At 34.6% G+C, this 114948-nt stretch carries 100 protein-coding genes; 23 read left to right on the forward strand and 77 right to left on the reverse strand.

The window, feature by feature from the left end:
• Positions 1-38: 38 nt before the first annotated feature.
• From ABS916_RS08620 to ABS916_RS08645, 6 genes are all read right to left on the reverse strand, one after another.
• Positions 39-422, reverse strand: coding sequence for a VOC family protein (locus ABS916_RS08620; RefSeq protein WP_350451497.1), 384 nt, complete (start codon positions 420-422; stop codon positions 39-41).
• Entirely contained in the window at positions 419-1069 is a 651-nt protein-coding gene (locus ABS916_RS08625; RefSeq protein WP_350451498.1) for a sugar O-acetyltransferase, read from the reverse strand. Before ABS916_RS08625 ends, ABS916_RS08620 begins: the two co-directional genes overlap by 4 nt.
• Positions 1070-1712: 643 nt before the next feature.
• On the reverse strand, positions 1713-3104 hold the full coding sequence (locus ABS916_RS08630; protein WP_350451499.1) for an MFS transporter: 1392 nt from the start codon (positions 3102-3104) through the stop codon (positions 1713-1715).
• A complete protein-coding gene (locus ABS916_RS08635) occupies positions 3071-4300 on the reverse strand; it encodes an amidohydrolase (RefSeq protein ID WP_350451590.1) in 1230 nt (409 codons plus the stop codon). The genes ABS916_RS08630 and ABS916_RS08635 overlap by 34 nt, the downstream gene beginning before the upstream one ends.
• A gap of 263 nt (positions 4301-4563) precedes the next feature.
• Positions 4564-6036 (reverse strand): GH39 family glycosyl hydrolase, encoded by a 1473-nt coding sequence (locus tag ABS916_RS08640; RefSeq protein WP_350451591.1) that lies wholly within the window; start codon positions 6034-6036, stop codon positions 4564-4566.
• Positions 6037-6042: 6 nt separating this feature from the next.
• Positions 6043-6915, reverse strand: coding sequence for a helix-turn-helix domain-containing protein (locus ABS916_RS08645; RefSeq protein WP_350451500.1), 873 nt, complete (start codon positions 6913-6915; stop codon positions 6043-6045).
• 209 nt (positions 6916-7124) lie between these two features.
• Between ABS916_RS08645 and ABS916_RS08650 the strand changes: the two genes are divergently transcribed.
• Both ABS916_RS08650 and ABS916_RS08655 read left to right on the forward strand, forming a co-directional pair.
• Complete coding sequence (locus tag ABS916_RS08650) at positions 7125-8225, forward strand: YibE/F family protein (protein WP_350451501.1); 1101 nt, start codon at positions 7125-7127, stop codon at positions 8223-8225.
• Positions 8222-9004 (forward strand): YibE/F family protein, encoded by a 783-nt coding sequence (locus ABS916_RS08655; RefSeq protein WP_350451502.1) that lies wholly within the window; start codon positions 8222-8224, stop codon positions 9002-9004. Before ABS916_RS08650 ends, ABS916_RS08655 begins: the two co-directional genes overlap by 4 nt.
• Before the next feature lie 317 nt (positions 9005-9321).
• Here ABS916_RS08655 and ABS916_RS08660 read toward each other — a convergent pair whose 3' ends face one another.
• The 30 genes from ABS916_RS08660 to xylA all read right to left on the reverse strand — a co-directional run bounded on the left by ABS916_RS08660 (position 9322) and on the right by xylA (position 53060).
• On the reverse strand, positions 9322-11112 hold the full coding sequence (locus tag ABS916_RS08660; RefSeq protein ID WP_350451503.1) for an ABC transporter ATP-binding protein: 1791 nt from the start codon (positions 11110-11112) through the stop codon (positions 9322-9324).
• The gene (locus tag ABS916_RS08665) at positions 11112-12866 is read right to left on the reverse strand and encodes an ABC transporter ATP-binding protein (RefSeq protein WP_350451504.1); all 1755 of its coding nucleotides are present in this window, start codon (positions 12864-12866) and stop codon (positions 11112-11114) included. Before ABS916_RS08665 ends, ABS916_RS08660 begins: the two co-directional genes overlap by 1 nt.
• 117 nt (positions 12867-12983) lie before the next feature.
• Entirely contained in the window at positions 12984-14648 is a 1665-nt protein-coding gene (locus ABS916_RS08670; protein ID WP_350451505.1) for an FAD-dependent oxidoreductase, read from the reverse strand.
• The gene (locus tag ABS916_RS08675; protein WP_089976601.1) at positions 14645-14947 is read right to left on the reverse strand and encodes an ArsR/SmtB family transcription factor; all 303 of its coding nucleotides are present in this window, start codon (positions 14945-14947) and stop codon (positions 14645-14647) included. The genes ABS916_RS08670 and ABS916_RS08675 overlap by 4 nt, the downstream gene beginning before the upstream one ends.
• A 567-nt stretch (positions 14948-15514) precedes the next feature.
• A complete protein-coding gene (locus ABS916_RS08680) occupies positions 15515-17653 on the reverse strand; it encodes a type IA DNA topoisomerase (RefSeq protein ID WP_350451506.1) in 2139 nt (712 codons plus the stop codon).
• Positions 17654-17963: 310 nt separating this feature from the next.
• The gene (locus ABS916_RS08685; protein ID WP_350451507.1) at positions 17964-18749 is read right to left on the reverse strand and encodes a hypothetical protein; all 786 of its coding nucleotides are present in this window, start codon (positions 18747-18749) and stop codon (positions 17964-17966) included.
• Positions 18750-19061: 312 nt separating this feature from the next.
• A complete protein-coding gene (locus ABS916_RS08690) occupies positions 19062-20144 on the reverse strand; it encodes a Gfo/Idh/MocA family protein (RefSeq protein WP_350451508.1) in 1083 nt (360 codons plus the stop codon).
• 77 nt (positions 20145-20221) lie between these two features.
• Positions 20222-21088 (reverse strand): sugar phosphate isomerase/epimerase family protein, encoded by an 867-nt coding sequence (locus ABS916_RS08695; RefSeq protein WP_350451509.1) that lies wholly within the window; start codon positions 21086-21088, stop codon positions 20222-20224.
• Positions 21030-22103 carry a Gfo/Idh/MocA family protein gene (locus ABS916_RS08700; RefSeq protein WP_350451510.1) on the reverse strand — a complete coding sequence of 358 codons (1074 nt, stop codon included), beginning with the start codon at positions 22101-22103 and terminating at the stop codon, positions 21030-21032. Before ABS916_RS08700 ends, ABS916_RS08695 begins: the two co-directional genes overlap by 59 nt.
• Positions 22104-22132: 29 nt before the next feature.
• Positions 22133-23326: a Gfo/Idh/MocA family protein gene (locus ABS916_RS08705; RefSeq protein ID WP_350451511.1), complete on the reverse strand. Its 1194-nt coding sequence runs from the start codon at positions 23324-23326 to the stop codon at positions 22133-22135.
• 3 nt (positions 23327-23329) lie between these two features.
• A complete protein-coding gene (locus tag ABS916_RS08710) occupies positions 23330-24238 on the reverse strand; it encodes an AraC family transcriptional regulator (protein WP_350451512.1) in 909 nt (302 codons plus the stop codon).
• Positions 24239-24463: 225 nt separating this feature from the next.
• Complete coding sequence (locus ABS916_RS08715) at positions 24464-24877, reverse strand: SRPBCC family protein (protein ID WP_350451513.1); 414 nt, start codon at positions 24875-24877, stop codon at positions 24464-24466.
• 65 nt (positions 24878-24942) lie between these two features.
• The gene (locus ABS916_RS08720; RefSeq protein WP_350451514.1) at positions 24943-25446 is read right to left on the reverse strand and encodes a cupin domain-containing protein; all 504 of its coding nucleotides are present in this window, start codon (positions 25444-25446) and stop codon (positions 24943-24945) included.
• Positions 25447-25485: 39 nt separating this feature from the next.
• Positions 25486-26334, reverse strand: coding sequence for an aldo/keto reductase (locus ABS916_RS08725; RefSeq protein ID WP_350451515.1), 849 nt, complete (start codon positions 26332-26334; stop codon positions 25486-25488).
• Between the two features lie 196 nt (positions 26335-26530).
• Positions 26531-28771, reverse strand: a complete 2241-nt coding sequence (locus ABS916_RS08730; RefSeq protein WP_350451516.1) for an alpha-galactosidase — start codon at positions 28769-28771, stop codon at positions 26531-26533.
• Positions 28772-28843: 72 nt separating this feature from the next.
• Entirely contained in the window at positions 28844-30871 is a 2028-nt protein-coding gene (locus tag ABS916_RS08735) for a beta-galactosidase (protein WP_350451517.1), read from the reverse strand.
• A 74-nt stretch (positions 30872-30945) separates the two neighbouring features.
• Positions 30946-33258 carry an alpha-xylosidase gene (gene yicI, locus ABS916_RS08740; RefSeq protein ID WP_350451518.1) on the reverse strand — a complete coding sequence of 771 codons (2313 nt, stop codon included), beginning with the start codon at positions 33256-33258 and terminating at the stop codon, positions 30946-30948.
• Positions 33255-34745, reverse strand: a complete 1491-nt coding sequence (locus ABS916_RS08745) for a glycoside hydrolase family 1 protein (protein WP_350451519.1) — start codon at positions 34743-34745, stop codon at positions 33255-33257. The genes yicI and ABS916_RS08745 overlap by 4 nt, the downstream gene beginning before the upstream one ends.
• Positions 34746-34788: 43 nt before the next feature.
• Positions 34789-35730 carry an ROK family protein gene (locus ABS916_RS08750; RefSeq protein ID WP_350451520.1) on the reverse strand — a complete coding sequence of 314 codons (942 nt, stop codon included), beginning with the start codon at positions 35728-35730 and terminating at the stop codon, positions 34789-34791.
• A 103-nt stretch (positions 35731-35833) separates the two neighbouring features.
• A complete protein-coding gene (locus ABS916_RS08755; protein ID WP_350451521.1) occupies positions 35834-37495 on the reverse strand; it encodes an ABC transporter substrate-binding protein in 1662 nt (553 codons plus the stop codon).
• 28 nt (positions 37496-37523) lie between these two features.
• Positions 37524-38468, reverse strand: coding sequence for a carbohydrate ABC transporter permease (locus ABS916_RS08760; protein WP_350451522.1), 945 nt, complete (start codon positions 38466-38468; stop codon positions 37524-37526).
• A 16-nt stretch (positions 38469-38484) separates the two neighbouring features.
• Positions 38485-39447, reverse strand: coding sequence for an ABC transporter permease (locus ABS916_RS08765; protein ID WP_350451523.1), 963 nt, complete (start codon positions 39445-39447; stop codon positions 38485-38487).
• A gap of 230 nt (positions 39448-39677) precedes the next feature.
• Complete coding sequence (locus ABS916_RS08770) at positions 39678-41027, reverse strand: DUF4340 domain-containing protein (protein ID WP_350451524.1); 1350 nt, start codon at positions 41025-41027, stop codon at positions 39678-39680.
• On the reverse strand, positions 41024-41710 hold the full coding sequence (locus ABS916_RS08775; protein ID WP_350451525.1) for a DUF624 domain-containing protein: 687 nt from the start codon (positions 41708-41710) through the stop codon (positions 41024-41026). The genes ABS916_RS08770 and ABS916_RS08775 overlap by 4 nt, the downstream gene beginning before the upstream one ends.
• Complete coding sequence (locus tag ABS916_RS08780) at positions 41707-43230, reverse strand: response regulator transcription factor (protein WP_350451526.1); 1524 nt, start codon at positions 43228-43230, stop codon at positions 41707-41709. Before ABS916_RS08780 ends, ABS916_RS08775 begins: the two co-directional genes overlap by 4 nt.
• Positions 43223-45055: a cache domain-containing sensor histidine kinase gene (locus tag ABS916_RS08785; protein WP_350451527.1), complete on the reverse strand. Its 1833-nt coding sequence runs from the start codon at positions 45053-45055 to the stop codon at positions 43223-43225. Before ABS916_RS08785 ends, ABS916_RS08780 begins: the two co-directional genes overlap by 8 nt.
• 60 nt (positions 45056-45115) lie before the next feature.
• The gene (locus tag ABS916_RS08790) at positions 45116-47398 is read right to left on the reverse strand and encodes a glycosyl hydrolase family 95 catalytic domain-containing protein (RefSeq protein ID WP_350451528.1); all 2283 of its coding nucleotides are present in this window, start codon (positions 47396-47398) and stop codon (positions 45116-45118) included.
• Positions 47399-47420: 22 nt separating this feature from the next.
• Positions 47421-50144, reverse strand: coding sequence for a beta-glucosidase (locus ABS916_RS08795; protein WP_350451529.1), 2724 nt, complete (start codon positions 50142-50144; stop codon positions 47421-47423).
• Positions 50145-50232: 88 nt separating this feature from the next.
• Positions 50233-51714, reverse strand: a complete 1482-nt coding sequence (gene xylB / locus ABS916_RS08800) for a xylulokinase (protein WP_350451530.1) — start codon at positions 51712-51714, stop codon at positions 50233-50235.
• 35 nt (positions 51715-51749) lie between these two features.
• The gene (xylA, locus tag ABS916_RS08805) at positions 51750-53060 is read right to left on the reverse strand and encodes a xylose isomerase (protein WP_350451531.1); all 1311 of its coding nucleotides are present in this window, start codon (positions 53058-53060) and stop codon (positions 51750-51752) included.
• 177 nt (positions 53061-53237) lie between these two features.
• On the opposite strand from xylA, the gene ABS916_RS08810 reads away from it, so the two are divergent.
• Complete coding sequence (locus tag ABS916_RS08810; RefSeq protein WP_350451532.1) at positions 53238-54389, forward strand: ROK family protein; 1152 nt, start codon at positions 53238-53240, stop codon at positions 54387-54389.
• 104 nt (positions 54390-54493) lie between these two features.
• Here the strand turns inward: ABS916_RS08810 and ABS916_RS08815 are convergent, their stop codons facing one another.
• A complete protein-coding gene (locus ABS916_RS08815; protein WP_350451533.1) occupies positions 54494-55129 on the reverse strand; it encodes an SGNH/GDSL hydrolase family protein in 636 nt (211 codons plus the stop codon).
• Between the two features lie 257 nt (positions 55130-55386).
• Between ABS916_RS08815 and ABS916_RS08820 the strand changes: the two genes are divergently transcribed.
• From ABS916_RS08820 to ABS916_RS08840, 5 genes are all read left to right on the forward strand, one after another.
• Positions 55387-56241, forward strand: a complete 855-nt coding sequence (locus ABS916_RS08820; RefSeq protein ID WP_350451534.1) for a DegV family protein — start codon at positions 55387-55389, stop codon at positions 56239-56241.
• A gap of 280 nt (positions 56242-56521) precedes the next feature.
• Entirely contained in the window at positions 56522-57490 is a 969-nt protein-coding gene (locus tag ABS916_RS08825; protein WP_350451535.1) for a ZinT family metal-binding protein, read from the forward strand.
• A 108-nt stretch (positions 57491-57598) separates the two neighbouring features.
• On the forward strand, positions 57599-58849 hold the full coding sequence (locus ABS916_RS08830; protein ID WP_350451536.1) for a metal ABC transporter solute-binding protein, Zn/Mn family: 1251 nt from the start codon (positions 57599-57601) through the stop codon (positions 58847-58849).
• 176 nt (positions 58850-59025) lie between these two features.
• Positions 59026-59835, forward strand: coding sequence for a TPM domain-containing protein (locus ABS916_RS08835; RefSeq protein WP_350451537.1), 810 nt, complete (start codon positions 59026-59028; stop codon positions 59833-59835).
• Positions 59836-60106: 271 nt separating this feature from the next.
• Entirely contained in the window at positions 60107-60733 is a 627-nt protein-coding gene (locus ABS916_RS08840) for a hypothetical protein (RefSeq protein WP_350451538.1), read from the forward strand.
• Between the two features lie 138 nt (positions 60734-60871).
• Here the strand turns inward: ABS916_RS08840 and ABS916_RS08845 are convergent, their stop codons facing one another.
• Genes ABS916_RS08845 through ABS916_RS08885 form a run of 9 tightly spaced genes read right to left on the reverse strand, consistent with a single transcriptional unit; the run spans position 60872 to position 69627 of the window.
• Positions 60872-61810 (reverse strand): hexose kinase, encoded by a 939-nt coding sequence (locus ABS916_RS08845; RefSeq protein WP_350451539.1) that lies wholly within the window; start codon positions 61808-61810, stop codon positions 60872-60874.
• Between the two features lie 13 nt (positions 61811-61823).
• Positions 61824-62813 (reverse strand): tagatose-bisphosphate aldolase, encoded by a 990-nt coding sequence (gene lacD, locus ABS916_RS08850; RefSeq protein ID WP_350451540.1) that lies wholly within the window; start codon positions 62811-62813, stop codon positions 61824-61826.
• 12 nt (positions 62814-62825) lie between these two features.
• Positions 62826-63986: an N-acetylglucosamine-6-phosphate deacetylase gene (nagA, locus tag ABS916_RS08855; RefSeq protein ID WP_350451541.1), complete on the reverse strand. Its 1161-nt coding sequence runs from the start codon at positions 63984-63986 to the stop codon at positions 62826-62828.
• A gap of 17 nt (positions 63987-64003) precedes the next feature.
• Entirely contained in the window at positions 64004-65185 is a 1182-nt protein-coding gene (locus ABS916_RS08860; protein WP_350451542.1) for an SIS domain-containing protein, read from the reverse strand.
• Between the two features lie 17 nt (positions 65186-65202).
• The gene (locus ABS916_RS08865) at positions 65203-65610 is read right to left on the reverse strand and encodes a PTS sugar transporter subunit IIA (protein WP_350451543.1); all 408 of its coding nucleotides are present in this window, start codon (positions 65608-65610) and stop codon (positions 65203-65205) included.
• Positions 65611-65634: 24 nt separating this feature from the next.
• Entirely contained in the window at positions 65635-66444 is an 810-nt protein-coding gene (locus ABS916_RS08870) for a PTS system mannose/fructose/sorbose family transporter subunit IID (protein ID WP_350451544.1), read from the reverse strand.
• On the reverse strand, positions 66431-67318 hold the full coding sequence (locus ABS916_RS08875; protein WP_350451545.1) for a PTS mannose/fructose/sorbose/N-acetylgalactosamine transporter subunit IIC: 888 nt from the start codon (positions 67316-67318) through the stop codon (positions 66431-66433). Before ABS916_RS08875 ends, ABS916_RS08870 begins: the two co-directional genes overlap by 14 nt.
• Positions 67319-67349: 31 nt before the next feature.
• Positions 67350-67835 carry a PTS sugar transporter subunit IIB gene (locus ABS916_RS08880; RefSeq protein ID WP_350451546.1) on the reverse strand — a complete coding sequence of 162 codons (486 nt, stop codon included), beginning with the start codon at positions 67833-67835 and terminating at the stop codon, positions 67350-67352.
• 1 nt (position 67836) lies between these two features.
• The gene (locus tag ABS916_RS08885; RefSeq protein WP_350451547.1) at positions 67837-69627 is read right to left on the reverse strand and encodes a glycoside hydrolase family 35 protein; all 1791 of its coding nucleotides are present in this window, start codon (positions 69625-69627) and stop codon (positions 67837-67839) included.
• Positions 69628-69800: 173 nt separating this feature from the next.
• Between ABS916_RS08885 and ABS916_RS08890 the strand changes: the two genes are divergently transcribed.
• The 7 genes from ABS916_RS08890 (at position 69801) to ABS916_RS08920 (ending at position 76792) form a co-directional block, all read left to right on the forward strand.
• Positions 69801-70514 carry a GntR family transcriptional regulator gene (locus ABS916_RS08890; RefSeq protein ID WP_350451548.1) on the forward strand — a complete coding sequence of 238 codons (714 nt, stop codon included), beginning with the start codon at positions 69801-69803 and terminating at the stop codon, positions 70512-70514.
• A gap of 41 nt (positions 70515-70555) precedes the next feature.
• Positions 70556-70852 carry a 5' nucleotidase, NT5C type gene (locus ABS916_RS08895; RefSeq protein WP_350451549.1) on the forward strand — a complete coding sequence of 99 codons (297 nt, stop codon included), beginning with the start codon at positions 70556-70558 and terminating at the stop codon, positions 70850-70852.
• A gap of 160 nt (positions 70853-71012) precedes the next feature.
• Entirely contained in the window at positions 71013-72191 is a 1179-nt protein-coding gene (locus ABS916_RS08900) for a galactokinase (protein WP_350451550.1), read from the forward strand.
• Positions 72188-73186 (forward strand): UDP-glucose 4-epimerase GalE, encoded by a 999-nt coding sequence (galE, locus tag ABS916_RS08905; RefSeq protein ID WP_350451551.1) that lies wholly within the window; start codon positions 72188-72190, stop codon positions 73184-73186. Before ABS916_RS08900 ends, galE begins: the two co-directional genes overlap by 4 nt.
• A 15-nt stretch (positions 73187-73201) precedes the next feature.
• Complete coding sequence (gene galT, locus ABS916_RS08910) at positions 73202-74722, forward strand: UDP-glucose--hexose-1-phosphate uridylyltransferase (protein ID WP_350451552.1); 1521 nt, start codon at positions 73202-73204, stop codon at positions 74720-74722.
• Entirely contained in the window at positions 74706-75755 is a 1050-nt protein-coding gene (locus ABS916_RS08915) for an aldose epimerase family protein (protein WP_350451553.1), read from the forward strand. The genes galT and ABS916_RS08915 overlap by 17 nt, the downstream gene beginning before the upstream one ends.
• A gap of 35 nt (positions 75756-75790) precedes the next feature.
• A complete protein-coding gene (locus ABS916_RS08920; protein ID WP_350451554.1) occupies positions 75791-76792 on the forward strand; it encodes a LacI family DNA-binding transcriptional regulator in 1002 nt (333 codons plus the stop codon).
• A 62-nt stretch (positions 76793-76854) separates the two neighbouring features.
• Here the strand turns inward: ABS916_RS08920 and ABS916_RS08925 are convergent, their stop codons facing one another.
• From ABS916_RS08925 to ABS916_RS08970, 10 genes are all read right to left on the reverse strand, one after another.
• The gene (locus tag ABS916_RS08925) at positions 76855-78192 is read right to left on the reverse strand and encodes an acetyl-CoA hydrolase/transferase family protein (protein WP_350451555.1); all 1338 of its coding nucleotides are present in this window, start codon (positions 78190-78192) and stop codon (positions 76855-76857) included.
• A gap of 35 nt (positions 78193-78227) precedes the next feature.
• Positions 78228-79013 carry an enoyl-CoA hydratase-related protein gene (locus tag ABS916_RS08930; protein WP_350451556.1) on the reverse strand — a complete coding sequence of 262 codons (786 nt, stop codon included), beginning with the start codon at positions 79011-79013 and terminating at the stop codon, positions 78228-78230.
• Between the two features lie 15 nt (positions 79014-79028).
• Positions 79029-79883 (reverse strand): 3-hydroxybutyryl-CoA dehydrogenase, encoded by an 855-nt coding sequence (locus ABS916_RS08935; protein ID WP_350451557.1) that lies wholly within the window; start codon positions 79881-79883, stop codon positions 79029-79031.
• Between the two features lie 43 nt (positions 79884-79926).
• Positions 79927-81048 carry an acyl-CoA dehydrogenase family protein gene (locus ABS916_RS08940; protein WP_350451558.1) on the reverse strand — a complete coding sequence of 374 codons (1122 nt, stop codon included), beginning with the start codon at positions 81046-81048 and terminating at the stop codon, positions 79927-79929.
• A gap of 50 nt (positions 81049-81098) precedes the next feature.
• Complete coding sequence (locus ABS916_RS08945; RefSeq protein ID WP_350451559.1) at positions 81099-82277, reverse strand: acetyl-CoA C-acetyltransferase; 1179 nt, start codon at positions 82275-82277, stop codon at positions 81099-81101.
• Positions 82278-82543: 266 nt separating this feature from the next.
• A complete protein-coding gene (locus ABS916_RS08950) occupies positions 82544-83434 on the reverse strand; it encodes a LysR family transcriptional regulator (RefSeq protein ID WP_350451560.1) in 891 nt (296 codons plus the stop codon).
• 174 nt (positions 83435-83608) lie between these two features.
• Positions 83609-84829, reverse strand: coding sequence for an acyl-CoA dehydrogenase FadE (gene fadE / locus ABS916_RS08955; RefSeq protein ID WP_350451561.1), 1221 nt, complete (start codon positions 84827-84829; stop codon positions 83609-83611).
• 263 nt (positions 84830-85092) lie between these two features.
• Positions 85093-85959 carry a YtnP family quorum-quenching lactonase gene (locus ABS916_RS08960; protein WP_350451562.1) on the reverse strand — a complete coding sequence of 289 codons (867 nt, stop codon included), beginning with the start codon at positions 85957-85959 and terminating at the stop codon, positions 85093-85095.
• Between the two features lie 186 nt (positions 85960-86145).
• Positions 86146-87072, reverse strand: a complete 927-nt coding sequence (locus ABS916_RS08965) for a 2-dehydropantoate 2-reductase (RefSeq protein ID WP_350451563.1) — start codon at positions 87070-87072, stop codon at positions 86146-86148.
• 38 nt (positions 87073-87110) lie between these two features.
• A complete protein-coding gene (locus tag ABS916_RS08970) occupies positions 87111-88157 on the reverse strand; it encodes a PTS sugar transporter subunit IIC (RefSeq protein ID WP_350451564.1) in 1047 nt (348 codons plus the stop codon).
• Positions 88158-88709: 552 nt separating this feature from the next.
• Here ABS916_RS08970 and ABS916_RS08975 point away from each other — a divergent pair.
• A complete protein-coding gene (locus ABS916_RS08975) occupies positions 88710-89342 on the forward strand; it encodes a DUF975 family protein (protein WP_350451565.1) in 633 nt (210 codons plus the stop codon).
• Positions 89343-89444: 102 nt separating this feature from the next.
• Here ABS916_RS08975 and ABS916_RS08980 read toward each other — a convergent pair whose 3' ends face one another.
• The 9 genes from ABS916_RS08980 to ABS916_RS09020 form a co-directional block, all read right to left on the reverse strand.
• Positions 89445-90713, reverse strand: coding sequence for a PTS sugar transporter subunit IIC (locus tag ABS916_RS08980; protein ID WP_350451566.1), 1269 nt, complete (start codon positions 90711-90713; stop codon positions 89445-89447).
• A gap of 57 nt (positions 90714-90770) precedes the next feature.
• Entirely contained in the window at positions 90771-91868 is a 1098-nt protein-coding gene (locus ABS916_RS08985) for a DUF871 domain-containing protein (protein ID WP_350451592.1), read from the reverse strand.
• A gap of 25 nt (positions 91869-91893) precedes the next feature.
• Entirely contained in the window at positions 91894-93021 is a 1128-nt protein-coding gene (locus ABS916_RS08990; RefSeq protein ID WP_350451567.1) for a GNAT family N-acetyltransferase, read from the reverse strand.
• A 92-nt stretch (positions 93022-93113) separates the two neighbouring features.
• Positions 93114-94274 carry an ROK family transcriptional regulator gene (locus ABS916_RS08995; protein ID WP_350451568.1) on the reverse strand — a complete coding sequence of 387 codons (1161 nt, stop codon included), beginning with the start codon at positions 94272-94274 and terminating at the stop codon, positions 93114-93116.
• 326 nt (positions 94275-94600) lie between these two features.
• A complete protein-coding gene (locus ABS916_RS09000; protein ID WP_350451569.1) occupies positions 94601-96079 on the reverse strand; it encodes a carbon starvation CstA family protein in 1479 nt (492 codons plus the stop codon).
• 164 nt (positions 96080-96243) lie between these two features.
• Positions 96244-96969: a LytTR family transcriptional regulator DNA-binding domain-containing protein gene (locus tag ABS916_RS09005; protein ID WP_350451570.1), complete on the reverse strand. Its 726-nt coding sequence runs from the start codon at positions 96967-96969 to the stop codon at positions 96244-96246.
• 2 nt (positions 96970-96971) lie between these two features.
• Entirely contained in the window at positions 96972-98720 is a 1749-nt protein-coding gene (locus ABS916_RS09010) for a LytS/YhcK type 5TM receptor domain-containing protein (protein ID WP_350451571.1), read from the reverse strand.
• A gap of 113 nt (positions 98721-98833) precedes the next feature.
• The gene (locus tag ABS916_RS09015) at positions 98834-99046 is read right to left on the reverse strand and encodes a helix-turn-helix domain-containing protein (RefSeq protein WP_350451572.1); all 213 of its coding nucleotides are present in this window, start codon (positions 99044-99046) and stop codon (positions 98834-98836) included.
• Between the two features lie 15 nt (positions 99047-99061).
• On the reverse strand, positions 99062-99538 hold the full coding sequence (locus ABS916_RS09020) for a DUF2975 domain-containing protein (RefSeq protein WP_350451573.1): 477 nt from the start codon (positions 99536-99538) through the stop codon (positions 99062-99064).
• 312 nt (positions 99539-99850) lie between these two features.
• Here ABS916_RS09020 and ABS916_RS09025 point away from each other — a divergent pair, with 312 nt between their 5' ends.
• Positions 99851-100222, forward strand: a complete 372-nt coding sequence (locus ABS916_RS09025) for an iron chaperone (RefSeq protein ID WP_350451574.1) — start codon at positions 99851-99853, stop codon at positions 100220-100222.
• A gap of 123 nt (positions 100223-100345) precedes the next feature.
• Here ABS916_RS09025 and ABS916_RS09030 read toward each other — a convergent pair whose 3' ends face one another.
• Positions 100346-100888, reverse strand: coding sequence for a DUF5067 domain-containing protein (locus ABS916_RS09030; protein WP_350451575.1), 543 nt, complete (start codon positions 100886-100888; stop codon positions 100346-100348).
• Positions 100889-101139: 251 nt separating this feature from the next.
• Between ABS916_RS09030 and ABS916_RS09035 the strand changes: the two genes are divergently transcribed.
• On the forward strand, positions 101140-101691 hold the full coding sequence (locus ABS916_RS09035; RefSeq protein ID WP_350451576.1) for a helix-turn-helix domain-containing protein: 552 nt from the start codon (positions 101140-101142) through the stop codon (positions 101689-101691).
• Between the two features lie 17 nt (positions 101692-101708).
• On the opposite strand, the gene ABS916_RS09040 is transcribed toward ABS916_RS09035, so the two are convergent.
• A complete protein-coding gene (locus ABS916_RS09040) occupies positions 101709-102188 on the reverse strand; it encodes a DUF5626 family protein (protein ID WP_350451577.1) in 480 nt (159 codons plus the stop codon).
• A gap of 141 nt (positions 102189-102329) precedes the next feature.
• On the opposite strand from ABS916_RS09040, the gene ABS916_RS09045 reads away from it, so the two are divergent.
• Positions 102330-102521, forward strand: a complete 192-nt coding sequence (locus ABS916_RS09045; RefSeq protein ID WP_035020500.1) for a hypothetical protein — start codon at positions 102330-102332, stop codon at positions 102519-102521.
• Between the two features lie 425 nt (positions 102522-102946).
• Here ABS916_RS09045 and ABS916_RS09050 read toward each other — a convergent pair whose 3' ends face one another.
• The 6 genes from ABS916_RS09050 to chvE all read right to left on the reverse strand — a co-directional run bounded on the left by ABS916_RS09050 (position 102947) and on the right by chvE (position 108145).
• On the reverse strand, positions 102947-103117 hold the full coding sequence (locus ABS916_RS09050) for a hypothetical protein (protein WP_350451578.1): 171 nt from the start codon (positions 103115-103117) through the stop codon (positions 102947-102949).
• A 355-nt stretch (positions 103118-103472) separates the two neighbouring features.
• A complete protein-coding gene (locus ABS916_RS09055; RefSeq protein ID WP_350451593.1) occupies positions 103473-103595 on the reverse strand; it encodes a GntR family transcriptional regulator in 123 nt (40 codons plus the stop codon).
• 310 nt (positions 103596-103905) lie between these two features.
• Complete coding sequence (locus tag ABS916_RS09060) at positions 103906-104223, reverse strand: PTS sugar transporter subunit IIB (RefSeq protein ID WP_350451579.1); 318 nt, start codon at positions 104221-104223, stop codon at positions 103906-103908.
• 27 nt (positions 104224-104250) lie between these two features.
• Entirely contained in the window at positions 104251-105468 is a 1218-nt protein-coding gene (gene mmsB, locus ABS916_RS09065) for a multiple monosaccharide ABC transporter permease (RefSeq protein ID WP_502880597.1), read from the reverse strand.
• On the reverse strand, positions 105469-106998 hold the full coding sequence (gene mmsA, locus ABS916_RS09070) for a multiple monosaccharide ABC transporter ATP-binding protein (RefSeq protein WP_350451580.1): 1530 nt from the start codon (positions 106996-106998) through the stop codon (positions 105469-105471).
• A gap of 64 nt (positions 106999-107062) precedes the next feature.
• Complete coding sequence (gene chvE, locus ABS916_RS09075) at positions 107063-108145, reverse strand: multiple monosaccharide ABC transporter substrate-binding protein (RefSeq protein ID WP_350451595.1); 1083 nt, start codon at positions 108143-108145, stop codon at positions 107063-107065.
• 652 nt (positions 108146-108797) lie between these two features.
• Between chvE and ABS916_RS09080 the strand changes: the two genes are divergently transcribed.
• Both ABS916_RS09080 and ABS916_RS09085 read left to right on the forward strand, forming a co-directional pair.
• Positions 108798-109679 carry a coiled-coil domain-containing protein gene (locus ABS916_RS09080; protein WP_350451581.1) on the forward strand — a complete coding sequence of 294 codons (882 nt, stop codon included), beginning with the start codon at positions 108798-108800 and terminating at the stop codon, positions 109677-109679.
• A gap of 532 nt (positions 109680-110211) precedes the next feature.
• Complete coding sequence (locus ABS916_RS09085) at positions 110212-111042, forward strand: hypothetical protein (RefSeq protein WP_350451582.1); 831 nt, start codon at positions 110212-110214, stop codon at positions 111040-111042.
• A 97-nt stretch (positions 111043-111139) separates the two neighbouring features.
• Here the strand turns inward: ABS916_RS09085 and ABS916_RS09090 are convergent, their stop codons facing one another.
• Both ABS916_RS09090 and ABS916_RS09095 read right to left on the reverse strand, forming a co-directional pair.
• The gene (locus tag ABS916_RS09090) at positions 111140-112024 is read right to left on the reverse strand and encodes an SDR family oxidoreductase (protein WP_350451583.1); all 885 of its coding nucleotides are present in this window, start codon (positions 112022-112024) and stop codon (positions 111140-111142) included.
• Positions 112025-112140: 116 nt separating this feature from the next.
• Positions 112141-112755 carry an HAD-IA family hydrolase gene (locus ABS916_RS09095; protein WP_350451584.1) on the reverse strand — a complete coding sequence of 205 codons (615 nt, stop codon included), beginning with the start codon at positions 112753-112755 and terminating at the stop codon, positions 112141-112143.
• A 121-nt stretch (positions 112756-112876) separates the two neighbouring features.
• Here ABS916_RS09095 and ABS916_RS09100 point away from each other — a divergent pair, with 121 nt between their 5' ends.
• A complete protein-coding gene (locus ABS916_RS09100) occupies positions 112877-113311 on the forward strand; it encodes a GNAT family N-acetyltransferase (RefSeq protein WP_350451585.1) in 435 nt (144 codons plus the stop codon).
• A 15-nt stretch (positions 113312-113326) separates the two neighbouring features.
• Here ABS916_RS09100 and ABS916_RS09105 read toward each other — a convergent pair whose 3' ends face one another.
• Entirely contained in the window at positions 113327-113785 is a 459-nt protein-coding gene (locus tag ABS916_RS09105) for an NUDIX hydrolase (protein ID WP_350451586.1), read from the reverse strand.
• A gap of 38 nt (positions 113786-113823) precedes the next feature.
• A complete protein-coding gene (locus tag ABS916_RS09110; protein ID WP_350451587.1) occupies positions 113824-114444 on the reverse strand; it encodes a histidine phosphatase family protein in 621 nt (206 codons plus the stop codon).
• A 243-nt stretch (positions 114445-114687) separates the two neighbouring features.
• Between ABS916_RS09110 and ABS916_RS09115 the strand changes: the two genes are divergently transcribed.
• Positions 114688-114948, forward strand: a 261-nt coding sequence (locus ABS916_RS09115; RefSeq protein WP_350451588.1) for a hypothetical protein, incomplete at its 3' end; no start/stop codon positions are given.

The raw sequence follows: 114948 nt of genomic DNA on the forward strand, positions 1-114948 counted from the left end.
GTTACTCAAAAAAGTACAGTCTAGTTTCCTTATATGTTTTAAATCGTAATTTCTATCCAATTTCCTTCAGGATCGGCTACAACACTTTCATAGTACCCGTCTCCTGTCCAACGAGGTTGACCAATAACCGTATGCCCATCATCTGAAATAGCCTTGGTTAAAGCATTGACTGCTTGTTCATTGCCCACGCTAATAGCTAAATGTGCCCAACCTAATGGTGTTTCTTCTGGTCGATAAGTAATAGTAGGTTGTTGCATCAATTCTAATCGTACTTCTGATTCATAAAAAGTTAAAAAGTAACTGGCAAAACCTCGATTAGTGTTTTCATAACGTTCTCCAGATTGAGCTTTAAAATAAGTTTCATAAAATTGGCGCATTCGTTCAATATCTTTGGTCCATAATGCTACATGTGCTATTTTCATTTAGAGACCTCTTCCTTGATTGTAGTATTTTGTTCATTCGCGATTTCTGTCCAGTAAGCAGCTTGTTTATCTTCCCAGAAGGCTTTGTCTTCTTGAGTGATGTCTCGAATAACCCGACAAGGGTTTCCAACAGCTATCGTATTCGATGGAATGTTTTTCGTTACAACAGATCCAGACCCGATAACGACATTATCTCCAATTGTCACACCTGGATTCACTACGGCACTTCCGCCGATCCAAACATTATTTCCAATAGTAATCGATGTCCCAAATTCCAATCCACTGTTGCGTACAGTTGGGTCAATCGGATGACCTGCTGTATACAAGCATACTCGTGGCCCAAACATAGCATTATCCCCAATCTTGATTGGAGCAACATCTATCATAACGCAATCAAAGTTTGCATAAAAATTTTTGCCAATAGTAATATTTTTCCCATAATCGACTCGTAAAGTCGGCTCAATGTAGATATCTCCTGCTACATCATCAAAAATATCCATTAACAGTTGTGTACGATACGGTTTTTCCTCTTCAGTTGTGCCATTAAATAATCGAACTAATTGTTGTCCTTTTTGTCGCATAGCTTTCAATTCTTCTCCTTGTGCAAGATACAATCTTCCTGCTACCATTCGTTCTTTTTCAGACATCTCTTTATCTCCTCATATTCAAAATTTATTTTTATACCTTATTAAACTTGACCCTTAGTTGTTATTGCTTTTAAGGCTTCATCTTCAAACGAAGTTCCTCCTACTTTATTTTTACTAATAAAAAACACGATTTTAAATACGCTTTCATTTAACATTACACATTGCCCCGTTATCTATGTAATATAGCAATCTCCTTATTTCGTCTATATTTTTAAACCAAACAATTAATTTCTTTAGTAAAATAAAGTAAAAGTACAACTATCACTATCTTAGCATGAATAATTGAGGATTAAAAGATACTAAAACACGCCTTAAAGTATCCTAATATAATACTTTATCGTTTACATAACGGATTCAATTACCTAACACTAGTGATCGACCAAAAGAATCTTTTGGCACACAAATCAAAACCATTATCAAATGATTAACAACAAATCATGCATTAGTCGGAATTATTATAGCTACCATTCAAACTCCTGACATACTTTTCTTCATCTATCATCTATCCATTAGGTAAAAAACAAGTTCACGAAAATACTGCTATACTCGCTGAAAGACACGAAAAAGCAGGTTTTTAATCAAAAAAAGACTTGCATACACACCTTCAAGTGAACTTCTGCAGATCTATTTCCATAGTAAAAATTTAAATTGTATGTGGTAAAGCATGTTCTGATTCACGTGGAACTGTAATCACTACAGAAATCACAGCAATTGCCACAAATAATACATTAACTAATAATCCAGACATACCAGCTAATTCAAAAGAACCCTTTGCTGCTAATATTGAGTAAACACTAGATGAGATAGCTACACCAATAGCTCCACCTAAAGAACTAGCCATTTTGTATACTCCAGATGCTACACCAACTTTACTTGCAGGTGCTGCAGAAATAGCTGTATCTGTAGAAGGTGTTGCATAAAAACCAAGTCCTAGACCGTATAAAGCAAAACCCACAAATACAAGAACAGAATAAAAAGTACCTGATATAAAGGTTAGAGACATTAGAAGAATCCCAACACCGGCAATGCTTGTACCAAGTAACATTGGTTTACGAGCGCCGTGTTTTTGCAATGCTTTTTCACCTAAGCGAATAGATGACAATACACAAACTAGGTAACCAATTGTTAATAAACCTGATTGAAATGAAGAATATCCTCTACCCATTTGAACATACGTATTTGCAACAAACATCGTACCTGCAGATGCGTTTAATAAGAAGTTTGATAATGTTGCACCACTATATGCTTTATTTTTGAATAATGAAAAATCTATTAAGCTGTTTGAATGTTTTGTTTCAACTTTGAAGAAAATAACAGTTGAAAGAATAAATATTATGATAAATGCAATTGCTACTGGGCTAAACCAACCAATAGAAGAAGCATTTGTAATATATAAATTGAATGTTAACATCATGATCACAAAACTAAACAATCCACCAAAGTCGAACCTTTTGTTATCTTTAGCAGCAACTTTACTTTCGGGTGTACCATTGATTAATAAATAACCAGCAATAGCAAAGATAATTGAAAAAATAAAAATATATCTCCACCCTAAATAAGTGGCAACCATTCCACCGAATAATGAACAGATCCCTGAACCACCCCAAGATCCAATAGACCAGTAGCTAAGTGCACGTTGACGGTCTGGGCCTTCAAAATAAATTTTCATAAGTGATAATGTCGCGGGCATGATCGTTGCTGCTGAAAAACCTTGGATCACACGACCAATAATCAACAATACTGAACCTTGTGCAAATACTAAGCACAAAGATCCGATGACACTTAAAACCAAACCAATTTTTGTAAGCTTCACACGACCAAATTTATCAGCCATTGCTCCTGCTCCAACCATAAACATACCAGAGAACAATGCTGTTAAGCTAATTTCTATATTTAAAATACTAGATGAGATTCCTAAATCATCCTGCACCGCAGGACCAATATTTAACATGGTTTGAGCAAATAACCAAAATGTAATAACACCAAAAACGATACCAACGATTAATTTATTCGTTCCTTTATAACTTGTTTCCATTCTCCTTTTACTAGATAGTCCACTACAATTGAACCCATAGCTTTTGCAGCAACGATTAAACTTGATTCACTGATTTTAAACTTAGGGTGATGATGTGGATAAGCTTCGCCTTCTTCAGGAGCAGCACCAACATAAAAGAACATGCTTGGACGTTCTTTTGCATAATAAGCAAAATCTTCTGAGGGGGGTTGTGCATCACACATTTCGATTCCTTTTAATTCAGGAATGGTTGTTTGTTTCAAATGACTGATCGTTTCTTCTGTTAAATCTGGATCATTATATAAAACAGGGTAATCATTTTCATATTGCAACTCATACGTAACATCAAACATAGCTGCTATACCATCTAATTTAGCCCGAATTTCTTTTTCAACTATTGTACGCACTTCTTCAGACATTGAACGGACATCGCCATCTAATTGAACAGCATCTTTAATGACGTTAAATGATCCACGTCCATCAAAATTCCCAATAGTAATTGAACCAACTTCAAATGGATTCAAACGACGACTCACGATAGATTGCACAGCCACTACAAAATAACTTGCTGCTACAATTGCGTCATTTGCTTTGTGCGGAGAAGAACCATGCCCACCGACACCTTGGATTTTAACATGAAAATTTGCACGTCCAGTTTGGATATTTTCAGGACGGTAAAATAGTTTGCCTGATTCCATTTGAGACATCACATGAATCCCAAAAACATTATCCACACCATCTAATGCGTGATCTTCAATCATTTGAATCGCGCCACCTGGCGGCATTTCCTCAGCATGTTGATGCAACACAACAATTTTCCCGTTTAATTGTTCTTTTATTTCAATTAAAGATTCTGCTAAAATCAACATATAAGCCGTATGACCATCATGTCCACAAGCATGCATCACTCCTGGATTTTTTGATTGAAAAGGAACATCCGATTCTTCTTGAATCGGCAAGGCATCAAAATCCGCACGAATCGCAATTGTTTTTCCAGGGTTACCTGAATCAATTGTTACAACTATTCCACGTCCACCTACATTTGTACGTACGTCACAATCTTTATCTTTATAAAAATCTGCAATATAAGCTGCCGTTTTTTCTTCTTGAAAAGATAATTCAGGGTTCTCATGTAAATAACGACGTATGTCAATCATGCGATCTTGTTTCTCGTTCATTTTTTCAAACAGACTATTTTTTATTGATTCATTCATAATGTAACCTCCTATTTTATATTCGAAGCGAATGAATTTGCTCATTCGTTCATTACTACTCTATTTTAGATCTGATTTAGAAAAAAAGTAGGTCAAAACTTTACCCAAAAGGATTCTTTTTTGCCTTCATCCTTTTTAAATGGTCTATATCAGGTCAAGAAATGTGCTTCTTTTTCATCTTTTTACTTTTAAAAAAAATAAATGCCCATTCTACTGATAATCACTAGAATAAATATTTTATTTTTCAAACTATTTTATTGTAACTTTTACAGATCTAATTCAATTTTTTTCAACTCAATAAAATGAATAGAATTTATATCCATATAGGCGTAAAAAGACCATTTCCCATTGATGATTTCATCTTTTATTTCTACATCTGGGGTTGCGGTAGAAATAATATACTTCATCACGTCTTGGTTAATGCCATGCTTACTATTTATCTTTCTTAAGTTGTCATAGAGAGCGCCATTTTTACGATCAAATTTAAACCGAGTAACTTGGTACTCACCAGGATCCAAACTATCAAGGGTCACTTGTAGTTCTTTGCTATGCTGTCGCAAAAATAATTCATCAACTGAATAACGGGGATTAAAATTTCGCTCGTGAAAAATAGCTAATTGATACCCATCTTCATTTTTTGTCATCAGATGATTTTCACCCTCTGATAAGATGGTTCCATATAATCGTTCTTTAAAAAACATCGCATAATACACCGGGCGTTTCCCATTAAAATAATGAAAAAGCTCAAGCCCGTCTGAAACAAGGTCTGTACTATTATGAATGCGCTCATGAATTTCATTATTGATCCAAAAACCTAACCCTTGTACCTCTTGACTTAATTCTATTACAGTATTAAAAATAAGAGCTGCACGGAAAAATGTGCCATTGATGTACCGTGAATCTCCCGTTAACGTATTCCACATATCAAGGAATAATGGTTTTCTAATGCCATTCTTCTGAAGAAATTGTTTTAATTTTTTTGTTTTATTTATGTGGTAATTTTGCGAGTTAATAAAATTTTGATCACTTGTATCATCAAAATTAATATCCGTATTCCGATTCGCATCAAAACTAATAAAATCAATACTATTTGCTTTTTTCAACACCCACATATGACTACTCACAGTTTTCATCTTCTCTTCATCAAAAGGTAAAAAAACACCCAACTGAATATGCAACGATTTCTTTTTTAAAATCCCGTGCAAAGTCTCATATAAGTCTTCTAGTATCATAGGATCAAGTTTTGTTTCTTTTGGGGCATAAAAAAGAATATGCCACTGTTTAACAAAATCTTTCCCAAAGACTTGGATGGTGTGATTTAAAAATGCCTTTAACCTAGAAAAATAATCTTTAAAATAAAGTATTTCATTTACATTGATGCGCAGAAATACACTGAATCCTAACTCTTTAATTGTTCGTAAAGCCAGATCAGAATTGGCATAGCTTGAAGTAGTAGAAATTGTTTCATCTGTGTTAACTTCTGGGAGAATTGTTGACCCGCCTATTAAATTACGAATACCAATATAGTCAATTTTCATTGAACTGTGCGTCATCAAAATTTGTTTCTTTATATTTTCATTTAAAACATCTTTTAATTCACCAACAAAAACAATGTGTTTCTCATGCATAAGCGTATTTTTTGTTTGCTCCATTGGCGAAACAAGTAATTTTTCACTTGTAAAATCATTCCCTAAAAGAGACTGGTTCATTTCTTTATCACAATACTTTGTCAATTTCACCAACACTTATGGAGAATCTAAAATACTAGATTTTCCACTATTATTCCTAGCACTATCTCCTTCTATAAGAGCAGCAGATTTATGTTTTTTTCGATAATTAGCTGGCGTTTGTTGATAAGTTGATTTAAAAGCAAGTGCAAATTGTTTTGCGGTAGTGAATCCATTACGAGATGCAATCTGAAAGAGCGAATCCGAGGAATGAACCAAATCTTCTTTACTGTGCTTAAGTCGAACACTAGTCAAATATTTCGAAAAATTAATGCCTACAAATTGTTTGAAATAACGAGAAAAGTAAGAAGACGATAGAAACTCTTGGTTTGCCATATCTGTCAGTGATAGAGGTTCACCATAATGGTGTTCTATATAATTTAGAATACGTGTGATTCGCTCATCCTCAAGTTCAATTTGTTCTTGATAAGGAATGCTTTTTTTGAAAAAACGAATCATCATCAATAAAATTTGATAAAGATCACTTTGAACGCTAACGGAACTATCTTCACTTTTCTGTAAATGAGAGATGACTATTTTAGCTAATAAACGACGCAATTGCGCTAAAACTTCCTCACGACCGGTATCAATATTTTTAGAGAAGCATTCAAATATATAATGATAATAAGCCTCATACTGCATTTTAAAAAAGTGATTCGTAATTGAAAGAGAAACAAGAACATTGTTTGAATCTCCAGAAATACTATAGATGGTATTTCGATTGATTATTAGAATATCGCTCTCTTGCAAGTGGTAATCTTTCACATCCATAGAAACCATAAAATTTCCTTCGACTACGAATAAAAGTATTGTACCTGCAAATTGTTGAGACGAGACAGATTGAATACTTTGAATCATAATCTCAAAATCAGTTATAAATTTCTGCTTCATATTACACTCCTTTTGGGCAAATCATTCTACTGGATAATCCACTCATTTATTTGTTGTTCCCACTATTCTTATCACACTGCTATTATATGGGTCATGCTACGCGAAATCAAATTCACTTAATTTTTTAGCTAGAATAGTCATTAAAACAATATATGTTACAATAAACATGCTTATTTTGCATGATTCATCTTTATACTGGAGGTATCTATTTGAATAAAAAGTCTAGTTATTTATACGGCAGTATTTTTCTGTGTGTCATCCTATCTATGTTATTTGTACAAAATAATTTCTATTTATATGATGATTCCATAGCAGAAGTCGTAACAGTAACTCTTAACGAACAAAAAAGCTCTAACGATCCAACTACTAATGATCGTTTGTTTGATCAAACTCTAGTTGGGAAACTAGTAAATGGCGAACAAAAGGATGAATTAATCACACTAGAAAATACCTACTCTCTATCTGGAGCATATGATCACGAGTATGAAATAGGTGATGAAATTTTTGTTTCCATCCAAAAGAATTCAGGCAGTGAGTTAAGTGGAAGCATTGACGGTCCAAAACGAGATACCTTTGTTTTAGCAGCCACTTGGTTATTTATAGTAACGGTACTACTGGTTGGAAAGAGAAGCGGCTGGTTTTCATTAGTCAGTTTACTCATTAACGTCTTAGTATTATCACTCGCATTAACTGTCTATGCAAATTCAGAAGATGCTAACTTACTGCTTATATGCAGTGGTTTAGTCGTTTTTTTCACGATTACTTCTCTATTCTTGGTTAGTGGAAATACTGAGAAAACATATGCTGCTATCTTAGCCACATTGACGGGAACATTTTCCGCTCTTCTTATTGCTTATATTGTCATGCAGTTAACCGCGGAAAAAGGACTTAGATATGAGGAGATGGCTTTTATAACCAGATCTCCACAAAAAATATTTTTAGCTAGCATTCTAGTTGGTTCTTTGGGTGCTGTTATGGATATTGCGATTACGATCACCTCTTCTCTTTATGAGTTGTACGATAAAAACAACTCCATTCCCCTAAAGAACTTAAAAGCTTCTGGAAAGGAAATTGGTGCAGACATCATGGGTACTATGACAAATGTTTTGTTTTTTGCATATGTCAGTGGAAGCATACCGATGATTCTTCTCTACTTAAAAAACGGTTCTACGCTAGGTTACACATTAGCGATGAATTTATCCTTAGAATTGACCCGCGCACTCGTTGGAAGTATTGGAATTGTATTGACCATTCCAATAAGCATTTATACTGCAACTTATTTCATTCAAAAAAGGAGGTCACCTAAATGAATGTCTTAGTGTGCCTATCGATTATTTTATTTGTACTAATGAAATTGATCAGTGGCGAAAAAGGGACAAGATCGTTTATTGCTCTTTTTTTAAACTTTGGTATCACTCTTTTAGCGATACTCTTAATGACGCGAGAAGCATTTAATCCTATTTTTCTAACCATGATTGCTTGTATCCTTATTAGTTGCATCAACCTCTTTTATATAAATACGATAAATCTTAAATCCGTTATTTCATTTATTGCAACACTGATGACTTTATTCTTTTTAGTCGGGCTTATTTTTATATTTGTTGAAAAATCTATGATACAGGGATTTGGCATAGAAGAGATAGAAGAGCTTTCTTTCTTCAATCTCTATGTTGGTGTGAATTTTATTGAAATCGCTAGTTGTACTATCATAATGGGTTCTATAGGAGCTATTACAGACACTTCTATTTCCATTTCTTCCGCAATGAATGAAATTTTTATTCATAATCCATTCATGGACCAACGCTCTCTTTTCAAATCCGGTATGAATGTTGGAAAAGATATTCTGGGCACTACAACAAACACTTTGTATTTCGCATTTATTGGTGGATATTTAGCCTTAATCGTTTGGTTTAAAGACTTATCTTATTCGTTTGGTGAAGTGATCAATTCTAAGGTATTCAGTTCAGAAGTCATTTCCATATTCTGTATTGGAACAGGCGCCATTTTGATCATACCGATTACTGCTTGGCTTACAGCCTTTATGTTAACACGGCGTAAAAAAGACGTTTCTGTAAGTGAGGAAGTTTGATAAATTAGAAAATTTTTCTTCAGTATCAAAATGATGCTACTTTCAAGGAAAAATAAAAGACTTTTGGGTCTCACTCTCCCGTGGAGAGGCATTTCAGGAAAGAGTGAGACTCCTTTTTCGCTCCACTTTAACGTGAAACCTACCTTCACGGAAGAGTGAACACTTTTTTTTTTCTCACTCTTCCGTGGAGAAGCGTTTCATGGAAGAGTGAGCTTTTTCACTCTACTATTTGAGACCGTCCCAGAATAAAAATCCGTATACAAAGAAAGGGCTGAGATAAAAATCTCAGCCCTTTCTTTAGGTATTCAATTTAAAAGTTACATTTCACCAGTTTTTTCTTGATACGTTTGCAGTTCATACATATCAAAGTAGGTTCCTTTTTTATCGATCAATTCATCATGAGTCCCTTTTTCAACAATTTCACCGTTACTCAAAACTAAAATTTGATCTGCATCTTTTACAGTGGATAATCGGTGAGCAATGATTAAAGACGTTCGGTCTTTGCGCATATTGGCCAAACCTTTTTGAATTTTCTCTTCTGTTTCAGTATCTATATTAGCTGTTGCTTCATCAAGAATTAGAATACGTGGCGAACGCAGAATGGTTCTAGCAAAACTGATTAATTGCTTTTCTCCAGCAGATAAACTTGCTCCACGTTCGATGACCTTTGATGCGTAACCATGCTCCATTTCAGATATAAACTCATCTGCATAAACAAACTCAGCAGCTTTTTTAACTTCAGCCTCTGTGTAGTCACTATTGTACATTCGAATATTGTCTGCGATATTTCCATAAAATAGGAAACTATCCTGCAGAACCAATCCCATTTTAGTTCGAAGGCCTTCTATTGGCATATCCTTGAGTGAGTGACCATCAATAGTGATCTCTCCTTCGTGATATTCGTAGAACCGCATCAGTACATTAATAATAGAACTTTTTCCTGATCCCGTTTGGCCGACTAAGGCAACCGTTTCTCCTGGTTTCACTTCAAAGCTGATATTACGCAAGACTTGCTTACTGCCATCGTATGAGAAGTTCAAGTTATTTACACGAATATGGCCTTCTGTGATCATACCAGTGGTACCTGTCTTAGATTGCGGAGCAAGTTCTTCACTTTTCAGCAACTCTTGAACCCTATGCCCTGACACAATTCCATCTTGTAACGAACTTAAACTGTTCATCATTTGGCTGATTGGTTGGAAAAATGATCGTGAATAAGCTGTAAACGCATATACCAACCCTATATTAATGTTTCCTTGAGTCCAATCTTGATACCCAAAAATAAGCAGCACCGCTACTAGAGCGATTGATTCAATCACATTGATTGCGGGCGCCAATAATAAAGCATTCATACTATACATAGAACGACGAGAAACGACATATTCTTCATTGACCGTATTGAACTCATCTACTAACCGCTCTTCTTGGTTGTATTTTTGAATAATACTCATCCCACTAATGGATTCACTTAAATTGGCATTCAACTGACTTAAGATTTTTCGCATACGACTGTACACAAGTGTGCTCTTCTTTCGATAAATCCCTGCGATCCAAACAATAACCGGTGTGAATAGAAGAAAAACTAAAGCCATTCTCCAGTTCAGTGCAAACATAGCAATTGTAATCGACAATACATTGAACACCCCAGTAGCAATGGTCAAAAAGACAGTCCAAAATTCTTTAATCGTCTCTGTATCATTTGTTACTCTGGAAACAACTGTCCCCGCTGGTGTCTGATCGAAATAGCGCATGCCAAGTAAAACGACCTTTTCATACAATTGATTTCGAATATTGCCCACGGTTCTTTCTGAAGCCGTGTTAAAGAGAAAGTCTTTTGCATAAGCAAATACAGCTTTAAGAAGGGTTAATATCCCATAAAAAGTTACTATACGTACCGTAATTTCGATTGTTGCTGTTCCATTGGCTAAATACGTATCGATGTAACGCTGAATAATAATGGGCAAATACGCAGCGATAGCTGAACCCAATGCTAGAAATACAAAAGAAATGAGAAATAGGAACTGATAGGGTTTTGCAAAACGAAATAGACTAAGTAAAATACGCCAAGATTCTTTAGTAGAAAAAGCCGTTTGTTTTTGTTTGTCCATTATAACCCCTCCCCATCTAATTTTTTCTCTAGCTGTTGTTTTTGATACATATCACGGTACCAACCTTTTGTTTCGATTAATTGCTCGTGAGAACCACGTTCACTAATGCTTCCTTTTTCCATCACGATGATTTCATCTGCGTTCATGATTGAACTGATGCGGTGAGCAGAAATAATCGTTGTTTTGTTGCTTCGTTCTTTTTTCAATGAATTTAAAATAGCTTCTTCTGTGTGAGCATCTACAGCTGATAAAGAATCATCTAGAATCAGACAATCTGGCTCCACTGCTAAAGCACGAGCAATAGCAATACGTTGTTTTTGTCCACCAGATAAAGAAACGCCTCTTTCACCCACTTCTGTATCGTATCCCTGTGGAAATTGCAAAATATCTTCATGAACATTCGCTAATTTTGCATATTTTTCAACTTCTTCTTGCGTTAAATTTTTATTCCCAAATCGGATATTTTCTCTAATGGTTGTTGAAAACAGAAAGTTTTCTTGTGGGACAATTGCAATGCCTTTTTTTAGCGATTCTAAAGCATAGTCCTTTATATTAATATCGTTATATGAAATCATACCTTCATATTGATCGTAATCGCGTAACAACAATTTATAGAGTGCGCTCTTTCCAGCACCCGTTCTGCCGACAACTCCCAGCATGTTTCCTTTTGCTAAGTGAAAAGAAACATTTGTTAAAACAGGTTTCTCATCATCTGGATAAGTAAACGATTGAATATCGAAAATAATATCTCCGTCTAATTCTTGACGATAAGGGTTTTCCATTTCTACAATAGAAGGAGTATAAGCTAATAAAACATCTACTCTATCATAAGCCGCACTTCCTCTTTCAAGGGTATTGATTAGTCCACCTACTGCGAGCAACGGCCACTGCATCATACCTATATAACTGATAAAAGCTACTAAGTCTCCAATCGATATCCGTCCACTTTGAACATAATTTCCACCAACTAATAAAGCAATCACATAAGTTAGCCCCATGACGATTTCTATACTTGGATTTAAAGCTGCTTTTAATTTGTAGACACGTTGATTTTCATCGACAACATGCTGCGTTTCTTTTTTAAAAGCAGACAAATCTTCTTTTTCTTCACCCAACGTTTTTAAGACCTTCATTCCTGTTACACTTTCTTGAACATGGTCATTCATTGATGAAAAAGCTTGTAGTGCACCACGGTAACGTGCATGGATCATTTTCCCTAAATACGTTGAAACAATGATCAAAATAGGTAGAGGTAAAACTGACACTAGTGTTAGTTTCCAATCGATGAAAAAGAACATTGAAAAGAGTGTTACACCACCTAATGATAAGGCATCCGTCAACGTCAATACACCATCCGCTGCAACAAATCGAATAGCTGCCAAGTCATTTGTGGCATGTGCCATCAAATCACCTGTCCGGTATTTGTGGAAAAATTCTGAATCCATACGTGTGAAAAATGAAAACAATCGATTGCGCAAGATAGATTCAATTAATGTTGAATTCCCAAATAAAGCCATTCTCCATCCATAGCGTAAGGCATACATAACTAAGGCAAAAATAAGGATCAAACTCACCCAAAAAAGTAATATCTTCCAATTTAACGTTCCTGCTATAAAATGGTCAATAATTGTCCCAATAATTTTAGGATTCATCACTTGTAAAATGGCACAAATAATTAACGCAGAAACACCAAAAGAGTAGCTTTTCCAACGTAATTTAAAAAACCAGCCATATTTTTTTAACGTATTAAACATTATTTCGTTCCTTTCTTTTGCTTACTACTTTTTTAACACCATTACTTTTCACACCACAAAAAAACAAATAGAAAGGAAACTTCCTATTTGTCCCGAATAGTAGTTATGAGTGTTGTATTATTTTTTTAGTTTCATCATCTTGAGATAATTTTGATAATTTTTATTTCCACCTGATAAGTTGTACACTTTTGTAAATCCATGATGGATCAATACATTTTGAGCAGCATTACCTGTAACGCCTTTATTGCAGTAGGTAATTGTTACTAAAGATTGATCCAACTCTGCACTTCTCTCTCTTAATTCAGCCAGAGGAATATGAATCGCTCCTTTAACTCGAGCCTTTTCAAAATCCTTTTTTGAACGTGTATCGATGATTTGCAAAGTCTCACCTGTCTCTTGAAGCTGCACTAAATCAGCTGGTGTCATCAATGGATTGCGTTTCAAGGCATTATCTAACGCCATTCCCGTATAAAGAATAGGGTCTTTCGTTGTCGCAAATGGTGGTGCATAGGCTAAATCTAAATGAAATAAATCTTCAGCTTTTGCTTTAAAGGTAATGGCTGTTGCGATTACGTCGATTCGTTTGTCGACGCCACCTTGACCAATAGCTTGCGCACCTAAAATACGACCAGTTTCTTTATCCGCTAACGCCTTGATCGTTAATTCTTTCCCACCTAAATACTCGGCATGGTCTGGCTTGATATTATATAAAATTTCAACATCATAACCTTCTTTTTTTGCTTCTTTTTCGGTTAAGCCTGTTTGACCAACATGCAAATCAAAAATTCTAAAGATCCCTGTTCCTAATACTCCTCGATGCTCTAAATCGCCACCAGTAATAACATCTCCAGCAATCCGACCCATTTTATTAGCCGTTGAGCCCAGTGGGCGATAGATGGGTTTTCCTGTAATAACGGAGAAGCTTTCGGCCACATCTCCAACTGCATAAACATCTGGAAGATTGGTTTGCATTTTTTTGTTGACCGCAATTGCTCTGGAAGCTCCAAGTTCTACTCCCATTTCTTTAGCTAATTCTGTATTTGGCCGTACACCTGCAGATAGGATAACAATATCCGGTTCAATTGTAACGCCATTTGTCGTAATAACTTTCTCGATTGTTGTTTCTCCTTCAATCGTTTTTACAGTATCACTAAGGATCAAATTCACGCCTTTCTCGCGCATATGCTCCTCTACACGGAAAGTCATGTCCGCGTCCATTGGGGGCATCACTTGATCTTCTAATTGAACAACTGTTACTTCCAGTCCTTTATGAATCAATTGTTCTGTCATTTCTAAACCAATAAATCCAGCACCAATAATCAACGCTTTTTTTGGTTGTTTAACAGAATAAGCTCCAATATTTCGGGCGTCTTGAATATTTCGAACTTGGAACACATTATCATACTCTTTTTGATTAAATGGAGGTGGAGTAAATGGAGAAGCCCCAGACGCAAAGACTAATACATCGTAGTTTTCTACTTTCTTTTCTCCAGAAACAAGATTTGTCACTTCTACTTGTTTGTGGGCATGATCAATCTTTGTTACTTTATGCTCTGTGAAAACTGAGACATTGTATCTCTTTTTGAACCACTCTGCATTTCTAGGTGTTAAGTCACTTAATTCTTCCACTTCTCCACCAATTTGATAAGGAATTCCACAAACTGAATAAGAAATGTCTTTTCCTTGATCATAAACGACAATTTCAGCATCCTCTGTATTTCTTCGAGCTTTAGCTGCTACAGATGTACCCGAAGCAACGGATCCAATCACAATAATTTTCATGAATTTTCTCCTCCTATTTGCTGTGTAGTTGCAGAAGTAAGTTGACTAGTATCAGATACTAGTTGATCAATACACTTTTCATTTAATGAATAGTGATGCCATGTTCCAATTTTTTCTACTGTAACTAAACCTGCATTTAAAAGAACTTTTATATGATGAGATAACGTAGGCTGTGTAAAATCAAATTGCTCCAGAATATCGCAAGCACATAACTCACCATTAGAAAGCATATCTATTATTTGTACACGTTTAGGATCAGACAAAGCTTTCATCACTTTTGCATAAGATTCATAGTCCATAGTTAAACCTCTTTCTTTTTTCTACTCTTACTAATATAGATGACATTCTATCTATACGCAACTATTTTATTTTGAAAGAAAGAACTTCATGTGGCATTCCTTATGTACATGAAACTCTATCTTTTTTTGTAATGATGAATGAACATCACAAACTTTTTGAGCAGTTTAGGATGAGGTAAGAGAGTTCTACCTCAAAAAACTGTACGAAAAGAAGAAGAGATTATGAGCTAAAGCAGTTGTAGTTCATAATTGAACCTAAAAATAGACTGAATTATGAGATAAGAGAGGTTTATCTCGCAATCTCATACAAATAAGCATCCTTTTTATCCACTAGACGAGGTCTAGCTCATAATCGGAACTTAAATACAGAGTGAATTATAGGGTAAAAGAGTTCTAGCTCATTATGGAAGAAATTTTATCTACTAAAAGAGTCAAAGCATTACTCCCGCTTTGACTCTTGGTAGACTCATCTATATCATTTAACGAAGAACCAACTTTAGTGATATTTTTACGATCCAATTTGTTTAATCATTAGTTGCAACAAAACGAACTGCTTTTTCCTTGCTCTCATTTCTTTTCTGTTTTTTCATAAGGTTTAAACAATAACTTGTTGTCTTCTGTCAATATAAGGGCAGCTGAAAACGTTTGTCCAGTTTTTTTCTTAAATCCTTTTAATAACTGCGTTTCTCTCATATCTAGTAACTTTTTAAGTGTTGCTTCAGAAAGTGTTTTCCCTACGTACCTTTTGGGCAAAGTGAAGGTGCAACCATTGCTATAGCCACTACAGCCATAAAACTTTCCTTTATCAATCATCATCTGCCCACAAACTGGACATTTTCCAATTGTTTTCTGCGACAAATGGCTGATACTTTTGGTATGAGTCGACCAATCGTTCTTTTCAATAACTTGTGCACTTGAATCTAAGGTATGAGCAATAAATTTTTGAATACTAGCTAAGAAAGCTTGTTGAGTACCATTTTCATTTTTAATTTTCTTTAGATAGGTTTCCCACTTAGCCGTCATTTCAGGACTACTTAGAAGGGTATTTTCGACAGCTTGGCACAAGATTTCCCCTTTTTGAGTAACCGTCACATTATTTTTTTGAATCTCTATATAGTGCTGCTTTTTAAGGGTTTCTAAAACATTCGCTCTTGTTGCTTCTGTTCCAATACCTTCTGTTGCCTTTAAGATCTCTTTTTCTTCTTCATTCTCTAATTCTTTGCCGCAAGTTTTCATTGCGGTAATCAACGTACCTTCTGTGTAAGTTTTCGGTGGCGAAGTAAATCCCTCTGAAGTATTTAGATCTGCTTCTACTGACTCCCCTTTTTTTACTAACGGTAATTCACCAGTTATTTCTTTATCCGACTTTTTGCTTGCACCATATTCTAATCGCTGCCAACCTTTATCCAATATCACCTTTCCTTTACTTATAAACGGAACAGTTTTAATGTCTACAGTGACAGTTGTTTCATCATACTTATAGTCCGTCTCAAACATAGCCATTGTTCGCCTTAAAATAGTAAAGTAAATCTCTCTTTGAATAGATGGTAGCTTCTCTAATGCTTTTTGTGTAGGTACTTTTTTAGTTGGAATAATAGCATAATGCTCTTGAACCTTTGAACCGTCTACATAGCGTTTTCGTTTGCTTGTATTTGGCTCTTTAATGGTGTGGTTTAATATACCTCGATACCCTTCTATTCTTTCTAACAAATACCGAAACTCTGAATCAGTGATGTATCTGCAATCACTTCTGGGATAACTTACTAATTTAGCCTCATAAAGCGACTGCACATGTTTCAATGTATCTGAAGGGCTCACCTTATATTTTTTGTTTACTAAACTTTGCAAATCACTTAATGAAAACAGAAATGGCGAAGGCTGTGATATCCTTTTAGTTTCAACAGAAGAAATTACACCTGGATTGCTAGCCAGTAAATCGTGTTTTTTGATGAATTCTTGCAATTCTTTTTTTGTTGAGAATTTCTTATTGTACCTAGCTTTAAATGAACCATTTTCAGCTTTTACTGTTGCATGCAATTCAAAAAAGGGTTCTGGAATAAAGTTTTCAATCTGTTTCTGGCGCGTATAAATCATATAAAGCGTCGGTGTTTGAACGCGTCCGACACTGAATACCCCTTCATTGATGCCTTTTTTTTGCAAAGAGAGAGTATACATACGAGATAAATTAATGCCCACCAACCAATCACTTATTTGCCGTGTTTGGGCTTCAATGTAGGAAGAGTAAAATTCTTTTCCATCTCTTAAATCAGAAAAACCTTTTTGGATTTCATCAGATTCAAGTGAATTGATCCATAATCGTTTAATTTCTTTATTCCCCGCTTTAGCTTGATTGATGATCGAACGCGCAATATTTTCTCCTTCACGATCACTATCGGTAGCGATGATGATTTGATCAGCTTCTTGTAACAATTTTTTTACGACATTAAATTGCTTGGCTTTTCCCTGTCCTACTTTAAATTTAAATATTTCAGGAATAATCGGCAGCTCTTTCAGGTTCCATTTCTTCCATTCATCCTTGTATTCCTCTGGAGAAGCCAACTCGACTAAGTGTCCAAATCCCCAAGTAATCACATCATTAGATGAATTTAAAACAATATACCCGTCTTTTTTTGAAAATTTTCCAAAAGACTCAGCATAAGCCTGCGCTTGGGAAGGTTTCTCTGCAAGTATTACTGTATGTCCCATTGACTGATCCATCTCCCTTACTGCTGTATTTTAGCGGTACCAAACGTCTATTTCTTTCCTTATTTTGGAAGATTCCTCTTTAAAAGTCAATCTATTAAACAATTCAACCCACGTATCTATGTAAAAAATGGAGTTACTAAAATAAAACAATTTTTACTATAAATGTAATTTTTCATACCTCAAAAAGCTTAATTTCTCAAACTAGTCTGTTGAGAAATTAAGCTTTTTTATTGATTAAGAAATCATACAAGTACTTTAATTTTAGAGTATTGCTACCTACCCTTCTGTTCCATTAACTCGTATTCTTTGTCTATTTTGGATAGCGAATATATTCTTTTTGTTTTTCAATCCCAATGCGAAGATCGCTTTTTGCTTTCTCTAAATTTAATGCAAACATTTTTTCTGGATCGTTCGATTCAATAAGATTTAAAGAGCGACGATTTTCTTGCATTTTAGCAATATTCTTGGTAATTCCAGTAACAAATGTACGCTGATCACGTGATAAATCTTTCCATTCTTTTGTGGTCTCTAAATAATCAAAATATGCTCGTAGTCTATTATTTTGATCCACTAAGATAGACAATGTTTCGTATTGATAAAGATTGACCCAATTGACTATTTCGATATTGTGATCAATATCTTTTTGTGTTAACTGTTCTCTTTGCAACAATCCATCATGAAAACGGTGATAGTCATTCGTCAGCTGGTTGAATTTCTGTTGCACCTCCCATAGATGCTTGAATGATTCGTGTCCTTCAATTACAGCAATTTCTGATGAATTTACTGGGATTTCCAGCGGCTTCGTATAATAAGCGGTATCTATTTTTAAATGTTCACCGCCAACACGGAAAATATTATTACTTGTATCTGAAAAAAGCGATAAATAAGACTGGGCAATTTCTGCCTCTTCTCTTTTTTCATCCCCAACTGTTGTAAAATAAGCGGTAGCTTTTGGTGTGTTTCCTACAGTGAATCCAGCCATATAATAACGTTTTCCATTTACTTCCCAAAAAATAGGATTTACAAATACACCTTCATAAAATTTACTCTTCTTTTTTGCCTTTTTAATCAATAATTTTCCTGTTTTTTTATCCATTTTTTCTCCTTATCAAGCCATGATATAAATTATGTAACACATAAACTACTCTTTTATTTTATGCTTCCAAACTAAAGTATAATGATTTTTTTCTTTATCTGCAATTAAAGACTATTAAGCTAGCCTTTACTGTTAGGTTTATATAGTATACGCAGGTGCAGAAAAAAAATTCATTTACGATCAAAACCTTTTAATCAACTCACTAACGCTTTAATTTGAGTGAAATAGAATACAATTCAAAAGCTGCATCAAAATTCCTTCATTAAGGTTTTTTGATGCAGCTTTTAGTTTAGGATAAAAAACAGAACTAGATTAGTTTTTTGTTGGGATAATCATTGCTTTTTCTTGCGCGATTAAACACAACTCTTGCGCTTTAAAAATATGTTCTTGTGTCATAGCTACCTCAGTCCGATTTATACAGTCTTTGATCATTTCACCAAAAAACGGGAAGCCTACTTCTCCCGTTAAGGAATAATGTTTTTCCCCATCTGCTGTGACTAGGTACAAATGATCTCCTGTTTCTTCACGAGCAACATCGATATACTTACGAACTTCGATTGTTCCTTTTGTTCCAGTAATAAATACACGGCCATCTCCCCACGTATTCAAGCCATCTGGAGTAAACCAATCGACTTTAAACGTAAAGGTAGCGCCATTTGCTCCAAGCAAAGTAGCGTCACCATAATCTTCTAATTCAGGTGTGTCTTGATTCGCGTAATTGGCTACTTTACTGTGCAACACTTCTGCATCATCATTTCCTGTATAATACAAAAATTGTTCAATTTGGTGACTACCAATGTCGCATAAGATTCCACCATATTGTTCTTTTTTGAAAAACCAGTCTGGCCGTACTTTTTTATCTAAGCGATGTGGACCAAAACCGGTTACTTGAATGACTTCGCCAATCGTTCCGTCTTTGATCAATTGACCTGCAAATACAGCTCCTTCAACATGTAGCCGTTCACTGAAGTACACCCAAAATTTTTGTCCGGTTTCTTTTACAACGCGCTTTGTTTCTTCTAGTTGCTCCATTGTGGTAAAAGCTGTCTTGTCTGTAAAATAATCTTTTCCAGCTCTCATGATACGGTTGCCTAGTGCGCTTCGTTTATTTGGAATGGCTGCTGCCGTAACTAAATGAATCTCTGGGTCTTCTAAAATTTGTTCTAGTGAGTCTGCAACTTGAACTTGTGGGAATTGTTCTTTATAGGCAGCTACTTTTTCTGCGTCTGGATCGTATACCCACTTTAATGTCGCGCCTGCTTCTAATAGTCCATTTGTCATTCCAGTAATGTGCCCGTGATCTAAAGCTGCTGTAGCAAAGTTAAATTCGCCTTCTTTTACTACACGATTGATTTTTCCTTTTGGAGCATAGTTCATACCGTCTTTACTAGCCATTTAGTTTTCTTCCTTTCATTCATCACTCAATAGAAAAGAGAGCTAGGGAACAATCCCTAGTCTCCTTAGTTAGTTTGTTAAAACAATTCTGCATATCCTATTTCTTTCAAGTAGTCACGAGATTCTGCCAAGCATTCAAACGGATCGCGTCCATATTGGTCATCTTGCTCTACCAATAAGTAACGTGCCCCACTTGCAATACTTTGTTCAATAATCGCTGGCAAGTCTAATGTTCCTTGTCCCAATTCAGCAAATTCGATATTGTTCGTGAAGGCATGCATAAAATCTCCAGCGTTTCCTTTTAGTATCTCATCTACCGCTTCTTGTGGAATTGGAACCACACGGTAATCTTTCAAGTGAACTAAATCCACTTTTCCAGCGTATTCTTTTAACACTTCTACTGGATTACGTCCACCACGTTGTACCCAGTGAACATCCAGTTCAAAGCCTAATAATGGTGCTTCATCACGGATAATATCTAACAAGTAACGCCCATCGTATTTTACAAATTCAATATGGTGGTTGTGGTAATACAATTTGATTCCTTGTTCTTTCATTTTTTCGGCTACCGCGTTCGCTTCATGACAAAACTCCAATACTTTGTCTAAAGACGCCATCGCTTCAAATGGCAGCATACCAATACGGACGATATCTGCATTCAATGTTTTACAATCTGCAATAATTTTATCCAAATGAGTAGACAAAGATTCTTGTCCTTCCATCATTGGTTTCAATCCTGCTGATAAAGAAGCAATTTCCATTCCGAATTCCTCAGAAGCACGTTTGATTTCTGCAACATTTTCTGGAGTCATATCCACTTGAGAAATTTCCACCGCATTGTATCCTAGTTCGCTTACTCTTTTTAATGTTTCATAAGGTCCTAATTCACTGAATTGCTTCTTCAGTGTGTACCCTTGTGCTCCGATTTTCACTTGTTGTGTCATGTAAAAGTTCCTCCCTTTTCACTCGTTGTGCATTTCCAGTATTTTTTGATGAGCGATCCATCATTTCAATCATTTCCATTGCAGGAATAGCTTCCCTCACATGGACATAGTCTTCTGTGTTTTCATGGATGCTCTTGTAGAAGCGTTCAACCAAAATCCGATGACCCATTCCGTAGTAGAATTTTGATCCAGGAATACGATCGTCTTCTACTATGACTTCTTTTCGTCCGTCCTCATTCGTAAAATATAAGCGACTGTCTTTGATCGTGAATTTTTCTTTTTCAGTAATGACTTGTAGTTCCACTGAAGAATTTTCTGTGTAGGCATTGGTCCCATGAAAGAATGCCTTCACTCCTGATTTAAAAGTGAATGTGGCACTAGCTGTGTCTTCTACCTCAATATCATAATCTGTTAAATTAGATAGAGAAGCTTTACAGCTTTTTAGCTCACCACCAATTAACTGAATCAAATCTAATGTATGAATCGATTGATTAATAATTGAACCATAGCCTGCTTCCAGTTTACGTCCACGCCATGGCTTAGATGTATAGTAACTTTCTGGTCGGAACCAAGTGACCAAACCTTTTATCGAAGTAATTTCTCCAACATCCTCATTTTTAAGAATATCTATTAGTTTCATAAAACTTCTATTAAAACGATTCTGAAAACTTACGCAGATTTTCCGATCCGTACTTTCTGCTAATTCTAATTGTTTTAGGGACTCTTCATAATTGATAGCTAATGGTTTCTCCAAGTACACGTGAGCCCCATACTCTACACATAAAGCTGTAGCCGGCTGATGTAAATAATGAGGTAGACAAATGTGTACCACATCCAATTCCATCTTTTGCAACATTGATTCCATGTCACTAAAGAAAGGAAATTCCATCCATTCACTTTTTTTATCTGGATCCACATCACATACCGCTACTAATTCGCCAAATTCACTGGCATTAATAGCATTTACGTGTATAGCTGAAACTTCTCCTAACCCAATTATACCAACCCTCAACATAGATATTCTCTCCTTGTCATTGATTCTTTTTAGACAATAGAATTGCTTGCATTCGACTTTCTTTCAGCAAACTTGTCCTCTTCTTTGATGCGTTTATTTAACTCTTCAAGATACAAGTCTTCATCCATATCGGCCAATGAAACTTCTTCACCTGTCCAACTTGATAAATGGATAGCATTTGCTAAACGAACTCCCATGATTCCGTCAGAACCAGGTGCTAATAAAGGTGTTCCATCTAAAATATTCGCTGCAAAGTTTTCTAATACACCTGCATGTTGTTCTCCCCAAGGGCTTTCAAATTCGATTACTTCTTGAGTGTATAATTCATCCGTATCCATTTGGCCCATGAATAATTTTTTCACGTCTTCAAAATCCATGCTTGCACTCAATTCACGTTCCGGTTTTTTCAATCGACTGACAGTTGCTGTTTTACTTCCATCTACTACAATTTTCCCTTGATCGCCTAATATTTCAAAACGGTCGGTTCCAATGATGTCATGTGTAGCCGTAACAAAAGTTCCTGTTGCTCCACCACCATAATCCACTACGGCCGTTACTTCATCTTCTACGACGATATCGCGTTGGAACCCATAAGCAACTTTAGAGTAAACAGACTCTGGAACGCCGCAAATCCATTGCCATAAATCTAATTGGTGAGGTGCTTGGTTAACTAATACTCCGCCGCCTTCTCCGCCCCATGTAGCTCTCCATTCACTTTGATCGTAATAAGGTTGAGGTCTCCACCAGTTCGTGATGATCCAGTTGGTACGACGAATTTTACCGATTTCGCCATTGTCCACGATTTCTTTGATTTTTTTGTATAATGGGTTGTTCCGTTGATTAAACATAATTCCAAATGTCAATTCTGGTTTAGAAGCTGCGTATTCGTTTAACTCTTTTACTTGTTTTGTGTATACTCCTGCAGGTTTTTCAACTAATGCATGGATGTCACGTTTCAAAGCTTCAATTCCCATTTCCGGGTGAAGGTAATGGGGAACGGCAGTGATAACTGCATCAATTTCCCCACTTTCCATCATTTCAATGTAATCTTCATAGAAAGGAACCTCTGGATAATCTACTTTTGCAACGTCTTTTTTACTCCTATCAATATCACAAATCGCACCAATTTCCATGTTTGGTACCATACCGTCTTTTATAAATTTCGCATACATGGATCCTTGAGTTCCTAAACCAATAATTCCTAATTTAACCTTATTTGCCATTTGTCATTCTCCTATCTTTTTTCTATATTTATCTAATTGTTTTTTTCTGTATTCGTTAGGCGTCGCCCCTATTTTCTTTTTGAAGAAACGATTAAAGTGTGCATCACTTTCGAAACCACATTCCCTTGAGATCTCTTTGATCGTTTTATTCTCCCCTACAACTTCAATCAGGTATTTCGCTTGTATCAAACGATACTCCATTAAATATTGCATGACTGTATAACCAGTAGAGTCTTTAAACGTATGTGAAATGTAGGAAGAACTTAAATTTAATTCTTTTGAGATATCTTCTATCGAAATGAGGTCTTTAAAATGCTTTTGTAGGTAAGAAGCAATTTTTTCTGCATACAAATATTTGCCATTCTTAACTTCATTTAATTCCACCAATGTGGTTTTATCTAATTGGTGCACCTTAAAGAGCAACTGGATCAACAGTATCTTTGCTTCTGCCTCTGCTGCTATTTCCTTGTTTACTTCAGTTGTTTGAGACAACCGCGACAACTTAGTAATCAGTTCTTCAATTTCATAGTTTTCTTCTGTAACCTGAGTATGAAATAGCCCATGACGCAACTGTTTAAAAGCATCAAACAAAAAAAGCGCATCCAATTCTTTTAATACAGGTAAAATCCATTCTGGTGAAAAATGAATCATGCTTCTTTCGTACAACTCTTTATTACCTGTTACATGTGCTTTATGCAAATCTAAACCATCTAGAAACAGCATATCTCCAGGGTTCAAATCATATATCTGATTGTTGATTAAATATTTGCATTCTCCTCCATGAAAAAAATATAGTTCATATTGCTGGTGAGAATGGAACTCTAATTCTGCCACTTGTCCCTTCACATGGGAAAAAGCTACTAAAGATAACTGATAATCCATTTTACGCGACTTTTTTGAATACCCTTTCATTATACGTTTCCTCCCTAACTATTTCATTAACTAGTCATGTCCACTTATTATCGAATAATTGACTGAAACTGCTTTATATTTTAGTGTAGCATATTTCCAACTAGTTAAGTAAAATCCCTTCAAAAAAAACACTCTTCTAGGAGTTCACTTTTTATAGTGTCTCTTTTAAAGAGTGTTTAAATTTATATTAGAGTTGAATTTACCAAGATATTTCCCAGTTTATTTCTAAACTGTTTCAGTATAGTTTTTAAAATTATTTAAGATGCTTTGCCAACCTTCTTTTTGATATTCTGGTGGATATTCATTTTCAGCTTCAAAAGATTGATTTATTTTAGTAACATTTCCTGTTTCAGCAAATTCGATAGAAACTCTTCTTCCATCTCCTAAAATATAGGCAATTCGTTTATTTGGCACTATCTCTGTATAAACTCCACTAAAATCAAAACCTTCACTGCCGTCCTTAGCTTCCATACGATAATTAAAGGTACCGTTTACGCTTAAATCATTTTGTGCAGCTGGTACATGCCAGTCATCTGATGCAAAGCCCCAATGAATAATGTGCCTTGGTTCATTCCACGTTTCCCAGACCCTTTCTATTGGACGGTTGACAGTTGTTTCAATAGTAATAACTTCACTCATCTATTACAGCTCCTTTGCTTATAAGCATCTATTCCACTCAATAAGTTAAGATTCAAATTATTCTATTACACCCAATGGTTCGATAAAGAACCATTTGCTCCTTCAGCTGGATCTTTCTTAGGAAGTTGAACTGCCGTAATCGCTTGTTTGATGCTTTCGTAATTTTCTGCTCCACCTTTTTGCATATCGGGTTCCAGACCTTCAGGATAAGCACCAACAATTTTAAAGTCCGGACTTGCAGCTACTCTTTTGTGTGCTACACCTGCAGGAAGAAGTAGAACATCCCCTTCAGAAAAGGAATAGGACTGTGTATCAGGACCGCCAAGTTGCACAGTTGCTTCACCAGCAATACAAGCCAATACTTCATGAGTATTGGAATGAAAATGATGATAAGAAAAAATACCATTTACCCATCCATTTTTATAACCATTTTTTTCAAATAGATCCAGCACAGAGTGTGCTGGATCAGGTTCATCTATTAAATTAGCTAACACTTTAGGATAGTACAGAACAGGTAATGGATTGTTAGGAAATGGTTTATTTTCTTTGGTATAAAAAGTATTTACCATAAGATTTTCTTCCTTTCACTTTTCTAATCCAAAGCTTATTTAATCAAACTCTTCGTATTCATTTGGATGCTGGCCTTCTACTCTACCCTCTTCACCTTTATCTAAGCTATCGATTTTCTGAATATCTTCTTTTGATAATTCAAAATCAAACACATCTAAATTAGCTTTTTGGTGACTAAAAGAAGAAGCTTTTACAATTGGCATGACGCCATTTTGTAAATTCCAACGTAGTATAATTTGTGCTGGTTCTTTACCATATTTTTTAGCAATCGCAACAATGATTTCATTTTCCAATACATCATTGATTTCACGACCAAATGGACTCCATGCTTCTGTTAAAATACCTAGTTCTTTGTTTGCTTTAACTAAATCATTGTTATTAAAGTATGGATGGCGTTCAATTTGATTGGTAGCAGGCGTTACCCCTGTCTTTTTAATGATTCGCTCTAGATGTTCTGGTAGAAAGTTTGATACACCTATTGTTTTAATCAGACCAAATTTTTGTGCCTCTACTAATGCTTGCCACGCTTCCTCATATTTATCTTGTTTAGGTAATGGCCAGTGAATCAAATATTTATCAAATGAGTCGATACCGATACGATATAAAGATTCTTGAATCATCTTGATTGCCTTATCGTATTCATGCGCTTTTCCTGGTAGTTTTGAATTGATCATCAACTCTTCACGTGGAACAGATGAACGTCGAATTGCTTCCCCTACCATCCCTTCATTCATATAGTTGGTTGAAGTATCGATAAGTCGATAGCCCGCATCAATTGCTGTGAGAACACTATTTACACCTGTAGCTCCTTGGATATTTACCGTTCCAAATCCAATGACCGGTAAACTTGTTCCATCATTTAATTCGAATTTCTCAATTTTTGTCATCTTACTTTCATCCTTTCTATGAATCATTACACTATTTAGTATAAAGGAATAAGGATAGAGTATCATGTAATACGTCTTGATAACATTGACTTCATTAATGCTTCAACCTACAACTGTCTTAACCAGTATTTCTATTATTTCAGTGACAAACAAAAAAAAAATAACAACTAAGTGTTATTCTTTTTTGTGGTCTCTTTTACTTACTTTTAAGATAAAACACATTGCTTGTAAAGTCTCCAAAACGCTTGAATTTCCAATCAGCTGTTGATTCTTTCGTTTTATCATCTGCAAAAATTAATCCAATAGACATTAAGTCATCACCGTACCGTTTTTGTTGCATAGGTTTTACTTCATATATTTTTTCTGGATCTAAGCCTTGTAATTTTAGTCTTTCGTATGGCTGATTAGGTATAGCTAAGACTTGATAGTATCCGATAATTGCTTCCGTTTGATCTTTAGAGACAACCATCCAAGCTGTATTATTTTCTTCAAAAGGACTTTTCAACCGATAAAAGGTTCCTTGTTGAATTAATTTTCTATGAGTTTTAAAGACTGCAGTATAGTGACGGATGTCTTCTTTCTCCTCAAGGGATAGTTGAGTGATATCTAATTCATATCCAAATGTGCCAAAATAGGCGACTTCTGATCGCATAGCTAATGATGTTACTCGTCCTACTTGATGATTTGGAATAGCTGAAACATGGCTTCCGATACTTGATAAAGGATAAACCATTGACGTACCGTATTGAATTTTCAATCTCTCAACAGCATCTGTATCATCACTTGCCCATGCTTGAGGTGCATAGTAAAGCATTCCCGGATCAAAACGTGCTCCGCCTCCTGCACAAGATTCGAACAAAATAGTAGGATACTTTTCAATTAACTGTTCATATAAGCTGTAGACCCCTAATATATAGCGATGGTAAACTTCGCCTTGACGGTCTGCAGGAAGTGAAACAGAAAAGGCTTCAGAAATATAGCGATTCATATCCCACTTAATGTAATCAATTTGCCCGTCTTTAATAATGGCATCCATTTGATTAAATAAATTATCCACAACCTCAGCACGAGAAAAATCGAGTACATATTGGTTTCTTCCATGAGAAGCATTTTTGCCAGGTATTTGGATGATCCAATCAGGATGAGCTTCATATAAGGTTGTTCCTTTGCTCACCATTTCAGGTTCGAACCATAACCCAAATTTCAATCCTAAATCATGAACTTTTTTCGAGAGTCCTTTTATACCATTTGGCAGTTTAGCTTTATCTTCAAACCAATCGCCTAATGAACTTGTATCATCATCTCGTTTTCCAAACCAACCATCATCTAAGACAAATAACTCCATACCTAACTCAGCACCTGTCTTAGCGATTTCTAAAATCTTTTCTTCATTAAAATCAAAATAGGTTGCTTCCCAGTTATTAATTAAAACCGGTCGCTCTTTATCTCGCCAAAGGCCTCTAGCTAAGCGTGTGCGGTATAAATCATGAAACACTTGACTCATACCATTTAACCCACTATTTGAATAAACCATGATAGCTTCTGGAGTCTGAAAGACTTCCCCTTTTTCTAATTTCCAACTAAATTGAAATGGATTTATACCCATCATTGCTCGAGTGATATGATAAGGATCAACTTCAACTTGAGCTAAAAAATTACCGCTATAAATTAAACTGAATCCATATGCTTCCCCTTGTATTTCAGTAGTAGTCGGTCTGACTAATGCCATAAAAGGATTATGTGCATGACTACTCGCACCTCTTGCACTTGAAACAGATTGTAATCCTGTTTGAAGTGGTTTTCTTTCTAAATGATTTTCTCTTGCCCAAGCTCCATTTAAGTGAATCAACTCATAATCTGCATCAGGAAAATCTACACTTAAACTCATTGCATTTTCTAAGTCTGCACTTTCATCGCCTTTATTTATAAATTGAGCACTTCGAGCAATTGCAGAATAGTTTTTAAATACCGTATAACTTAAACGCAATTCTATTTCTGAATAAGCATCTTTTAAAACAATGATTAAAGTCTCCGCTTCCGTTTCGGATTCGGTATATGTAGCTGGAAGATTTTCTAAAATTGGTTTTCCATGTTTCACTTCATAGGTCACATATTCAAAGTGAGTTATACGATCTCCACCGGTCGATTTTATTTGGTGAGCTGGGTAACGAAAATCTGTTGTTCCAAAACCTGGATACTCTTGTTTAATATGTTCTAAAGATGATGTACTGTCATTTTCATATAAATTGTTTGAAGGTCTTTCCTCTCGTTCAACAAGGTATTCAAATGATTCACGGTGTTTAATTTGTTTTCCAAAATAAAGTTGCTCAAGTTGTTTGGTTTTTCTCTCTACTTTAAAAATATAGCTCATCTGATGATTGCTTAAGTGAAACTCCTTAGTTTGCTCATTAATTTGAATTAACTCAAAATTCCCCATCGATAAAAACCTCTCGTTTCATAATGAAAAAAGGCAGAGGTTTTAAAAACCTCGGCATTTTCTCTCTAATTTTTAGTTGTTTTTCAATAAAATTTTCACATCAAAGGGGTTAAGTTTCATTTCTCTAGTTACTTGATTGCCAGTTAAAAGATCTTTATACCCTTCAAAATCGGTCTCAACCGTCTTATTTTCTTCAGTATGGTTCATTAAAAAGTAAAATTCATTCTCTCCTTTTTTACGACTGGCAATTTCAACACCAGCTGGTAAATGTTCAAATCCTTGAATTCCTTTAGCTTTAAGCAGTTTTCCAATCAATTCATCCAACAGTTTTTGTTCAGGGACTGTTCCAACATACCAAGCTTCTCCTGCTCCAAAATTATTTTTTGTAATGACTGGCATCCCTTTATAAAAGTCTGTGCCGTATTCAGCAACTACTTCCGCACCTTCAGTATGCAGTAAGTCACACACCATTCGACAATCATATTTCTCTTGATTTAATTGGCCTTTTTTCATTACCACTTGGTTTCGTTGTTCTGGAGCTAAAGCGTCGATTTCCTCTACCCAAATTCCCAATACATCTCTTAATGGACCTGGATAGCCTCCCAAATGAACATTATCGCTTTGATCAACAATCCCACTCATAAATGTTGTCACAAATGTACCGCCATTTTCCACATATTGTTCAATTTTTTCTGATATACCTTCTTTAACCATATAAAGTACTGGCGCTAAAATCACATCATATTTTTCGAAGTCTGTATCCATATGGATCATGTCAACTGGCACTTGTTGATTGTAACAAGCATCATAATAGTTTTGGATTTGTTCTACATAACGCAAATCAACAGTTGGCCCGCTAGTGTATTCCAGTGCCCAATAGTTATCCCAATCAAATAAAATCCCTACTTTTGCTGGAGTTTCTGCTCCAATAAGTGCATCTCCTAACTGCTCAAGTTCTTTGCCTAACTCAGCAACTTCACGGAATACTCGTGTATTTTCATGTCCAACATGCTCAATAACTGCGCCATGGAACTTTTCTGTTGCACCTTTTGAACGACGTAATTGGAAAAATTGAATCGTATCAGCACCATGTGCAATTGTTTGATAACTTTGCGCTCTCATTTTTCCAGGACGTTTCAAAGCATTGTATGGTTGCCAATTTTGTTGACTAGGGGTTTGCTCCATCAACATAAAACTTTGCCCATCTTTTAATCCGCGCATTAAATCATGATTCATTGCTGTATGGCTTAGTGGTGTTTGATGACTTGGGTAACTATCCCAAGAAACAAAATCCATTTCTTTAGCCCATTTAAAATAATCTAAACTCTTATATGCACCCATCAAATTAGTGGTAACAGGAGTTTCTTTATCAAATCTACGAATTTCTTGTTTTTCCAGTTTAAAATTATTCAATAAACTGTCTGAATTAAACCGACGATAGTCAATTGAAAGACCCGCAAAAGCAGCAGCTGTATCACTGATTCCGTCTCCTAAATAATTGGGTGGTGTGATATCATCAAAACTATATAATGTATGACCCCAAAAATTCATATTCCATGCTTCATTTACCGCATCTAATGTTTGGTACTTATCCTTTACCCACACTCTAAAAGCCTTCGCACAGTTATCACAGTAACATTCACCACTGTATTCGTTTGAAATATGCCATACTTTGACATTTGGGTGATTGCCATATCGTTCTGCTAACTTGTTTACCAGCTTTTTAGCGAAACCTTGGAAACTTGGACTGTTCGGACAATGATTGTGTCGATGACCATGACGGTGTTTACGTCCTTCAAAATCTACACGATTAACATCTGGATACTGTCTTGCCATCCAAGCTGGCAAAGCAGCTGTAGATGTTCCCAAAATAATGGTATAGTCTTCTTTAGTCAGCATATCAATGATCTCATCTAACTCTGAAAAGTCGTATTCGTTTTCAGAAGGTTGCAACTTTGCCCATGAAAAAACATTGATAGTTGCTGTATTGATGCTAGCTTTTTTAAAAATACGCATATCTTCATCCCAAATATCTCGTGGCCATTGCTCTGGATTATAATCCCCACCATATAGCATGTTGTCAAAAAATTGTTTACCCATTTTATACCTCCAGCAGTTATCTATTAAAGAGAACAAAATTATAGTGTTACCTTATAACTTTGTTCTCTTATTTTTTAAAGTGTAATCTCTACTTTTGCCTTTTCTAAAGCAATAAGTGTTCCTCTATCTGAAGAGTCTTCTTTGCCTCCATTGACAGATTGAACTGAATCAATATTGTGTAACAATGCTTTCACACCATTCGTTCCTTCTGTTGAAACCGTCAAAACATTTCCGGTACGTTCAACAACTACTTTCCCTATTTCTAATCCCAGTTTATCGTATACCCTTGTTTGTGCTGATCTTCCATCAGACAACTCAAAAATATGAACGATAATATCTTTTGCATAATCGTATTCAGCTTGATTATCTACTGAACCTTCAATAATGATACTGTCAGGTCTAACTAGTAATGGTAAGGTCATGTAATCGTGGACTTCATGATACCAGCGTCCACCTTCTAATACTTCGTTTGTTAAGTAATTTGTCCAACGTCCTTCTGGAACATAAAAATCTACTTCACCACGATCATTAAAAATTGGAGCTACAAGTAAATTATCACCCAACATATATTGACGATCCAAGGTTTGTGCAGAGCTATCTTCTGGAAATTCTAGGACCATTGAACGCATCATAGGAATACCTTCTACAGTTGTTTTTACGGCTTGACTCATTAGGTAAGGCATTAAACTTAATTTTAATTTAGTAAACTTGCGTGAAACATCTACCGCTTCTTCGTCATAAACCCAAGGCACTTTGTACTCTTTACTTCCATGGTAACGACTATGAGAAGACAATAAACCGAACTGTGTCCAACGTTTATACAAATCTGGTGTAGAGCCTTCTTCAAATCCAGCAATATCATGGCTCCAGAAACCAAATCCACTCATCCCAAACGACAATCCTGCTCTCAATGATTCCGCCATAGATGGGTAATCAGATGTACAATCTCCACCCCAGTGAACTGGGAATTTTTGCCCCCCTACAGTTGCAGAACGAGCAAATAATACAGCATCATTTTCTTCACGTTTTTCTTTCAACAAATCAAATACGACTTGGTTATACAATTGAGTATAATAATTGTGCATACGATAAGGATCTGATCCATCATAGTAAACAGCATCCACTGGAATTCGCTCACCAAAGTCTGTCTTGAACGAGTCAACTCCCATATCTAATAATGCAGATAACTTGCCTTTGTACCACTCTACTGCTGCAGGATTTGTGAAATCAACAATAGCTAGTCCTGCCTGCCATTTATCCCATTGCCATACATCTCCATTTGGACGCTTAATAAAGTACCCATTTTCCATTCCTTCATCAAACATAGAAGATTTCTGCCCAACATAAGGATTAATCCAGACACAGATTTTCAATCCTTTTTCTTTTAAATTACGCAACATCTTCTCAGGCTCTGGAAACATCTTTTTATCCCATGTAAAATTGACCCACTCATATTCTTCCATCCATAAGCAGTCAAAATGAAATACTTCTAACGGAATATCGCGTTCAATCATGCCATCTACAAAACTATTGACTGTACCCTCATCGTAGTCTGTTAAGAAAGATGTACTTAACCATAATCCAAATGACCAAGCTGGTGGCATTGCAGGTTTACCAGTTAAATCTGTATAGAGACCTAATACTTCCTTCATCGTGTCTCCAGCAATGATGTAGTACTCCATCACTTCACCAGGAACGCTAAATTGTACACGAGAAACTTTTTCGCTGCCGACTTCAAAACTCACTTTTTGAGGAGAATTTACAAAGACCCCATATCCACGATTGCTCATATAAAAAGGAATATTTTTATATGCCTGTTCTGTTCCTGTTCCACCATCTTCATTCCAAATATCAACTGTTTGTCCATTTTTGACAAAAGATGTAAATCGCTCACCTAAACCATAAATCAATTCACCAACATCAATGGTTAATTGCTCACTTATATAGGTTTCGTTTTCGTTACGATCACGAATGTAAGCTTGCCCTCTAGGTTTACTTGCTGTTAAAACTTTGCCATCTTTTTCAAAAGAAATTTCATAAGGGTTTTCTTTTGTAACTACAGCTTGTAAAGCACCACTAGAAAAGGTAACTTGTTGGCCTTTATCTTGAATCGTTACTTCAGGATTTTCTTTTGTTAGTTCAAAATCTGGTCCGTGATTTATTTGCCCTTTATGGTGATACACTTTTACACCAATCACATTTTCGTAAGGTGAAGTCAATTCAACGGTCATCATACCACCGTCTAAGGTTGCTCCTTTATCTGCTATGTAGCGGAATGGAGTGTACAAAGTTAATTTGTCTTCTGTTTGTCTAGTTGTGTAAACATGAGCTGGATAATCTACTTCCAACCCATCTTTTACCATCCAACCACCATTTGTAAATTTCATTTCAGCACCTCTATCTTATTCGTTATATTTTTACCATTTGTTTCTATAATATTTTTGTACCAATAATAGCTCTTCTTTGGTATACGCTGTAGATCTTTTACATCTTGCTCCGTTCTATCAACATATACAAACCCATAACGTTTCTTATAGCCGTTAAGCCAACTTAATAAATCGGTAAAGGACCATGAACAATAACCAATCACTTCTACACCGTCTGTTAATGCTTTTTTCATTTCTAAAATATGTGCATTTAAATAATCAATACGATAATCATCTTCAATTGTTCCTGATTCTGTCAGTTCATCTATAGCACCCAATCCATTTTCAGTAACAAATATCGGTAAATCATAACGAGCATAGACTTCTCGTAATGCTATTCGAAAACCTACTGGATCAATTTCCCATCCCCAATTTGTTTTTTCTAAATAAGGGTTAGAGACAGAATGAAACATAGGAATCTCTGGACTTTGCGATTGTTCTTCTTTTGGTTGCATCAGATAAGGATCTGTTGCTGAAAAAGCTCTTTCTTTATGTTGATTTTCTATCGGCTTTTCCAACTTATTTTCTTGAACTGTTCCTCCATGATAAAAATTAATGCCAAGAAAATCTGGTTTTGCAGATGCTAACAACTCTTCGTCATCTGGTAATATCGTTGGTGCAATTCCATTTTTTTTCAGCTGTTTCAATGTAAAGACTGGATATCGTCCTTTACAATAAACATCTAACCACCAACTATTGTTAAAATCATTGCCGTTCTCTGCTGCCAAAATATCAGCTGGGTTTGAAGTGGCTGGATACATAGGTCCATAACCGAAGCTTGGTCCGATAAGCCCCTTTGGAACTATTTTGTGAAATAGATTAATGACTTCTGCATTTGCTAAGTTCACAACATGATTAGCTTCAAACATTCTTTTTACATCTGAAACATTTGGTGGATGCGTTTCCCAGCGATAACCCATAGCTGTAAAGACGTTTTGTTCATTAAAAGTGACCCAATATTTCACTTTATTTCCCAATCGTTCAAACAATACTTTGCAATACTTTTTAAAACTACCAATAACTTCTCTTGACTCCCAGCCGTTATACTTGTCTTGTAAAGCTTGTGGAATATCCCAATGGTACAGAGTTAAAACAGGTTCAATGCCATAAAGAAGCAATTCATCGACTAAATTTTCGTAAAAGTCAATTCCTGCTTCATTGATTTCTCCTTCACCATCTGGAATGATTCGAGACCAGGCTACGGAAAAGCGATAGGCTTTCAACCCCATTTCAGCCATTAAGCGAACATCTTCTTTATATCGATGATAATGATCTATAGCAATATCTCCATTTGTGTTCTCAAAAGTTTTCCCTGGAATTTTTGAAAAAGTATCCCATACAGATGGCCCTTTCCCATCTTCGTCAAATGCACCTTCTATTTGATAGGCTGCAGAGGCAGAACCCCACAAAAAATTTTCTGGAAACTCTTCTAAGTTTTGGTGATACATGACAGACTCCTTTCTTAACAGCAGTTCAATTAGTTTTAATTTTTTATACAGAACTCTCTAAGGACAGCTTACTTTCTTCAAGCCTTTTTTTTTCTTCTAAAATGCAATATAAGGCTCCAAGAATACCAGCATTGTTTTGATGCTGACAACTATCGATTTCCACTCCAAAATCTATCCAATGGGGATTTTTAGCTAATGCTGTTTGAATCAATGGAATTAGTTTAGGATTCGCACTAATACCACCTCCAACTAAAATTTTTTCTGGGTTCATAAACACGACCATATTGAAAATTCCTGTTGCTAAATAGTCGATCCATCTATTGACTATGTTCATTACGATTGGATCCTTATCCATTTCAACAAGAATTTGTCTAGCATCAATGACTGTTTCATTTGAAATATTTTTTGCTTCTTTATAGAAACGAACCAATGCAGAAGTAGATGCCAACTCATGGAGAGTCGTGTCAGGCTGCTGGCTAAGATCAATGCGCATCATTCCAAATTCACCAGCTTTAAATTGGTGTCCGTAAACCAGATGCTCTTGTACCATCAATGCTCCCCCAATGCCTGTTCCAACAGTAACTAAAAGAACATCTTTATTCGTCATTGCTTTCCCATTAAATTTTTCAGCTAATAAGGCACAATTTGCATCATTTTCAATTGTGACTAAGTAATTTGTTTTTTTATGGAGATCTTTTTTTATATTTTCTTTATATAAGGAATACAAGGCTCCTGCTGTAATCGATGTTCCTTTAGTTGGATCAACGATTCCAGGAAAACTTAACCCGATACCTTCAATGGTGTCTTCAAATTCATATTCTTTTATAATGAGCAGTAAAGAATCAATAAATTCATCTTTACCACCGTGATTAGTCGGAAAATTATTTTGTTGAAGAATCGTACCTTTTTTTGTTACAAGTGCATGTTTAACAGCTGTTCCTCCGACATCAAAACAAATATAACTCATCATTAAACCTCTCTTCATAGCTATTTGCAAAGAAAAGAAAAGTAGCTGCTTCCTAATTGCTTGGTGCATTTCTACTTTTCTTTTTGCTTCACTTATAGGAATAATGTATTCTTTAGTTTATTTAATTTTCGCCCCATAATTCTAAGCGGTCTTTTGTTAATTGCGTCATCTCTTTACTTGCTGCTTCAATATCCATATCTTCTAAACCTTTTTGCATTTCATCCCAAATAGCATCAAATTCTTCTGGTTTTGCTAAAATTGCTTCAGTAATTTTTTGAGTAGTATAATCATCAGCCTTTGTTTGGATAATCGTAACATCACTATCTGATGGAATAACATACTCATATGCTTTACCATGTTTTGGACTACCTAGTTCTTCTGGTGACGGAAATAGATCTACCCATAGTTCTGCTCCATAGCCTTCCAAAGCTTCTTTTTCAGCATCTGTATAATTAGCTTGTATATCTTCTTTTGTGCTGCGGGTAATGCTTTGTCCATTAGAATCAACAGCACCAGTACCCCAACCTGGGAATGGCCAGATATATTGTCCTATTCCTGTTTCAAGAGAATAATTTTGATTTGTACTAGCATTCTTACGATCTTCATCTGTTTGGACGCGTTTATCGTCAACTATTTCATAATTTTCTCCTTCAATACCCCAGTTAACTAATACTTGAGCTTCCTCTGAAGCCATCCAATCTAAGAATTCAAAAGCTTCTTCTTGATTTTCAGAAGTTGAACTGATAGATACCCCAGTAGTTCCTGTAAACCCATAATCTTTCGTACTTTGAGATTCAAGATCTTCATTTAATGTAATCGGAAGAGGAGCCCATAGAGACCAATCCTTGCCTTCAGATTTTAATGCTGCTTCAGCACTTAATACATTCCAATCTTGATCAGCAGTTCCTAAAACTTTTCCGGAAGACAACTTAGAAATGTAAGTATCGTAGGTTTGAGTAAATGATTCTCTATCAAGTAATCCAATATCGTTCATGTGGTTCAACCATTTAAAATATTCTCTTACTTCTGGGAGTTGGAATTTATAAACAGTCTCTGATGTTTCTTCATCAACATGCCATTGTCCATCATCTTGTAATCCTGCTGCAAAAGCCGATGGATTTCCAACAGTGATTAACCAGCGCCAGTCACTTCCTAAAAGAGTTAAAGGAATGAAATCTTGTCCATCTTCAGTTTTAGGATTTTTAGCTATATAATCCGTTAAAGCGTTCTCATAATCTTCCACTGTTTTTATTTCTGGATACCCTAATTCTTTCATAACATTTAATTGCAATTGGAAGGTCCCGCTTGTTTCTAAATAAGTATTTGTCACTCCGCCAGTTCCCACATGATAGATTTGTGGATCGTCTAAACTATTTTTCAAGCGGTCAAGTTGATCGCCGTATAACGCTTTTAGATTTTCTCCCTTTTCTTCAATCATGTCATCCAAAGGAATAACAGCACCCGCATCAATTAGTTTATTTATATCGCCTTTACCAAAAATCATATCTGGATAATCGCCACTAGCGATCATTAAAGGAATAGCTTGTTCATCTCCCCCAACTGGATGAGAAATTTTTAGGTTAACACCAGTTTCTTCAGTAATTTTCTTTGCAACTGGATTTGTAAAAGGATCATCTGTTTGTAAATCTGAACTAAAAAACGTCAGTGTTAAAGCTTCATCTCCATTTTCACTCCCATTATCACTTGCTTCTCCATTACCACAAGCTACTAGTAAAATACTACCTGATAATAATAATGATGTTGCCAACTTTTTAAATTTCATTTTTCCTGTTCCTCCTATAAAATAATTTTTAGCTTTTTACTGCTCCTAAAGTTAAACCCGAAACAAAATATTTTTGCAAGAAAGGATATACAATCAGAATTGGAACGGTAGCAACGATGGTAATTGCCATCTTAATCGATTCAGGTGTTGTCTTTTGTGCAGTCATTTGCTGTCCATTCATCATACTGACATCCGATGCTGACATCGAAGAAGCATTATCCATAATCTTCATTAATTCGTATTGTAATGTGGTAAGGTTTTCATTTGAACGAGCATAGAGATAAGTATCAAACCAATTATTCCATTGACCAACTGCTACAAATAACGCAACTGTAGCTAATACCGGCATACATAACGGCATAATAATTTTTATAAATACTGTAAAATCATTTGCCCCATCAATTCTTGCCGATTCTTCTAATGCATCAGGCAAACCGTCAATAAACGAACGGATAACGATTACATTAAAGGCACTTACTAATCCTGGAATAATATAAACCGCGAAATTATTCACTAAACCTAATTCCTTATTGATTAAAAATGCAGGAATCAGTCCTCCACTTACATACATGGTCAATATTAACATCACACCTAATTGTTTGCGGAAAATAAAGTTTTTACGACTAAGTATATAAGCTAATACAGCACACGCAAAAGTAGAAGCAATCGTTCCTATCACTGTTCTTAATACAGAGTTTCGAAAAGCAGTCAACAAGAGATTATTACTTGAAAAAATCTCCTTATAGTTTTGAAGAGTAAAAGCTCTTGGGTAAATGCTCAATCCTCCTTTTGCTGTATCGGTAGCATCATTCAACGATACTGCCAGTACATTTAAAAACGGATATAGCGTTACCACAATAACCAAAAGCATTAAAAATCCTAAAATTACATCTGGCCAACCAGCTTTGTTCTTATTTTTTTTCTTCTTCTTAGGGGATTCTTTTATTATTTCATCGGTTGTCAGCATTTCCATCTTCAGTTCCTCCTTTCTACATTAAATGTCCTTCTCCTGTTTTTTTAGCAATGCCATTAAATATTAGAATCAGACCAACACTTACAACAGATTTAAATATTCCAATAGCTGTACCAAATGAATACCTAAACATCCCAATACCATAGTCCAATGCGTATTTCTCAATAACCAGTGCTTTATCGGCAACAATATTATTGCCTAACAACATTTGTTTTTCGAATCCAATGTTGATTAGGTTTCCGATATTCATAATCATTAATATTACAATAATGGAACGAATTGAGGGTAAAGTAATATGCCATATTTGTTCGAATCGACTAGCACCATCTACTTGAGCAGCTTCATACATTTCTTGATCAATACTTGTCATAGCAGCTAGATAGATGATAGCATTCCAACCCGTTTCCTTCCAAATATCTGAAACAGTTACAATACCCCAAAATTTATTTGGATCAGACATGAAATTGATTGGCGCATCAATCAAATGAAGGGTCATTAACAATTCATTTATGATTCCAGTTTGTGACATCGCTGTAATGGCAATGTTAGCTACTACTACCCAAGACACAAAATGGGGGAGATAAGAAATAGTTTGTGTAAGTTTTTTAAATTTTGAAAAACGAATCTCATTGAGAGCTATTGCAAAGGTAATTGCAGATAACGTACCAAAAACCAAACCCAACATACCCATGCCCAGCGTATTTTTTAATGCGGTATAAAACATTGGTTCATTAAATAAATCAATAAAGTGTTTAAAACCCACCCACTCTGAACCAAAAAAACCATTTTGTGGTTTATAATTTTGAAAGGCAATAATCCAACCTACTAAAGGGGCATAGGCAAAAATCATTAGCCATATTACAAACGGAAGCGACATAAAAATCAGCATTTTTTGTTCTTTAATTTTTTTCCACGTTATCTTTTTTTTACTGCCTTTTCTTATTTCTTTATCCGTTTTCAACAGCTTTACACTTTCCATTACGAATCCTCCTTCTTCTTTACTTCCTGTCTTTCTTTATATACTTATAATAAATGATAACGTTTTCAATTAATACCTTACTTTTTGAACCTAAGTATAGTAATTTTTAGCTATCTTTTTGTCAGTTCATTTTTCACCCAAAGAAAGACCTCTAAAAATTGAACTTTTCAGCTCTAATTTTTGGAGGTCAGTTCGCCCTATGAATCGATTTTTGATTGAATAGCTATCTTTTAATTGGTTACCTTCTCTAACTCGTTTAAAGCAGTTTGTACAGTTTCTTTTGATGTCTTAAATTCGAAGATACCATTTTTTTCTACGGCGTAGTACTCACTTTCAACTATTGGCATAAATCGAATAATTTCTTTTTCTTCTTTACCATCATTTAAGTAAATGTATGTGATCTTAATTTCATCTTCTTCTGTTGCCGCAGTCTTCTCATCCTCTTTTAGAACGGAATCATACGATAAGCTGGCTAAATATTGATAAGTTTTTCTAAATGTGGTTTCTGGTAATTCTTTCTCAGCCACATAAAAAGTAGATTGAATTGTCGTTTCATCTTTATTGTCAGCTGTTAATTTATGTTTTGCTGTAATTGTTGTTGTTTGATCTTTTTGCTGAACCTCAATAGATTGTATTGCACTAAGAGGCATGATAGATATAAAATTATCTACTATGGTTAATGGGTCAAAAGAAAATTGCTCCATTAAGGGTGCTGGAACTTCATATGTTTGTTGATCACTATTGATTGTTACATAATAATTTTTATTCTCTCCCTCTGTCTCTTTAATAAACAACCTTTCTTCTTGTTTCCCATCTTTCAATATTAAGATCATAGTAGCATCTTCCTCATCTACTAGTTCCTCAACTTTGGTTCCTTTTAAGTTTGTTAATGTATTATAAAAACTTTCCATTTTTTGATATTCCACAGAAAATTCTGTTTGGTAACTTCCTTGTAAAAACCATCCACTAATAAACGGAGACGCTTCAACTGCATTCATACTTGTTTCAGTATTCAAAACGACTGATTGGTCTTTAGAATTAATCTCTATCTCACTTGGATCCTCAACTGCTAACTTGATAGGAGGTTGGATATAAACAAACTCAAATGTTTTTATATCATAAGTAACACTCGAAATTTGGTAATAAACATTTTCATCAGTTAGTTTGACCCAATCTCCTTGTTCATTACTAACAAATTCCAAATTGTGACTATCCGTTTTACTGGTCCAATTAAAAGTCGTATCCGGTTGTTCAAAGAATTCTTCAATTTCTTTCGTTTCTTTAACTGCTGTACCTTGTATAGACATAAGATTTGTAATAAGAGTATCAATACTTGTATTATCTAGATTACTTAATTCTGAAGATTCCCAGCCTGTATCCTTTAATTGCAAGGCTACTTCTTTTTTGTCAGATTCAATGGTTAACGATTGCGCATTGGCAATTGATTCTACTGCTATAGTCAAGGAAGTTTGATTTTCTTTTTGAGTGGTACTTGAACTTTCTTTTGTACATGCTCCAATTAAAAAGACTGAACTGCATAGAAGAATTAAAAACAGAGTGTGTTTACGGTTTATTTTCATAATTGTTCTCCCGTTTCAGATGAATATTTTTTTTTCAAGTCAAATAATGCAGAGTAATTCGTTCTCATTAAAAAGTAAACGACTATGGAAAAAATACCTAATGTAGCTTCACTTGGATACCCATACCAAATAATTGCAAAGGATAAAAGCGTCATCAAACTCAATAGAGCTTTCAAAAAATAGTTTTTAATCATTAAGAGTGAAAAAATGACTAAATTCTTAACCTTCACTTCAAAAGTTGCCAGTATAGCAAATCCATTGATTGTAGCAATCAAAATAAAACACCATGCTATGATACTAATAATGGTCCATATCCTATATCCTTTGCTGATTAAATAAACTATGTCTACAGATAAGATAGTTATGACTGTCAATTGAATAAGCCAATAACGAATCGAAATAAAAAAGTTTTTTTTATAGGATTGGAAAAAATCTTTTGTGGGCTGAATTATTTTTTCTCGATGCAACTTTCCCATTGTATAAAATAAAGCTATCAAACTAGGTCCCATAGGGATAAGAGCAATATAGTATAAAGGAATCGATGAAAAACTGGTAGGAATTGAGAAAAACGTAAGAATAATTAGTATATTACTTATTATGAAATAAATATTGGTCATTAGAAATGCATATAAATACTGCAATCCTTTATACAAAGGCGTTTGGATAATATTTTTTTGGCTCATTTTCTATCACCATTTTCTGCTATTTTCTTCTGGTATTGTTTTGGGCTGACACCCATAATTTTTTTGAATTTTTTATGAAAGTAATCGCTATTTGAGTATCCTACTTTTTCAGCAATTTCATAGACATAATAAGAACCGCTATTTATTAATTTCTTAGCTTGTTCAATACGTACCTTGTCTAAATAATTATGATAGCTTATTTTTTTCTCAGCTCTAAATTTTTTCCCTAAATAAGAGTAACTGTAATTAAAATCTTTTGCTAATTCTGCTAAGTTTAAGTCTTTATGATAATTTTTCTTAGTATATCGTACAATTTCATCAACAATATCTTGCTTTTCATAGGTCTCATAGAAAAATTGGCTAAAATCATAAAAAACTTCATTTAAAAATTCAATTGTTTTAATAATTGAATTTTCTGCAAGAATAACTGAAATAATTTTATTTTTTTCTTGTTCTTTTACTGGCTTTTCCATAATGCTTTCTAAAAATTCAATACAGTATAGAACTAAATTAGCTAAATCAGCCTTCATTTTTTCAACAGACCAATTAGAATATTGATAAAGTTCAGTATATTGTCTTAAAATTTCAGTAATTTTAATTTTTTGTCTTTCTTTGATAGCCTCAGTTAACTTATTTTTCAGCTCATCTCGCGTATTCCTCACACCATCTTTTCCCTCTAATCTTGCTTTGATGATTTCATAGGATAATACCGGTTGTGTGGGAAATAAATATCTTTTTTCTTCTAACTCTATTATCTCTTGATATAATGCTTGCAACTGGTTTATAGAATGACTTTCTTGACTGACAGATAGATAGATTTTACTAGTTAATTGGTTTAACTGTTCTTGAAGTTGATCTTGAAAGTGATCTATTTTTTGATGTTCTTTCTGACACAATAAAATATATAAATAATTTCCATGATTGAATACAAATGACGTATATTCTTCTATTGTTGGAATGGCTGCCTTTAATTGATCTTGACTAATTTTTCTATGGTCATAATGACAACCAATTATTTGATAAGAGTGATAGGATGATAAGCAGTTGATTTCTTCTGAAAATTCGTTATTGAGAATGTAGGCCTTTATTTTTGTAAGTACTGTGTAATCTTTATACTTTTTGGCATTTTCATGTTGTTCTTTTTGTTCATCTAACTGTTTCTTTTCTTGTTTCAACATACGTATCAATTCATCTTCATCAATCGGTTTTAAAAGATAAAATAGCATACCTAATGACATGGCTTCTTGTGCATAGGAAAAGTCAGAATATCCTGAAAGGATAATAAATCTGGATAAAAGATGATCTTTTTTTGCTTCTCTTACCATTTCTATACCAGACATTCCTGGCATTTTGATATCCGTAATAATTAATTCCGGTTTTAATTCATGGATTTTATCTAAACCTATTTTCCCATTTTCTGCCGTTCCAGCTATCGTAAAACCATAGGATTCCCAATCAATGATATACTGTAGCCCTTCACGTACAATTGGCTCATCGTCAACAATCAGAACCTTATACATTTTCCCCTACCCCTTTATCTTTACTTAGTTGTTTAATTGGTAAACAAATAATCACTTTTGTTCCCTCACCCAAAATACTTTCAATATCTAATCCATAATCTTCACCATAAAAATGTTTAATCCGTTGATTCACATTATTGATTCCAATTCGATTGGCTTCTCCTTCAGTTTCTAACATGAGTTTTAATTTCTGAAGTTTTCCTTCTTCAATTCCAATGCCATTATCGATTATATGAATAATCAACTCCTTATTTTTTTCTAAAACGAGGACCTCCACTTTTCCTCCTTCTTCTTTAGATTCAATTCCATGAATAAAGGAATTTTCAACAATAGGTTGAATAATTAAAGGAATGATTTGATAGTCTTCTTGTATTTCTTGAGTTATCATATAGTCGATACGATCCCCAAATCGCAATTTTTGAATTTGTAAGTACATCTCTGTAAAGGATAGTTCTTCACTCAGAGGCTGTTCCTTGAGATTCCCTTCAAGAGCTTTTCTCATCAGCTTACTTAAGATCTTTATGATCACTGCTACTTCTTTATCATTATTATTGAAAGCTTTCATTCGAATCATTTCCAAAGTATTATATAAAAAATGCGGATTGATTTGACTAGCTAGAACTTTGAATTGTGTTTCTTTTTGTTGGATTTCTAAGTTTTTTTCTTGAATGTCATGTTGATAATTTTCTTCTATCAATTGTTTTAAGCTTTGTACTGTTTGATACAAATGATCGTATACTTCTGTAATTTCATCATTCCCTTCAATCTTTTCTGGAATTTCTAGGTTACCGTTTGCCACTTTACTTATAGCCTTGTTGAGTTTAATCACTCTTTCATTAAATTTCCGGATAAATAATCCTAGTAAAATAATTGAGAGAGCAAAAAAAGCGAGTACAACAAGATAAGATAACATGATATCCTTATTAGCTTCCCATACTACCTTTTTAGTAGGGACCATTCCAATGACATTAATCGTTGATTGGTTCGTCTTAGGTATATCTAAACGACGACTATTTATTATAAAATCTTGGCCACTAATTTCTTGCTGTATATTTTCCGTGTCGCTTTTAAATTCTTTATTTACATTACTTATGTGGTAGTTTTGATACATCTCCAATGTATTTACGGTTTGAGGATAATTGAAAAGAAGGTTTTTATTATTTAATGTGATGAAAACAGGATCAGATGAGTCAATTAGAATTTCTTGAAGAACTTCATTATCAAATGCAATAGATAATACTCCTATCAGTTCTTTATCTCTAAAAATTGAACGTGTCAAATTAAAATAAGTTTTTCCGGTAATCGGATCTGCTATTTCTTCCCAACTGATCTGCCCTTTTTTTTGCAGTGATTCCTGATACCAGTCTTTTTTTACTATTTCTGGTTCTGCAAAAAAAATACCATTTGTACTTGTTAAAGTCGGATTATCAACATAAAATCGGATATTCTCAATTTCATCATAATACTTAATGTAATCATCAAACATCTCATAGTCACCATATGCTTGAAAAACTTCAAACGTATCTTGGTACTGATGCGTTACCAATTCTACTAAATCATCATCTTGATAGATCCAGTCTGCAATACGAATAACTGTTGATAAATTTTTCAAGAAAAAAGTTTCGATCCTTTCATTATTGCTTTCAATTTCCTCTATTTTTGTATTGATCATATTTTGGCGAATTTCGGTTGCTAAAAATAATCCAACTAAAATAATGGGTATCATCAAAACTAAAATGTAAGATCCCAATAGTTTTTGTTTAATGGTAACTTTCATTTCTTTTTTTTTTAAAAAATTCCATATTTTTTTTATCCCTTTTTTCATTGCCAACATCCCTATTTATTATATAAACCTAATTTTAAGCGCATACATTTTTAACCAAAACTATTTTTCTTTTCTAGAAATAATGCTTTCAAGTTGATATTGTAAGCCTTTTTTTAATTGTAATTCAATTTTCTTTGTTTTTAAACCTTTTCTTTCAGTAAAAAAGTAATTATCGTTTAAATAGATGATTATTTTACAATCTCTTTGGGCTTCCAACTTTAAAGAAAGTTCGCCACTATGCAAATTCCATTCTAATTCTTCTACCTTGATTTGCCCTGGCAAAAAAACGCCTTTTATCTTACCTTTAGATAACCATGAAGGCAGTGCTTTAAACAACGTAAACTCTGTTTCTGATTCAGGATAGATTAATGCATCATGGTAAATTTTAGGTAAAGCACCATTGGCATCGATATTAAATACTTCTTGCTCATTATAATGCGCTGTTACAAGTGAGTCATACCATGCATGCTTTAAGATAAGTTCATCTAGTGCAGATTCTACAGCTTCCGATCTTTCAAGCGAGATAGCGCACATGGCTGCATGCATCCGACCGTGTGAAGAGCTTGTTTCACCTTCATTATTTAATAACCATGCGGATAGCTTCTTATCAAACGCTTTTTGAGTAGCATTCCAAAGTAACGGAGTGTTTTTCGTGATTTCTTTACTTTGAAATAGCGGATAAAACTGGGAAAAATGTCTATGGTTGTAATTTTCCTCTTTCGTAGGATCTATCCATTCTTTTAATATCCCTTCATCATTAACAGCATATTGCGGTAAAGATACCACTAATTTCTTATAGTTTTCAGGAATTTTTCCTCCTAAAGTTTTGCATGCTTTTGAAAGATTATTAAAAACTTCCTTTATAACAGCAACATCCATTGTGGCATTATTACCCATACCATTTTCTGCAGAATAGGAAGGCTGGATCAGACCTGTTCCGTCTTTTTTATACTGGATAAAATCTTCATAAAATAAAAGCGTTTTTTTATAAAACGGAAGTGCTACTTGCTTTAAAAAATCCTTATCTTGTGTATAATCAAAATATTCTTGGTAAAAGTGAGCTAACCAACCGGCACCACTTGTCCAAAAAACTAAAGGCCATTCTCGATTCCAATGTACATGTTTTGCTGTAGTACTGGCATGAGCTGGCACCAAGTAACCCCTACACCCAAAATACTTCATCGCGTTCTCTTCAAAATCTTTTTCATATTCCTTCATACGAGAAAAAAATCCAGTGTATTTTTCTGATAAGCCCAAACTATTTAATGAAGAGATAGCTAATTGTATATTTGTATCCATTGTATAGTCTCCACTCCATGCAGGAGAAAAGTCTCCACCCCATATTCCTTGTAAATTTGGCATAGCTTCACCTATAGATGAATGAATAACATAGCGACTGGCATCATACAATTTCTCATATAAAACTAGTGGAACTTGATTGGTTCGTTTCATTTCTTCTACTATGGATTCTAGACTTCTTGAACGCTCTTCATCGGTTGTTAATTGAAGCGATGATTGATCATACTTCTTTTTATGATCTGTTATATGCTCTTCCAAAATAGATTTGAAATTCTTTGTCGCTAAAATTTCTTCCTCTTCGTTCCAAAAGATTCGTATAATGAATTCAACTTTCTTAATTTGTTTAAAATGCAACCCTTTATCGTTACTTGAAGCCATACTGTTTGACCATTCTAGAACGGTTGTGTAAAAACTATCATCCTGGTATCTATTTTTTTGTATAGCAGTTGTTGGTGAATACTTGACCGTTTGGTTTAACCGTTCATTTTGGAAATTCTCTAACGACAAGGTTAAGTCGAATGGCTGGTCGGATTCAATTGAGAATACTAATACATTTTCTTTTTCAGAAGAAAACAATTGCTTTTCATACCATCGTTCACTACTATCTTGGTGTATTTCGGTGACCAGCCCTTTTTGGTAATCTAACTGTCTGACATACGAATTCTTTTTGACGGTTGTATTGTCTAATGCCAAATTCAATTGAAAAGCAGGATGATATCGATCGCTCATTGTAAGACCAGCATAGTCTTTTTCGATTGCTTTTTCTTCAAAAAAATCGATTCCTGCTTGGTAACTATCAGAAGAAATGATTTTTCTTAATTCTGGAAGATGACTTGCTATATCTGGTAAATGTTCCATGTCATTTTCCTTTAAAAATAATCGATGGTGGTTTCCAATCAGTGTTCCTGAAGAAGGTTCACCAAACAACACTCCTCCTATTGTTCCATTTCCTACAACATATCCATTTTCCCACTGTTTAGCATTTTTAGTGCTCCAGATACCATGTATAGGAACTGAATCAGATAATCCTTTTATTTTCTCCATTATTGATCACTTCTCCTCAATTTTATTCACTACTTTCCTGAATCGTTTGCAATCCAATAGCTGATGATGCACAAATATATAAAAAATATTTAGTATGATTTTGGACTGCTATGGTTAGCTGTCCGCTATCTTCTGCTTTAAATTTTTGGCTTCCAATTTTAACTTTTCTTTCTTTATCGGCATAAATTGAAAGTTGACCTTCATTTTGTGCACTATAGTGAATCCTCAACTTAGCAGGATTTTGTTCAAATAAGACATTTTTGAAGGCTATCCAGCCATCCACTTTTATCATAAGAATTTTTTCTCTAGCTGAATTCACTGTAATAAACGCTTTATGGTAATCATCATATCTTTCCGCATGCACCGGTTCTTTAAAGGATCTATCTGTTCTTACTTCTCCTTTAGCTTTAAACGAAAGAACATGTTGTTGATCCATTGAAGAAAAACCTACTTGTAAGACGCCGTTAGCTGTGGGGTAAACCCATTGATTCCATGCAACATCCCAAAAGCATAAATCTTCTGGTTGGATCATCAAGATAACTGTCTTACTTTCATTTGCCTCTAACTTAATTTTTTTGAAAGACACTAGTTGTTTTTTAGGAAGCTTAATTTGTTGCTTTGGCGCAAGTTTAACATAGCATTGCACCGTTTCAGTCACCTTGTAATCAGATGAGTTTGACAGAGTTAATGTTAGTTTTACTGGTTCTTTTTTTGTCCATTCTACTGATGAGAGCTCTGCTGATTGGATTGTCAGCTTTCCGTAGGTTAAACCATACCCAAACGGAAACAGTGTCTTTTGATGCGTATACCGATAGGTTCGCTCCCCTTTAATAACATCATAATCTGTGATCGCCGGCAAAGCATTTATATCTTCGTACCAAGATTGTGACAACTTGCCTGTTGGAGCAGCATCTTGGTACAAAATATCAGCAATAGTATTTCCTAGTTCTTGTGAACCATGAGTGGTAAATAATATCGCTGGAATATGTTTTTTCAACCAAGTCATTTCAAAAGGGTAGCTGCCAACTATGATCAACACAATAGCAGGATTCACTTCATATACTCTTTGAACCAATTCAAGTTGTTGATCTGGAATTTCGGTGCCTGCTCGATCTATCGTTTCTTTACCGTTCAGCATAGGATGATTTCCTATAGCAATAACACAGACATCAACTTCCTTCGCCTTTTCCACTGCACTATCGATTGCATCGTAGGTTTCAATAAATGCTATACTTTGAGAATTTTCCGCAACTCCGATGTATTCATTATTAATTAGTCCAACTGGTTGGAAGTCCCAAGTCTGCCAGTTGGTTTCATCTGTGCTGATCCAGTTTTCTTTTATAAACCAATCATGCAAGTCTGTTTTACTGAGAACGTAACAATTATCCTCCTCAACATACGTTAGGTAACGACCAGATTCTTTTTCTTTAAAGACATGTGAACCATACCCCCAACGTTCTAATGAAAAACTTGTTCCAATGGATTTAACTTTTAAAGTTTCATCCTCTATACCAAGCGGCTTTTGTCCAATTCTAAGCTCCCCTTCATTATGTGGTCTCACATAGGAGATTTTGTGATTTTCAATTTTATTTTCTAATCCTTCTTTTATCGTAGACTCATGTGGTGGAAATCCTCCATACCAATCTCTTAAAAAGACTTCAGATAAAGGACCTGTAACAAGTAATTTTTGATCCTTATTTAATGGCAGTAGACCATTATTTTTTAAGAGAACTACTTGTTCTGCTGTAACTCTTTTAACTAGCTGGTTATGTTCTTCTCCTGCTAGTAGATGCATATTTACATCGTCGTATTCAAAATGCTCAGAGAAATGTCCCAATTTTGTGCGAACAATTAGTATTCTTTCTATTGCTTTTGTGATGTCTTGCTCACTGATCAGACCTGTATGTAAAGCTTTTTTTGCAGCCGATTCTATTAATTTCTTATCGTCTACAAAACAATCGATTCCTTTATTCAACGCATCAGCTAACGCTTCTGCATATGTATCGTAATAATGATATTCATCTACATTTAGTGATAAGGCTCCCCCATCACTTACAATGAATCCGTTCATCTTCCATTTATCCCTTACTACTTCTTCAATTTCTTCCAATTGCATACCTGGAACACCATTCACACCATTATAAGCTGTCATCATAGATTGAGCCCTTGCTTTTGTAAACACTGGTTCAAAAGCTTTCAAATAATATTCTTGACGATTTCTAGGATCAATGCTGTTGGATGAACTTTCTCTCAACCATTCATTGTTATTCCCATAGAAGTGTTTAGGCGCGGCTGCTAAACGGATACTGTCTTCTTTTTCTCCTTGCATTCCTTGAATGAGTCCTACGCTTAATCGACCGGTTAAATAGGGATCTTCTCCGTATGCTTCTTCATTTCTTCCCCAACGTGGATCTCGTTCCATATCAATTGTTGGTGCCCATAAGGTTAACCAAGATTTTTTACCTGACTGCAAATATAAAATTCGAGCCTCATTTCCGATTGCAGTTCCCACTTCTTTCAATAATTCAGGATTCCAAGTTTGAGATAGTCCTAGTGGTTGAGGAAAAGAGGTTGTTTTTATTCCTTCACGGCTTACAACACCATGTGCTGCTTCGCCACCAATTTGATATTCTTGGATTCCTAATCGTTCAACGGCGCTTTGTGTAGTCGAAAGTAGACCTATTTTTTCATCAATAGTCATATTCCTCAACTTTTCTTCTACTATCTGCTTTATCGTTGGCATCATTTTTCTCCTCTCTATTTTTATATTTTTCTGTTGGATAATAAAAAACTGGCAAAGATTTTCGCCTTTGCCAGCTTTTTATTCATACCCATTATTTCTGAAAGAAATCTTTAGTAGCTGGGTAAATTTCCTGATACTTTCTATAGCAGGCTTCATATTTTTTGACGTTCTCTGGTATAGATGGAATCTCTTCTTTATAAGTCACAACTTCTTGAGCACATATTTTCAAATCAGCAAACCAGCTGACTCCTACTGCTGCTATCATTGCAGCACCCATTGCTGGTCCTTGCTCCGTTTCCATTGTGACGATTGAAGCATCAAATATATCTGCTTGCATTTGCAGCCATTCTTTATTTTTAGCTCCGCCTCCAACAGAAATAATTTTTTTAAAGGTTTTCCCTGCTTTTTCTTCCATTAATACTTGAGAATCTTTTAGTGAGAACGTAATACCTTCTAATACAGCACGTGTAAAATGATCTCTCGTATGGTTGGTATCAATGCCGATAAAAGTACCCCGTACCTGACTGTCGATATGTGGAGTACGTTCACCAACGATGTAAGGAGTGAAATATAAGCCTTGTGATCCTACTGGAACAGACTCTACACCTTTTAACAATTCTTCATACGTTTCATTTTTAGCAAATGTATTTTTATACCAGCTCAAACTGTGTCCTGCTGCTAATGTAACACCCATTGAATAATAAGCATCTTTTACAGCATGATTAAAGTAATGTAAATCGCCTTCGTATTCTCTATCTCCTGTTTCTTCAAATGATAAAAATACACCAGATGTTCCAATACTTGCTAAACCAAAACCTTCTTTAACAATTCCTGCCCCTACAGCCGCACATGCATTATCAGCTCCACCGGCAAAAACTTTGATCGTCCCTTGAAGTCCTAATTGTTCAAGTAACTCTGTACGAACGGTTCCTATACAATCAGTTGAGTAAACCAAAGGCGGGCAAATATCTTTTTTTATATCAAAGGTATTCAGTATTTTCTTACTCCATTGTTTATCTTCAATATCTAAGATAAGTGTACCTGCTGCATCTGAATATTCCATTTGCTGATTTCCAGTCATCCAATACCCTAAGTAATCTTTTGGCAATAGAAAACGTGTAATTTGATGCCAAATTTCTGGCTCGTTCTCCTTTACCCAAAGTAATTTCGGTAATGTAAATCCTTCTAGTGCACGATTTTTTGTAATTTTGATTAAGTTTTCTTTTAAAGTTTCTGTTATCTCAAGGCATTGCGGAGTCGTCCTCACATCATTCCATAAAATAGCATTTCTAAGAACCTGATTTTCCTTGTCTAGCAAAACTAAGCTATGCATTTGCCCCGAAAAGCTGATTCCTTCTATATTAGTTGATGCGTCTGGGACTTCTTTGATGATATCTTTAATGACTTGTTCTGCAGCTTTCAGCCATTCAGCTGGATCTTGCTCACTATGTCCTGCTTGCGGTATTATCAGTGGGTATTCAGCTGCTTTTGTTGTAATAATCGTTCCTTCTTTATTCATTAATAATCCTTTTAATGAACCTGTACCTAAATCTAACCCTAATACATACGTCAAAAGATAACCTCCTAACTCTTTCGATTTAACCTTTCTTAATACAAATAATCGTTTAATTTTGATTTTATGAATTCAATATGAGACGATTCATTTTTTACTTCTTCATGTTCTAAAGCGTAGTTTGTCAAAGCTTCCAAATCTGTATTTCCAGATAAGATATCTGAACCAATCCCAGTTTGGTAACTTGCATAGCGCTTTTCTTTAACTTCATCTAAGAATCGGCTTTCTTTGATTTTAGCAGCTGCTTTTAATCCTCTCGCAAAAGTATCCATTCCTGCAATGTGGGCTAGAAACAAATCTTCCATTTCAAATGATGTCCGTCGTACCTTTGCATCAAAGTTGATTCCACCAGGTTCGATTCCGCCATTTTCTAAAAATTCAATCATAGTTAAGGTTACTGAATAAACATCTGTTGGAAATTCATCCGTATCCCAGCCTAAAAGTACATCACCTTGGTTGGCATCCAGTGACCCTAGTGCATTGTAGTTACGTGCCACATTCATTTCATGTTCAAATGTATGACCTGCCAAAGTTGCATGGTTAGCTTCCAAGTTTAACTTAAATCGATCGGTTAACTTGTATTTCTGTAAGAACGCCATACTTGTTGCAGCGTCAAAATCATATTGGTGTTTCATAGGTTCTTTTGGTTTAGGTTCTAACAAGAACACTAATTCTTCATGACCAATTTTATTAGAATAATCAATTGCCATATGGTAAAGACGAGCAATATTTTCTTCTTCTAACTTCATATCTGTATTTAATAAATTCTCATATCCTTCACGCCCACCCCAAAAAACGAAGTTCTTTCCGCCTAATTTTTTACTAATATCAATTCCCTTTTTCACTTGAGCTGCGGATACTGCAAAGACGTCTGCATTGGAACTAGAAGCAGCTCCATGTACATAAATAGGATTAGAATGTCTATCTGCTGTATTCCATAACAACTTAATTCCTGTTTGATTCATTTTTTCTTGAATGAAATCAGTAATTGTATCTAAGTTAGCAAAAAAATCTTCTAACGATTCTCCATATGGTGCTATATCCATATCATGGAAACAAAAATAGTCGACACCTAATTTTTCAAAAAATTCAAATGCAGCTTCTACTCTATTTTTTGCAGTTTCCATAGGGTCATCTGTTAACCAGTCTCTTTGGTTTACGCCTTTACCAAAAGGATCTGAACCATCTTGTGTGAAGGTGTGCCAATAAGCTACAGAAAAACGCAAATGTTCTTTCATTGTTTTTCCTAATACTACTTCCTCTGGATTGTAGTGACGGAAAGCAAATGGATTTGTTGATTCTAGCCCTTCAAATTGAATTTTAGCGATAGACGGAAAATATGTCATAATAAAATTACCTCCTAGTTTTCTTTTAATTTGTGTTTAGATATGTTAGTTTTAGTTTGTTAGTTCAGTAAACTAACTATATTTGAAGTATAATTTTTTTCATAACCATTGTCAACGCTTTCATTTAATTTTCTGCTATAATTATTATTAAATGACAAAGAAAAATTGAGGTGCCACATGTTAAGTAATCGTTCTACTGTTCGCGAAGAAAATGAACAAACTGTTATACAAATTGTTAATCAACAGCCTAATATTTCTAGAGCTGAACTGTCTCAAAAAACTGGTTTAACAAAAGCCACTATTTCAAGTATCGTTAACCAATTAATTGAAAGTCAACTAATTCTTGAAACAGGTGCTGGGTCTAGTTCCTCAGTTGGAGGAAGAAAACCAATATTTCTTCAACTGAATAAAAAGGCCGGCATTTCATTCAGTATTGATTTAGGCTACAATTATCTTTTTTCTGTAGCTACTTTCTTAGATGGTGAAATTATTGAAGAAATAAGAAAAGAGGTCCGCATAACAAAAGAAAATGTTTTAAAAGAGATTCAAACTGTCTTATCCTCTTTTGAGAAAATATCTCCTACAACTCCATATGGTATTATAGGTTTAACATTGGCTATTCATGGAATTGTCCATGAGAACACTATTATATTTGCTCCCTATTATAATCTAAGTGAAATGGATTTATATGCGGAACTTTCGAGTAAAACAACCATTCCTATTTATTTAGAAAATGAAGCTAATTTATCGGCACTTGGAGAAAAAAGCTGTTCATTTACAGAATCTAATCTTGTCAGTATAAGTATTCATAGTGGAATTGGAGCAGGAATTATTATAAATAATCAACTCTATCATGGAAAAGAAGGCAGGAGTGGCGAAATAGGCCATACTATCTTAATTCCAAATGGAAAAAGTTGCCCTTGTGGGAACAAGGGTTGTTTAGAGCAATATTCCTCAGAAAAAAGTATCCTGCAAGAATACAATCTCCTTAAAAAGCATCAAAACTTATCATTATTGGACTTAAAAACAAATTTTTATGCACACGAAAAAGAAGCTATTGAAATTATTCAGCGTTTTTCTTCTTTTATTGCCATTGGTGTAAATAATGTAATGGCTAGTTTTGGGCCTGATACAGTCTATTTGAATAGTAAATTGATTCAAGAAATTCCAGAAATAGTAACCTATATCGGCAATGAACTGCTAAGCAGTTTTAGCAAAAATGTAACTCTTAAAGTATCAAGTTTAGGTGAAAGATCAATTTTATTAGGTGCTACAGCTGTAAACTTACAAAATTTTTTTCATATTCCTTCAGTTAAACTGGACTATTAAATATAGAATAAACAACTATCAATGACCTGCATATACTAAAAAAGTGTCCTAAGTTAAAAAACTTAAGACACTTTTTTGTAGTTTAATAATCTAAATAGTTATGCTCAGTTCTCAATTATTTTCAACCATTCTTCTGCAATTTTCCCATGTCCGGCTACAGTAGGATGAACTCCATCATCTCCGGTCAAATATTGATAATTACTCTCAATAGCAATAGAGTGGAAAATTCCATCTAAAGAAACAAATTCGTCTGCAAATTCGTTTGCAAGTTCCCGGATAATTTGAATACGTTGATCCAAATCGAAACGCCATTCTCTTCTTTCTACCGGATAAGGGAGTAAAAATGGTTCAACCATTACAATTTTAGCTCGTGTATTTTCTTTAACCTGTGTCAAAATATCTCGATACTTTGACTTAAATTGTATCATTGACTCATTAGATCCAGATGTATCTGTTCCAATGGTATGCCAAGTATCATTGATTCCAATCAAAATAGAAACAATATCCGGTTGAATCTGTAAACAATCTACCTGCCAACGATCTTGTAAATGTGACACACGATCTCCACTGATTCCTCGATTTACTACCTTTAAGTTTAGTCTAGGATGAGTAGCTAATAGACGTCCCGCAACCATTAGTGGGTAACCATAACCTAAGTGCTGAGAGTCATCTCTATCTCTCCCTGCGTCTGTAATACTGTCCCCGATAAATAATACTGTATCATTTACTTCAAGTTTCATAAAAATCCTCCTAATATTCTCTAGTGTATGTAAAGATATGACACTCATAAAATAACAGAAACAAACTGATTTTTGTCTAAGTTGTTCATAAATGCGCTATCAACGATTATAATCCATTAAAAAAAAATGTAAAGAATTATTATAAATTTAACTGTAGTTGTTTTGAATAAAAAACTAATAAGTTTGTATATCTCCCTCTTTACGTATGATATGATTATCACAACTATATATTCTAGAATAGACAACAGGAGGAAATCATGACAAAATTTATCATCACTACTGAGAGCGGATCTGACTTATCTTCAGAACTTATTGAACGCTACAATATTCATGTTATTCCCATGCATGTTACTATGGGTTCGGAGACCTTTGATGACGGAACATTTGACGTTGAAGATGTTTATCGATTTTATGATCAAACAGGTACCTTGCCAAAAACTGCGGGAACGACTCCGCAAGATAACAGTGTTGTTTTCGAGCAAATCTTTGCAAATTTTCCAGAAGCTCACATTATTCATATTGCGTACTCAGCAGTCACAACAGTATCTTATACTTCTTGCACTATTGCAGCTGAAGATTTTAAAAATATCCATATCGTTGATAGTAAAAATGTTTCCGGTGGCTTAACTGCTGTGATTGTTGCAACTGCAAGATTCATTGAAAACAATCCAAATACCACGGCTGAAGAGATTGTTGCTTTTGTGGAAGATGTCCGTGAACGTACACGCTTTGTTTTCTTACCTCAATCATTACTTTATTTGAAAGCTGGAGGACGAGTTTCAAATGTAGCGTATCTTGGTGCATCCCTTTTGAACCTTCACCCTACTATTGTTCTTAAAGACGGCTATCTAGTAGCTTCAAAAAAATATCGCGGGTCGTTTGATCGCTGTTTGAAAAATACCATTAAAGATTTTATTAAGAACTATGACATTGATCCAGAAACTTTGATTATTGGTGGGACAAAAAGATTGAGTGAAGACCATAAACAACTCGCTAAATCTTTGTTGCAAGAAGCAAATTACAATGACCCTTCTTGGTTCTCAGCTGGTGCTGTTATTTCAAGTCATGGCGGGCCCGGTGCTTTTGGTATTATTGGGATCGAAAAGAAATAGCTCATAAAACTTTCTATTTATATTTAAATTATTTATTCAAGAAAACTTGATTTAAGGAACCTGTTTACCTGCAGGTTCCTTAAATCAGTTTTTTTTTTACAAATTTTAATTATTTCTAAATGCTTCCTTTCCCGTCCTGTCAGTAATTGTAAGTGCTAATCTTTCACTTTTTCATAAACTGAAACAAAAGTTTATATAATTTTGTTGACAATATGTATAGAAAAATGTTAAGTTTTAAAACGTAATGATTACGATTTAAAAACATTGGAGGACGAAATAAATGAAAAAAAAGTTAAGTCAGTACATAGGATTGGTTGCTGTTAGTATTCTATTAGTAGCATGTGGAGACAATGTTGCTTCAGACCAAGAGTCACAAAGTAGTATGAGTGATCTAGCTACTGAAAGTTATGAAAATCAAATTATTGAAATCAATGGTTTAGCAGATCATTACCATACAGGTGATTCTGTTGAACTAAGTGCTCTGCCAGAAAAAGAAACTGAAACAACTCAGTGGCAGTGGTATACAAGAGAAAACGAAGAAAGCGAGTGGAAAGTTGTTTCTGGTCAAAGAACTAAAGACTTTATTGGAGAAGCTACTGCTGATGGGTTAGAAATCAAAGCTGCCTTAGTAGATGATAATGATGAGCCTTATGCTGAATCGGAACCTGCTAAAATTGTTATTGATGACCACCATGGTCATGATGAAGCGAGCAAACAAATCTATGCAGGCTATTTTGAAGATGATCAAGTAGAAAATCGCGAACTATCCGATTTTGAAGGAGAATGGCAATCTGTCTTTCCTTACCTTCAGTCTGGTGATTTAGATGAGGTCTTTGAACATAAAGCAGAAGAAAGTGACGCTATGACTGCTGAAGAATACAAAGACTACTACACTATTGGATATGAAACGACTGTTGATCAAGTTGTTATTGAGGGAAATCAAGTTACTTTTTCTGATGATGAAAAAGAATATTCGGGAACTTACGAAAATGATGGCTATGAAATACTTAATTACGAAAAAGGAAATAGAGGCGTACGTTTTGTCTTTAAATTAGTTGACGGTTCAGACGAAATGCCTGAATACATTCAATTTAGTGACCACAATATTTTCCCGGAAGAATCTCACCATTATCATTTATTCTGGGGAGATGACAGAGACACAGTTTTAGAAGAAATGGATAACTGGCCAACTTATTATCCTGCTGACTTAGATGCAACTGGACTTGTTCAAGATATGTTAGCTCACTAAACTATTTTGAAATCAGTCTTTTAAATGTACTATCCATAAACAAATTTTAAATAAATGATAGCAATCCATTTGTTAAATGCGTTTAGCAGATGGATTCAGGAGGAAAATATGAAAAGAAAATGGTTTGTTTCAAGTATGCTCAGTTTAGTTGTAGGTGTGATCCTTTTTGGATGTGGACTAGAGCAATCTGACAGCGAAACAAAGAATAGCCCAGAATTATCAGTTGTTACCACTTTTTACCCAGTTTATGAATTTACAAAAGAAGTAGCTGGTGATCGTGCTGATGTTTCTATGATCATAAAACCTGGAACAGACGCTCACGGTTTTGAACCAAGTGCTCGAGATGTTGCTGCTATAAATGATGCAGATGTGTTTGTTTACAGTAGTGGTGAAATGGAACCTTGGGTTGGTAGCCTGATGAGTTCACTTGATAGTGAAGACCTTATTGCTGTTCGTACAGCTGATGCTGATAATTTTATCAGTACTGAAACGCATGAACATGAGCATATAGATAATAGTGATCACAGTGATGAGTCACTTGAAGTGGATGGAGATCTACCTACTACCGTCGAAGTTAATGGACTAGCTGGTCACTACCATACTGGAGATATTGTTCAACTTGTTTCCGATTCAACTGATATGAAAGATTCAACTAAACTGCAATGGTATATTCGTGAAGCTAACGCAGACTGGAAGGCCATCTCAGATCAAACACAGGAAACATTTGAGTATGAAACAACTGGCGAAAGTTTTGACGTCAAAGTCGTCTTTTCTGACAAAGCTGATACTCCATACGCTGAATCAGCTCCTGTTGAGATCGTTATCGATGATCATGAAGGTTCAGATCCTCACATCTGGCTAGATCCAGTATTAGCTCAAGACCAAGTGACTGTAATCAAAGAGGCATTGATTCAAGCTGACCCTGAGGGAAAAGCTGTATATGAAGAAAATGCTGAAAAATTTATTTTAGAACTTCAAAAATTAGATGAAGAGTATAAAGCAGCTTTGTCTTCTGCAACTAATCGTGTGTTTGTCGTTCAACATCAAGCATTCGGATATATTGCTCAACGATACAACTTAGAACAAATTGCTGTGGGAGGCATTTCTACTGAAGTAGAACCTAGCCCCTCACGTATTGCGGAAATCAGTAAATTAGTTAAGGAATATGATGTTCCTGTTATTTATTACCAACAAGGTGCAGACTCTTCTATTGCACAAACAGTAGGACAAGAAACAGATACTGATATAGAAGTTTTATATGACCTTGAAAGTGTCTCTCAAGAAATGCAAGACGAAGGCATGGACTATCTAAGTTTAATGCGTAAGAATTTGGAGGCTTTACAATTAAGCATTCATTGATTGGTGATTGAATAATTGTAATAGTTTATTATTTTAAGAGAGAGAACCCCTTTTTTCACAAAGGAGTTCTCTCTCTTTTTAATACTTAAATTCAAAGAAACATTTAACATATGGTACACTAAAACTCTAAAACACATTCTAGCCTTTTTTTAAGGGAATGGAGAATCGATAAAACTATGCATACTCTTAATGATATACAGTTCCCTATATTTCGGATCGTCTTTACTGCCTTATTTTCGCTCTTATTCTTACACCCTCTACCTACAGCTGCAGCTGAATTACCAGAAGTTCCGTCTGAATTATATTATTATGATGAAGCTGGGATTTTGACTCCAGAGACAAAAGAACTTATTTTAACGATAAATGAACAATACAACCAAACTATTGAGAAACCTCAGATAATCGTAGCAGTTATCGAATCATTAGATGGAGAAACAATTGAAAACTATAGTGTCGACCTTTTTGAAAAATGGAAAATTGGAAATATTGACTATGATAATGGTGTTTTGATTTTATTAGCAGCAGAGGAACGAGAAATTCGGCTTGAAGTGGGATATGGTTTAGAAGGTACTTTAACAGATGGGAAAACCGGAAAAATATTAGATGATAATCTAGCTTATTTAAGCAATAATTTATTCGATGCTGGTCTACAAGAAATCTTTAGAGATACTACAACCGAAATAAACAATGAATACCACTATGAAATTGAAACTTCTAGCATTCCAGTAGTCACGGAAACACCCATCACTACTCCTCCACGCGATAATGGTTTTATTCCCTCCACTATCCGTTTTTTTAAGAGTTTAAAACCATTTAACGTGCTTATTATTATTGTATGTATCGGTTTTGCTATTTTCACACCTGGTAGTGGCGAGAGCTCAAAAGGCGGAAGAAGTAGAACACGTTCTGGAAGCAGTAAAAAGTCAAGTAGGCGCTCTGGTGGCGGTGGTCGTTCTGGCGGTGGTGGTTCTAGCCGGAAATTTTAAAATTACTCAAATCTATTAGTACTATTGACAGGTCATCTAAATTTTTGTTACTATAGCAATTAAATTGATAACGTTTGGTTTGCTGCCGAGTAAACCTAGGATACACGTATTTTCTACTCCGATAGGCCCTGCAGGAGTAGAAGTTGCGTGTATCTTTTTTTATTTTTAGGAGGAGATTATTATTTTTTCACTTATTAGTCTGACCGTTGTTACTAGTTTTATAGATTCTTTCAACCCATTTGCTATTGCCCAACAATTTACTTTACAAGGTTTGTTAAAAAAGACACACCACATTTGGTATTACATTGTAACGTTGTTTTTAACAAACTATTTAGCCAGTTTCGTTTTCTATACCGGTGTATCCATTTTAAATGAACAGTTTTTGACAACCTATTGGACGATGCTTAAATTTCCAACTGCAATCTTAGCCTTTATTGCTGGTAGTATTCTTATCTGGTACAGTATTCGTTCTTTTTTAATCAATTGGAAAACTAGACAGTTTCTTATGGATAAAAGTGATAATGAATCAAAAGAACTAGAATTAAAATTTTCTGAAAAAAAAATTACTCCAGCTTCTTTGATAGGTATTGGTTTTACAACTACGGTCGTTGAATTTTCAACCGCTGCTCCTTTTATTGCCTATTTAACTGTTGTTCAGCAATTTCAACCAACACTTGGTCAATTATTATTGCTACTACTAATCTATAACCTTATTTTTTCTTGGCCTTTATTTGCCTTGTATTTCCTGTTTGTAGGTTTTCAAACAACCTTTGAAAAGATATACACACGTATGAACTTTGTGCTACAAATGGTTTCAGCTTTTCTACTTCCCATTTTATTTTTCATTATTGCCTTTTTATTAATAACATATGCAATAAACGCCTTTTTCAGCTTATAATTGGATACAAAAAAATCCGTTACCCTTCATTAAGTGGCTACGGATTTTTTTATATTAAAGTTTTTTTTGACATCTTTTGTCTTTAACTGTCTAGCACAACAACTTTCACCAAATTGATTTTAATTTTTTTCAATCTTTTTAAAATGGTTCAACAATTATTTGGCTATAGAGTGTTTGAAAATGTTTTGTATTAATGTGTCCAGTAACAGGTTCTAAAGCATTTAACATGCCCGTTGTCATTCCAGTCTTTATTGTTTTCTCATCAGAATCGTAACGACTTAAGGCGTAAGCTAATCCAGCAATCGTTGCATCACCAGACCCAACTGGATTAATGACATCAATCTTTGGAATCGTTGCACGATAAAACAAATCATTGTGTTTCACGATGGCTCCATCGCCTCCTAGAGTCACAACAATCCATTCAACTCCTGCAAACAGTGAATGATTTAAAGCTTGCTTCAATACTTCTGGTTGTTTGCTATCCAGTTGCATCTGTAATAAATCGCTGAGTTCAGTCAAGTTTGGCTTAATCAATTTAGGTTTTGTCTTTCCTTTTAGTACTTCTTTCAAAGCCTCTCCAGAAGTATCTAGCAAAGTATCAATACCTTTTTCTTTTGCTAACATAATAAGCCGAACATAGAAATCAGTTGGCAATCCTTTTGCCAAACTTCCAGAAATAGTTAACAAGTTGGTTTTACTCAATAACCGCTGAAAAACCTCTACGAATCCTTCAACCTCAGCTTCTGTCACCGTTGGACCAGACTCAAGTATTTCGGTTTGACTGTGATCATCATGCAATACAGCAATCGAATTTCTAGTTTCTTGTAAGATAGGATAGAAATCATGTTCAATATCAGCTAAATCCAACTGTTCTTTGAGTTGATTTCCAAGGTGTCCTCCCACTATTCCAGTAGCTTTAACCGGTCCACCAAGCTCATGAACAACACGGGTAACGTTCAAGCCTTTGCCTCCTGCTGTTTTTGAAACTTGAGAGACTCGGTTAATGTCGTCTAGCTTAAGTTCTTTAATGGAATACGACATGTCGATAGAAGGGTTCATTGTTACTGTCAGTATCAAATTTGTCCCTCCTTTATTCGCTAACTTCTACTTTCTCATGCCATGAAGTAGCGGTACGTTCTACTACTTTGTTTAAACTTTCAATATTTTCTTTCCCTTCGGATTGAAGCCATTTTCTAGCTGACTCTTCTCCATTTGCTACAAAATGATGGACACCATTTTTCCAAGTTGCCCTTCCACAAAGAACGCCATTAAAAGTAGACCCAGATTCTTTTGCAAAATAAAGAGTGTCTTGGAATAAGTTAGCCGATACACCTGCACTAAGGAAAATAAATGGTAAATGAGTAGACTCGCTTTGTTCTTTAAAATACGCAGCAGCAGCAGCTTTGGTATAAACTGTTTCTTCACCAAAACCTTCAACAGCATTCATATTTACGGGTACTTCAACTTTTAACACATCAACTTTATATTGTGGTTTAGAGAATTCTTTCATCATATCATTTACCTTATGAGGTTTTACTTTAGCGTATTCATTCGAATTATTGTCTTGAATGTCCTTGTCATAAGATAGTAGCTCTAAATAGAAAGGAATATCTTCTCCATAACATTCACTTCCCAAACGTTCTACAAAAGCATGTTTTTGATGATTTATTTTAGAATCTTCATCAACGTCATAATAAAGCAAGAATTTGATAGCGTCAGCGCCTTTATCTTTTAACCCTTTCACAGACCAATCTGCTAATAAGTCAGGCAACCGTCCTGATACTGTAACATCATAGCCCGTTTTTTCATACGCTAACAACAAACCTGCTTCAGAATGACGTGCAGCTGCTGCTTCCAATCCGAATTCAGGATCCAATAAAATAGAAGAAGCATACGGAGTCAACTCTTCAGATACTAATTTTTTAAATTCAATAATACTTTCATTCGTTGGCTCTTGGCCTTCTGATATGATCATTTTTTTCAAAGCACCTCGTTGGTCAATAGCCAAGGCTTCAATATATCCCTCTTTTGTAGATAAACGATCCATTGCTTCTTTTTTTGATTTTGAAATTTTCAGCATTCTCTTCATCCTTTAATTATCATTTTTATATACTGATACCCCGTTTAAGTACGTTTCATGCAAGTTCAATTGAGTATCCAATACTAAGAAATCTGCATCATGCCCAGTCTGCAAACTGCCACAAAGATCATCGATATGACAGCTTTTTGCTGGAACAATAGAAGCCATTCGAATAGTCTCTTCAATTGTTGCAATATCCCAATCACAAACATTTTTAACAGCATCCATCAACCTTAGAATACTTCCAGCTAGACTTCCGTTTTCTTTTAAACGAGCTGCTCCATCTTTTACTTCAACTGGAAATTCCCCTAGAGTATAATCTCCTTCTGGCATCCCACCAGCTCTCATACAATCGGTGACCAATGCAATGTGTTCTGGTGTTTTAGCTTTTATTAAAACTTCTGCCGCAGCTGGATGAACATGATGTCCATCACAAATCAACTCAGCTATAGTATCTTTTGTCGTCATTGCTGCTCCAACCATTCCTGGTTCTCTATGGTTCATACCACTCATTCCATTGAATGTGTGAACAAAGATAGAAGCACCAGAAGAAACAGCCATTTCAGCTTGTTCATATGTTGCAGAACTATGCGCAAGAGCAACAGCCACACCTTCTTTGACTACTTTTTCTGTAAAGCCAACAGCTCCTTCTCTTTCTGGAGCAATAGCTATTTTTTTTATTAATCCATGTGATAACTCTTGCCAATGATGAAAGATCTCTATACTTGGATCTTGGAAGAACCGAGGATTTTGTGCCCCTTTGTGTTCTTCTGTAAAGAACGGTCCCTCAAAGAAAATCCCCCGAATTTTAGCTCCTTTTACTTCTTGATAGCGATCTCCAATTGTCTGGCTCACTTGATTTAATGTTTCAACATCTGAAGTCAAAGTAGTAGGTAAAAAGGATGTCACTCCGCAACTTAACAAGCCTTCTGACATTGCTTTAATGCCTTCAAAGTCATTATCCATCACGTCATGACCCATGAATCCATGAATATGTGTATCCACAAGTCCAGGTATAATCCATTTGCCTGAATAATCTAGAACTGTCTCATTTTCATTAGGTAATTTTTTTATATAAGATCCAAATTTCCCTTCACTAATCGCTAAATAGCCTTCGTTTTTTATTCCACTCGGTAAGAAAAATCGGCTCGCATATATATAATAGATTCCCATTTGTTCATCCCTTTTTTTTATTCCTTATAATCGTGTATTGTTACACCTTTGACTACTCGATTAACTGTTCCAGATTTAGAAGGAGTATCTGGTGTATTTTTAACTTTAATAGAAGAAAGCAACGACACCGTTTGTGCTGCCATGATGAATGGTAAAGCAAGGTACCCTTCTGGTAATAAGGTATGCTGTTTGTCAAAATCGAAGGTTGTACCAGAAAAATTTTGTCCTTCTACAGGCTGTGCGATAGCAATTGTTTGTAGTGCAATTTGGTCTTGGTATACTTCTTCTAAAATATCTAAATCATACTTACGTGTGTATGGATTATTGTTTACAAAGACAAAAACCAGTGTTTGTTCATTTACAAATGATTTAGGCCCATGACGAAATCCCATAGATGAATCAAACATAGTACTGATTTTGCCAGCTGTTAACTCTAATACCTTTAACTGAGCCTCACGGGTCAATCCTGCTAAGCTGCCAGATCCTAAGTAAACAATGCGATTAAAGTCAGCTGCAACTATATTAGCTAATTTTTCTTCAGTTTCGATCACTTCTTTACCCATATTAACGGCAGTAGTGACGTAGCTTGCTTTTTCTGCTAAAGAAGATTGATCAAAAACTAGTACAGCAGTCAATGTCATACAAGTAAAACTTCCTGTCATAGCAAATCCTTGATCATTTGATCGTTCTGGCATTAGCAGCAAAAGATTTTCTTCATCTTGAGAAGCAGATTTCGCTAATGCTCCATTTGCTGCACAAGTAATGGTGATGTGTCGAATGTTTTTTACGACTTTGTTAGCTTTAGCAACTGCTGCAATACTTTCAGGACTATTTCCACTTCGTGCGAACGAAACCAATACGGTCCAATCTTCTTCATGCAGATAATCTGTCGGAGAAGCTACGATATCGGTTGTTGGAATACTTTCAAAGATAAAAGAATCTGTATCCCCTGCCTTGTTTAAATAAGGCAAGACAATATCTCCAACATAAGCTGATGTTCCCGCTCCAGTAAAGACAACCCGTATTTTCCCAGATGCTTCTTTTTTTAATTGTTGCAAGAACAAGTTGATTTTTTCTTCTTGTTTCTGATAGTTTCCCCATGCTTCTCCCCAAATTTCAGGTTGTTGCATAATTTCTTGAGTCGTTATGTTCGCTCCAAGATCCTTAAGTTCAATTTGTGATTTAGTAAATAGTTGCACGTTTACTTCACTCCAATCTATTCATCTTCTTCATCAAAATCTTCAGCATCCAATAAATCATTCACTTTCACGATGCTTTCTTTCGTTTCTGTTATCAGAGAATTAGAATTACCAGTTAAAGTTGCATTTACAAAACTGATGATCATCGGCAAGTTCATACCTGTATATAACTCGAATGTAGAACCACCCATAATTTTTTTTGAAACAATGTTGCAAGGAGTACCACCTAATAAATCAGCGAATACCATATAATCTCCATTTAACGGATCAGCAATTGCATCAAATTTTTCAGTAAATTCTTTTTCACCTTCATGCGGCAATAAAGATACTGTAAAAATATTTTCTTGTACGCCTAAAATCATTTCTGCACTTTTTCTTAGTTCTTTACAGAAATCTCCATGGCTTACCAGTATCAAATTGTTCATTCTATTCATTCCTTTACTTGTTTCTTATTTTGAAATGACTCCTAATGCTGATAAAGCAATAGATACGACTAATACAATAAAGATAGCTTTAGTAGAAGTAATGTTCTTTTTACCTAATAACCAGTAAACAGCTCCAACGATTGCGGCTGGTAAAAGACGTGGCATGATCATATCCACATTGTTTTGTACATCAACCACTAAGTCTCCAATAGAAGGTGTCCAAGATAATCGAACATTGATCATAGTTGCAACTAAAGCTCCAACCATGAATACCCCTAATAATGTAGCAGCGTCAGTGATAGCAGATAGTTGACTTTGCATCGTTGTAACAAGAGAAACTCCTTCTTTATGAGCGATCTCAAGTTGTTTCCAGCGGAAAAACATGACAGCAAAGTTAACGAGCATCCAAATAAATGCACCTATTGGATTCCCGTTTACTGCCATGTTAGCAGCTAACGCTCCAAAAATAGTCGGCAGCAAAGCTCCAAAAATAGAATCTCCAATAGCAGCAAATGGTCCCATTAAACCAACTTTTATCCCAGCAACTGATTCTCGTCCAGCAACACCTTCTTCTTCTTCAATCGCCATATCGATCCCTGTAACGATCGTATTCAAAAAGTTACTTGTATTGAAAAATTGAGAGTGAGTTTTCATCATTGACTTCAACTCTGGTGTACCATCACCATACATTTTTCTTAATTGAGGTAAAATCGTATATAAATACCCAGATCCTTGCATACGTTCGTAGTTCCAACCTAGTTGAAAACCAAACAAACTTCTTCTATTGATTTGGTTAAAGTCTTTTTTTGTCAATTTATAATTAGATTTCGTCATCTTCTATTTCTCCTTCCTCTGATGCTGAACCATTCATGTGTTGAACTTTTGGTGCTTCTATAGTCCGTTTGTATTCTTTAAAGGCAAATGCAAATCCTATCAATGCGATAGCTAACATTGGCATGCCTGTAAATGTATTCGCAAATCCTTCTACTACACCAGCTACAGATCCGCCAAGTACTTGAATATTTCCAAATACAGTCGTTAACAACGCCGTAATGACAAAGCCTAAAATCAAGTAAGGTAAATGTTTTTTAACTGGTAAGTATCTTAATAAGATAGCGAAACCAACAGCAGGTAGAACTGCACCAGCCACAGCTAATCCATTACCTAACCAGAGTAATTGATTGTTCAAGACACCAACAATAGAATTGACGAAGCTTCCACCAAGACTTAGTGCTAATAGTACTGGAATAGCTCTAGATAATGACCAAGATAATGCGCCCATAAGATAGTTGCGTTCAATTCCTTTATAATCCATTTCTTCAATCTTTGTATCAATACGATGTGCAAAGAATGTATTTGCAAATCTTCCTAAGATATCCATTTGAATCATTAATCCAGCTACCGGAACGGCAATCGCTGCGATCGCTTGTTCTGGATCCATACCGATCCCAACTGAAAAGGCTGTAGCCAATACAGTACCAGAGTTCGCATCGATTTTTGAAGATCCACCAAATGTACCAATACCTAAAACAGTTAATTGCATACTCCCACCTATAATAAGTCCTGTTGTAACGTCACCCATAATTAAACCAGCTATTAGTCCAGCAAATACCGGTTGAGCAAGACCAGTATAAACTTGTAATTCATCTAAAATTTGATACCCTGCGTAAAGCGTTAACAATATAATTTGCCACCATGCAACTGCCATTATTTTTTCCTCCTCTATGTCTATCTATTTTTTAAACATGTTGTTTCAACAAACCCATGAAGTTTTCTTCGCGATCGCTTGGAACCATTTGTGATACCAATTCCACGCCTTTTTCATTAAGTTGCTTGAAGTTCTCAATGTCTTCTTCTAGAACGTTAATCGATCTTGTAATGGATTTTGATTCATCCGATTGAGACATATTCCCAACGTTGATTTTTTTAATAGGGACTCCCAATTCAACTAGCTTTAATAAACTGCCTGGTTTTTTTGCAATGATCAGTAATCGTTGTGAATCATATTTTCCAGCTAAAATATTTGCAGCTGCTTTTTCTATTGATAAAATACTCAGCTTCACCCCCGCCGGAGTGGCCAATTTCAACCCGCTCTTTTCGATTGCATTTGTTGTTACGCTATCATCTACCACCATAATTCTGCTGATACTTAATTTTGTGGTCCAAAGATTTGCTACTTGTCCATGAATCAATCTTCCATCTATTCTTACTGCTGTGATACTCATACTATTCTTCCCCCTCTTTTTCAATTTTTATAAATTTTGGTTCTTTTTCTAACCTTACTGATTTTGACCAGATGCCTTCTGTTTCAAAAACAATAATCTCGTTTTCTCCCTTTTTAAAGAGAGACTTTGGAACATATAAGGATAGAGTTGGCCCTACATTCCAAAATCGCCCAATGTTAAATCCATTTACTAGAACGATTCCTTTGCCAAACGACTCCATGTTGATGAATGTATCTTCTGGTGCATCAATAGTCACTTTATACTGGTAAAACGATGGAGAATTCTCTTTCCATTCCTTATCAAAGTCAATAGACAACGGTTCTGAAAAATCTAAGCTGTATTGCTCCCAATTAGTGATAAAGTGTAAATCAGACATGACTCCTCTTCGAATTCCTTTTTGTTGTGTATCAGCCAATAACTTGTGGCCATAATTGACACGTCCCATATTTTCTACTAGTACATCAAGCTGATTAGAACCAGGGATAGGTGAAGCGTATATTTTTTCTCCAATCTCTTCTTGGTACTGTGTAGCTATTTTTTCTTCGTTAAGGAAAAAATGAAGACGGTCGCTGCCATCTATTACACGATAAAATTCTTCATCACTGTCCTTTTTCACATAACTTCTATATAGTGTATATCCATATTGTTGACCTAGTTCTTCCATTGTTTTTGGATATTTAGATTCTTGTTTTTTAGCGATCCGATCAACAATAGAAAGTAGACTTACCTTTCCACCAATCTGAATATTCGTAATGCTCATACTATCTTTCACCAATGGAGGGTATTGTTCAATATCTGGAAAACTTTCTTTCATCATATTTTTTAAAGCAAAATATTTTTCAGTTGGATTACCTTGTTCATTTAAAGGTGCGTCATAATCATATGAAGTGACTTGCGGAAGATCTTTTCGTAATCGTGCTGAACAACCATTCATAAAGCCAAAGTTCGTTCCGCCATGGAACATATATAGATTTAAGCTACCAATCTCTAAAGCTTCCTTTACATCCTGAGTTAACTCTAGAGCATCTCTTTTTATAATTGGATCATTCCAACGATTAAACCAACCATCCCAATACTCCATACACATCAAAGGCCATTTTTTTCCTTTTGATTCATGAAATTCTTTTAATTCCTTAAAGTTTTCTTTTGAACGAGAACCGAAATTTCCTGTAGTCAGTATATCTAAACCCGTCATCGTTCCAGCTTCTTGTGTAGCTTTCCATGCTCCATCTGAAGTAAAAATAGGAATGGTTATGCCTAGTTTCAACATCAACTCATAAAGCGTTTTCAAATAATCTTTATCTTCACCATATGAACCGTATTCATTTTCTAATTGCATCATAATGACTGGGCCACCATGATCCACCTGGAGAGGCGTGATGTGTTTAAAAAGATTCTTATAATAGCAAGAAACTTTCTCAATAAAATCTGGATCAGAAGAACGGATTTTCATATTACGATAGGTTAGCAGCCATGCTGGCAATCCACCGAATTCCCATTCTGCACAAATATATGGAGATGGACGAAGAATAACGAATAAACCTATCTCCTCTGCTAGTTGGACAAATTTTTTTATATCCCACTGACCAGAAAATTGATATTCTCCTTCTTTCGGCTCGTGTACATTCCAAGGAATATACGTTTCGACTGTATTAAAGCCAAGAGCTTTTAGATTATATAATGAATGATACCAGTCCTCAGGAAGAACTCGGAAATAATGAACGGCACCAGATGTTATCTTGAATGGCTCACCGTTTAGTAAAAAATCTTCTTTTATTTCAAATGTATTCATTTGAGCACCTCCTATATAAAGCGTTTACACTTAATATATTAATATACTAAGTTAGTGTCTGTCAATCTTTATTTTAGTAAAAATAGAAAATATTTACTAAAAAAATAAATAAATGGTAAAATTACTTTTTTTAAGTTAGTATATTAAGCAAATGGTATAGAGAGGAGAAAAGTATGAAAATCCCAAAGTATCAACAAATTAAAGATGATTTGCTCAAAAAAATTGAATTTGGAGAGTTTAAACATGGCGATCGATTTTACAGTGAAGCGGAATTAGTTAAACTTTATAATGTTAGTTCAATCACTGTTATTAGAGCTGTTCAAGAATTAGTTAATGATGGTTATCTCATACGGTTCCAAGGAAAAGGCACATATGTTTCTCGCTCCCGTAAACGAAAACTTGTAGAATTTTCTGATATTGAAATTTACGCTGGTGAACCAGAATCGGTTGAGGTTTTAAGTTTAGAAATTCAACATAATGAAGAGAAGAGAAAAGAATTACAGCTACGAAAAAAAGAAGACTATTATGAAATTGTTCGATTAAGAAAAGTTAATGAAGACCCATTTTTATTACATCTTTCGTATATTCCTAGCCAATTTATTAAAAAGGACATTCCTAGTCTTGACTATTATGATTCTATTTATAATCGTTTTAAAAGCGATTTTGACATTTATATGTATGATGAAGAATCAAAAGAAACCAATGAAATTTGCTTCCCTACGGATGATTGGGTAGCAAAATTGTTACAAATGAAAACTAACGAACCTACCATCAGACAAGAAAAGAAAACAATTTTACAAGATGGAACTGTTGCAGAAGTGGTCATCAGTTATAAAAAATGGAACTATTACAAAATAGAGCTCTCTTCATTTAAAGATCAATATTAAAAAAATAAATAACTATATCTATTAAGTGGCAACTAAAATTTATGGCTAGAATTGCAATTGATACGGATGAAGTCATCGTAGATTTTAATAGTTTTGATGATAAATTTTATTGGCTTCAAAGTCACTTCCCTGCTATCCAAAAAGAAAACATAGTTTTTTGTGGCAATAAAAGCATCATACATGCTGATTACTTAATTGATGATAATGTTGGCCACTTCAACAACTTTTCAGGAACGGGATTACTTTTTACAGCACACCACAATAAAAAGATAAACTTCCCCAATCGTGTGGAAAACTGGAAAGCTGTTAAAGATTTTTTTCAACAACTTTCTGAATAATTTTTAAACCTGTCTCTGCTTTTACTGTGGCAGGTTTTTTTATTACATTTAAAAACGATAATTTTTATCTTTTTAAATAATTTACTAAATTTTACTTGTTTTTATTTACCAAACTATTTAAACTAAAGGTAACAAAACATTATTAAGGAGGAAATACAAAATGAATTTAACTAAACTAAAAAAAAGATTCAATGAACTTTTTGGACAAACGGATATGAAAGCGTTTTTCTCTCCAGGGAGAATTAACCTAATTGGAGAACACACTGATTACAATGGTGGAAATGTTTTTCCTTGTGCAATAACTTTAGGAACGTATGGTTTAGTAGCAAAAAGAGAAGATCAAATCATTAACTTTTATTCTGAAAATTTTTCTGAATTAGGAGTTATTTCGATTGATTTAAATAACTTAGAATACAATCCAGCAGATAAATGGACAAATTACCCTAAAGGAATGATTAAATTTTTAAAAGAATCAGGTTATGCGATCAATCAAGGAATGGATATCCTTTATTACGGCAATATTCCAAACGGAGCTGGTCTTTCCTCTTCTGCTTCGATTGAATTACTGACAGGTTTTATAGTACAAACGCTATTTTATTTAGACATTGATCGATTAGAGTTGATTAAAACTGGGCAACGAGTGGAAAATGAGTTTATTGGAGTTAATTCAGGTATTATGGATCAATTTGCAGTAGGTAAAGGCGAAAAAGATACAGCTATTTTACTAGATTGCAACACTTTAGACTATGAATTGATTCCAGTAGTGTTAGAAAATCATTCAATTGTTATCATGAACACTAAAAAAAGACGTGAGTTAGCTGATTCTAAATACAATGAACGTCGCAGCGAATGCGATCAAGCGTTAACAGAATTGCAAAAAGTTCTTACTGTTTCTTCATTAGGAGAATTAGACGAACAAACTTTTGCTGACCATCAATCAGCCCTTTCAAATGAAACCATTCTAAAAAGAGCACGACATGCCGTAACTGAGAATCAAAGGACACTTAAGGCAGCCGTAGCTTTAAAGGCTGGAGATTTGGAAGAGTTTGGTCAATTAATGAATGAATCACATGTTTCCTTGAGAGATGATTATGAAGTAACTGGACCAGAATTGGACGCAATAGTTCAAGCTGCCTGGGATAAGCCAGGGATTTTAGGTGCACGAATGACGGGTGCAGGATTTGGCGGATGTGCCATCGCAATCGTTGAAAACGATAAGATAGATTATTTTATTGACCAAGTTGGAAAACAATACCTAGATCAAATTGGCTACCCTGGTGAGTTTTATATCGCTCAAATTAGTGATGGCCCTAAATTGCTTGAGGAGGAATCAGCATGACAGTTTTAGTATTAGGAGGAGCCGGCTACATCGGTTCTCATGCCGTTGACCAATTAATTGAACAACAATATGATGTAGCAGTAATCGACAATTTACAAACTGGACACCGAGGTGCGATTCATAAAAAAGCACGTTTTTACCAAGGAGACATTCGTGACAAAGCCTTTATGGAATCTGTTTTTGAAAAAGAACCAATTGAAGGAGTTATGCACTTTGCAGCAAATTCTTTAGTGGGAGAATCAATGCGACAACCTCTAAAATACTTTAATAATAATGTTTATGGTACTCAAGTAACGTTAGAAACTATGCAAAAGTTCGCTGTTAAATCAATTGTCTTCTCTTCTTCAGCTGCTACTTACGGTGAGCCAAAAGAAGTTCCAATTAAGGAAACTGCAGACACCCATCCTGAAAGTCCGTATGGAGAAACAAAATTGATGATGGAAAAGATATTGAAATGGTGTGACAAAGCTTACGATATAAACTTTGTAGCATTACGGTATTTTAATGTAGCCGGAGCAAAATTAGATGGCAGTATTGGTGAAGATCATTCACCTGAGTCACATTTAGTTCCTCTTATTTTACAAACGGCTTTAGGACAAAGAAATGAATTAACTATTTTCGGAGACGATTATGCTACCTCAGATGGCACTTGTATTCGTGATTATGTCCATGTCGTCGATTTAGTCGAAGCGCATATTCTAGCGTTGGAATATTTAAAGTTAGAAAATAAAAGTACTATCTTTAATTTAGGCAGCAGTACCGGTTTTTCAGTTAAAGAAATACTGAATACAGCACGTGAAGTTACTGGAAGAGAGATTCCTGCAACAGTAACCGCACGTCGAGCTGGAGACCCCAGCACATTGATTGCTTCAAGTGAGAAAGCAAAAACTATTTTAGGCTGGAAGCCTCAATATACAGATATAAATGATATCCTAGCATCAGCTTGGAATTGGCATAAAAACTCTCCTCATGGTTATGCAGACAAACAAAATTAGAAAGGATGAATGTATATGATCGATCAATCTGTAACCGACTTCATTCAAATCGGTTATCAAAATCAAGAAATTCATCCGTTAGATGTTCTTCTTACACAAAATCAATTGCTCGCCTTGATTGGAAAACAAGCTTTGGCTTCAGGCATAAAAGCTTCTACGCCATTACCAAATCGTTTGGAAACAATGGACTCTTTAGTCGATTACGCTGTTCAAGAAAAAGTAATTGGAAATAATGAAGCTGAAAGAGATATTCTATCCGCAAAGATAATGAACCTTATCACTCCCCTACCTTCTGAGATAAACCGAACATTTTGGGAGCTTTATCAAGAAAGTCCTATAGCTGCTACAACTTATTTTTACCATCTCAGTCAAGAAAATAATTACATTAAGACACGGGCAATTGAGAAGAATATCAAATTTATCAAATCTACTGTTTTTGGTGATTTAGAGATCACGATCAATTTATCTAAGCCAGAAAAAGATCCTAAGCAGATTGCTTTAGCTAAAACAGCTCCTGCCTCCTTTGGATACCCTACTTGTCTTTTATGTATGGAAAATGAAGGTTACGAGGGACATCTAAACCATCCTGCCAGAAGTAACCATCGCATCATCCGTTTACCTTTAACTAATGAGAACTGGGGTCTACAGTATTCCCCTTATGCTTATTATGAAGAGCATTGTATTTTTTTATCACAAGAACATAAACCTATGAAGTTAGAAAAAGCTACTTTCACGAAACTTTTAAGTATAGTTGAACAATTTCCACATTATTTTGTTGGGTCCAATGCTGATTTGCCAATAGTTGGAGGTTCAATCCTGTCTCATGACCATTACCAAGGAGGCCGACACACTTTTGCTATGGCAGAAGCACCTATAGACTTTCCCTTTGCATTAACAGATTATCCTTCTGTAGAAGCCGGTCTTGTAAAATGGCCCATGTCCGTCATCCGTCTAAGAAGTTCTAATCAAACTGAATTAGTTGAAGCAGCTACTCTTATTTTAGATCAGTGGCGTTTCTATTCAGATGAATCAGTAGCTATTTTTGCTGAAACAAATGGAGAACTTCACAACACGATTACACCTATTGCTAGGTATAAAAAGGATCAGTATGAATTAGACCTAGTATTGCGCAATAATCGTACTACGCAACAGTACCCTGACGGGATTTTCCACCCTCATCAGGATGTTCAGCATATCAAAAAGGAAAACATTGGGCTGATCGAAGTAATGGGCTTAGCTATCTTGCCACCAAGACTAAAAAAAGAACTTTCTGAAGTTGAACATTACTTATTAGATGAACCTCATCAATTAGATATTTCCCATCAAAAATGGGCGGATGAATTAAAAAGAACAAAAAAAATTACAAAAGAAACGGTTGGAGAAATCATTGAAGATGCTGTTGGATCTGTTTTTCTGAGAGTATTAGAAGACGCTGGAGTGTATAAACAGACTACTGAAGGAAAAGCTGCTTTCAAACGATTTATAAATAGTTTTGCTCATTCAAAAGGAGGAGAAAAGATTGGACATTTCAGTTAAAGATTTTGGAGAATTGTCAGGACAGATTGTTCAGGAATATACTTTGACGAATCGTTATGGTGTCTCCTTATCAGCTATGACTTATGGCGCGGCTATCACTTCCATTCGAGTACCAGATAAGAATGGACTGATTGAAAACATTGTGCTAGGCTATGATACTTTAGATGAATATGTATCTTATCGTCCTTATTATGGCGCAACTGTCGGAAGAGTTGCCGGGCGGATTGATAAAGGCAAATTCACATTAGAAGGGAAAAATTATCAACTTGAAACGAATGATAAAACCAACCATTCGCATGGTGGCAATTATGGTTTAGATACAAAAATCTGGACTGTTAAAACAGAATCCACAGAAAACGAAGGACATCTGATTTTTACCTATAAAAGTCTACATGGTGAAAATGGTTATCCTGGAAACTTATCCGTTCAAGTTACTTATACTTTAACAGAGTCCAGTGAATGGAAAATCAGTTATCAAGCTACCACAGATAAAACAACTTTGTTCAATCCAACAAATCATGTGTATTTTAACTTATCTGGAGATCCAACAAAAGCAATCAATCAACACGTATTGGCTTTAACTAGCGAGTACTTTGCTGAATTGAAAGAAGACTACATTCCGACGGGTATTTTGCTACCTGTAAAAGAAACTCCATTTGACTTTATGACCGCAGATGCTGTAAACAAAGGATTCGAAAGTACTCATCCACAAAACCAATTAGTTTCTGGATATGACCACCCTTTCGTCTTGGAACATATCGATGAAAAACCAGAAGCCGTTTTATCTGACACCATTAGTGGCCGGCGGGTCCAAATGACGACAGATCGAGATGCTGTGGTTATTTTCGCCGTAAATACATTAGATGGAAGACATGACAATGAAGGAAACGCTGAAGAATCTTATGCGGGGATTGCTTTGGAAGCTCAAAACCTACCTAATGCCATTAATCAAAAAGGATTTGGAAAAGTCATACTTCATCCTAATGAAACTTTCCATTCTGAAACAACTTACCGCTTTGATACAATGCTATAATAAATAAATTGAATGGAAAAGAAAGTGGTGAGAACATGGCAACAATTAAAGACATTGCCGAACAAGCAGGCGTTTCAAGCGCAACCGTATCTCGTGTACTAAATTATGACGAGACATTATCAGTAGGCGATGAAACAAAAAAACGAGTGTTTGAAGTTGCTGAAGCTCTAGATTACACGAAATATCAAAAGAAAAAAGCAAACAAACAAGGCAAATTAGCCATTATTCAATGGTACACTGAAAAAGAAGAACTAGATGACCTCTATTACTTGTCTATCCGCTTAGGTGTAGAAAAAAGAGCAGAAGAAATGAACTATGAAATCGTCCGTATTTTCCAAAATACAGATTTTGAAATGAATTCATCTATCGAAGGCATCATAGCAATTGGAAAATTTAGCGATTCTCAAGTAAATAAACTTACTTCGTGGACAGAAAATATCTGTTTTGTTGATTTTGATCAACTCCATCGTAAATTAGATTCAGTTGTTATCGACTTTGAACAAGCAGTAAATTCTGTTTTGGATTACTTTTGTACAAACGATTACCAAACTATTGGTTTGATTGCTGGACAAGAAAATTTCGGAGATAGATCTAAACCAATCATTGATAAACGAACGACGATTTTTGAGAATTACATGAAACAAGCTGGAATATACAAGGAAAACCATGTGTTCACAGGTTCTTTTAATGTCGCATCTGGTCAAGAGCTGATGAAAAAAGCCATTGAAACCTTAAAAGACGATTTACCAGATGCCTTTTTTATTTCGAATGACTCCATGGCAATCGGTTGTTTGAGGGCTTTACAAGAAGCAGGCATCTCCGTTCCAGAACGAGTTAGCCTTATCGGATTCAACGATATAAGTGTAGCTAAATATATCTACCCCACGTTAAGTACAGTAAAAGTCTATACCGAATTAATGGGCGAAACCGGTTTTGATCTATGGTTAGACAAATTGACTACTGAAAGAACGGTTGCAAAAAAAGTAACCTTATCGACAGATTTAATTCTACGCGAAAGCACTAAATTAAATCGATAATTAAAAAAGGACATTCTTAGCGTTCAAAATTGAACCTTAAGAATGTTCTTTCTCTATTATCCTTAGCCTTCCATAAGAGACATCGTTTCTTCTCTTACATTCACTTCTTCCACAATGAAGTGTCTTTCAATTGCTCTTTGACGCAATTCTTCACGGAAATTAGGATGTGCTACTTCAATCAAGGCTTCTGCTCTTTCTTGTACTGTTTTCCCAATTAATTCAGCTTTTCCATACTCCGTTACAATTGTATCGATATCATTTTTAGAAGTTGATACAGCTGATCCTAAAGCTAATTCAGGTACAATTGTAGAGATAGTGTCATGTTTAGCAGTCGAATACAAACAGATGATTCCACAGCCATTTTTAGCTAGTCTAACTCCTTTAGTAAAGTCAGCTTGCCCACCTGTAGATGAATAATAAGAACCTTTCACCGTTTCTGAATTGCATTGTCCTAAAAAGTCAACTTCAACTGTCGAATTGATGGCTTTTAAATTATCAATTTTAGCAATTTCACGAATATCATTCGTCATATCACATGGCAACATTAATATATCTCTGTTGTTATTCATAAATTCATATAATTGTTTTGAGCCGATCGCGAACGTAGAAACTGTTTTTGTTGGATAAGTAGTTTTATATTTATTGTTGACTACGCCTTTTGCATAGAGTTCCACAATTTTATCTGGAAGCATTTCACTATGAACACCTAAATTGCGTTTATCCATCAAGTAGTCCATTACAGCATTTGGCATTGAACCAAAACCAATTTGAACCGTATCTCCATCTTTCACCGTTTCAGCAATTATTTTGCCGATAGCCAAGTCTTTTTCGCTTAATTTAGGGCTAGGTAAAGTTGGCAATTCAAAATCGTGTTCAACTAATGCGGCGACTTCACTGATATGAATGGTGTTTTTGGCACCAAATGTACGTGGCATGTTCTTGTTGACTTCAAGAATGATGGTTTTTGCATCTTCAATCAATGAAGCAACATAGGAAGGACTTGTTCCTAAAGAGAAGTTACCGTCTTCATCCATTGACGATACTGTCGCCATGATTACTGGACGATCCGTACGTTTTTTTAGCAATGCCGGGATATCCGAAAAGTGATTTGGCAGTAAATCAATGTTACCTTGATTAAACCCTTTTCTGTCCATACCTGATAAAAATATTGATACTTGTTTTAGCTTAGATGGCGAGATATCCACTGTCGGAAAGCTTGGCAGCATACGGTATAAAGTATTTCCTTTTAACGACCCATTGCTAGGTAACGCTTCCAATAATGTTGGAGGTTCACCTGGCATGATGGGGAAAATGATCCCATCACCTGGTTCGACCAATTGTACCGCTTCTTGTGCTGTTGTTTTTTTCTTTTCATACATTTTCTCGTATAATTTTAACATGTCTAAAATCCCCCAATCAGATGAATGATTCTCTTTTATTTATTTTCAAATTGTGCATTACGCTTTTCAACAAAAGCAGTCATACCCTCTTTTTGATCTTCAGTAGCAAATAAAGCTCCAAAAACTTCAGATTCCAATGCTAATCCTTGCTGTATACTCATTTGCATGCCTTGATTGATTGCTTTTTTACTGCCTTCTACACCTAATGGCGAATTTTTGATTATTTTTTCAGCCATCGCTTTTGTTTCTTCTAGCAAGTCTTCAACTGCTACTACTTTATTCAGTAAACCAATTCGATAAGCTTCTTCGGCTGCGACATTTGCTCCTGTGTAAATCAATTCTTTAGCTTTCCCAGTTCCAACAAGGCGTGGCAAGCGTTGGGTTCCGCCAAATCCAGGGATGATTCCCAACCCTACTTCAGGTTGTCCAAATTTTGCATTTTCAGCGCCGATTCGAATGTCACAAGCTAAAGCAAGTTCACATCCTCCGCCTAAAGCAAATCCATTAACGGCAGCGATAGTAGGCTGACGTAATTGTTCCAATTTTGAAAAAACCGCATTCCCTAAGGAAGAAAAAATTGTTCCCTCAATTGCATTTTTTTCTTTCATTTCTTTGATATCCGCACCTGCTACAAACGCTTTAGTACCTGAACCGGTCACGATTAGCACGCGAATCGCACCATCTTTCTCCACTTCATCAAGTGCAACAGACACTTCTTCTAAGACTTCTTGACTTAATGCGTTTAACATTTTAGGTCGATTGATTTTTAAAGTGGCGATTCCTTCTGCTTTTTCTAAAGTAAGTGTATTATATTCTGTCATTTCGTTGTCCTCTCCTTATGAAGCATAATCATAAAACCCTTTACCGGTTTTTCTACCTAGCCAACCAGCTTCTACATATTTTTTCAACAACGGACAAGGACGGTATTTGGAATCATTAAATCCTGTGTACAAAACTTCCATAATAGCTAAGCAAACATCCAATCCGATATAATCTGCTAAAGCAATTGGACCCATTGGGTGATTTGCACCTAGCTTCATTGCTTCGTCGACTTCTTCAAGTGTTGCTATGCCTTCATGCACCGTAAAAATGGCTTCATTGATCATTGGTATCAAAATACGATTAACGGCAAACCCTGGCGAATCTTTAATATCAATCGTAATTTTCCCGATTTTCTCGCTCAGTGCTTTAATAGTGGCTGTTGTTTCATCATCTGTTGCCAAACCTCGATTGATCTCTACTAATTTCATAACAGGAACCGGATTAAAGAAGTGCAATCCAATAAATTTTTCAGGACGATTTGTCGCTGCAGCAATTTCTGTAATCGAAAGAGAAGACGTATTGCTTGCTAAAATCGTTTCTTCATCTGTAATTTCATCTAGTTCTTTAAAAATAGACAATTTGATTTTTTTATTTTCTGTCGCTGCTTCAATGACTAATTGTGCTTCTTTTGCATCTTGAATATCTGTTGAAAGTGTAAATTGAGCTAAAATACGTTCTTTTTCGGCTTCTGTTTTACGCCCTTTTTCAACTTCACGAGTTAATCCTTTTTCAATCTTAGTGAATCCTCGTTGCACTAATTCTTCTTTTATATCGTTCAAGATAACATCATATCCAGCTTGTGCCATAACTTGCGCAATACCACTGCCCATTTGTCCTGATCCGATCACCATAACTTTTTTGATTTCCATCATCTCACTCCTCTAAATAAGTAACTAGTCCTTTTCCTTGTGATCAGTTGATCCATTTTTTTGCAATTGTATCTTTTTGTGTTTCTAAAGTGCCACCATAAACGGCTGTTAACTTAGCATCTCTGACGTAACGTTCGATATCGTTGTTCCGCATGTATCCGTAACCGCCAGTTACTTGAATGGCCATTTCAGTCATTTCGATACTAGTATTTGCAGCTTTCAATTTAACCATAGCGACCATTATTGAATCAAGTTGATCATTTTTCGCTACTTGATCCAACAGTGCAGCCGCAGCTTGTAATTCTGTATACATTTCAGCGAGTTTAAATTGTGTGTTGCGTAGATCGATCAGTCGTTGCCCAAACTTACGATCTTGACTAACATAGTTTAACGCTCGTTCAAAAGATCCTTCAGCGATTCCTATTGCTTGAGCAGCAATGGACAGTCGCATATGATCGCTGATAGATTGGCATTGCTCTTCTCCATTACAGCTACCACCCAATAAATTTTCTTTTGAAACACATATCTGATCAAATTCAAGTGAAGCCACCGGAAGAGCACGTATGCCCATCTTTTCTTCTCTATTTCCTATAATAAGCCCACGCATTTCAGCAGTTATAATAAAGATACCGTATCCGCTTGTTCCATCTTTAGCTATGGTCTTACTTCCTATTAAATAAACGTTTGCTTTTCCCGCATTTGAAACAAATGCTTTAGCTCCACTTAGTTCCCAATGATTTTCTTTTTCAACTGCAAGAGTTTCCATATTTTCAAGATCATTGCCCATCCCTAACTCATTTAGTCCAAATGCACCAAAGGTTTCTCCACTCAGCATAGCAGGCAGATGCATCTGTTTTTGTCGTTCAGTGCCATACTGATAGATTGGCCAAAGGCTCATAGATGTTTGAGTCAGTAAAATACTAGCTGTTGACGCACAATCTCTTGATACGATCCGAATGACTTCCAACAAATCTTTAAATGATCCCCCAAGTCCCCCATGCAATCGATCAAATGGCATCCGTAAAACGCCCATATCACTTAATTGATTTAGTTGTTCTTCGGGAAATGCTTCTGTTTTATCGTATTCAGAAGCATTTGGTCGTATGACTGTTTTAGAAAAATCAGCTACTCGACTAATCAAATGGTTCATTGTTTCATTCATCATGTTTGGATACTCCTCTTTAAATTTTCTACTAGCCATACATTTTTTATTTCTTAACGTTCAACGATTAGTGACATTCCTTGTCCTCCGCCAATACATAACGTTGCTAATCCACGTTTCGAATCGCGTTTTTCCATTTCGTGAAGTAAGGTGACTAAAATACGAGCACCGCTAGCTCCGACTGGATGTCCTAAAGCAATAGCACCACCATTGACGTTAACAATATCAGTGTTGAATTTTAAATCTGTTATGACACTTAATGCTTGTGCTGCAAAAGCTTCATTTGCTTCGATCAAATCTAGATCTTCTACTGTTAAACTAGCTTTTTTCAATGCTTTTTGAGTAGCTGGAATTGGACCACATCCCATGATTTTTGGATCTACACCTGCACTTGCATATGACTTGATTGTAGCTAGAGGTTTCAATCCTAATTCATCTGCTTTTTCACGGCTCATAACGATCAAGACTGCTGCACCATCGTTCAATCCTGAGGCATTTCCTGCAGTTACTGAACCATCTTTTTTGAAAGCGGGTTTTAATTTCGCCATTGATTCATTTGTTGTACCAAAACGTGGGTGTTCATCTGTATCGACTACTTTAGGTTCTCCTCTGCGTTGAGGTACTTCGATTGGAACGATTTCTTCTTTGAATCGGCCAGAGGTTACAGCCTTCTCAGCATTATTTTGACTGCGAACCGCTAATTCGTCTTGTTGCTCACGAGTAAATTGATATTTTTCAACAATATTTTCAGCTGTTATGCCCATATGAATATCGGTAAAGGCATCCGTTAAACCATCCTTCAACATTGTATCGATCATTTGACCATTACCCATTCGTTTACCCCATCGTGCATCAGGCAATACGTATGGTGCTTGACTCATACTTTCGGTTCCACCAGCAATAACAATTTCATTGTCTCCTGAAAGAATTGATTGTGCTGCTAAAGCAACCGTTTTCAATCCCGATCCACATACTTTATTGATAGCAAAAGATGGAACATGTTTTGGGATCCCAGCTTTTATAGCTACTTGTCTAGCAACATTCTGACCTAAACCTGCACTTAAAACGTTTCCAAATATCATTTCATCAATTGTTGCTGGATCTAATCCAATACTGTCAATTGCTCTTTTTACAACAGCAGCTCCTAGATCAACGGCTGATACATCTTTAAAAGCTCCTCCAAATGATCCAACTGGTGTTCTTAGTGCTGTTACGATTACTGCTTCTGTCATTAAAATTCCCTCCAAATAATTTTCCTGTTTTTATTAAGTCTTCAAGCTCATATGAAGCGTTTACATCATCATCATAAATGGATTGAGCCTAAACGTCTAACAAGTATATATTACAGATTCAATAAGTTTTGTTAATACCTTTGTGAAAGGGTGTTCATAAAAAATAAAAAAACGAAAGAACCGGATAAAAACATCGGGTCTTTCGTATTTGAGTAAAGAAATTTTTTGCACAATTTCAAACTAATTTGCAATGTTTATTTCATGAATCAGTAAAAATAACTTAAAACAGATTCATGTAACTTTGTTTCCACAACTGAATAATTGGTTTTTATCGGACGACACAATAGGACATTAAAAGGAATCGGGTTCTTAAATGATTTCTCCACATAATCCTCGCTGTTTAAATAGCGACCAATAGGTGAAGGTAAGATAGCAATTGTATCTGAGTAACGAGTTGTTTCAATTAAAAAATCCCACGAAGAAGAAGTAAAAATGATTTCTGCATTTGAATTTTTTTCCTTAAATGTTCGTTTAACTAAATCGTTGGTCACAAATGATTCATTAAATGTAGCAATTGGGTAATCATCAATTTCTGTCCAATTGATTTTATTCTTCTTGCTTAAATCATGAGTCGCTGACATAAAGGCTGTTAATTCATCAATTTGAATCACATGTTCTTCATAGGCTTTCGGATCAAGATTCGTTGGTTCAATCAATACGACATAATCTAAATCTTTTTGCAAAAACATCCTTCTCAACTCATTACAGCCATCTTCTACAATCTCTATTTTAATTTCCGGGTTTTCTACGATGAATTTAGAGAAGAAGTTGGAAAAGAAAACACGTAAAATCAAAGAAGGTACACCTAAACGAATCGTTCCTTTTTGTTTGGATGATTCTTTACGAATCATATTTTTCATTTCATCATGCATTTTCAAAATATCTAAAGCATACCGGTATAACTTAATGCCACTTGGCGTCATTTCTTCTAATCTTCCATTTTTACGATAAAAGAGACTTAATTCTTCATCTTTTTCAAAATTAGTGATCATTTGGCTTAAAGCTGACTGCGAGATATGAATTTTTTTTGCAGCTAACGATAAATTGCAACCGCATTCAACAATATTGATGAAATAATTCAATTGTGTAATATCCAATTCCTGTTATTCCCCTTTTTCTTTTGATTATTCCTTTTGGGACCAGTTTATGTCATAAGAAATAATTATATCTATGTATAGAATACCATGGTTAAAGATGTTTGTGCAAAAGTAGACAAAAAAAACTCAGAAAACAAGGATCATTGATCCCGTTTTCTGAGTTTTTAATAACGTTTAAACAAAAGCGCCTACACCTGTCAAATATCTTCCAACAATTAAAGCATTGATTTCATGTGTTCCTTCGTAAGAGTAGATAGCTTCTGCATCTGCAAAGAATCGAGCAACATCCGTTTCCAGTGTAATTCCATTTCCGCCGACTACTTCGCGAGCTAATGCAACAGTCTCACGCATGCGTAAAGCATTATGCATTTTTGCCATTGAAGAATTCACTTCACGATAATTGCCCTCTTCTTGCATTTGAGCTAAGCGTACAGAGAAACTTAAATTAGCAGTTACGTTTGCTTGCATGATAGACAATTTTTCTTGAACCAATTGGAATGAACCTAAATTTTTACCAAATTGTTCACGTTGTTTGACGTAACGTAAAGCGGATTCAAATGCACCTGCTGTCAATCCTGTCGCCAAATGCGAGATATCTGCTCGTGTAATACGTAAAATACCGGCTACATCTTTAAATGAATTCACATTTTGCAATCTACGATCTTCTCCAACTTTTACATCCGTTAATGTAATATGTCCGTTTTGTGTCATACGAAGTGAAATTTTCCCTTCGATTTTTTGAACATGTACCCCTTCAGCTTTACCAGGAACCATGAAGGCTTTAACTTTTCCATCCGCTTCATCACGAGCAAATACAGCTATTTCGTCCGCTGATCCAGCTCCACCGATCCAACGTTTTTCTCCGTTGATGATCCAAGTATCGCCTTCTTTACGTGCAGTAGTTGCTAGTCCGCCAGCAATGTCTGAACCATGTTCCGGTTCGGTTAAAGCAAAGCAACCTTGAATTTCATAAGAAGCTGTTTTTTCAGCCCAACGTTCGATTTGTTCATCATTTCCACCTTGTAACAAAGTTGCGTAGAATAATCCGCCATGAACCGTGTAGAATGTTGCGATAGAAGCATCTAGTTTAGCTAACTCAAAATATCTAAAAACATTGTATAATTCGCTTGGTTTACGTGTACTTTCACGACCTTCAAATAACAATGGATTATCCATCATTCTTACTTTTCCGATTTTTTCAAAAGCTTCAAAAGGAAATTCTGCTTTTTCCCAATACTCACTTAGTACAGGTCGTAAATTTATTTCAAGAGCCTCACGTAATTCTTTTAAAACTGTTAATTCTCCATCTGTTAATGCGCTTGAATACTCATAAAGATCTGATGGGTAAAAAGTAGCTAAATCAACTGGTCTTTCCATTGTCTTTGTATTCATCATTTTAATCGCCCCTTAATTATTTTTAATTTTTATTAGGTTTTATTTCTCAACCGCTTACAATTCCTAATTTAGGCCATTTCAAAATTTTAGTCTACTTACCATAAATTATAGAAGGTATAAGAAGAACTTAACGTCATTCTCCAAACCTATAGTTATTGCTTTTTTTCAAAATGTTTTTGATGTTTTTTAAAATAAATGACAAAAATAAAAACACTACCTAAAAACAGATTCTTAAAATCAGCTTTTAAATAGTGTTGATTGTTTTAGTTAAAGGTAATATATGCTTGTTTACTTCGCTTCAATGAGTCTACTACATTTTTTCCAGTCTCATCCCATTCAATCATACGATAATACGCATCGTGGTAAAAAATAAATTTATAATGATTTTCATAAGCTTCTTTCATCCATTTTTCTTTACTGAATATAGACGTCATTGGATAATCATCGTAAGCCAAGACCCATAAAGGATTTTGATGTGCATGTGTTGGCATGATGTCAGCCATATGCAATAATATTTCACCATTTTGTGTTAGTTTGATTAATGCATGACCTTCACTGTGTCCTCCAGTGTGGATCATCTCAATTCCAGGCACTACTTCAAGCGATTCCTGATACGTAATGATTTGATCCTGAATTGGCTCCCAATTTTCTTTCCAATACGTGCTTTTGGAGCGAATATTTGGATTTCTCATCTCATCCCATTCAATCTCATTAACGTAAATATCTGCATGTGGAAAAGTAGAAACGAGCTCCTCATTTTCCGAATGTGTTAATCCGCCGGCATGGTCAAAATGTAAATGTGTCATCAATACTACGTTAATATCAGCCACTGTCATTCCTAATTCTGCTAAGCTCTTTTCTATCTTTGTCTCTTCCACAACCCCATAATTGCGTCGTTGTTTGTCTGACAACTTTCCATGTCCTACTCCAGCATCAATCAAGTAATTCTTATTCTGATATTGGATTAAGATCGAATCCGTTGGCAACTCAATTTGATTTTTTTCATTGACCGGGTATTTTCGTGACCATAATGGTTTAGGCACTACACCAAACATCGCTCCTCCATCCATAGAAGTGATTCCACCATTCATCCATGTTAATGTCATCTCATGAAATTTCAAAGTATCCATTGATATCCTCCTTATATAAAAAAACGTTTCCAATCATTTCAATTGATTATACGCATACTTTTTTGTTATTTCAAAGAAATTTTTTTTGAATTCACATTGTTTAATAAAAATGTTCATGAGAAGAACTTTTTCAACAAAAAAACAGGTTCAAAGTTTTTTACTTCGAACCTGCTTTAAGAAATATTTTTAACGTTTGATTCCTAAGATATCTTCTTTTGCGTGAATTAATTGAGTAATCAATTGACTATATGGTGCTTCAAATCCTTTAGCTTCAGCTTGTTTTGCAACTTCTCCATTTAAGAAGTCGATTTCAGTTAGACGCTTGTTCTTTAAATCTTGGTGCATAGAAGGATAATGTTCGCCCACTTTTTCAGCTGTCCCTTTTAAATAATTCACAGTTTCTTCAACGTCTATATGAACGCCTTCAGTTTCGGCTACACGAGAAAATTCACTGACAATTTTTTTATTTAATTGGTCGATTTGGGAAGTTTCGAATAGTTCTTTGATATTGCAATCTAACAATGAACAAAGAGCATTCATCGTCCCATTCACACAAGCTTTTCTCCAAGTTGTAAAGTTAACATTTTGACTGTACACGCCGTTTAATCCACAATCTGCCATCATTTTTACAACTTCACGGGTACCTTCTTCTTCATTTTCATCACTGTTTTGAACTTCAACTGGACCTTCTCCCATAAAGTGGGTTTTACCTGGTGCATCTATTCCACCAGTCCACAAGGTTGTTCCCATAATAATATTCTTTTGAGGAATATATTCTGAAATAGTCGTTGCATGACCTAGGCCATTTAATAGACAGACCACTTTTGTATCTTCTGTTAGCATATGTTTAATTTTTTCTAACATCTGTCTTAATCCCATTGATTTAGTAAAAATAAAGACTGTATCAAATGTATCTTTGATTTCTTCTGGCTTCCCTATTGGGATAATGACATTATCTTCTTTTCCATTTACTGTGATGGACAGACCGTTTTCTTTAATAGCATTAATATGGTCATCCCAAAAATCGATTAATGTAACGTCATTTCCCTCTTTTTTCATCATGTATCCAAATCCGCATCCTAAAGCTCCTGAACCTGCAATTGCTATCTTCATTTTAAAATTCCTCCATTTTTTCGTTATCTATTCGTTAATTAATTTGAAGCAGGGATAAATTTAAAGATTTCATCTTCATAGATGTGTAAAAATTTACTACACACCATATCGATAATGAACCCTCCAACAAAAGGTATTACAAAGTAAGCTAAAATAACATTAAGTAAACCAGTTCCCATGTTAAAGGCTTGAATAGGTCCAACTAATCCTACAATTCCAAACCCAGCCGTTTGCGGAGTTCCGTGAATTGTTAACATGTATACACCAATACCTGAGATAACTGCATTTATAACTACTGGTATCATTATTTTTGGATATTTGATTAAATTAGGAATCATCATTTTCATAGCACCAAGTAAGATAGCCAATGTTGTTCCTGATTGATTAATTCTCAAAGAACCAATGACTAAAATTGCTGTACAAGCTGTCACGCCTACCGCAGCAGCCCCAGCTCCTAATCCAGCAACACCTATTGCAATTCCAATTGCTACTGTTGAAATTGGTGAGATAATTAAAATTGAGAATGCTACAGATATTAAAATAACCATCAATAAAGGTTGTAGAGTTGTAAAACTATTGATCAGTTCTCCAATTGAAGAAGTAATGATACCCACATAAGGCAACATGATCAGACCAATCGTTCCTACACCAGCACCAACGATAATTGGCATAAGGATCAAGGTCAATGAACCTAAGCGACCTTGCAACAACCGAGTAACAAAAACTGCTATAGCGGAAACCAACATAACATTAATCAAATCTCCAATACCAACCAGTTGAACACCAGCTTCGGTAACTTTATAAGCACCTGATCCTAAGAAGGCTGCTGCACCAACAATGACACTTTCCATTCCATTCATTTTAAATTGCATGGCTACGAGAACTCCAATAATAGCTGGTGTAATAAATTGCATAATTGTCACTACACTTGATAACAATACAAATATAGAACCATAAGGAATAAGTGCTTTAAAGATGGACCCCAATATCGCATTGGCAATTAGCCCAATAACGATTCCAGATGCTGTTCCTCCTAATACTTTGTTCAAATAATCTTTACCAGTATATTTTACTCTTTCTTCCATTAAACTCAACCTTCCTTACGTTTTCTATATGAATAATTAATCAACATCCATGACATTGTTAACTAATTCACTAATATTCTTTACTAGTTAAATTTATCACAAACTAGAAATTATTTCAATGCTTATTTTTTCTTTTTTGTCTTTTCAAAAACACGCTATTTATTTTAAAATAAATCCACATGTTATTTTATTTTAAAAATAATATTGGAAAAGTCTCATTTTGACAGGTTATTACTTTTATAATGATAATTACCCAATGTTAATATGTTTAGTTTATAATCGTATTGACAGACTGAATTAATTTCCCACATTTTAGATTAATCTATTTGCTCATTTTTTATCAATGTATCTTTTTATCCTAATTATTAACCTATACCTGTTATACTTATTTTCTATTTAGTGTATATATAAACATAAAAAAACATTATCATTTAAATTGATCGTAGAAAATGCACAAATAAATAGAAACTGTTCTTTTATTTATTTGTGTGTTTTGGTAAACTAAAAAAAGGAAAACAATGCTTTTTAAAATAGAGAAAAGAGGAACTTTATTTGGACAGAAAATATATAAAAAAATTTGCACGAGGAACCTTAAAACAAAACTTTTTGGCGATAGTATTACTAACCAGTATTCCTATTGTGCTTGATGTTTATGGAACATTACAAAAAACAGATAATTCAAATTTACTTCTTAGTTTTGTTAGTTCAATAATTATTGGTATCCTTACTTCTTCTCTTTCTCCTTTCATTGATAAAGGGATTTTAATATTTAGTCGAAATCAACAGTTTTCTTTTCAAAAAGACATGGTAGAAACCGTTAAAAACCATGGCATACGTTACATATTGACTATGTGGTTAAGAGAAATTTCAATCTTGTTTTGGTCGCTTTTCTTAATTATACCTGGCATATATAAAAGCTACTCCTATTCTCTGGTCTCATACTTATTGGTAGACAATGAAGATCTAAGTTACAGAGATGCTCTTTATAGAAGCGAAGAATTAATGGAGGGATTCAAGATGGAATGGTTTATTCTGGATCTATCATTTCTTCTTTGGGACATCTTAGCATTATTCACATTTGGCATACCTTATATCTGGATAACACCCTACAAGCGAACAACTTATGCTAAATTCTATGAGGAACGCATTAAACTATTATCAAATGTCAAATTTTCTATGACATAAAAAGCTAAATATTTATTACTGTTTATTGCAAACTAAAAAGAGCTAAACTTCCTTAAAAATGGAGGTTTAGCTCTTTTAGTTTAGTTATACTTTATTTATTGATTAAACAATTGAATTTTCTTGAGCTTCCTCAGCTTTTTTCGTAGCTTGAATATCTGCTATTTTAACGAACGGTGCGTAGATAACAACAGAAATAACTAAATTGACTGCAGCTAACACTCCGCCTGCAATACTCTGTGTAGCCAAGACCCCACCAATAATCGGAGGAGTTACCCATGGCGGCATTGTTACTGCTGCCGGAACCAACCCAATTTTCGTTGCTGTATATGCTACAAGAACCAAAACAACTGGTGTTAAGATAAATGGAATGAACAGAATTGGATTCAATACAATTGGTAACCCAAACATCATAGGCTCATTGATATTAAAAATTCCCGGAGCCGTACTTAAACCCGTTATAACTTTATAAGCCTTATTGCGACGAGCAAAAATAAAAATAGCAATAATCAGGCCTAATGTTGCTCCTGTTCCACCTAGGTTAACAAAAGAATCAAAGAATGGTTTATTAACAATATAAGGTGCAACATCTCCATTTGTCACAGCTGCCATATTTGCTTCAATAGCTGGTGCATTAATCGTTTGCATCAACGGTTCAACCATATTGGCTCCATGTAGGCCAAAGAACCATAAAAACGGTGTAATAAAAGCTAACAGAAGTGCTGAAGGTAATGTATTCGCTAATCCCATAAATGGTTGTTGAACTAAATCGTAAAATGACGTTACGATATCTGTTATGCCAAATCCAATAAAGATCGTACAAATTAAACCAAATATGCTGATCGTGATCATGGCTGGAAGCATAGCTGCAAATGATTTTGCTACTGCTGGAGGAACACCTTCAGGCATCTTGACAACTAATTTATCATTTCCAGATAAACGTGAGAAAATTTCAGCAGAAACCAACCCAACGATCAAGGCAATAAATAGTCCATTTGAAGACATCCCTGTTAATCCACCTAGTGCAAAGAAAGACGCTACAGAAACAACTCCAGCAGCTACTCCATCTTTATCATAATCCTTAGCTAAGTTGTGTGCCACAAGGAATGCAACTAGAACAGATAAAATACCAAACGTTCCATTCCAGACATTTCCTCCAAAAGATTTCCATAACTCTTCGCCAAAAGTATTATTCATAAAATTTTGATATGCTGGGATAGGTAAATTATTAATCAAAAGTACTAATGATCCTAAAATCATTAGCGGCATTGTGACTATAAAAGAATCCCGGATAGCCACTAAGTGACGTTGTGCTCCAATTTTTGAAGCGCGTGGAATAAAGTGTTTTTCCATAAAATCGATAAAACCGTTCATTGATAATTCCTCCTTATGCATCTTTTAATGGTTACTTTAAAATAATAAGTCCTTTAACTAACTTTTGGGTATAGTTTGGAATTTAAATTTTTGCCATGGCTTAATCAAGTCCAATAATACCATTTCGCTTTCTACTACTCGCCCAACGACATTTGATTTACCAGAATTTTTCATTGGCAATCGTGCTAATTGCAACTCTCCGGCATAGCGTTCATAAAGCGAACTTTCAATAATAATATCCCCCCTTTCAATAATACTTGGTGTATTAAATACCGGAAAATCAAAATTGCTATAATTAACGCGGCTTTGTGTTGAACGAATGACATAATCCGACACATCTCCACGGTTGAAATGAAATTCTTCCAACACAATTTTCCGTTCTATTTCTGGAATATCTTCAACCAATTCAACATTTAAGGTCAATTGGTATGGATCAATTGTACTTAATGCTTTTAATTCCTCTTCAGAAGCAAAAGCATTGCCAATAATCACATCATCGATCACATCTGTTGCCCAAAGATGTTTGGCTTGAACAGCTATCGGCCACTCACGATGCATTTCTAATGTACACAATCCTTCACTGACTGGCCAAGGACCGATAGTGGCTTTTTGTGAACTAACAAAAGCCGCTGTTCGAATGCCTTTGTTTTTGTATTGCTTAGAGGTTTCTATAAAATGTTCATAACCTAGACCGGTGTAACGATGCGGATAAAAGTTATGACAACCTAATAAGTTCTCCGCATTAGCCTGATAGCTCAAAATATTTTCCAAATAACGAGTACCATTACTAATATTCAATTCTATTTTTAACCCTTGTGGATTAAATGTCATAATCGATTCTTCATTCCCTGTAAAGCCCAAGTCTAGACGAATTCCATCTGCTCCAATTTCTTTAAAAAATGTCAAATCGTCGTAACTGATGCCAAGATTGCTAAAGACAGAAGGACTGACATCAACAATTACTTCCATGCCATACTTCTTGGCAAAGCTGATCATTTCAGCGAACTCATCCAGGACGGTTTGTTTATCTCCTTCAACGGATAACAAGCAACTAAAAATACGCTTAAATCCATAGCTAGAAGCTAGTTTTATATATTCTTTAATATCTGCTAAATTACTGTGATTTGGGTAAACTGAAATCCCTAATTTTCTCATCAATCATCGTCTCCTTTTTCTCAATTTAAAAATAATCATAAAAACTTGGATACTCTTTTGGCAGAGCTTCATCCCATTGTTTAATGGTCTTATCCGATCCCTCTGCCTCTTTACGGAAAACATACCAATCTAGCGAATGGTAACCAACCATCAAGGCAGATAGTTTTCCAATATCCATTGTTAACGTTTCTTCATTTTTTGGTGTTTTAACAATCGTTACTTGTCCTTCTTGCTCAATTTTAAAGATTTGATTGTTCCATTCTGCTTGCTTATCTTGAACATTCAGATATAGCGGATCATCGATTTGTTCAAAAGGATAAGAACATAAGAAACGTTCCACATCAATAATTCGAATCATTTTATCTTGTACAATTTGCTGTTGAAACTGTGGGTTTAAAAAAGCGGTTCCAAACGACTCTTGATTTGAAGCTTCTCCAATAATTTTTTCAACTTCTGCTGTATGTGATTGAATGAATTGCCACAGATTCTGTTGGCTTTCATAATTTATGGCATTAAAATCTAACAGTTCCAATGTTAAGTTTTGAATGGTATAACGAATATATCCCATAACCTTTCCTAATTCATCTGTATATACTGCAAAGGAAGTACCAGATGTGCGACGCAACAAGCGTTGCCACCAATCATCTTCTCGAATCATTCGCCCATTTTGAGCAGCGATTTGTTCATTGTAAAATGTTTTTATCTTACTGAACCAATGATCAAAATTTGGATCTAATTCATCAATTCGATGAATTCTTCCTGGTGTTTTTCCTGAGGGAACCAATTGCTGAGCCGGCAATTCATACTCCACTTTATCAAAAAATAATTCCCAGCCGAAATGACGATAAAACGAAACAGAAAAAGGACTTAATACCGATAATAGTTGTCCTCTTTCACGCATTGTCTCCAATGAACGTAGTAGCACTTGCTTCATAATGCCTGCATTTCGGTATTCAGGATACGTTGACACAAAACCAATTCCACCCATATTATAAGGAACTCCGAAAACAGTCATCTGAAGCGGTAAAATAATTAATTGCGAAACGAGTTCTTTCTGATCAAAAGCTCCTTGAATGGTACTGACATTGACCCAATGCATAAAATCCTCTAATCGCTTGCCTTCATATGCTGGACGAAAACAATAATTTTTCAATTTGAGGACTTTTTTTTAATCGTTTGATTGAACGATTTGATAAGTAACCATTTTATACCTCCAGTATTTACAGTTTCTTTTAATAAGCTAGTTTAGAATAACTTCGTCAATAATAGTGCTGCTGCTCCTAAAACGGTTGCATCATCTCCTACTCTAGACAATGTGATCAATGTATTCTTCCTTGCTTTTTCTGTTAACGCTCGTTGTTGAATAGTGGCCATGATACTGGGCATCAAAAACTCATGACTTTTCATCACACCTCCACCGAGAACAATTTTTTCTGGATTCACAGAATGAATCAAGTTAACAATACCAATTCCAATCAAGGTTCCTGTTTCTTCTAATATTTTTTGATACGCTTTTTGTCCACTTAAAGCGTATTCATAAACTTTCTCTCCAGTCAGGTCGTCTGGTGCATCTACTAGTTGTTTTTTTGCTCTGCGAACAATCGCATCCCCAGTTACAAACGTTTCAAAACAACCCTGATTGCCACAACTGCACTTTTCTCCATCTAAGGAAATCGTCATATGTCCAATTTCACCTGCAATGTCTTGTGCTCCATAACGTAATTTTCCATCTTCAATAATTCCAGAACCAACTCCACGACCAATGTTGATAACTGCAAAAGACTTCAATGTCCCGTAATTGCCAAACCAATATTCTCCCAATGCCATTGCCCGCGAATTGTTTTCAACGATTACTTGAAGATCAAAGATGTCTTCCAAAACCTCTTTTATCTGAACGTTTCTCAAGCCAGAATTAGCTGAGTATAAAGAGGTTCCTGTAGCGACTTCCACTACCCCATGCATTGCAATACCGATGCCGGTTACTTTACTACTCTCAGTTCCCAATTCCTTAATAACGAGTTGAATGGCTTGAATCAGTATAGCTAAAAAACTATCGATAGTCGTATGTGGTTGAATCGGCAACTCTGAACGCACTAAAATTGTTCCGACTAAATCGCTCACACATGCTTTTATTGAATCAGAACCAGCGTCTACTCCAATTACATAATGTTCATTTCTATTCAACAACAACATAGTTGGTTTTCTCCCACCTTGAGATGCTCCTAAAATACTTTCTTCCACTAACTGCTCATCCATTAGTTCTTTCACAATACTACTGACAGTTGGTGGTGTGATTCCTGTGAGCTTTGCAATCTCAGCTCTGGATATCGGTTCACACTGTCTAATTTTATTTAAAATTGTTGATTTATTAACGGACTTCATCAGTTTAAACGTCCCTCGAACCATCTCTTCCCACCTTTACAATAAAATCCAACCATTTTTATTCAACTTAATTAATTTAATTAACTAAGTGAATAAAAAAAAATATTTTACATTGAATGCTTCTTCAAAATTTCTAATTCTATTGTTATTATTTGTCTCTACATTGTATATAAAGCAAATTTTGTGCCAACACTTTTACTAGTGAAAACGTTGTTATAAGTGAGTTTTAACATTTACACAAGTCAAAACAAAAAATACACACTGGATTTAGTGTGTATTTTTTGTGCTGATTTTATTTAGTGGTATTTATATTTTTTATAGTCTAAACATTTTTTTCACACCTAAATTTATTAATTATGTGATGAAAATGTACCTATTGGTAATTGATCGTTCAATAATTCATCTGATGGATCTAAATCTCTTTTTTGCTTTTTACCCGTTTCCCAATAAAGAACTATTATACCAAGTGTTAAGATTGTACTTAAGATATACGTTAATGTGCTCAATCCCATTCCTAAGCCAATTGGTTCACTAAATATATAAACCACACAAGCATAGAGCATGAAGATACCAGGAAGAAGCGTTACAAAGTAATTTTTATTTTTTAAATACAAATAACGTGTTGAGACTAATAGAGAGATTACTGCTGTAACTTGATTTGCCCAGTTGAAATATCTCCATAAAATATTAAAATCAACTTGCGTTAGAATTAATGAAATAATATATAAAGGAATGGTTACCATCAATACTTTTTTCAGTGTATCTTGTTTAATATGCAAGTAATCTGCTGTTATTGTCCGTAAACTTCTAAATGCAGAAAGTCCTGAAGAAATCGGCAACACAATTACTCCTATAATCGCAACTGTCCCAAACACACTGCCTAGTAGCATGTAAGATACTTGGTTGACTACAAGTGAAGGCGTTCCATTATTGATCATTTGGCTGAGCGTTTGTCCGTTAAATAACGACATAGAAGCTGCTGCCCATATCATCGCAATTACACCTTCAGCAATCATCATGCCATAAAAAGTAAAGCGACCTTCTTTTTCATTTTTAGATGTTCTAGAAACCATTGGTGCTTGTGTAGCATGGAAACCAGATAAAGCTCCACAAGAAATGGTAAAGAACAAAGCAGGAAAAATTGGTGTACCTTCTGGATTAAAATTTTGCATCGTGCCTGGTGTTAAGTTCGGAATAGTATGTCCACCAAAAATTAAACTTAATCCAATAGCTAGTGTACTGATAATCAAAATAGCACCAAAATAAGGGTAAACAGCTCCCATCGCTTTATCGATTGGCAAAATAGTCGAGATTAGGTAATAAACAAAAATCAATCCAATAATTACTCCTAATGTTAACCAATCGGGAGTAATACTTTCAATCAAGTTAGCCGGTGAAGTAACGAAAACAGTACCTACTAACATCAAAAGCAGCATAGAAAAAATATTAACGACATGTTTTACTGGTTTTCCTAAGTATTTGCTGGCTAATTCTGGCAAATGGGCGCCGTCATTTCGTAAAGAAATCATACCCAGCATATAGTCATGTACTGCCCCTCCTAGAATACAACCCACGATTATCCAAATATAAGCCACTGGTCCATAAAGCGCTCCCATTATCGGACCAAAAATAGGTCCCGTTCCTGCAATATTTAATAATTGAATAATAGCATTTTTTGATTTAGACATCGGAATAAAATCATATCCGTCCCTTAACGCTTCTGCAGGAGTTGTACGATCTGGATCAATCCCAAAATTCTTTTCAATATACTTTCCATAAACAAAATACCCTAAAATTAATAACGCAATACCACCCAACAATGTAATCATGCTACTCTGCCTCCTTATAGTATTAAATAAAAAAGTTACCACTTTTTTTAATAGCTCTACTGTACTATAAAAAATGAGGCTTAAGATTCAATTCAAGCTGACATAGCAAAACTGCAGGCTAACATGCTCGCCTGCAGTTCTCAAATTCATTCAATTAATGAGCACTACAGCCCTACTTCTTCTTTAAATTGCTTCATATAGTGTCTGCTCACAGGAATATTTGCTTGATTGCTCATCGTAACAAGAAATGTGTGGTTAAACCACGGTTGTATTTCTAAAATTTCTTTCACATTAAGTAAATAAGAACGATGCACACGCAAAAAGGCATGTCCTTTTACTTTTTCTTCATAGGCATTTAAGGGTTCATTTGTTATGTAGTCTTTCTCAATTGTATAAATAGTTGTGATGCCATTTTCCACAGCAATTGCAATGATGTCGTCGATTTTCACGATATAAATACGTTCATCCATTTGAATGGGAATCGTCTTCAAGCATTCTGACCTATTCTTTTGCAAATGAATGTGTTCTTTTTGATAACTAACCCACGCCTTTTGTACAGCATCCTGAATTCGAGGCAATTCAAATGGCTTTAAGACATAGTCCGTTGCATTTAATTCAAATGCTTTGATCGCATATTCATCATAAGCTGTCGCAAAAATAATCATAGGAGGATTTTTTAATTGATTGATTTTATTCGCTAACGTTAATCCACTTTCACTAGTCAAATGAATATCTAAAAAGAGTAAATCAATTTCATGTAGCAGCATTTTTTCTAAAGCTTCTTCAATAGATTCCGATTCAACAATAGACGTAACCCCTTCGCAGCGTTCCAATAAATAGGCTAACTCATTTCTAGCTAAAGGTTCATCATCCACTATTAAGATATGCATGACTATCCCTCCTTTCCTTGATATGGTATCTTACAAGAAACAATGGTTCCTTGCTTTGAAGACTCGAAGTTCAGTTTTGCTTTTTCTCCAAATAGACTGATTAAGCGTTTATTTAAATTTTCTAAAGCTGATCCGGTTCCTTTTTCAGATGAAACACTTTCTTTGCCTAATTTTCCAAGCCTATCCTCTTCTATCCCATACCCATTGTCTTGTACACTTATGAGAATGTCCTGATCCATCTTATTAACCGTTACTTGGACTAAATTATCCACTTTCCGGTTTTTAAATGCATGTTTAAAGGCATTTTCTACCAATATCTGAATCACAAATGGAGGCAACAAAATGTTCTTCAAGCCATTTTCTATGTTCATTTCGACATGGTAGCGGTCTGGAAAGCGCGCTTGTTCCAACTTCATATAAGCTTCTACTTGAAGGAGTTCTTTTTCTAAAGGAATCACATTCGTTCTGGCACCTTGCAAATTAGATCGGAAAAAGGTACTCAACTGCAGCAACATTTCACGAGCTTTCTCACTATCTACTCGAATCAATGCAGAAATAGTATTGATGGTATTAAAGAAAAAGTGCGGATTTACTTGAGCTTGTAGCGATTTAATCTCTGCATCTTGTAAGAGCTGACTTTGTAATTCCATTTCTCCAAGCTCAATCTGGCTGGAAAATATAGTTGCTAGCCCTTCTGCTAATTGTCTTTCTACAAAGGTCAACTTTGAAGCATCAGTAAAATATAACTTTAGTGTTCCAACCGTTTCTTCTTTGATTTTTAACGGAATAACGATTGCTGCTTCTAATGGGCAGCCAGGATGATCGCACCCAATTTCTTCATGGGAATGTGCTTCTTTGATTACTCCCGTTCGCAAAACTTCTTTAGATAAGTTGGTCACTATTTTTTTTGACGGAAAATGATGATCACTAGCTGCTCCAACATGTGCCAAAATGCTATCTTTGTTGGTTATACTGACGGCAGAAACTTTAATTAACTTTTGAATGATTTTTGCTGCTTCTGTACAAGATTCTACATTCATTCCTGAACGAAAGTAAGGCATCGTTTCATTAGCTAATTGAAAAACGTCATGTGTTTGGACAGCTCTTGTTTGTTCTTCTTGCCGCAATGTTGAATCAATAATCGATAAGAAAATTCCCGTACCAATACTATTCGTCAATATCATTGGCAACACAATAAACTGCACTAGGTCTATTGACTCTTGAAATCGTGTACTTAGAAAAATGATGCTGATCATTTGAATGGCTTCCATTGCTGCACCAATAGCAAGACCCTCTCCAACTTTTGGATAAGCATTTTTTCGAATAGATTTCAACCCATATAATCCGGAAAATAAGCCAACTAAAATTGAAGTAATCACATAGATATAAGCATCCATTCCGCCTTGAAGATAGCGTATAATACCTGAAATAATACCCACACTCACACCTATTATCGGCCCTCCTATCATACCTGCAACACCAATCGTTAATACACGGGTATTCGCCAAAGAAGAATGAGGTGATAAATCAGAAAACGGTTGATCAATCATAATTTGATTGCCTCGAATTTCTATCCCTGTAAAGTTAGAAATGATAGCAAATATTCCGAACACTATAATCAACTGAACCATCGTACTTACTTTTCTTCGATTTCCTAAAAGGTTTTTAAAATAAGGGATATTCATTAATATATATGCCAAAATAATAATTAATCCGCCACGTTCAAGCATTAAAATAAATAAGTTGAACATCTTTTCACTTCCTATAGTTTGATGCCTTTAGTTTACCTTACAAAAACTAGTTATGCACACAAATAAATAGAGCTCTACATCACTTGATGCAAAGCTCTGGTGTCTTATTTATTTTATTGTTCATCACTTTTATATTCTAAAATATCTCCTGGCTGGCAATCTAATGCTTTGCAGATTGCCTCTAACGTTGAAAATCGAATGGCTTTCGCTTTCCCATTTTTCAATATAGAAAGATTCGCCATCGTAATACCTACTTGATTTGAAAGTTCTGTTACGCTCATCTTGCGTTTGGCTAACATCACATCAATATTAATTATAATTGCCATATTACTCACCTCAGATCAGACTATTAAATCATTTTCTTTTTTTATATCAATGGCTTCTTGTAAAAGTCTTTGAAGAACTGCTGCAAATACTGTGATAACAAACGATGCAAAGACTGGAACCATTCCGACTAAAACAAGCCCAGGTGCATCATCCATTTGAGCTACACCAAAAACAAATGGTAGCATCACAACATATAAACCACAGATTATTAAAGCACAAAACTTGATATTTTTAAGGGCTTTAACAGATAGATCAGAGAACGCTTGGTTCCTATCAATATGATTTAACAGGTTAAAAGCTTGATATAAAGCAATAAAAAACGGTATGGCAGATACATACATACCAATTACAATAGGATAGAGTAACTGATCATAATCCGGATTAGCCGGATTTCTCATTAACCAAATAAATCCAACTATACTCAAAGCAAGAACAGGAAGACCGATTAAAATTAACGCTGCTTTTAAAAAAAATGTTGTCCCTCGTTTCATAATTAAAACCTCCCTTACTTAGTATAACTATTATTTTAGCATCTGATTTATCGTTTAACAATAAATAAATATCATTTTAAGATATATTTAAGTTATTTAACATTTTTTTAATATGTCAAACTAGTAGATTTTTTTATAAATGACTACTAGTTTCAAGTAATCAGCAGCTCATATTAGAAATTTGACTCTTTCGATTGTAAAATATATAGTTAAAATAAGAATTAGGTAAGCGGTATTCATCTTAAATTATTTTCACATAATAATTACTCGGAACAATAATTCTAAACGATAGTTATTTTAGGAGGGATAAGCATGGAAGCTTTTTCAGATTATTTATCAAAAATTGATAACGTTGAACATCGAGATCGAACAGAAGAAGTACTTAACTGGGTAGCAACGACTTTCCCAAGTTTGAAACCAAGAGTGGCATGGAATCAGCCTATGTTTACCGATCATGAGACATTTATTATTGGATTTAGTGTAGCTAAACAACATATGTCTGTTGCTCCTGAAAAGGCAGGGATACGTCAATTTTCTAACGAAATTGTACAAGCAGGCTATAATCCCACTAAAGAAATTTTTCGTATCCAGTGGAACAGTCCGATAGATTTCGCATTACTTGAAAAAATAATCGAATTCAATATTTCAGATAAAGTAGATTGTTCAACTTTTTGGCGTAAATAAAACCTCCTAGAAATTTTCTAGGAGGTTTTTACTTGTTTTCAAACCATCTACCCATAGTTATTAAGCACATAGCCTTACCAAGAATAGCTAAAATGTGAAGTTGATTCATTCTAAAATAATCAATTATTCTAAGTTTAATATTTTTTCTCCCATTACATACTTATCTAGTAAAGACATCATGGTTAATTTAACTGGGTTAGTATTTTTTAATTTTAAGGAATAAATAAATTCAACGGTTTCTCCAGGATCAACCTCTGACACCTTATTGCCTAATGTATGGCTATATTTGCTATCCTTAGCAGTTTTTTCTGAAATAACTGCTTGTTCTTCTAAAAAGACCTCTTCTTGTTCCACCGTTTGACTAACAGTAAAATACCAAAAATCTTGTATGGGGATCCTTTTTTCATCAGTAAGATTGGTATATTCAGCTAATAGCAAAAGGCTTGGATTTCCTTCTTTATCATCCCTTACTTCGTAAGAAAGAAATTTAATCGTTGCATCAAGTGTGACTAATTCATCATCCTTATAATAGGGCACGATAAGTTCTTCTATACTTTCAGACTCTTGGGAACTCGTACTCGAGGAACTCTCATTTGAAGTTTTACATGCCGTTACACTTATCAACGCTAACGCTACTAATAAAACAAATTTAAATTTACTTTTCATATTTACCTCTCCTCATTTTAAATTTATACCTATACACTTTTTTGTTAAATGAATAATAAAATAAGATAAATACTGTTTATAATTATACTATTCAGAAAATGACTACTGACTCAACTATTTGCCTAAATAACCTGTAGTAGGAAATAGAAAAGCTTATCTTAATCACTCTATTTTTCTCCTTTATCTTCTATGTAAACCAATAGGTGCTAAAAGCAACCAATAGTTGATAGTCAACAACCGTTATTTTCGGTATGATAGAAGAAAATATTCAAGAAGGAGAACGACATATGGCCTTAGGAGAACGCTTGAAAGAAAGTAGAGTTAACAAAGGATTTTCGCAAGGAGATGTTGCTGAACATTTACAAATCTCTAGACAATCTATTTCAAAATGGGAAACCGGGAATGGTTATCCAGATTTAGACAATTTAGTTAAACTAAGTGTGTATTATGAAGTTTCGATTGACGATTTGCTTAAAGAAAATCAAAAACTTAAGAATAAAATCCATGAAAATGAAATTAAAATTGAAGAAAACCACCAAAAATTAGATTTTATTCGTGGATTTGTTGAAAAAGATGAAGGACTACTATTGTTAACTATTGCTTTTATTGGGTGTTTGATTCCTCCATTAGGTCTTCTTGTGGCTCCAGTTGTGATCAAACGAAATAAAAAAACAAACACACTGTATAAGTTTGTTTACCTAGCGTGTGTTTGTTGTCTATTTGTTAATCTATTTGCTATTTACAGTGTTGTTGGAGACTACTTAGGATGGGGAACAACCACTGTTGAATACCTTGGCGAATAAACAAAAACCTTGTTTAATTAATACGTAACAGCAATGCTGCTTCCGGATAGTTTAGCTCTTAAATTTATAGAAGATTCTAGACCTAACAGTGTTCGTTTTAAATAATAAGTAGCTTGCGTAGAACTATCGACTTTTAAAAGCAAACTTTTAAAGCTTCCTGTATAGGCAGTTGCTGAACCAGAGTGTGCTCGAGTAATTTTATTATTGCTTACATCAATTTTATAACTTGCTTTCCATTGTAACGCTCGCTCTTTTGTAATTTTGTATGTACCATTACTCACACTACTCGCTGCTAGTAAAAATTGTGGTTCTTTTTCAACTGTAATAATGTAGCCCTCACCTAGATCATTTTCAACTTCAAACTGCTGCGATCCACCCTGTTTTAAATCATAGATGACAGTGTTCTCAGTTGGAGTTATTGACTCTGCAGCCTGTACCTCTTTAGCACCAAAACAAAAAATAGTAAAACAACCTAAAATAAAGACTAATTTCTTCAAATAAATCCCTCCAGATAGTTTTTTAATAACAACTATAATATAACAGATATAATTGTAATAATTAACCTTTTTTTTAATGATTATTCCTATATCATTTATGTTAAATTCAGTCAAAAGTCAATCTAAATAGGAGGTTTTAGTTTGAGTATCTATAGACTACAAGTAGTAGGCATCATTCTTTTAGATATCGGATGTTTACTCTACCTATTTATATTCCTGCATGATTCACCTCTATCTGCATTAGGTATTAAAGAATGGAGCAGTTTAGTGTTTATACTGATTTTTTCAGTCTATGCAACGATTAGCACCTTCAAAGAAATTACTGAAGAGTAGCTATTTTAAATAGGATTAATCTAATAACAAAAATATAATGGCAAGTTTGAGAGAATGGAGTAATCAAATGGAAATACTATTATATATACTGATATTTCTTATTAGTTATTCCTTATTATGTACGGTAATAGCTTTATTAGTTGCGCTATACAAGACACCTAGATACAAAGTATCTTTTAAAAAATCCTACAAAGAAACATTTTTGTTCTTTTTGTTCGAATTATTTGATCCATTTAATTATTTTTAAATAGATCAAATAAATGTAACTCAGAATCCATTATTACTTTGCATCTTTTCATTTAGGTAAAAATTTAAAATTGCTCATAAAATCAGTAAATACCAGATGAAAAAATGCTTCATCTGGTAGTATGCTATCCATTCTTTTTATATGTACTATTCTGATCTGTTACTTTCAGTTAAGATAGTTATTTATTGTATTTTTTTAGTTCTTGGCTGATTTCACTCAAGTACTTATTTCGTTCTTTTGTTAATTTTATAAATTTTAGTACAGTGTAGATAAAAAAAATAAAAACGACCGGCCAAAATGCAATAATCACTATTCCATAAACTTGAAAAAGAAAATCTGAAAATTCCATAAAAATCCCTCCTGTACTAGATAAATAATAATTTAAAAAGACTATCTGATCATTTCTATTATAGAGAACTAAAAAGACGTAAAATTGCATTCGTTATTTTAATTATACTTTAAATAAACTAAAAAAGTTATCAATTTCTAACTATCTTCTTAACAATTACAGTCTTTTAATGATTTAAAAACCTCGTTTAATTCATTTAACCCATCAACTTCGAAAGAGAAAATCTATCTTGATACTCTTCATTAATTAAGAGTGAATCTTTCTTTAATCCTTCAATTTCAAAACCCATTTTTTGATAGAGATTTAGCGCTGCTTCATTGGTCTTTAAAACTGTCAGTTCTAGTCGATGAATCTGCTATCCTTCGTTTACTACGTCTGAAATAGACTGTCGTACAGTATGCCTACTAACACTAAACTTATCTTTTAGTTCAGACTCTGAAGGTATTTTACTATCTATAGCGTACTTTCCATCTAGAATAAGTTGCTTTTATTTATTTTTTTCATTATATACTTTGGTTCACTTGCCATAGTATCAATTTCCTTCGATCTTGTACGTACATATATAGTCTAGGAAGTCTTATACGGTTACAATACTACACCTATTTTTATTATTTAGTACTTTATAAAATAGAACTTCAATTAAGAAACAAAAATCTATTCTAAGATTAAATAATTACAGATAAAAAATAGGCAGTCAACTTTTTCAGTTGACTGCCTATTCTAGTTATTTAAAAGATACCTCTATCGATTAAAAGTATCTTTGACAGATTTTTTAATTCTGCCTATCTTTATTGAATCATCGTCTTTAACTTATTATAAATAGCTTGCGCATTCAATATCTCATAATCTTCATTATCTATTAATCTATAAGGCACCTTTTTATAATTGAGCAATTCTTCTAATCTTGATATTTCATATTGGGATTGGGGACCCATTAATAAAGCATCAATTTTTTGTTCTTTTAAAATGCTCTCTACAACAATCGCAGGTGCAGAATAAATATGGTAATCTTTACCTTCATCTTCTATAAGCTTTTGAATCTTTTTTACAAGTAATCCTGTAGTTATACCTGCTGTACAGATAAGAAGTATTGTTTTATTTTCCAAAAGTCATCCACTCCTAATCCTTATTTATTAAGTTGCTTTTCTTTTTCTACTGTAAACATCAAACGCAACTGCAAGTAATAATATTAACCCTTTAATAGCTTGTTGCCAGTCAATTCCAATTCCCATAATGGACATTCCGTTATTCAAAATCCCCATAATTAATCCACCTATAACTGCTCCAAGAATTGTACCAATACCACCGGATGCAGATGCTCCTCCTATATATACCGCCGCAATAGCATCTAATTCAAAACCATTACCAGCATTAGGAGTAGCTGCATTTAAACGAGAAGCTACTAGTAAACCAGCTAGTGCAGAAAGAACTCCCATATTAACAAAGATCCAAAAAGTTAGTTTCTTTGTCTTAACACCTGATAATTCAGCAGCTTTCCGATTTCCTCCTATAGCGTAAATCTGTCTTCCAAGAGTAGTTTTGGTTGTTAAAAAACCGTAAATCATAATTAAAATTGCTAAAAGAATTAATATAACTGGGTATCCTTTATATGAAGCCAATACAGTAGTTAGCAACATGATTGAAACAAACATAATTAACACTTTAGTAATAAACCATACTGTAGATTCTACTTCAAATAAATTATCTTTTTTTCTTTTACGTGCTTTCCACATATTCCAAACTGCAAGTAAGGATAGAACCAATCCTATCAATATAGAGGTTATATGCAATTCGCCTCCGCCAATAAAATCAGGAATGTAACCAGAACTTAATTTAGTAAAAAATGTTGGAAAAGGCGCCAGAGTGGTTCCGCCAAGAATAACCTGAGTAAGTCCTCTAAAGGAGAGCAAACCTGCGAGTGTAACAATAAATGCAGGAATACCGATATAGGAAACCCAAAAGCCGTTCCAAGCTCCTATTAATCCACCAATTAATAAAGAAACCACGATAGCCATCATCGGATGCCATTGCCATTGAACCATCATTACAGCAGAAGCGGCTCCTACAAAAGCTACTACCGATCCTACTGATAAATCTACATCTCCTAATAGAATAACTAGTAACATTCCTATAGCTAAAACTAATACATGGCTATTTTGCAATATCAAGTTAGTAATATTTAATGGTTTCCAAAGGATACCATCTGTTAAAATTTGAAATGCAATTAAGATAGCGATCAAAATAAAAATCATACTGTATTTACTAAGAATATCCAACACAATGTCTTTAGCTGTTTTTTTCTCTTTATTACTTTCTGGTGATAGTACTTTTTTTTCACTTGTCTCTTCCATTTAAATCATTGCCTCCTCAGCAGTCATCAGTTTCATTAAATCTTCTTGTGTAGCTCCTTCTTTAGAAATATCACCTGTAAAGCGACCTTCATTCATTGTATAAATTCGGTCGCACATTCCTAATATCTCAGGTAATTCTGATGAAATAATACAAATCGCTTTTCCAGCTCTAGCCATCTGTTCAATAATAGAATAGATTTCAAATTTTGCTCCTACATCAATCCCACGGGTAGGTTCATCAAGAAAAAGAACATCCGGCTCAGACATCAACCATTTACCTAGGACAACTTTTTGCTGATTTCCTCCACTTAAACTTCCTACATTTTGATAAATATCTTTTGTTTTAATTCTCATGTTATCTCTGTATTTCTCTGCTTCAATGATTTCTTTTTCTTTATCAATGACACCTTTATTCGAAATTTTAGATAAACTTGCTAATGTAACATTTTCTTTAATATCTTGTAGTAAGTTCAATCCATAGTTTTTTCTATCTTCCGAAAGATAAGCAATACGATTTTTAATGGCGTCGGATACATTATTAATCTTAATTTCCTTATCATCTTTTATAATTTGTCCACTAATATTAGAACCATAAGATTTTCCGAAAACACTCATAGCAAATTCTGTTCTTCCTGCTCCCATCAATCCCGCAATACCGACAATTTCTCCAGATTTAATATGAAAATCAAGATTATTATTCACTTTTCTTGTTCTATCAAGTGGATGGTAGACATTCCAATTTTTTACTTCAAATATTTTATTTCCTATTTTAGGTTCTCTATCAGGATATCTATTCGTAAGATCTCTACCAACCATCCCTTTAATAATTCGATTTTCATCAATTTGTTCATTTGACAAAGTCTCAATAGACTTTCCATCCCGGATAATAGTTACATTATCTGCAATAGCTGTTATTTCATTTAATTTATGAGAAATTATAATTGATGTTATCCCTTGCTTCTTAAATTCTTTGATAAGCTCCAAAAGATTTGCACTATCGTCTTCGTTTAAAGCTGCTGTAGGCTCATCTAGTATCAATAACTGTACATTCTTAGAGAAGGCCTTAGCTATTTCAACTAACTGTTGTTGCCCAACTCCCAACTGCGTAACTAAAGCATTAGGTGAAATGGTTAACCCAACTATATTTAATAAATTAGATGCTTTCTTTTCTGTTATATTCCAATCAATAATTCCTTTCTTTGACTGTTCATTTCCCAGAAAAATGTTTTCTTTCACTGATAAGAATGGAATAAGTGCCAATTCTTGATGAATGATCACAATCCCTTTTTGTTCACTATCGGATATTGATTTAAATTGGCAAACTTCACCTTTATAAACAATATCTCCAGAGTAATCTCCAAAAGGATAAACACCGCTAAGAATTTTCATGAGAGTAGATTTTCCTGCTCCATTTTCTCCGCATAAAGCATGAACTTCCCCTTTTTTTATTTTTAGACTAACGTTATCTAGGGCTTTAACTCCCGAAAAGTTTTTAGTGATATTTTTCATTTCCAATATAATATCTGACATATAATCCCTCCTAAACTTACATAGAGTTTCTCAAAAACGAATAACTTAGAGTTTAAATGTTTTATTATTCATTAATTTCTGCTTCTGTATAGTAGTCACTATCAATCAAAGCCTCTTTATAGTTTTCAATATCGACTGAAACCGGTTCTACCGTAAAAGTTGGAACAACTTTTGTTCCATTATCATATGTTTCTGTATCATTAACTTCTACTTCTTCATCGTTTACAATGGCTTCTATCATTTCAATCGTTACAGATGCTAATTCTCTAGTATCTTTAAAAATTGTTTGACTTTGTTCACCTGCTACCATAGATTTGATTGCTGGTAAATTAGCATCTTGCCCTGTGATAACAGGTAAAGATAAGTCATCAGAACCATAACCCACACCTTTTAATGATGAGATAATTCCTAAACTAATAGGATCATATGGAGATAAAACAGCATCCAAAGTCTTGTCAGTATAGTTAGCACTCAAAAGGTTATCCATGCGAGACTGTGCAGTTGAACCGTCCCAACGCAACGTTGCAATTTGATTAAATTTAGTTTGTCCACTTGGTACAACTAATTGACCATTATCAAGATAAGGTTTAAACACAGACATTACTCCATCAAAGTTAATAACAGCATTATTATCATCAGGAGATCCGCCAAATAATTCTACATTAAAAGGTCCTTCACCATCTTTTAACCCTAGTGCCTCTTCAATATATGATGCACCTAAAACTCCAACTCCAAAGTTATCAAAAGTTGCATAGTAATCTACATTTTCACTATTCATCAGTAATCTATCGTACGCAATAACTTCAATTCCTTCATCTTTTGCTTTTTGTAATACATCGGTTAGAGCCGAACCATCTACGGAAGCGATTACAAGAACATCCACACCTTTTGTAATCATATTCTCAATTTGGGAAACTTGGTTACCTACAACATCTTCAGCATATTGCAAATCCGTTTTGTACCCTAATTCTTCTAGATTTGTAACCATATTATTCCCGTCGTCAATCCATCGCTCTGCTGATTGTGTTGGCATAGAAATACCGATGTACGCTTTTGAATCATCCGCTTCAGAACTGCCACATGCTGCTAATAGAAAAACTGATAAAAGCCCTACTAAAGTTAAAACCATTTTTTTCATATTCTTTATAGTCATTATTGTTTCTCCTCACTATTTTTTATTTTATATTCTATTATTAAAAATTTCCCCACTATTAAAAATAATACCTTTCTAACTGTACTTAGTTGCTCCACCACCTTTTAAAATTCAAATATGGATTTTAAAATATAATGATTAAACAGTATGTTGCTTTAACAATTTTAGCTTATTATGTCATTATAATTTCTCCTACTTTTTATTTTAATAGCGCTTTCATAAAATAGTATAACTTACTTATACGTACATGTAAACATTTTTAGTAATATTGTACGTATAAATATTTCCGGGACTTCTATGCTAACTTGTTAATACATTAAACAGACATTTGCTTAAACTGAAATTATTCAAACGTGCTACATCCATTAGTCTTTATCTTCTTTTTTTCGTTCAAATTTTAGCGAATAGATCTTTTTAGAAAAAGCGGTTTTAAAATTTTATGGAAAAGTTTAAGTATTCAACTATTGATAAAGGAATTTTTAATTCTGTCCCCTGTGTGGCAGAAATACTAGAAAAATCTATTTCTTTTAAAACCTTAAATTTAAAGTTGGCTTTTATTTATTGAGATTCTTACTCTCTTAAGTCATAATAGACTCGAAAGATGCTTTTATTGTTTTTAACTAAACTGTACATAGGAGTGGATGTAATGATAGAAAAATATGAAGCCTCACAAGCAAAATTAAAATCGTTATTAAAAAAAGAGGAAAGTTCAAAAATAAGATTTGAAGAAAATACTATACGATATGAATCTGCAAAAGCAAACTTTGATAAAGAAAGCGAAGATATCGAAAAATTACAAACTGAATCGTTGTCTACTTTCTTGAAACGGTTAATTGGAAATTACGAAAAAAGATTAGATAAAGAAATGCAAGAACAACTGACAGCCAAAATGGAATTAGATTTGTCTTTAGCTTTAATGTTAGAATCTAGAGAAGATTTAGCTAATGTTCAATCAACTATTAACCAGACCACTGCTGAACTCAATCAGTTAAAAGAACTTTTATACCAACAAGATAGTGATTTTCGTGAAAAAATTAGTACTGAAGAACTTAAACGTGCTCAACTTAAACAAGAATTGATTGAACTTGAAGAAGCCTCTGCAGCCGGAGAAAGAGTCTTGAATGGAATAGATTTTGCCTTAGAAGACTTAGATTCAGCTGATTCTTTTTCAACATGGGATATGTTTACAGACAGTAGTTTTATCGTCGATATGATGAAATACAATAAAATTGATAAAGCTGAAGCCAAAATGAATCAACTAGAACAGCTCCTAGGACGCTATACTAAGGAATTAAAAGATGTTTCTTTAGATACTTACCTTAGCTATGAAAAATTTAGCAGTATGGGTAAAACTTTCGACATTTTCTTTGATAATATTTTTTCTGATTGGGATACCAAAGATAAAATTGGGCGAAATATTGAAATGCTTGAAAACCTCGGAACAACTATTAAAGAACTGCAGATTAAACTTGAAGCTAATAAAGAAGAGATTCAAAAACAAATCGAAGAGTCTGAAATTTTATATTAAAAAAATCGACAACACGCCAATAAGATTCTAAAAAAACACGTCATTTATTTTAAATGGCGTGTTTTTTTAGAATCTATATTTTTTTGTTTGATTAGGCTTTATTTTTCCATCTTTGCAACTTTAAACACAATATATATGCCTAAATAAGCAGCTATAAGTTCACCTAGGAATATAAAAATTAAATAACTATCGCTCCCCTCATTTCATCAGGATTAGGTATTAAATTTCCAAATAAGAAACTAACAATAGTATTAATAACGTACAAAAATACAATCATCAAAGTACATTTAGTAACTGAAATGGCTACTGATTTCATAAAAATAGTCTCCTTAATTTATGTTTTCGATAGATGTAGCATCACATTAAATAACTCCATATATAGGATTTTGAATACTTATTTATAACATACGATGTATCTTTAAGTAAACAATGACTTACACTTAGTCGCTCTGTCTTCAGTATACATAAAACAAGTTAGTTTACCTTAAATATAGAAAACGTTATCCTTAAACTAACTAAAGGAGGACTTTATATGAAGAAAAAGACAATTCCCCAATTTTTAATAATAGGATTATGTGGAATAATGTTGATAGGATGTTCCAACAATGATGAACCAACTGGTACGTCATCATCTACTACGGAATCAGAAGAGGTAGAAAGTACGGACACTACTAACAGCGAAAGTAGTTCAGCAGTTTCCGAAACAAGTAGCGAAGAAACAGCTAGTTCTTCTACTGATCAAGAAAGTCAAGAAACACCTTCAAACGAACCTAATGATATATCTTCTGAATTTAAAATGATTCCCGAGCTTGTCTTATTACCAACAACTTTTCCAACCACTGAACCTTCTTCAGTTACAGCGAATCTAATAACCAATGAAGGAGATAACTATACCGTTAGTTATACGGATGTCCAAGGAGAATTAGCCGAAGTGACCGGAACAGTTTATGAAAATCCGGCTTCAGCAAGTGAAGAATTGGGTACTTTCTTAAATGGAAAATCAGTAGAACCACACGAGGAAGGCAGCTCCGATTTGGGCTATGGGATTACTGGATATGGAGAAGGCGCTGCTGGGACTCAGCAATTTAGTTGGCAAGAAGGAAACTGGTTGTTTTCTATCCGTTCTGTCAGCGAAGATCAAATGGATAATCCTGGAATAGCAAAAAAAATAGTAGCATATTTAGAAGAGCATTATCTTCCAGCTCCTAAAGATCAAGGTATCGTTTATATACAATACCCCCAAGGTGGAGAAGAAGTTAACGTAGATATTCGTTGGCAAAAGAATAACATCATCTACCAACTGAAAACTACTAGAGTCCCATTAGATGCTTTAGAAATGGTATTTTCGATGAATCGATCATAAATTCAAACCATTATCTTTACCAAACAAAGAATCATTCACTGTACGATAAAAAGCAAAAAAAAAGAATTGCCACCTAGAGGCAATTCTTTTTTTTTGCTTACAATTTATCTTTTATCTTGTTTACAATCCCTTTTGTTGGTGTTGTAGCCGGCTCAATATCTATTGATTTTTGGACCATTTCGTGTCTTTCACCTAGATTTTCATCGGTCTTTTTATCCCATAGTTCTTTTTGTCTCTTTTGAACCATAGATCCCATTGCTTTAGGAATCACATTTCGATAGTCATTTGTTTCTCCAGTTAGTACTTTAATGGATTCTTTAATAACTTCTTCGGGATCAAATTGTTCGTAAGGAAATGCTAATTGCTCATAATCAAACAGACGCTCTTCTGGATTATCTCTCCAAGTTCTCCATGCTTCGAATTCTCGATCATTGAATCCCGTTAAGAATGGTCCAGGATTGATAGTTGCCACTTGCACATTAAACTCTTGAAGTTCTTTACTTAACGATTCCGCAAAGGCTTCTAATGTGAATTTTGATCCGCCATAAGGGCCTGATATTGGGTCTGCCATTAATCCTGAAACAGAAGACATAAATACAATTTTTCCTCGTTGTTTCTTTGCCATTGTCTTAGCTATTTTTTGGGTCAATAACATTGGTCCAAATACATTTACTTCAAATTGACGGCGCAATTGTTCTTCTGGTATATCTACCAGTGATCCACCTTCTGAAATTCCTGCATTATTCAAAAGGACATCAACATCCCAAGTCCACGCTCTTTCTCTATCTGCTGGATTGGTTACATCCAATTTCTCAACTTGTATCTCAATTTTCTTTTCTTCAGCTTCATTTAACAATGCGGATACTTCAGACATTGTTTCGACTCCGGCGATAACTTTTTTCCCTTGTTCAGCCAGACCAAAAGCAATACCTTTTCCAAATCCTGTTCCTGCACCTGTAATCAAATACGTTTCTTGTACCATATACTATTCCTCCTAAAAGATTTAATAGATTGGTTAACTCATTAAGAAGTATAACGGTACAGGGAAACCTTTTTCCAATGATACGCATTCTACCTTACAATTTATGTTAAAAAAACTTAAATAATAGAATACAATTTTTTAAAGTGATCAATTGTGTAATCAGCATATTCATTTTTTCCTTTTTTCTCGTTAAAATAACAAGCACTGATTCCAGCGTTTTTTGCAGCTAGTAAATCTAGCTCTCGGTCTCCAATCATTAGTGCTTCATCAGGATGAATAGTGTGCTCATTGATTAGATAATTTAGTGCATCAGGGTTTGGTTTTCTTTCAAATCCTTGATCAAACGTAATAAAATCAGAAAAATAATCATATAATCCATATTTTTTTAACAATACTACTGCAGACTTTCCTCTATGAGTGTACAAATAATTTTTTCTATTCGTTGAATGGATATATTTACAGATATCTTCAATGTCTTCAAACGGTTTAGCTAATTCAATTCCTTTAGTTTTCTGTAAAAATTTATAGTCCTCTATAAACTCACTGCTTATTGCATATTTTTTTTCATAGTATATTAAAGCAAATGACATAGACACTTGCATATGTTGTTTGATTTCATCTAACGGCTCTTCTATTCCTTCTTTCTCCAGTAAATCTTTAAAAATTTTTGCCATCACTGGATAAGTATCGAAAAGAGTTCCATCAAAATCCCAAATTACGTGTTTAAACATCTTCCATTTTCCTCCAATGAATAACTTTTCTAATTTTTCTTAAAAATCTTAGTGAGAATACTTCTAATTACATTTGTTATGATAAAATAACCTTACCATTCTTTATGAAAAGAGGACAATTATGATTCGAGTTCGAAATATGCAACTAACTGATGCTGAAGCAATCAACTTAATGAATACGGAGTCTCTAGGATATGACATTTCCATAGAAATGACTAAAACGCAGATGGAAAAGTTACTACTTAACCCCAACCATCATATTTTTTACATTGCTGAGGAGGAAGAATTAGTTGTAGGGTACGTGCATGCGGAATTATATGAAACGCTCTATTCAGAACCTATGCTCAACGTATTGGCTTTGGCAATTAATCAAAACTATCAACAAAGAGGTATTGGAAAACAATTAATGCAAAGAATCGAACAAGTAGCTAATGAGCGTGATTTAGTTGGCGTACGCTTAAATTCTGGAGAAACTAGAACCGGAGCTCATAAGTTTTACGAGTCTATTGGCTATAGTAGTGATAAAAATCAAAAAAGATTCCTGAAGATTATTTAGCAACATCTATTTGAACTAACGATAAAAACCCAATTCTCCAGAATAGTAGTCTTTTATTGCGTCTCTGTGCTGTTGATTGGCTATTTCTGGTAAATTGGTTCTAGAAAAGAAACCTAAGTCTAACGTTTCACTATTTTCGAGAGAAAGGTTGCCTTTAGCTAGTTTAAAAATAAATATTGTTGTAATGGTTTGAGCTTTGTCTCCGTTAGGATAGGTGTCAAAGTAATTGGAATAAATACCTAGCAACGATACAACTTTTACTTGCAAGCCTGTCTCTTCTAGCACTTCTCTGATTGCAGCCTGTTCAACTGATTCACCCTTTTCAACAGCACCACCAGGTAAGCCCCACAATTTTTTATCGCTTCTTAACTGTAGCAAAACTTCATTTTTTTGATTTGTTACGATTCCTCCTGAAAAATTCAAGATAATCTCTTGATTGCCAATATAACTTCTAATCCAAGATATGTAATCCACTCAGTATCTCCTCAATACTACTTTTTATGAGTCCAAATTCATTTAACATGATTCGTCAACATAGGTTCACTCAAACTGATAGTTGTTATTTCGTTATTTTTAAACACATCAATAGACTCTATTTTTATAGAAACTTGATTTTTAAACGTAATTTTTACAATCCAAGGCATTAACCCTTTTATTTTTGAAAAGTCTTCGAAACCAAAATGAGGATTGAAATGATTGATAATTGTACTTAGAGCCGTTCCATGACTCCCAATAACATAATTTGCTTCCGGATGTAACTGTACTAGTTCCATTAATGCCTTTACATTTCTTAATTGAACTTCTCTTAGACATTCTCCATCAGACAATTTATAGTCAAAATCATTCCATTGTTGTTGACTAAAAGTAGTAAAGTCCTCAACCCAACTAGAAATATTGCGTTCCCTAAAGTTATCAATACACGTCACATCAATAGCAAACATTTCAGATAAATTTTTAACTGTATCAACTGCTCTGACATAAGGACTAGAATAGATGTATTGAATATTCTTATCTTTCAAATAATTGGTAACTAACGCACTATCTTGTATGCCTTTTTCAGTTAACGGTCTTAAAAACTCATCATGAACTCTACTATCTGACTCAGCATGCCGAACAAAATAAATGTCTCCCATTTCTTTTCCTCCTATACACTAAATATATGAATACCTTTTTTCTTCTAGTTTTTTAATTAGCATTTCTTTACTCCTTAAACTATTCGTTGTCTTATTGTATCTAATACAAATACAATAAGTTAAAATTAAAGAATGATTAACTTAAGAATATAACATTCTAATGATTTTAGTATATTAATCTTGACCTAAAAGAACAATGTTTTTTAATAAAATTAAATTTCTTGATTGTTTTAATAGATTCTTATGGTAGTACGACTTAGATTTGATCAGTTAGAATGGATTTTTAGTCTGTTAGTCGAATTGAAGCTTGTTATGCTTACTCAAATAGAAAGTTGCTTTGAGTTAATTGAATTAAGACTTGTTACGTCTACTCAAATGAAAAACGCTTCTGAGTTAAACGAATTCAGGCTTGTTGCTTCTACTCAAATGAAAAACACTTCTGAGTTAAACGAATTCAGGCTTGTTGCTTCTACTCAAATGAAAAACACTTTTGAGTTAACCGAA

Source organism: Carnobacterium sp. (genome assembly GCF_040274945.1).
GTDB lineage: Bacteria > Bacillota > Bacilli > Lactobacillales > Carnobacteriaceae > Carnobacterium_B.

Coding starts and splice junctions, on each gene's coding strand:
- ABS916_RS08960 (WP_350451562.1), bottom strand. CDS start 85,959: ATGGATACTTTGAAATTTCATGAGATGACATTAACATGGATGAATGGT.
- ABS916_RS08685 (WP_350451507.1), bottom strand. CDS start 18,749: ATGGATAAAAAAACAGGAAAATTATTGATTAAAAAGGCAAAAAAGAAG.
- ABS916_RS08870 (WP_350451544.1), bottom strand. CDS start 66,444: ATGACGAAATCTAATTATAAATTGACAAAAAAAGACTTTAACCAAATC.
- ABS916_RS08900 (WP_350451550.1), top strand. CDS start 71,013: ATGAATTTAACTAAACTAAAAAAAAGATTCAATGAACTTTTTGGACAA.
- ABS916_RS08815 (WP_350451533.1), bottom strand. CDS start 55,129: ATGAAACTTGAAGTAAATGATACAGTATTATTTATCGGGGACAGTATT.
- ABS916_RS08890 (WP_350451548.1), top strand. CDS start 69,801: ATGAAAATCCCAAAGTATCAACAAATTAAAGATGATTTGCTCAAAAAA.
- ABS916_RS08825 (WP_350451535.1), top strand. CDS start 56,522: ATGAAAAAAAAGTTAAGTCAGTACATAGGATTGGTTGCTGTTAGTATT.
- ABS916_RS09095 (WP_350451584.1), bottom strand. CDS start 112,755: ATGTTTAAACACGTAATTTGGGATTTTGATGGAACTCTTTTCGATACT.
- ABS916_RS08715 (WP_350451513.1), bottom strand. CDS start 24,877: ATGAGTGAAGTTATTACTATTGAAACAACTGTCAACCGTCCAATAGAA.
- ABS916_RS08655 (WP_350451502.1), top strand. CDS start 8,222: ATGAATGTCTTAGTGTGCCTATCGATTATTTTATTTGTACTAATGAAA.
- ABS916_RS09085 (WP_350451582.1), top strand. CDS start 110,212: ATGAAGAAAAAGACAATTCCCCAATTTTTAATAATAGGATTATGTGGA.
- ABS916_RS08820 (WP_350451534.1), top strand. CDS start 55,387: ATGACAAAATTTATCATCACTACTGAGAGCGGATCTGACTTATCTTCA.
- ABS916_RS08865 (WP_350451543.1), bottom strand. CDS start 65,610: ATGAACAATTTGATACTGGTAAGCCATGGAGATTTCTGTAAAGAACTA.
- ABS916_RS09020 (WP_350451573.1), bottom strand. CDS start 99,538: ATGAAACGAGGGACAACATTTTTTTTAAAAGCAGCGTTAATTTTAATC.
- ABS916_RS08705 (WP_350451511.1), bottom strand. CDS start 23,326: ATGGCAAATAAGGTTAAATTAGGAATTATTGGTTTAGGAACTCAAGGA.
- ABS916_RS08970 (WP_350451564.1), bottom strand. CDS start 88,157: ATGGAAGAAAGAGTAAAATATACTGGTAAAGATTATTTGAACAAAGTA.
- ABS916_RS08695 (WP_350451509.1), bottom strand. CDS start 21,088: ATGACACAACAAGTGAAAATCGGAGCACAAGGGTACACACTGAAGAAG.
- ABS916_RS09000 (WP_350451569.1), bottom strand. CDS start 96,079: ATGATTACATTGTTGGGTGGTATTGCGTTATTAATTTTAGGGTATTTT.
- lacD (WP_350451540.1), bottom strand. CDS start 62,813: ATGCTGAAAATTTCAAAATCAAAAAAAGAAGCAATGGATCGTTTATCT.
- ABS916_RS08770 (WP_350451524.1), bottom strand. CDS start 41,027: ATGAAAATAAACCGTAAACACACTCTGTTTTTAATTCTTCTATGCAGT.
- ABS916_RS08995 (WP_350451568.1), bottom strand. CDS start 94,274: ATGGTTCGAGGGACGTTTAAACTGATGAAGTCCGTTAATAAATCAACA.
- ABS916_RS08720 (WP_350451514.1), bottom strand. CDS start 25,446: ATGGTAAATACTTTTTATACCAAAGAAAATAAACCATTTCCTAACAAT.
- ABS916_RS08620 (WP_350451497.1), bottom strand. CDS start 422: ATGAAAATAGCACATGTAGCATTATGGACCAAAGATATTGAACGAATG.
- ABS916_RS08830 (WP_350451536.1), top strand. CDS start 57,599: ATGAAAAGAAAATGGTTTGTTTCAAGTATGCTCAGTTTAGTTGTAGGT.
- ABS916_RS08735 (WP_350451517.1), bottom strand. CDS start 30,871: ATGGGTAAACAATTTTTTGACAACATGCTATATGGTGGGGATTATAAT.
- ABS916_RS09100 (WP_350451585.1), top strand. CDS start 112,877: ATGATTCGAGTTCGAAATATGCAACTAACTGATGCTGAAGCAATCAAC.
- ABS916_RS08675 (WP_089976601.1), bottom strand. CDS start 14,947: ATGGACTATGAATCTTATGCAAAAGTGATGAAAGCTTTGTCTGATCCT.
- ABS916_RS08690 (WP_350451508.1), bottom strand. CDS start 20,144: ATGGCTAGTAAAGACGGTATGAACTATGCTCCAAAAGGAAAAATCAAT.
- ABS916_RS08700 (WP_350451510.1), bottom strand. CDS start 22,103: ATGTTGAGGGTTGGTATAATTGGGTTAGGAGAAGTTTCAGCTATACAC.
- ABS916_RS08835 (WP_350451537.1), top strand. CDS start 59,026: ATGCATACTCTTAATGATATACAGTTCCCTATATTTCGGATCGTCTTT.
- ABS916_RS08645 (WP_350451500.1), bottom strand. CDS start 6,915: ATGAAGCAGAAATTTATAACTGATTTTGAGATTATGATTCAAAGTATT.
- ABS916_RS09035 (WP_350451576.1), top strand. CDS start 101,140: ATGATAGAAGAAAATATTCAAGAAGGAGAACGACATATGGCCTTAGGA.
- ABS916_RS08680 (WP_350451506.1), bottom strand. CDS start 17,653: ATGGGACATACAGTAATACTTGCAGAGAAACCTTCCCAAGCGCAGGCT.
- ABS916_RS09090 (WP_350451583.1), bottom strand. CDS start 112,024: ATGGTACAAGAAACGTATTTGATTACAGGTGCAGGAACAGGATTTGGA.
- ABS916_RS08625 (WP_350451498.1), bottom strand. CDS start 1,069: ATGTCTGAAAAAGAACGAATGGTAGCAGGAAGATTGTATCTTGCACAA.
- ABS916_RS09015 (WP_350451572.1), bottom strand. CDS start 99,046: ATGGCAATTATAATTAATATTGATGTGATGTTAGCCAAACGCAAGATG.
- ABS916_RS08985 (WP_350451592.1), bottom strand. CDS start 91,868: ATGAGAAAATTAGGGATTTCAGTTTACCCAAATCACAGTAATTTAGCA.
- ABS916_RS08935 (WP_350451557.1), bottom strand. CDS start 79,883: ATGGAAATCAAAAAAGTTATGGTGATCGGATCAGGACAAATGGGCAGT.
- fadE (WP_350451561.1), bottom strand. CDS start 84,829: ATGATGAATACAAAGACAATGGAAAGACCAGTTGATTTAGCTACTTTT.
- ABS916_RS08760 (WP_350451522.1), bottom strand. CDS start 38,468: ATGGAAATGCTGACAACCGATGAAATAATAAAAGAATCCCCTAAGAAG.
- nagA (WP_350451541.1), bottom strand. CDS start 63,986: ATGGGAATCTATTATATATATGCGAGCCGATTTTTCTTACCGAGTGGA.
- ABS916_RS08750 (WP_350451520.1), bottom strand. CDS start 35,730: ATGAAGAGAGGTTTAATGATGAGTTATATTTGTTTTGATGTCGGAGGA.
- ABS916_RS08930 (WP_350451556.1), bottom strand. CDS start 79,013: ATGACAGAATATAATACACTTACTTTAGAAAAAGCAGAAGGAATCGCC.
- ABS916_RS08765 (WP_350451523.1), bottom strand. CDS start 39,447: ATGGAAAGTGTAAAGCTGTTGAAAACGGATAAAGAAATAAGAAAAGGC.
- ABS916_RS08920 (WP_350451554.1), top strand. CDS start 75,791: ATGGCAACAATTAAAGACATTGCCGAACAAGCAGGCGTTTCAAGCGCA.
- ABS916_RS08880 (WP_350451546.1), bottom strand. CDS start 67,835: ATGAGTATCACAGCAGTAAGAATAGATGGAAGATTGATTCATGGACAA.
- mmsA (WP_350451580.1), bottom strand. CDS start 106,998: ATGTCAGATATTATATTGGAAATGAAAAATATCACTAAAAACTTTTCG.
- ABS916_RS09025 (WP_350451574.1), top strand. CDS start 99,851: ATGGAAGCTTTTTCAGATTATTTATCAAAAATTGATAACGTTGAACAT.
- ABS916_RS09005 (WP_350451570.1), bottom strand. CDS start 96,969: ATGCATATCTTAATAGTGGATGATGAACCTTTAGCTAGAAATGAGTTA.
- ABS916_RS08660 (WP_350451503.1), bottom strand. CDS start 11,112: ATGGACAAACAAAAACAAACGGCTTTTTCTACTAAAGAATCTTGGCGT.
- ABS916_RS08965 (WP_350451563.1), bottom strand. CDS start 87,072: ATGAAGATAGCAATTGCAGGTTCAGGAGCTTTAGGATGCGGATTTGGA.
- ABS916_RS08725 (WP_350451515.1), bottom strand. CDS start 26,334: ATGACAAAAATTGAGAAATTCGAATTAAATGATGGAACAAGTTTACCG.
- galE (WP_350451551.1), top strand. CDS start 72,188: ATGACAGTTTTAGTATTAGGAGGAGCCGGCTACATCGGTTCTCATGCC.
- ABS916_RS09050 (WP_350451578.1), bottom strand. CDS start 103,117: ATGGAATTTTCAGATTTTCTTTTTCAAGTTTATGGAATAGTGATTATT.
- ABS916_RS09110 (WP_350451587.1), bottom strand. CDS start 114,444: ATGGGAGACATTTATTTTGTTCGGCATGCTGAGTCAGATAGTAGAGTT.
- ABS916_RS08795 (WP_350451529.1), bottom strand. CDS start 50,144: ATGATGCCAACGATAAAGCAGATAGTAGAAGAAAAGTTGAGGAATATG.
- ABS916_RS08710 (WP_350451512.1), bottom strand. CDS start 24,238: ATGAAAGGGTATTCAAAAAAGTCGCGTAAAATGGATTATCAGTTATCT.
- mmsB (WP_502880597.1), bottom strand. CDS start 105,468: ATGGAAGAGACAAGTGAAAAAAAAGTACTATCACCAGAAAGTAATAAA.
- ABS916_RS08980 (WP_350451566.1), bottom strand. CDS start 90,713: ATGAACGGTTTTATCGATTTTATGGAAAAACACTTTATTCCACGCGCT.
- ABS916_RS08630 (WP_350451499.1), bottom strand. CDS start 3,104: ATGGAAACAAGTTATAAAGGAACGAATAAATTAATCGTTGGTATCGTT.
- ABS916_RS08785 (WP_350451527.1), bottom strand. CDS start 45,055: ATGAAAAAAGGGATAAAAAAAATATGGAATTTTTTAAAAAAAAAAGAA.
- ABS916_RS08755 (WP_350451521.1), bottom strand. CDS start 37,495: ATGAAATTTAAAAAGTTGGCAACATCATTATTATTATCAGGTAGTATT.
- yicI (WP_350451518.1), bottom strand. CDS start 33,258: ATGAAATTTACAAATGGTGGTTGGATGGTAAAAGATGGGTTGGAAGTA.
- ABS916_RS08875 (WP_350451545.1), bottom strand. CDS start 67,318: ATGGCAGTTGCATGGTGGCAAATTATATTGTTAACGCTTTACGCAGGG.
- ABS916_RS08730 (WP_350451516.1), bottom strand. CDS start 28,771: ATGGGGAATTTTGAGTTAATTCAAATTAATGAGCAAACTAAGGAGTTT.
- ABS916_RS09010 (WP_350451571.1), bottom strand. CDS start 98,720: ATGTTCAACTTATTTATTTTAATGCTTGAACGTGGCGGATTAATTATT.
- ABS916_RS08925 (WP_350451555.1), bottom strand. CDS start 78,192: ATGTTAAAATTATACGAGAAAATGTATGAAAAGAAAAAAACAACAGCA.
- ABS916_RS09080 (WP_350451581.1), top strand. CDS start 108,798: ATGATAGAAAAATATGAAGCCTCACAAGCAAAATTAAAATCGTTATTA.
- ABS916_RS08940 (WP_350451558.1), bottom strand. CDS start 81,048: ATGATGAATGAAACAATGAACCATTTGATTAGTCGAGTAGCTGATTTT.
- ABS916_RS08810 (WP_350451532.1), top strand. CDS start 53,238: ATGTTAAGTAATCGTTCTACTGTTCGCGAAGAAAATGAACAAACTGTT.
- ABS916_RS08790 (WP_350451528.1), bottom strand. CDS start 47,398: ATGGAGAAAATAAAAGGATTATCTGATTCAGTTCCTATACATGGTATC.
- ABS916_RS09030 (WP_350451575.1), bottom strand. CDS start 100,888: ATGAAAAGTAAATTTAAATTTGTTTTATTAGTAGCGTTAGCGTTGATA.
- ABS916_RS08745 (WP_350451519.1), bottom strand. CDS start 34,745: ATGTATCACCAAAACTTAGAAGAGTTTCCAGAAAATTTTTTGTGGGGT.
- ABS916_RS08775 (WP_350451525.1), bottom strand. CDS start 41,710: ATGAGCCAAAAAAATATTATCCAAACGCCTTTGTATAAAGGATTGCAG.
- galT (WP_350451552.1), top strand. CDS start 73,202: ATGATCGATCAATCTGTAACCGACTTCATTCAAATCGGTTATCAAAAT.
- ABS916_RS08670 (WP_350451505.1), bottom strand. CDS start 14,648: ATGAAAATTATTGTGATTGGATCCGTTGCTTCGGGTACATCTGTAGCA.
- ABS916_RS08665 (WP_350451504.1), bottom strand. CDS start 12,866: ATGTTTAATACGTTAAAAAAATATGGCTGGTTTTTTAAATTACGTTGG.
- ABS916_RS08885 (WP_350451547.1), bottom strand. CDS start 69,627: ATGAATACATTTGAAATAAAAGAAGATTTTTTACTAAACGGTGAGCCA.
- ABS916_RS08780 (WP_350451526.1), bottom strand. CDS start 43,230: ATGTATAAGGTTCTGATTGTTGACGATGAGCCAATTGTACGTGAAGGG.
- ABS916_RS08895 (WP_350451549.1), top strand. CDS start 70,556: ATGGCTAGAATTGCAATTGATACGGATGAAGTCATCGTAGATTTTAAT.
- ABS916_RS08945 (WP_350451559.1), bottom strand. CDS start 82,277: ATGACAGAAGCAGTAATCGTAACAGCACTAAGAACACCAGTTGGATCA.
- xylA (WP_350451531.1), bottom strand. CDS start 53,060: ATGACATATTTTCCGTCTATCGCTAAAATTCAATTTGAAGGGCTAGAA.